Origin of the sequence: Allobacillus saliphilus (assembly GCF_018138385.1) — a bacterium.
In the GTDB taxonomy this organism is placed as follows: Bacteria; Bacillota; Bacilli; order Bacillales; family Alkalibacillaceae; genus Allobacillus; species Allobacillus saliphilus.
On sequence record NZ_JAGSIE010000015.1, the window covers coordinates 1 to 91,586 of the forward strand.

Consider the following 91,586-nt stretch of genomic DNA (forward strand, 5'->3'; position numbering starts at 1 on the left):
CTCGACACCCAATTGAGTTCATGAAGTAAGCGAAAAGTCATCGAGAGCTCGTCTCGACACCCAATCGAGTTCATAAAGTATAATAATTGTCATCGAGATTTCGTTTCAATACGTAAATGTTTTCGCCTCAATCGAAAACAGTCATCGATTATCTAAATACTCACCATCCGATCAAGTTGTTCTAGCTATTTTCCACTAATTTCAGTAACATTCTGCAAAGCATTTTCATCATTATTTTCGGATTTTCTAATTATTGATAATGAGCCGTTTGTTTCCATGACGACAGCCTTCACTTGGTCCAGCGATCCAATACCTTGTTCACGAACGGACTGTAAAATCTCAGATCGATGAACACGATTAACTTTCATGGCTTTTGTTTTATATCTTTCTTCGTAAAATAACAGAACAGGTGTTGATTTGATTAGGTTAAGAAATAATTTTGACCGAACAGACAACCAAGCAACGAGATATTGTAAAAACGTCAATAGAACGAGAGCTACAATTCCCTCAAATATGGATATTTTACTGTTTAGTATAATCGTCGCAAATGTGGAACCAATTGCAACGGTAATAATTAAGTCGAACATATTCATTTTAGATAACGTACGTTTACCGGAAATGCGCAAGAAAAAAATAAGAAAAAGCAACTCGTAATCCCTAAAATAAGGATACGTATGAGTGGTTCCCAGCCGTTGAAAAACATAAAACCGCCCCCTCTATCTATTTCATTTCCTTGGAAATATCCTTTTAAACAATCCAAATGATTTTAAATCCATCCAATCCTATGTGAAAATGAAGAAATCAGTCATTCTACATACTAACGAAAGTGAACGAACGAGGAGGACAACATATGATTACTGTCATCGGAGCAGGTATACTCGGTGCATCCTGTGCGTATCATTTAGCTAAAAAAGGTGAAAATGTAACAATCATAGATCGAGAAGAACCAGGAAGAGCTTCACACGCAGCAGCCGGCATCGTCTGCCCATGGTTAACCCAACGTCGAAATAAAGATTGGTACGTTCTTGTGAAAAATGGAGCACGCTACTATCCTGATTTGGTTGAACAATTAACTGAAGACGGAGAGTCAAATACGGGGTATGAAAAAGTTGGTGCCCTTCATTTGCACCGCGACCCAGAAATTATTGAAAAAATGTACCAACGCGGTGTGGAAAGAAGGAAAGACGCGCCGGAAATCGGAGAACTTACGAAGTTAGATGAATATGAAACGCAGGCTTATTTTCCAGCGTTAGGAACAGAGTTTAAATCTGTACACATCGCCGGTGGAGCGAGAGTGAACGGCAGGGCCCTGAAAGATTCTTTACTTCGGGCAGCCCAGAAACATGGAGCGAAGTATGTGAACGCAGATGCAAAGCTATTCCGAGATGAAAATCGGGTGAGTGCAGTTCAGGCCGGTCAAGAAACTATAGATGTCGACCAAGTAATTGATACGACGGGCGCTTGGTCGAATCAATTAATGAGTGATCTTGGGCTTCAATTTAATGTTCGATCACAGCGAGCACAAATACTTCATTTAGAATTACCTGAACAAGACCCAGGTAATTGGCCAGTAATTATTGGATTAAATAAATTGTATCTATTAACAAACCGAAGCGGCAGAGTGATTGTCGGTGCAACGCACGAAGATGAAGTTGGTTTTGATCATCGTGCTACCGCTGAAGGCATTCATGAAATCTTGAATAACGTTTTATCAGCAGCACCTGGGTTAAACGACGCGACGTTTAAGGAAGTCCGAGTCGGATTCCGTCCGTTCACTCCAAACTCGCTTCCATTAATTGGACCTGCTCCTGAAATTGAAAATCTGTTTGTCGCGAATGGATTAGGTTCATCTGGTTTAACGAGCGGACCTTATTTAGGATATTTATTATCACAGTTAGCGACAGGACAAGATGTAGATATCGATCTAACTCCTTACAATGTTGAACAAGCGATGGATAAAAATGAATAAAAAATAACGACTTCCTCATATCACCAGAAATCTGGTTGACTATGGGGAAGTTTTTTGTGAATAAAGAGTTTACACGTGTCCGACAGGCACTCTCAACTACGGAAGGGCGAGAAAAAAGGTAGCCTTCCGTGCTCGATAGCCGCTCTCAAGGACGGAAGCGAAAGAAATTGATCGCCTTCCGTGCTCGATAGCCGCTCTCAACGACGGAAGCGAAAGAAATTGGTAGCCTTCCGTACTCGATAGAGCCTCGCAACATCAGAACAAACACCCACCCAATTGTATTCAGCAAATCCCCGAACTCAAAGTCTTACTCAGCCCAACGACCAGCTGAATCCATCCTGAAAAAACTTTATGATTAAATTTATTTGACAATTGTGAAGTATCTCATTTATACTGTATACATAGTACAGTACACATAGGAATTATTTTTAGTCTTTTCATGAAAGCGTTTTAACAACAAGAATTATATTTAACTAATTACTCGGAGTGAAACTATTGGAACCCATCGCCAGAAGGAAAACGACAAAAGAAATTGTATATGACCAGCTCAAACGATCTATTCTTAGCGGGGAGTTAGAGCCAAATGAAACGATGACAGAAACCTCTTTGGCTGAATCGTTACATATCTCCCGTACACCTGTTAGGGAAGCGGTAGGAGATTTGACGAAAGAAGGGCTACTCATCCAAATCCCAAGAAAAGGTTTTAAAGTTCGACGGATCGATGAGGATGATATGGAACAAATTCTTTATTTGAGAATATCGATCGAAATGAGAAGCGTGAAAATGCTTATCGACCATATTACCGATGAAGAATTAGAGAAGCTAGATGCATTGGTTGATGAACAACAAATAGCGATTCAAAATAATGATCGAATTCGTTATATCGAACTGGACCAAATGCTACATCGCCATTTACTTAAACTTTCGAATCAAAATATATTGGAGCAAATTTTGCAAGAGCTCTATAATTTAACCCGACTAATTGGGCATGCGGCCATCTCTAAAGAAGGACGGATGGAAGAAGTTATCCAGGAGCATAGGGATATTATTGATGCTTTGCGTGAAAGAGATGAAGAAAAGGCTGCCGATTTAATGAGACATCACTTGCTGACAACGGCATCATCTGTCAAAAAGCAGCGTGAACAATTGAAAAACAACAATGGAAAAAGCGATTCACTAGGAGGTCTTTAATATGTCTAAAACAACTTATCAACTCGATGTAGCCGGAGAAACAAAACAGCTAACCATTCATAAAGCTTTCTGCATCGGCTACACAGGAAGAAGCAAAGAAAACACGTATGCTCATATTAAAGAGCTTGCTGAAATTGGTATTCCTGAACCGAAAGAAGTACCAATGCTTTACCCAGTTAGCGGCAACACTATTTTTCAAAATGAAACAATGGAAGTCGTTGGTAAAGAAACAAGTGGAGAAGCAGAAGTAGTTCTTATTTTCGGAGAGTCTTCAGATGAAGTTTACGTAACCGTTGGAAGCGACCACACAGACCGAGGATTAGAAACAGTGGATATTAATAAATCCAAGCAAGTATGTGGGAAACCATTTGCGACGAAAGCTTGGAAGCTTGAAGACGTTCTCGACCATTGGGACGAACTGGAGTTAACTTCCCAAGTGTTTATAAACGGTGAATGGGTTGATTACCAAGAAGATTCCTTGAAAGCTATTATGCCTTATGAAGAGATCATTCAGTACATTGATAAAGTAGAAGCGCCAAAGAAAAACAGTATCTTCTTTTCAGGAACTGTGCCATTAAAAGATGGCTTTAAATACGGTACAGCTTTCCGAATGACATTTAGAGACCCTGTCAAAAATGACGAAATCACATCAGAATACGACATCATCAATATTGAAAGGGAGTAAATAACAATGAAATTCGCGATTTATCAAATGGAAGTTGTTGCTGGGAACCCGGAGAAAAATAGAGAAAAGGTCCAGCAGTGGATGAAAGAGCTAGCACAAGGCGAAAAGCCAGATACGATCGTTTTACCAGAGTTGTGGACGACTTCTTATACACTAGAGCAGCTTCAAGAAGTTGCAGATGAGGCTGGAGAACCAACTCGTTCTTTCCTAAGTGAATTGGCAAAAGAGTATGACGTAAATATCGTTGGAGGATCTGTAGCCAATAAAATTGATGGAAAAGTGTATAACACAAGCTTCGTTTTTAACCGAGAAGGTAAGCTCGTGCATGAATATAGCAAAATTCACTTAGTACCGATGTTAAACGAACCACTTTATTTAAAGGGTGGACAAGAAAAGGTCAAAACCTTTGAGCTAGAAGGAGTAAAAATGGGCGTCATTATTTGTTATGACCTTCGTTTCCCTGAATTGGCTCGCCAACTAGCATTGGACGGTGCGCAAGTATTGTTCGTCGTCGCAGAGTGGCCTACACCAAGAAGAAGACATTGGACAAGCTTGCAAGTTGCGAGAGCCATTGAAAATCAAATGTATGTCGTTTCTTCTAATAACATCGGATCGTTAAATGGTGTTGAATACGCTGGAGCATCAATGATTATCGACCCATGGGGAGATGTATTGGCGCAAGGATCTGATAACGAAGAAGAAACCCTTACAGGTTCATTGAATCCAGATAGAGTATTGGAAGTCAGAAAAGAAGTGCCGATTTTCGATAGTCGAGTACCACATCTTTATTGATTAAAAAGAAATAATTTTGGGGGAGGTGATGGTATGAGTCGGCCATCAGTGGAGTTCACAGATTACCACCAATTTAAAAGAGAAAAAATTGATGGCAAGGTTGACGGACTATACCAACGAATGATTTCACAAGATGACCAAGGCAGAGATTTAGTGAGAATCATGGAATTTGAACCTGGTACGGATACCACGCCAAATGGAGTCCAGTCACACGATTACTGGGAGGAAGTATTCATTATAGACGGTTCATTCATTGATTTGACATTAAACAAAGAATTCACCGCTGGGATGGTAGCATCAAGACCTCCAGGGATGAAACACGGACCTTGGAAATCACCGAACGGCTGTACAATGTATGAAGTCAGATACTATAAATAATTTCTAGAAGATTTTTAACAAAATAGTAAGAAAAATGAGTTTATTTAAAAAGATAGTGTCAAATAATGCCCTAAATAAAATAGATAGCGTCTCACCAAGGAGTCTAATAAATCCTTGAAGAGCAGGGTGGTTGTAAATTAAATATACAGAGAAAAGGAGTTTTAAAATGAAGAAATTTTTATTCAGTGCATTACTCGTAGTATTAATGGTAACGCTTGCAGCGTGCGGTGGATCCGATGATTCAGGAGATTCACAAACTTTGAAACTAGCACATACAGGTTCTGAGTCTCACCAATATCATTTAGCTTCTGAAAAATTCAAGGAATTAGTTGAAGAAAAAACCGATGGTGAAATTACTATCGAAATTCACCCGAACGCGACATTAGGTAGTGAAGGGGAAGCAGTTGAGCAAGTCATGGATGGTTCCATTGATATGACTACGGTTGCACCAGACAGTAATTTTTCGAACACGGTACCTGAAATGAACGTTTTTGGTATTCCATACTTGTTTGAAGATCGTGACCACGCATACAGCACATTAGATGGTGAAATTGGTGAAGAATTACTCGCTCTTTCTGAAGAGCACAACATGAAAGGTCTTGGCTGGTGGGAAATCGGCTTCAGACATTTGACGAACAACAAGAATGAAGTTGTTACACCAGAAGACGCTGAAGGATTACAAATTCGTGTACAGCCTTCTCCAGTTTGGGAAGAGCACATGAAAGCAATCGGTGCGAGCCCAACTCCAGTTGACTTTAATGAATTATACTCTGCACTTGACCAAGGAGTTGTTGATGGACAAGAAAACCCATTGCCAACTATTGATTCAATGAAGTTTTATGAAGTGCAAAAATATGTTTCGTTGACAGGACATACGTATAACCCAGCAATTACTGTAATGAACTTGGATCTATGGAATGAATTAAGCGAAGAACATCAGCAAGCGATTCAAGAAGCAACAGATGAAACAACGGATTATCATAGAGACTTGCTAGCTAACAAAGAAGAAGAAATTCTTCAAATGCTTAAAGACGAGGGAGTAACGATTACAGAGCCAGACCGTGAAGCTTTCAGAGAAGCAACAAGTGATGTAAAAAACATTGTTGAAGAAGTCCCTCAAGAGCTAATCGAAAAGATTGAAAACAATAAGTAATTGGATTGCCCGGGAGGGATACTCTCTCCTGGGCATTCTACTTTAAAGTGAAGGTGATACGTATGACTGCTTTTAAAAGCCTAGATAACTTTATCGGAAAATTACTTGAGGTAGTGATTACACTTTGCTTAGGGTCAGTGGTCATCATTACCTTCCTACAAGTAATCTTTCGATATGTTTTAGATCAACCTTTAACATGGTCACAAGAAGCTTTAATGATTGCGTTCGTCTACAGCATTCTTTTTGGAGCAGCTTTGGCAATTCGCAATGGAGAACATTTAAAGGTTGATTTATTCGAGAAAGTTCCGAAAAGCATCAATATTGTTTTGAAAAGCATTGAATTTATCATTGTCGGGGTATTAATTGTCGTTCTGTTTCTTTATGGTACTGAATTGGTGCAAAATAATTTGAAATCAGGGCAGACGATGAGCATGCTACCGGTGAAAATGGCGTATGTCTATATGGCACTGCCAATTAGCTCAGTATTCATGGCATACTATCATGTTAGGAAGGTGTTCACATGATATGGTTAATCGGAGTATTATTCGTACTCATACTACTTGGAACACCAATTGCCTTTGCGCTAGGTTCGGTCACCATCCTTGGTATCGTATTATCTGACGCAGATCTATTAATTAATGTTCCAAGACAAATATTCGGAGGCATTAATAATTTCACTTTAGTTGCAGTCCCGCTCTTTATTTTAGCGGGAGAGTTGATGACACAAGGTGGAATTTCAAAACGTCTAATTAATTTTTCGAAAACATTGGTTGGTCCACTACCAGGTGGTTTGGCGATGGTCGTTATTTTGGCGAGTATGTTCTTTTCAGCATTAACAGGTACAGCCATTGCTGCAGCGGCGGCAATCGGTGGTATGATGATTCCTGCTATGGATAGAGAAGGATATGATAAACGATTTTCCGCCAGTATTGTTGCTACATCTTCAACAATCGGTCCGATTATCCCGCCAAGTATCGTATTGATTCTTTACGGAGTCATTGCTAGTGTATCCATTGGTGACTTGTTTATTGCAGGGGTACTTCCTGGTATTTTAATGGGCCTTGGATTAATGATTTACAGCTATTTCGTCGGCAAAAAAGAAGGGTATCGTGCGAGTGACCGCCGTGCGACATTTAAAGAAATTATCGTCGGCGCAAAAGATGCTGTTTTGGCATTAGTAATGCCAATCATTATTATCGGAGGTATCGTCAGTGGAATCTTTACTGCAACTGAATCAGGTGTAATTGCCGTTGTCTATGCCATCCTAATTGGTATGTTTGTCTATAAAGAGATCACGATTAAAGACTTTTGGCCAATTTTACTCCAAACGGCTAAAACGACAGCGACGATCATTTTCTTAATCGGAACAGCGTCCTTATTTATCTGGTTCTTATCGTTTAATTCGATTCCGAACCAGTTATTGAATATGCTCGGACCGGTAGCAGATAATCCGATTTTGTTGCTCTTGTTGATTAACGTTATTCTGTTAATTGCGGGTACATTCATCGATACGATTAGTGCCGTTTCTATTTTTACACCATTATTCTTGCCACTAGCATTAGCGGCAGGCGTTGATCCAATCCATTTCGGAATTATTTTATCCGTAAACTTAACGATTGGAATGGTGACACCACCACTTGGCGTTTGTTTATTTGTTACATCTTCCATTGCGAAAATTACAGTTCCGAAGATGTTCAAATATTTATTCCCTCAAGTCGGTGTACTCATCTTAGTATTGATTATTGTCACGTATATCCCAGAATTGATTCTATTCCCTGTTGAATTGTTTGTAGACTAAATGAAAACCCTTGAACTGATGTACGGATGTCCGTCTGTTGTTCAAGGGTTTTTGAATCTAATTAATGACTTGAATAATCTCAAAAACTGCAACGAATCCTGTAATAATAGCTACAATCAAAACAAATAGACTTAACCCGACTCGTTTATCCTTCCAATACGTAAAGGAAACGATCAATAGGAAGAACATACCTACTATGTAATAAAGAAAAGAAGGAATCTGTAAGTGGTCATTAAACAGACGAATCATAAAAAGAACTAGGAGTATACCCGCTAAAAGTTTCGTCAAATTTTGTGTCAATTGTTATCACCTCAATCGGAAAACGGAAAACAAAAATAAGTTTCAAAATATTGAAAGCTTACTAACATGTACAGGCTCACCATGTTAATCTATTGATAATAGATTAAGGAAGGAACAAGACTATGGCAAGTAAATTTTCGTTGCAAACAAAAATTATGACGATGCTCATTACCCTTTTGTTTATCGTTACTTTTTCATTGACGGCTATTAATTCATACATAGAATACAATCAGATCAAAGATCATATGGGGCAAAGGGCGCTTGATGTAGCTACTTCCATCTCTTTAATGCCGGAAGTAATCAATGCCTTTGATGATCAAAACCCGACAGAAACAATCCAACCAATTGTGGAAGATATCCGGAAGCGAATTGGTTCTGAATTTATTGTCGTCGGTGATACAGAAAGTACTCGAATTGCTCACCCTGAAACACATAAAATCGGTAAAAAGATGGTCGGTGGAGATAACGACAAAGCTTTAATTCATGGTGAATACTATAAATCGGAAGCAGTAGGTTCATTAGGACCATCGCTACGCGGAAAAGCGCCGATCATTAATCAAAACGGACAGATTATCGGAATTGTCTCAGTCGGTTTTATGATTGAAGATATTAAAGGAAAGATTTTTGACCGATTGAATGACTTGTTTTTATTTTCTGTACTCGTACTATTAATTGGAGCAATAGGCGGGTTATTCCTTGCTAAGAGCATTCGAAAGGATATATTAGGTCTTGAGCCACGTGAAATCGTCAGCCTTTATCGAGACCGGAAAGCCGTTTTGCGTTCAGTGAAAGAAGGGATTATCGCAATAGATCAAAAGGGAATGATTACACTTTTAAATCATTCAGCGAGAAAGATGCTCGGTCTTGATGAACGTGCCAAATATAAACATATTGAAGAAGTCTTACCGAATACAAAAATGCAAGATGTCTTACAAAGTGGAGAACCACACATTGATGAAGAAATTATTTTGAGAGACCGGCATGTGATTGTCAACCGAATTCCACTGTATGAAAATGACAAGACGGTAGGTGTTGTAGCTAGTTTCCGAGATAAAACTGAGATGCAACAAATGATTAATGCACTATCAGAAGTGAAAAGTTACTCGGAAGATTTGCGTGCACAAACACATGAATTTACGAATAAACTATACGTTTTGTCTGGATTATTACAGCTTGGTCATTATCAAGAAGCCATCGATTTAATTCAAGAGGAGTCTTATTTTTATCAACAACAGACAAAAAGCTTATTTGAACATATTAAAGATGAACCTGTACAAGCGATTTTACTTGGAAAACTTGGAAAAGCTTCTGAGAAAAAGATTGAATTCACTGTAGACGAGAATAGTCAGCTTGACCAATTGCCAGAGCATTTGACGACATCAAAGCTAACGACCATTTTAGGGAACTTATTCGATAACGCAATGGATGCCGTGCAAGCTCAAGAAGATCGGCGTGTGACGTTTTTTGCGACAGATCTTGGGAATGACGTTATTTTCGAAGTCAGTGACAACGGCCCAGGTATTCCAGAAGATAAGCAATCAGATATTTTCTCAAGAGGATTTTCAACAAAAGAAAGAGATAGAGGTTTTGGGTTGCCAATTGTCGAAGAAGTAGTCGCGGATTTACAAGGTACAATTAGTTTTGATACGGATTCAAAAGGGACTGTGTTTACTGTTTATTTACCGAAAACGTTAAGTGATCGACAAAGCGAGGTGGGTTAATGTGTTACGGATTGGAATAGCTGAGGATGATTTCCGGGTCGCTTCGATCCATGAAGGATTTTTATCTAAAATGAATAACGTAAAGATCGTATTCAAAGAATTAAATGCGGAAGCTACGATGGAAAAAATTAAATCCGAAGAAATTGACTTGTTGTTGTTGGATATTTATATGCCTGATCGCCTCGGAACGGAATTGATTAATGATATTCGAGAAATTAAACCAGAACTTGGTATTATCATGATTAGTGCAGCCACTGAAAAAGAAGTCGTGAGGCATGCACTTCAGTTAGGTGTTTTTGATTATATAATAAAGCCTGTTACGATGGAACGCTTTATTGAAACGATTGAGAAATATCGAAGGTTCCAGATGGAATTAGAACAAAAAAGTGAAGTCGATCAAACGTTTCTCGACCAGTATTTTGGCTTCCAATCAAAAAGTGAACTGAAAGAAGATACACCAAAAGGAATCGATCCCTTGAGCCTGCAAAAGGTGAACAAAATTCTAAGAGAAGAAAAAGGGATTACAGCAGAAGAAATGGGGAAGCGAATGGGAGCGTCGAGAACGACTGCAAGAAGATATTTGGAGTATTTGATTTCGATTGGTGAATGCTACGCAGAATTGGAATACGGAATTGTAGGCCGACCAGAAAGACGTTATTACTCAAATAACTAATCATTAGATATACGAAAGTTTACCTCAACCAGTTGTTCGGGTTGAGGATTTTTTATGGCCCCCGTGAACAAAATGAACAAAAACAACTTTATAGATTTAATTTTACTTATAATGAAAACGGTTACAACAGAAAAACTCAGTGCTAATATAAGCAATAGTGAACATATTTTGTGAATTTAACAAAAATTATTAGGGGGTAAAAGCATGAAGAAGTTTTTAGCAATTTTATTATTTGTATTCTTGCTTGGTTTCCTAGCTGCTTGTGGTGGCGAGGATAATGAAGAATCTCAAAAAGACTCGGATAGTAATGAGGAAAACACGGAAGAAAGTTCAGAAGGTAGTGCAGAAGGTGGCGAATGGACACCTGAGCAAAACATTGAAATGGTTGCACCAGCAGGAGCAGGCGGTGGATGGGATACGACTGCACGTATGGCTGCAAAAGTATTGAATGAAGAAGGAATTATTGAAGAAAGCATTGGGGTTGTGAACAAAGAAGGTGCTGGAGGAGCTATTGGTTGGTCATACATTGCAAACCAAGAAGGAGATCCACATAGCTTATTCGTATCATCGTCTCCAATCTTATTAGTACCATTAAGTGGTCAATCCGATCATGGGCACGAAGACTTCACACCAATTGCAAACGTCATTGCTGACTATGGTGCATTTGCTGTACGTGAAGATGCTGAATGGGAAAATTTAAGTGAGTTATTCGAACAAATGAAAGAAGATCCTTCTAGTGTAACGGTTGTAGGAACTTCATCTCCAGGAAGTATGGACCATATCCAATTTGTACGCTTTGCGAAAGCAGCGGGTGTTGATATTACAAAAATTAAGTACGTATCTGCTCCAGACGCAGGAGGAATCACTCAAGTTCTTAACGGAAGTGCTGACGTCTTCTCAACGGGTGTTGGTGAAGTAGTTGAACAAGCGAGAGCTGGCGAAATTCGCGTACTTGCCGTGACTTCTGAAGAAAGACTTGAAGGAGAAACTCTATCTGAGTTCCCGACGGCGAAAGAGCAAGGAATTGATGAGAAGTTCATTAACTGGCGTGGCTTCTTTGGACCGGCAGGTATGACGGATGAGCAAGTAGCATACTATGAGCAGAAGTTCAAAGAGTTAAGTGAATCCGACGCATTCGCTGAAATTCGTACGAACTACGGATGGAATGAAATGTACATGGGCAGCGAAGAATACAAAAACTTTTTAGATGAAGAAAAAGAGAACTTAAAAGGATTATTGGAAGAGCTAGATTTATTGAATGAATAATAGATTTCAATAACAATCATTTATGATCCTATGAAGTCAGCAGGGGGTTCCCTGTTGACTTCTGATTGTTTATTTATCTAAGTTCAAAGTGTGAGGGGAGGCGAATCCTATGTTGAAAAACGTGAACCAACGTATTGCAATCGTATTGGCAGTTCTATCGGCTTTTTATCTCGTATTGAGTTATCAATTACCAACATATCCATATATTCCTGTAGATGCCGATGCTGTCCCAAAAGCACTTGGCTGGTTATTGCTAGCTTTATCAGTAGGTTTGTTTTTCGCTAAGGATCGGGATTCCGAAGAACAAAAAGCTAAAAGACATATTCCGAAAAAAGATGTGATTAGTTTGTTGGTCGTTTTCTTATTGGTCTTTTTATATATTACGTTTTTCGAATCACTCGGATTTATTTTAGCGACGGTATTATTTGTTTTTAGTAGTACATGGTATTTAGGCTATAAAAAACATTGGGTAAATGCGATTGTTTCAATTTTATTTCCAATCATTTTATATAGTATTTTCGTTTATATGCTTCAAATCAGATTGCCAGCAGGAATTTTACCATTCTAAAGGAGGGATATAATGGGAGCGCTTGAGGGAATTGCGACTGGTTTTCAAGTCGCATTGAGTTTAGAAGGAATTATGTTTGTTTTAATTGGTGTGTTTGTCGGTACGTTCATTGGAATGCTGCCAGGCTTAGGGCCAATTAGTGCGATAGCCATTATGATCCCGATTACTTATGGGATGGATCCGACGATGGCATTAGTCATGATGGCAGGTGTCTACTATGGTGCTGTATTTGGTGGTTCGACATCTTCCATTCTATTAAATGCACCAGGTATTTCCGGGACAGTGGCATCAGCATTTGATGGTTATCCGATGGCCCAACAAGGAAAAGCAGGAAAGGCATTAGCCATTGCTGCGATTTCTTCTTTCGTCGGTGGAACAATTAGTGTTGTTCTGTTGATGATCTTTGCGCCAATGCTCGCAAGTGTGGCTATTTCATTTGGTCCACCGGCTTATTTTGCATTGATGTTATTAGGTTTATCGGCAATCGCTAGTCTATCAGAAGGTTCGACGATTAAAGCGATGATTTCAGCTGTTGTCGGATTTATGATTGCAACCATTGGAATTGATCCACAAACGGGAACAGCACGATTTAACTTTGGAAGTGCAAATTTATTAGATGGAATCGATTTTCTCGTCATCGCATTAGGATTATTTGCGATTGCCGAAGTTTGCTATTTGATTATGAATCGAGCGAAGAAATCCGTCGGTTCTGCAAAGGAAATCGGAAGCCTTCGTTTGAGTAAAGATGATATGAAAGAGATGAGTGGTCCAGTAGGCAGACAATCCTTTTTAGGGTTCATCCTAGGTATTTTACCAGGTGCTGGAGCAACGATTGCATCTTTCATTAGTTATATCACTGAGAAGAAAATTGCGAAAAACCCAGATGAATTCGGAAAAGGTTCTGTTAAAGGACTGGCTGCACCTGAAGCATCAAATAACGCGGCGACGAGCGGGGCATTCGTTCCATTACTTAGTTTAGGTATTCCAGGTTCAGGAACGACGGCAGTCATGCTCGGTGCTTTTCTCGTTCTTGGTCTACAACCAGGACCGATGATGATGACGGATCGCCCGGAAGTATTTTGGGGCATTATCGCGAGTATGTATATCGGTAATATTTTTCTATTAATCTTAAACTTACCGTTAATTCCGTATATCGCAAGGCTGTTGACAATTCCGCGACCGATGTTAATTTCATTGGTCATCATGTTTAGTTTTATCGGTGTCTATGCAATCAGTTTTAGTGTCTTCGATTTGTATCTATTATTAGCTTTCGGTGTACTTGGGCTGTTAATGCGGATGTTTGCATTCCCTGCACCACCATTTATTCTTGCATTCATCCTTGGTGGCATGATGGAACAATCATTCAGACAGTCGATGACTATTTCTGGTGGAAATATTTCCATCTTTTTTCAGAATAACATCTCACTCGTATTGATTATCCTGTCCGTACTATCTTTCATCTTCCCAATCATTAAAACGATTCGGACGAAGAAGAAAGAAGCTTAAACGGATTCGACGGGTGGACATGATTAATCGACGGCTCGCGCTCAGAATTCGATGTCTAGCTGTGTTAATTCGACGGCTTCTGCACAGAAATCGATGTCTCGGCACGATTATTCGGCGTCTGGAACGAAAAATTCGATGTCTCGCACGCAAAATTCAACGGCTAGTCTCGATGAAACAGCTGCTATTGATGAGGAATCCGTCGACTAAACATATGAGAAAAATGAATACGTACAATAATAATCCCGGTAATATATAAAATTTCGCTTCGCCGAAATTAGCGTAGATTACCGGGGTTGTTTATATGCATTGCAATGCTGTCAAATGAGTACTATTATAAGTACTTCCTCATCCGAATCGTGTGCAAGTCATAGTCAAAAAATTGTTCAACATACTTTTCGACTTCAATAAATTCTTTTCTTTTATAAAAACGTTTTGCAGCTTCATTTTCTTCTTCGACTTCAAGCGTAATCGTTCGTATCCCGTTGAGTTGTTTTATTCCCTCCTCCAATAGCTTACTTCCTACTCCTTTGTTTTGAACAGAAGGGAGAAGGTAGATTGCTGCCAGTAATGAATCCCCGTTTTCATCTACAGGGGTAAAGTGAGCGTATCCAATGACATTCTCCTCGTCAGTAGCAACGAAAATGATACTATTCTCTAACTTTTTCTCTAGCATCGGTTTGTTGTAAGCTTTTTCTAAAAAAACATTCCGAACCTTTTTTGGAATGATTCCTTCATATGTATCATGCCAACTCATATGTGCAACATGCTGGACGCTTGGTATATCTTTCTCTTCCATTAAACGAATGGTAGTCATGTCGATCCCTCCAAGTGAAACGATGTTAATCGTTAGTATACAAAAAACAAATGAAAAAAGAAATAAACTGTTCTTTCTTTTCAGAACAATCTTTCATATACTAAAGAAAATCAATGATTGTGGGGGATTTACATGCTAAATACACGGGAGGACGTTTTGTCGTTGACAAAGCGGTTAGTACAGATGGATAGCATCGTCAATACACCAGGTGAAAGGGCGATTGCTCACTCCCTTTATGAGCTGATTTCTACTTTTGACTACTTCACGAAAAATCCTGACCAGGTCATGTTGGAACAAACGGTGAATGACGATCAAGAAAGATATAATGTACTTTGTTTTGTTAGAGGGACGAAAAAGAAGAGTAATCGGACAGTGATTTTGTTTGGTCATATGGATACTGTCGGTGTCGACGATTTCAATCAACTGAAGGAGCTTGCGTTTTCTCCCAATCAATTAATGGAAGCATTCGGTGATCAAGAGTTACCGTCGCCAGCCCAAGAACATCTGGCATCCGGTGAATGGTTGTTCGGTCGAGGAGCACTTGATATGAAAAGCGGATTAGCCAGTCACATATATCTATTGCATTATTATTCGATGCACCCAGATCAATTGGAAGGGAATTTAGTTTTTGTATCGGAATGTGATGAGGAAGACGGTTCAATCGGGATTCTATCAAGTTTGAAAACGTTAAAGCGTTGGAAAGAGGAACAAGAATTTGAATACGTCGCTTCCATAAATGCTGATTTTGTCTCTCCGTTATATGAAGGAGATGAAAATCGTTATATATATAAAGGAACTGTCGGAAAGCTACTGCCTTCATTTTTTATTACGGGGCATGAAAGCCATGTCGGTGCGGCTTTTGAAGGATTGGACCCGAATTTCCTGGCAGCTGAATTAACGCGGCAAATCCAGTATAATCCAGCGCTCAGCAATGAAGCGTTAGGGGAGATGACAATACCACCAGTTTCCCTAAAACAGACCGATTTAAAGCCAAGTTACACGGTTCAGACAGCTCTGTCTGCTTATGTGTATTACAATTTCTTCATTCATTCATGGTCACCGAAAGACGTCTTAAAAAAATTAAAAAAGCATGCAGAAATTGCTTTCGGTAATGCGCTTGAATTATATGAACAACGGTATCGTCTTTTTTGTGAAATCAGTGGCCATCCTTATCGAGAGCTACCTTGGAAAACGCGTGTGATGACGTATGAAGAAATGGAAGATGAGCTAATCAAGTTACATGGAGATGAGTTTACCGACCATATGAACAAGTTCCATCAAGAGCTCGTAGATAATCATGACTTGGATACGCGCATGTATGCAGCTCGTATTGTTGAAGAAGCTTGGAAGTGGATGGATGATAAATCGCCAGCCATGATTTTATTCTATTCGTCTCTTTATTCACCACGCATTGAATTGAGCGGGAAAACGGAAGATGAGCGAGTCCTTTTGTCTGCTTTAGATGAAGCCGTTGAAAAAATTCAGCCGCATTATAAACATCCAATTGTCACAAAAAACTTCTTTCCCTATATTTCGGATATGAGTTTCTTGGCAATGAGTGATGATTTGGCAGGGATTGAAGCGGTTGAAAACAATAATCCAAGTTGGGGTAAAAAGCATTTTGTTGACTATCAAGATATTCGTGATTTGAATGTTCCGGTCATCAATATCGGACCTTACGGAATGGATGCGCATGCCAAGTTGGAACGACTCGAAATAAAATATTCTTTAGAGATTGTTCCAAATTTAACGAATGAAGTGATCTTGAATGTATTAAATCGGTCTAAAGAGTGATCAATAACGAAAACAAATGACTCATGCTTGGTTTGAATTGTCGCCACAAGTGATATGCATATTAGTAGTAAGGAAGGGTGGGACAATCATGACAGCCGAAGTATCAATTATGAATAAGCATGGAATGTCCATGGCTGCCGACAGTGCCATTACAAGTGGTTTTGATGGTGTGCCAAAAGTTTATAATTCTGCAAACAAGTTATTCCCGTTATCAAAAGAGCATCCGATTGGCTTTATGGTATACGGTTCTGCCTCTTTTATGGAAATTCCATGGGAGGTTATCATAAAATCGTATCGAGATTATTTAGGCAATAAACATTTCAATAATGTGCAAGATTATTTCGATGATCTCATGGACTTTTTGCGCCAAGATTCACGGTTTAAAAATGAAGAACTTGAAGATATCATTGTTTATCGAACTTTTTCTGATTTACTGAAGCAAATGATTCGTCGCGTCGAGACGGAGATTGAAGAAGATGGCGATGAAACGGACGATGAACGAAAAGTGAGAAAGTTACTTGAAAAAGAAGTTGATCGGCAAACGAAGGCCTTCTTAACGGAAGAAGCATTACTCGAAATCGACTATAAATCATTTGAAGCTACCTTCTTTGATACGATTCAAGAGATTAAAGATGAATACATTGAATTTGAAACGTCCAAAACATTTTCCAAGAAACTATGTCGGCTTGCATTTGAAAGTGTGAAAAATGACTTTTTCAGTCGTGGGAGCACAGGTTTTGTGATTGCTGGATATGGAGAAGAAGAGATTTTTCCACATCTGTTGAATTATCGACTGGAAGGATTCGTTTTAGGTACGTTGAAATATAAATTACTGAAAGAACGAAAAATCGATTACCGACAAAATAAGCAGGATGGTACCGCAGTCATTGAGGCGTTTGCTCAACGCGAAATGGTCGATTCTTTCATGGTAGGCATTGAACCACATATGGAAGAGACGATGTTTGGAATTATTGACCGCGTATTATCGGAATACCCTGAACAGATTCAACGTCATTTAGGCATTGATTTGGATGAAAAACAGGTTAGTAACTTGAAGGAAATGGGTAATGAACTATATCACTCCATTAAAGACGCATTAGACGATTACCAAAAACGAAACTACTTACAACCACTCTTAGGAATCGTACGATCTTTGCCGAAGGATGAACTCGCCAATATGGCAGAAACATTGATGAATTTGACGTCGTTCAAACGAAAATTAACACGTGCCACGGAATCGGTTGGCCCGCCGATTGATGTAGCGGTCATATCGAAAGGTGATGGATTCGTTTGGGTGAAAAGGAAAAGCTACTTTAATAAGGAGCTGAATGAGTAGTCGTGTAGGGGTGAGTAAATTCTTCAGAAAGGAAGAACACAAATGCCAAAAGAACAACAGAGAAATGAAAAGAAGTTTTTTTCTCTTTCTTCAGAAGAGCGACATGAGTTAGAAGCCGAAGCCGTGAAAAGTAAAGAAAAAAAAGACGTGGCAAATCAAGTATTTGATAACTTAGATAAGAAAATGACGAGAAAATAATTTTTGAATAGATATACAAATCCCCAGCTCTCTCACTAAGCTGGGGACTTCATTATTCACTAAACTCCATTTTTTGAACAAACTGATCAATAATCCACGGGAAAGAACCATCACCCATGGCGCCAAAAAGCTGGGAGTCAATTGCATACATATTGTTTCCGTCTTCAACAATCGTTACATATCTCGTTAAATCTTCGTTTATATACATCGCGTGATAAGAAGACATGCCGATTTGTTCGTGTATATTTTGTTCTTCGAATCCTTGATTCAAAATGATCTGTTCGCGCTCTTCAACTACTTGATCAACCGTCATACCTTCAAACTTTTCTACACGGATAAACGCATTTTCAAATTGGATTTCTCCTGTTTCTGCAAAATCAGGGTAGAAGTAATCAATCGATTTTGCGTCTTCTTCTTTATTTTGATGAATCATCGGTTGATGAACATAAGAAGAATAACCTAACTCTTCATTGACAATCAATCGCATAGTAATTTGCTCTTCCATACCTTCTGGATATACCGTTTCTGTAATCGTATTTTCTCTTTCTTGGTAGGGTTGAATCTCGGTTGTTTCATCAGCATTATCTTCGGTATTTTGTTCATCTTTTGCAGTATCCGTTTCTTCAGATTTATTTGGTGTATCATCGTTTGATTGCTCTTCTTCATTCGGTTTAGACGTTTCGTTATCGCCTTCATTTGCGGTTTCCTTATCTTCGTCCTGATCACCTGGCGTACTTGTTTGTTGAGGTTCATTGTCACTCGCTTCATCGGAGAAAAACAAAGAGCTAAAAAAGATGCCTCCAGCAAGTAAAGCGACAATTGAAGCGGCGATGACAGGAAGAAGTGTTCGGTTTTTTCGGCGGTCGTTTTCTTGCATAACCGCTTGGAAAATCTCGTTTGTAGAAGTTTTACTTTCTGCTTGTTTATATTTATCGTCCAACCGCTCCATACGTTTTTCAAAGAAATCATCCTTCATAAATGAAACCTCCTTCCTTTAACGCATTTTTGAGCCTTTCCTTACCTCTTTTTAAGTGCGTTTTGATTGTTGCTTCCTTTGTTTTCGTAATCGCTGCTATTTCGGTAATCGACTGATCGTGAAAATAAAACAAGACGATTGGAATACGGTATTTATCTTCCATTTGTAAAATTGTGCTGTGTAAAATTCGTTCATCCTCAGTGAGGCTATGGTTTTCTAAATATGATTCAGTCAATGGTTCATGCGTTAATTTTTTGTGTTTCTCCAATTCGCGCTTTTGTTTTTTAAAGAGGTCTTTCGAGACATTCAGTGTGATGCTATAAAGCCACGTCGTAAACTTTCCGCGAGAGTATTTGTTTAAAAATCGATATACTTTAATGAAAACATCTTGAGTAACATCCGCCAGGTCGTTCTCTTGCACGCCAATTTGCCTAGCGAATCGTTCTACTGTTTTGTAATAAGCTTCGATTAACTCGCGGAACGCTAACTCATTTCCTTCTAATGCCTGGCGAATCAATCTTTTCTCCTGAATCTCTGTCACATTCTGTCCCCCTCTCGCTTATAAGACTTTCATCACTAACAATAAGTTTCATTTTCATTTCAGGATGGTCTTTTACCCAATAATAAAAAAAGTGCCGACAGCTGTCAGCACTTTCGATGTTTAGCGAGTGAATTTTCGTTGATTTTTAGATGTTCTGCCGCGACCTTGTCCGCCGCCACTGCCACCACGGTTACTACCACCGCGTCGGTCATTACGTCCTTGGTTCCCTTTACCACGGCCGCCACCACGATTTCCTCGGTAGCTATTTTTGCGATTACCACCGTAAGACTTCTTCGCACGGATCGGTTCTACTGCGGTTAATTTAACCGGTGCTTGATTTGGTTCTTTCGTTAGTAGTTTAATCGCTGCTGCGACGACGTCCACTGCATCTTCTTTAGATAAGATTTCTTCAGCGGAACGATGATATTTTTTGCTTTCATCTGTCCAAATCGTTTGCAGGAGATCTTCTACTGCTGTTTCTTGAAGTCCTTCTACGACGTCAGAATAAGATGGAACTGCTTTTTCCTCAATTTTACGCTTAATCAATTTTTCGATGGAACGTAAATGATCAATCTCTCTCGGTGTTGCAAAAGAGTAGGCTTGACCTTTCTTACCTGCACGACCAGTACGACCGATTCGGTGTACATAGCTTTCTGGATCTTGAGGCAAGTCGAAGTTATACACATGTGTAACCCCGGATATATCAAGACCACGCGCTGCAACGTCGGTAGCGACAAGAATTTCTGTCGTTTGTTCTTTAAAACGAGAAATAACTTTTTCACGTTTTGACTGTTGAATGTCTCCGTGAATTCCTTCTGCAGAATAACCCCGTTTCAGTAAACCACTTGTCAATTCATCAACACGTTTTTTCGTCCGACCGAAGATGATTGCTAAATCCGGTGACTCCGTATCTAATAATCTACATAGCGCATCGAATTTTGCGTTCTCTTTTACGACGAAGTAAAACTGATCGATATGATCGACTGTGAGCTGTTTTGCTTTTACACGGATCATTTCTGGTTCATTCATGAATCTTTCTGCAAGATTCTGAATCCGTTTCGGCATCGTTGCTGAGAAGAGCAGTGTTTGGTGTTCTTGTTTAATTTCCGCTAAAATCGCTTCGATATCTTCAATGAAACCCATATTTAACATTTCATCTGCTTCATCCAATACTGCTGTACGGATGCCTTCCAAACGAATGGTTTTGCGACGAATGTGATCCAATAAGCGGCCAGGTGTTGCTGCGACTAATTGTGGACGGCGTTTCAACGCACGAATCTGTCGTTGAATATCTTGTCCTCCATAAACTGGAACAGTGTGCACATTTTTATGCTGTCCAATCCGGTTTAATTCCTCAGCCACTTGAATCGCTAACTCACGTGTTGGGGCAATGACAATTCCTTGAATAGAACGGTTGCTTGGATCAATATTTTGAATCATCGGCACCCCGAAAGCAGTCGTTTTACCCGTACCCGTTTGCGCTTGTCCGATCAAGTCTTTACCAGCTAGAGCGGTTGGGATTGCTTGCTCCTGAATTGGCGTAGCTGACTCAAATCCCATCTCGGCAAGCGACTTCAAAACACTTGCTTCAATGTTTAATTCGTTAAATGTTTTCAAACTTTTTCCTCCTATAATGTAAAATGCCTAATATCTATTATCTCCATAAAAAAATAGCACATGCTGAATTAGGCGAAAAAGTGTTACTTCCGTTTCAGCTGTAACTATCCAATCGTTGTTGTTAAGAATCTATCAGACGTCTAAGTATAACCTGGCAAGTGATGGAAAGTCAATTAAAAGGATTTGTTCGTACTTCACTGCAATCCAATCATATCGGGCACAATTTTAATCAAAATTATGGAGGGTCCTCATAATGAATTCAGTGAAAAGAAAATTGGATTGTATTATCTGTCTCAATACGCTGCTTATTGTCTTAACAATCGTTCACCACTTATTTGTATGGGATCGGCTTCGTAAAAGTAAGTAACACGGATAAGCTGTTCGCATAAGATAGTATAAGAAAAGGGAGGTCGATAAGAGTGGTTATCCATGGGAATCCTACGTATTGGACACCTGTTTTCCGGCAACAAAATTCTAATCATCAATACCCTGAAGTTCAGCCACAAGCATTTCAGACTTCGGCCTCCCAAATGGCTCGATTGATTGAGGAAGCTGGTCGTCTGACAACGTCCATTTTTGATTCAGAATCTCATGCTCGTGCAATTATGGGAGCTGCTCAGAAAAATGACCATAAAACAGTGGTTTCTTTATTGGATCAATCACTCGACTTTTCTGTTAGCTCGGTGACTTACACGCCGACTGGCTTAAAAGTACAGCTCAATGCCAAAGAAGAAATGGAACGAGGAAGCCTGACGCTACAGTATATATGGGAATAGCAAGAAAAAATCTCGCTGAAGATGACAGAGCGAGATTTTTTTGTGAGCAGAAATTCAGCCATAAATAAGGTATGATAGGAAGTAGGATAATTTTACATACTAAGGGGGATATTATGAAACAAATTTATTTGGTTGATGGTGCACGCACGGCTTTTGGAACATTTGGTGGTTCATTGAAATCCGAACAGGCGGACGACCTAGGTGCTGTTACGGCAAAGGAAGCGTTGAAGCGGTCAAAAGTAAAAGAAGAGCATATCGATCATATTGTTTATGGAAACGTTATTCACTCCCACACGAATGCGGCTTATTTGGCAAGGCACATTGGCTTGAAAGCAGGAATCCCACAAGAGGTACCAGCACTAACGTTAAATCGCTTGTGCGGATCAGGGGCTCAGTCGATTATCTCGGCAGCTCAATCGTTAATGGTCGGTGATGGAGAAATTGCCCTAGCTGGCGGAGCGGAAAATATGTCAATGGCCCCTTTTGCGAATTTCGAACAACGATTTGGTGGCAAAAAAATGGGGACGTTGAAATTCGAAGACATGTTGATGAGTACGTTAACAGATGAGTATGCTGGAAGCGGCATGGGTTTGACAGCTGAAAAGCTTGCAGAGCAGTATGAAATCTCTCGCGAAGAACAAGATGCTTTTGCACTTGAAAGTCAGCAAAGAGCCGATGCAGCGAGAGATTCAGGGCGCTTTTCTGAAGAAATCGTTCCTTATGAAGTAAAAACGAGAAAAGGATCGATTATTTTTGAACAAGATGAACATATCAAAGCGGATGCAACGGCAGAGAGAATGGCTCAGCTTAGAACATCCTTTAAAAAAGACGGCACAGTAACAGCTGGTAACGCAAGTGGTATCAATGATGGAGCAGCTTCTGTCATCGTTGCAACTGAATCAGCTGTAGAGAATCATCAATTACAGCCAATGGCAAAAATCGTTTCGTGGGGTATTGCAGGGGTGGACCCAACCGTTATGGGAATCGGACCAGTACCTGCAATCAAGCAAGCGTTGAAGCGTGCCGATATGAGTCTGGAGGATATGGATTTAATTGAAGTGAACGAAGCGTTTGCTGCTCAATATTTAGCTGTCGAAAAAGAACTCGGATTGGATCGCATAAAAACCAATGTGAATGGTGGAGCGATTGCACTCGGGCATCCGGTAGGTGTGAGTGGAACACGATTAGTGTTGAGCTTGGCATATGAATTAAAGAGACAAAACAAGCGTTATGGCGTTGCTAGTTTATGTATCGGCGGTGGTCAAGGAATTGCAGTCGTTATTGAGAATGTTCAATAAGAAAGATATCTAAAGCTTTTAATGAAGGAGAGTTCATGTGAAGATTTTGAAGCCCGTTCTCTTCCTGCTCACATCTGTCATGCTCGTTGCTTGCCAATCGGAAACGGAAGTGGACTTTTCCGATCAACAGTTGGAAGAAGCAATCCGAGCTGAAGTAGATCAACAGGAAGATGAATTATATTTATCGGACGTACGTGATTTAAAAACGTTAGATCTGTCTGAAGAAGCAATTGAAGATTTAGAAGGCATTGAAGCGCTTGAATCAATCGAAGAAATCAATTTAACCGATAATGAGATTACCAATGTTGAGCCGTTAACAACGTTGCCGGAATTGAAAGAAGTTAATTTGACCGGTAATCCATTGGAAGAAGAAGCAATCACAAAATTGGAAGAGAAAGGTATTAAAGTAACTTTCGAAATAGAACAAGTCGGTTTGCTTGATGGACCGGGAGGATTTCTATGGAAGGTCGAGAATGGTGACACTACAGTTTACCTTCAGGGGACGGTCCATTTAGGTGATTCGGACCTCTTCCCGATGCATGAAAAAATCGAACAAGCTTATGTGGATTCTGATGTTGTTGTTCCTGAAATTGATTTATTCAATTTAGACATGGCTGAAATGAACCAGTTACAGATGGAGTTGGGGACATTTCAAGATGGCACAACGCTCGAAGACCATCTTCCTGAAGACACCTACAGGGAAGTAAAAGCATTTTTCGAAGGCAAAGGTTTTCCGATGGCTGTTATCGATACGTACAAACCATGGCTTGTCTCTACTATGGTCTCTCAATTGATGGTGCAAGAACTTGGGTTTACAGAAGGAGTCGATATGTACTTCCTATCAAAAGCGCAAGCAGATGATAAAGAAGTTATTGCTTTAGAAACAGCGAGAGACCAACTTGGAATTTTTGCAGACTTATCGATGGATTACCAAGTGCAACTGTTAGAAGAGTCATTGATTGATATTGACACATATGAAAAAGATTTGCGACAGTTAATCGACATATACAAAACTGGGAACGTCGATGAATTATTGGATGTTTTATTTGAAACAGACGCTGCTATGAGTGTAGAAGAAGAAGCTTATATGGAAGCATTGAACGATAACCGAAACTATGGAATGGCAGAAGAAATCACGAAATTCCTTGAGTCTGGAGAGGACCAAACATACTTTGTCATCGTCGGGAGCTTACATTTAATACTAGAGCCTCATGTCGTCTCCATTTTGGAAGATGAAGGTTATGAGGTAGAACATATTCATTAAAAACAGCCGGAGGGAATAAGATGATTCAACTGACTTATTCAGGTGATGAACAACAAATTTTGAAGGAACGCAAAGATTCTCTACAACAAATCCATGCGAATTTATATGATAAAAAAGGTGAAGGATCGGAATTTCTCGGTTGGTTGGATTGGCCAAGTCGAATGAGCGAGCAGTTCTTAAAAAGAATGAACGAAACAGCTGAAACTATTCGTAAACAAGCGGATGTGTTAGTCGTTATCGGTATTGGTGGTTCTTATTTAGGGGCAAAGGCAGTGATCGAAGCTTTGTCTCCTCATTTTTCCAATGACAATGATTTTGAAGTTCTTTTTGCGGGTCATCAGGTAAGCGGTGCGTACGTAAAAGAACTTTTGGCATACATTGATGATAAAGAAGTCGCTGTTAATGTCATCTCGAAATCAGGTACGACGACAGAGCCGGCGATTGCCTTTCGTTTTCTTCAGCAGTATATGGAAGAGCGTTATGGTGATGAAGCAGCTTCGCGAATTTATGTCACAACGGATGAGAACAAGGGCGCATTGCTCGAAGTTGCGAAAGAAAAAGGCTATGACCGTTTTGTCGTTCCAGACGATATCGGTGGACGGTATTCCGTATTTACAGCAGTTGGCTTATTGCCAATTGCCAGTGCAGGATTTTCAATCGATGAGCTGATTGCTGGTGCGAAGGAAGCGGAAGAAGCATACAAGTCGTTTGATTTGAAACAAAACTCAGCAATCCGCTATGCAGCAATCCGTCATGCTCTTTACCAAGAAGGATTCAAGACGGAAGTACAAGCAACCTTTGAACCAAAAATGAATTATGTCCAAGAATGGTGGAAGCAACTATTCGGCGAGAGTGAAGGCAAGCAAGGGAAGGGTATTTTTCCTGCATCTGTTACTTATACGACAGATTTGCATTCGCTTGGGCAATATATTCAAGACGGAGAAAGAAATCTCTTTGAGTCCTTTATCGTATTCGATGAAGTCGAGCAAGATATGACGATTGTTGAGAAAGACAATGACGCAGATCAGCTCAATTACTTAGCAGGACGCAGCTTACATGAGTTTAATGAAAAAGCTTATCAAGGTGTTTCTGAAACACATCTAGCTGGAGACGTTCCGCAAATTGGCTTACGCGTGAAAAAATTAGATGCCCACCACATCGGCCATTTACTTTATTTTTACATGCTCGCGTGTGCGTATTCCGGTTATTTATTGAATGTTAATCCGTTTGATCAACCGGGCGTTGAAGATTATAAAACGAAAATTTTTGAATTGCTCGGGAAGCCAGGGTACGCGTAAACAACTTGATAAATGAGAAGATTTTTTAAAAAAGAGTCCATTCCTTTCTAGGGACGGGCTCTTTTATGGTAAAATGAAGAAGTTATTTGAAATTTTATTTAAAGGAAGTCGCTTATGTCAGAAGAAAATATAACGCGAATCGATTTGGACGGAAAAGAGATCATCCTCATCGGTACTGCACACGTATCGAAACAAAGTGCCTTACAAGTTAAAGAAGTAATCGAAGCAGAGCAGCCGGATTCTGTTTGTGTCGAGTTAGACGAACAACGCTATGAATCCGTGAAGGATAAAAACAAATGGGAAAACATGGACATTTTTAAAGTCGTCAAGGAAAAGAAAGCGACGTTACTATTAATGAACATGATGATTTCATCATTTCAAAATCGAGTTGCCAAGCAATTTGGAATTCAACCAGGACAGGAAATGATCCAAGGGATAGAATCCGCCAGTGAGATCGGTGCTGAGCTTGTACTTGCCGATCGAAATATTCAAACGACCTTTTCACGCATTTGGCGCAATATTGGTCTTTCAGGACGCGCCAAGTTAATGATGAGTATCTTTTACAGTATATTTAATAAAGAAGAGATCTCCGAAGAAGAGTTAGAAAAAATGAAATCCCAAGACATGTTGAATACTGTCATGGAAGAGTTTACGAGAGAGTTTCCGCGATTGAAGAAGCCATTAATTGATGAACGGGATCAATATTTGGCTCAAAAAATCAAAAAAGCTCCTGGTGACAAGGTGGTTGCTGTGTTAGGTGCAGCGCACGTTCCTGGGATTAAAAGAGAAATTTATCAAGAAAATGATTTTGAAAAACTTTCTGCTGTTCCGAAAAAGTCGAAAGTGCCTAAGATGATCGGTTGGACGATTCCAATTATTATTTTATCCGTGATTGCTTATACATTTTATATGAATCCATCAGCCGGTTGGCAGCAAACGATCAGCTGGGTGTTATGGAACGGTGGATTATCTGCTCTAGGTGCAGCGATTGCTTTAGGCCATCCGTTAACAGTAATAACAGCCTTTTTAGCAGCGCCATTCAGTTCATTGAACCCGTTGCTCGCAGCTGGGTGGTTTGCAGGGATTGTCCAGGCATTCATTCGGAAACCACACGTGTCAGATTTTGAAAGCCTTCCAGATGACGTGCTTTCCGTTAAAGGTTTCTGGGATAATAAAGTCACGCGAATTTTATTAATTGTAGTACTTACGAACATTGGAAGCTCGTTAGGCACGTTCATCGGTGGCGCTGACGTCTTACGTGTTTTCTTCGATAATTTACTTTCATAATGGTGAAATTCCTGGTGATCCATGTTGATTTCCAGGGATTTTTTATTTACTATCAGTTGATTATTCACGTAACTTTCAGTAGTATTGACAAAGGAAATACGCAAATTTGAAAAGAGGGTAAGCATGCAAAAACCATCTATTTATGGTTTGACATATAATGATCTGCAGGATTGGTTAGTTGAAAATGGAGAAAAACGCTTTCGTGCATCCCAAGTGTGGGATTGGCTATATAAAAAACGAATCAAGCGTTTTGAAGATATGAAAAATGTAAATAAAGAATGCATTGAACTGCTTGAAGAAAACTTTGAAGTGCAAGCATTGGAACAAGTTATTAAACAGGAATCTAAGGACGGCACTATTAAATTCCTCTTCGAACTCCCAGATGGAAACCATATCGAAACGGTTTTAATGCGTTTCAGCTATGGACTGTCTGTATGTGTCACGACACAAGTAGGTTGTAATATTGGCTGTTCGTTTTGTGCGAGTGGATTGCTTCGCAAAAACCGTGATCTAACGAGCGGTGAAATCGTTGAGCAAATTATGAATGTCCAGCACCATCTCGATCAACAACAAAAAGATGAGCGCGTCAGCCATATTGTTGTCATGGGAATCGGTGAGCCATTTGATAACTATGACAACACGATGAAATTCTTGAATATCGTGAACGATCAAAAAGGTTTATCAATTGGAGCGCGTCACATTACTGTTTCAACAAGTGGTTTGGCTGATAAGATCTATCAATTCGCTGATGAACAATCGCAAGTGAACTTGGCATTGTCCATTCACGCGCCAAATAATGAACTTCGCACACGGATCATGAAGATTAATAAAGCGTATCCGCTAGAAAAGTTGATGCCAGCCATCGATTACTATTTAGAAAAAACGAATCGACGCATCACGTTTGAATATATTTTATTGCATGATGTGAACGATCATCCTGAAGAAGCAAGACAGTTAGTCAAACTGTTAAAGGATAAAAAGCATTTGTCCTATGTTAACTTGATTCCTTACAATCCAGTTGAAGAGCACAACCAATACGAACGAAGCCGCAAAGAGAACATTCTTAAGTTTTATGAAATCTTACTTGAAAATGGGATTCAATGTGGTGTGCGTGTTGAACAAGGGACAGACATCGATGCCGCATGCGGCCAATTACGAAGCAAGCAAATTAAAAAAGAAAAAGCACGCAAGAAAAAAGAAACCGTGTAAGAAGAAAAACAGCCGATTGCTCGGCTGTTTTTATATTTACTAGTCATAAATACTAAAATGCAACTTGAGTTTAGAATGATCTTTGTCTCAACACATGAAAGAATCCAGAACCGAGCGGAAACGTCATCGAGAGCGCGTCTCGACACGCATATGTAGTAAAAAGTGAGTGAAAATGTCATCGAGAGTGCGTCTCGACACCCAAATGAAATAAAAATGAGTAGAATTGTCATCGAGAGTGCGTCTCGACACCCAAATGAAATATAAAATGAGTAGAATTGTCATCGAGAGTGCGTCTGGACACCCAAATGAAATAAAAATGAGTAGAATTGTCATCGAGAGGGCGTCTCGACACCCAAATGAAATAAAAATGAGTCGAATTGTCATCGAGAGTGCGTCTCGACACCCCAATGAAATAAAAAATGAGTAGAATTGTCATCGAGAGTGCGTCTCGACACCCAAATGAAATAAAAATGAGTAGAATTGTCATCGAGAAAGCGTCTCACCAAATGAACATAAAAAATCTAGGCCGAAATCAGCCCAGATTTTTTTATATGAACTCAAGGGGGAGAGAGAACATAACATTATGATTCTTTTTCGTCTAAGTCTTGCACTTTCACTTCGACATCTTTATCAACATCTTCTAAATAGTTGATGACGGCTGTTTGGTTGTCTTCGTCGACATGTTTGATATAGACACGTTCGCCGTTATATTCAACATGCTTCATATCCGGTAAATCGGAAATCTCTTGTGCACGGATTACATTCATGCATTAGCCTCCTCTAAAAGATGTTAAAGATAGCTTTCCATGATCTTAATCACTATATTCATTAATTACCCATTATTTGCGTTTCTAAAACAGCAATATTTTATTATGTATCACTTTTAAACATTAAAGTAAAAGTGAGTTCGGAGTATATGGCAGAATGGTGACGAAAATGGAACAAATGCTACGTATGTGAGCAATAAGATTGTAATAATGGCCAAATTTGGTATGATATAATTAGAAACAAAAATATATAAAGCTTAAGGAAGAAAGGGGTTTGATGATAATGACAACATCATTAATCATTGTATCGCTCTCAGTATTTTCCACACTATTTGTGTTGTACGCGGTGGACAGCTTGGTGACACAAGTAAGAAATCGCAGAAATGATACCAATGCAACACTTCCAATAGATCAAGCACCTCAAAATTTAGATATGAAACTAGGGCATCGATAAATATAAAGATAATATAGAGAACTGGACTGATACAAAATCAGTCCAGTTCTTTTAGTTAATAGATTAACTCATTAGCAATCATCCGCTTTATGGTGGTGTAAAGGAGGTGGGACAAGCCATCCTTTTTCTTTGGTCAAACGGAGAACCTTTGCACCGAGTTGTGCCTTTTGCGTATGGAATTGTCCAAATAGCATAGCGATATCTTCTCGAATTGACTGACCCATGATCGTACTGCAGGCTACTAACCCAGCAGCAATGTTTGTTGATAAAGCAGTTGCAATTTCTGGGTCAAGAAAGCGTGCTCCAGTAGGAATATCATTTAACGAAGCTTTTGGACGCTCAGGCGGGGTTGGAGGCAGTCCGATTCCATTTTCCTTTAATAAAGCTTCAATTTCTTTACTTTCACGCTGCCCTGCCTCTATTGCTTCCTCCAATATCTTTTTTAGGTCTGCATCACCAGCATGATTTAATTGAGTCTGATATCCCGCAATTAACCCCTTAGATACTGAAAGAAATGACCAAACAGCGAAAACTTCACCATAATGCATCGGTTCATTTGTTGGATTACCACTTAAAATTCCCATAAACACACTCCTTAATTTACTGAGATCCATGTACCTTTCTCCTAACTGAAAAAGAAATACGGTTATATTATTTGGATAAACATAAAAACTATTCGAAAGATATTTGAGCATAAAAAAGGACGAAGAATTTTTTCTTCGCCCTTAATACGTAAGTTTATGAACGTAACCATTTCCAAATTTCAGGTAATGTAGCGTTTTTACCGTAAATTAAGATACCAATTCTAAAGATCTTACCGGCTAACTTCATGAGTAACCAAATCGATACGATTAAGATGACAATACTGATAAGAATTTGCAACCATGGCCATTCGTCCAAGATGGATAATCGAAGGATCATGATTCCTGGTGATGTGAATGGTACATAGGATAGAACTTGAGATAATGTACTCTCTGGATTTGAAATGACTGGTCCCATGAAAATGAATGGCAACCAAGGGATCATGAAAACAAATCCTTGGAAGTTGCTTCCGCTCGATGAGTCTTCTAATGTTGCGCCCAGTCCGACAAATATCGATGCAAACATCAAGTAACCTAATACAGCGATAAGTAGGAATAGCAATGTTTCAGGAACAAGTAAGTATTGGATAATCGGGTAATCGACTAAAGCTAGCGCAACTGGTAACGCCATGCCGATCCAAACGGTCACTTGTAAAATTCCTAGAACGAAATAACCGATAATCTTACCTTGCATCAACTCGCCAGCCGTAACGGAAGATAAAATGATCTCCGCGACTTTTTCTTTCTTTTCCTCTGAAGCGCTTTGGAAAACCATCATACCGGTAATGGCGATGGAGAAGAGGACAAGTCCAGCAAAGACACCTGGAACAAATTTTTCTAAAAAGGCTTCCACCCCTTGTGCTTGTTCTTCCCCAACGTCATCCCCTGCTTCCATTGTCACTTCATTTTGATTGAATGAAATGGGGATCATGGCTGATTGGATCTCTGATTCGTCTAGACCTGTTCGCTCAAGCTGAACATAACGAAGAGGTTGCTCAAATAGCTGCACTTCATATTGAAAACTGTCTGGAACTTCTTCAGATGTATAATAATCCACTTTTCCACTCTCTAAAGCAGATTCATCAAGGTGGATATAAACGGATTGTGTTTCTTCTTCAAGTGTAGCAGTCATCTCAACAGATGATTGGTCAGTTAATTCGACATCCCAATGGAGGTCACCGCCTTTACTGACCATCGGTTCCAGTTGGTCCCATATGCCAATCTCGTCATTTAAGTAGACGGTTGTCTGTGCCGGTTCGCTGTCGTGGTCTTCACCTGAATCACTAAGCAATGTTGGCACGGTTGCGAAGATCGCAAAGATAATCGGTGTTAAAAACAATGATATTAAAAAAGATTTACTTTTAAGGTTTCTTTTAATTTCCCACTTGGCGACTTTCCAACTATTTCGCATCAACGACACCTGCTTCCTGTGCCAAACTTCGATCTGTTGCGATGTCGACAAAAATTTCATGAAGCGAAATTCGATCGACAGACAACTCTTGAATATCTAATGTACTCGGTAATTGTTTAATCCAATCGCTGATTACAACATCAGAAGATAAGTATAAGATGGAAATATCATCTTTCTGTTCAACTCGCTCAACTTGATCGATTTTTTCTAGCATAGAGCGATCATTATCTCCATGAATTGTACACTTAAAGTTAGCATACTGTTCTTTCACTTCGTCCATAGAACCGTAAATGACCTTTTGACCGCGGTGAATTAAAAACAGACGATCGCACATTTCTTCTACTAAGTTCATTTGGTGAGAACTTAGTAAGATGGCGGTCCCTTTTTTGGCAAGGTCTTTGATTTCTTGTTTGAACACTTCTTGACTGACAGGGTCCAACCCGGAGAACGGTTCATCTAAAATCAATAACTCCGGTTCATGAATAACAGATCCGATAAACTGAACTTTTTGTCCCATCCCTTTGGAAAGTTCATCGACAGAAACATTCTCTTTTCCTTCAAGGTCAAATTTTTTCAAATACTCAAGCGCACGTTCTTTCGCCCGGTCCAGCGGATAATCCTTCAACTCTGCAAAATACAGAAGGATATCCATCACCTTTACTTTTTTATAAAGTCCACGCTCTTCGGGTAAATAGCCGATTTTGTGTCTCGGCACCCCTTCTTCAGCATGGTTATGGAATGTGACACTACCTTCATCAGGCAATAAAATTCCCATAATACTACGGATTGTCGTTGACTTACCAGCTCCGTTTGGCCCAAGAATGGCCATGATTTCGCCTTTATGTACATCAAAGTCGATATTCTTCACGACACGAGTATCCTTGAACGACTTACCAAGCCCTTTTACACTTAATACTTCATTCATACACTTTCCCTCCTCCAACACTATTTCTAAAAATCTTTATGTTATGAATGTATGTCTCTAAATAAATATTGTATCAAAGAATACGAATCTTTAGGTAATTTTTATGGAATAATTATTTTTATGTAAATACACTAGGTTTTTGACAAAAAAATCTCCTCTGAACCTTCAGAGGAGACCATAGATTATTGCTTTGTTTGCTGAAAGGCATTTTCGATACTCGTTTCCGAAGTGGGTTGTATATTCGCGAACATTGATCGTTTCATCAACCGGAGAGCGTTATCATTGTCTTCGTCAGTTTCTGAAGCGGTACAATCACTTGGTACCCATAAATTGTATTCACGCATGTAAGCATCATCTGCTGTAAACAGTACACAGATATCTCCAGCAACCCCTGTTAAAATTAAGTTCTTGACGCCTAAATGGCTGAGCAGAATATCTAGCTGGGTACTATAAAAACCGCTGTGTTTTGGTTTGATGATGAAAAAGTCATCTTTTTCAGGAAGAACTTGCTCAACGACTTCTTGTCCACGTTCATTTCTGCATACTTCAATGACATTTTCAACGCTTTCTTGCCATAAACCAAAATTATCGTTTACATAAATGACAGGTAAACCTGACTCTTTAGCCTGCCTTTTTAAATTGATGATGGAATCTACAATCGGTTTCGTGTTTTCAAGTAGATCCTCACCACCTTCAAAATCCATTTTATTGATCATATCAATTAAAATTAGTGCTGTGTTGTCTTTCATAGGAACTCTCCTTCAAGCTTACGCGTCTAGTTTAGGTGGCCCAGGTGGCAGATGGCGTTTATGCTCTGAAGATTTGTGTAGCCTCATAAGTGTTTTTTCATCTTCGGGTGGAATTTCCTCACCACGAAGATATTTATCAATGGCAGCATAGGAAATGCCCATTTCCTTTTCATCCGTCTGTCCTTCCCACAAGTCTGCGCTTGGAGCTTTATCTAGGATACGATCAGGTACACCCAAGTATTTTGCCATTTCTTTCACTTGTTCTTTTCTGTAATTAACGAGTGGATTGACATCGACACCTTCATCACCATATTTCGTGAAATAACCGGTAAAGAGCTCCGAAGCGTTTCCGGTACCGATGACTAGATATTGATTATTTTGAGCAATCGCATATAAAGTAGACATACGTAATCTCGCTTGGAAATTCGCACCGACCAATTGAGCGGAATCTTTATTCCACTGGTCACCAAGTGCTTTTTCAATTTGACCGAAACCTTCTTTAAAAGTATCCGTCAGTTCAATACCAATATGATTAATTTGTGAGTCCCTCGCGACGAGTAGTGCGTCTTTTTCTGCCTCAACAGAATTGTGGATTGGTAATAGCACGCCTAGAGCGTTGTCGCCGAAAGCACGTTTCATGAGGTAAGCGACAACAGTGGAATCAAGTCCACCACTTAGCCCAACGACACCACCTTTTGCACCGGCTTGGTCTTTATATTCTTGTAACCAATGAACAATATGCTGTACATGTTTTTCTGTATCCATGAAAAATCACCTCTTGAAAAACATTATATACATAAGCATTCCTTCATTGGAAGTAAACTAAACGCGAGAGGTTCAAGTATTTTGTTATCACTTTAGATAAAGTGGTTTACGTGAGAAATAGGAGCATGGCTTATGATGGAGTGTTGATTTTCGAAAGATTTGCAAGCGAACCGGTAAGTTCAATTGGTTGATTTTTAAAGGGATTTCTTAAATAATGTTTAGAGAAATGATTGAACGAAAATGAAGACGGAGGTATAAATAGATGAGAGTTGATATTTACTCAGATATGGTCTGTCCTTTTTGTTATATAGGAAAAGTGCGTTTTGAAACGGCGTTGAAGAAATTTTCTGGTCAATCGGATGTTAAAGTATCTTATCGAAGTTTCCAATTGGATCCGAACAGCCCGAAAGAAACAGACTTGAGCCTTGATGAGGCTTTGGCTAAGAAATATCAAATGTCCGTTGAAAAAGCGAGAGAGATGAATGCCTCGATTAGCGAACAAGCAAGAGAAGTAGGTTTAGAATTTAATTTAGATCAAGCTCGTCCAGCGAATACGGAAAATGCTCATCGCCTTAGCCATTATGCAAAAGAGCAAGGAAAGATGGAAGCATTCGTTAACCGGACGTTGAAAGCTTACTTTACGGAAGGCAAAAATATTAACGACCAAGATGTTTTGCTGGAACTCGCAGAAGATGTGAGTCTTGATAAAGAAGAATCGTTACAAGTTTTAGAAAGCGACCGGTTTAAAAATGAAGTAATTGCAGATCAACAGACAGCTTCACAAATCGGAGCGCAAGGTGTTCCGTTTTTTGTATTTAACGATAAGTATGGCGTTTCTGGTGCACAACCGAGTGAGACATTCTTGGAAGTGTTACAAAAAGTACAGGAAGAAGAGAATCAAGAATCGAAAATTCAAGTGCTAGGATCCAAAACCGAATATTGTGATGACGATTCGTGCAATATGTAAAATGAACCGCATGGCTATGATAGCTATGCGGCTTTTGCTTTCAATTAATAAAAAAATGGAGTGAACAATCTAAGAATATTAATGAATGGATATCGACGGCGACGGAAGCGGCTGAATCTTCTCGGGTAATAGCCACCGTAACCATAGCCACCGTGTCCATAACCAGGTCCATAACCACCATAACCGCCATGTCCGTAACCAGGTCCATAGCCGCCATATCCACCGTATCCATAATTCTGTCGAGTAGCATCAAACGACTCTTCGGCTGAATCTCTCATGTCATCACCACAAGGTATAATCAACGTGACACCATCTTCATCATATTCATCTAAGATACCTTCTACCATTGAACCATCTTTTAATTGTGCGTGCATGAAATGGAGTTTGTGCTTGTTGCAGTGGTCATACATATACTTCTTATGTTGTTTTTCATCCATTTGTTTCGGCATACTACCATGATGCGCAGGCATCATTTGTTGATTGCAATCCATTCCAGGGCCCATATACTGCTGTCCTTGAACCATGCTTGGATTTCCTTGATGTCCATACATCATGCCAGGTTGATTATAATTTCCGCACATCCCTTCTGGTTGTTTTGGCTGATAAGCATCTTTATGACTCATCATAAATCCCTCCTTTAGTCTTCACCCATAAGGTATTCATTCAATAGGCAAATGTGCTTGATAGTTTTTTAGTCTGATTATAAAAAAGTGGGGAGGCTGTAGCATTATTCAATGAAAAGTCATTTTAAAGGGTTTTTGCAGTTTTTGTTGAATATAGTCATTAGAGTGTGAAATCATTTTAAAAAAAGGAGCGATAAAATGTCGATCATCACAGACTTGGGTGACAAGATTTCAATGGTTGATTTACATGACTTGTTTGTTCCAGAAAGAACAGGGAGCTATATTCTCCATGAAGACCAACCGTCGATTATCGAGACAAGTGCGAGTCCGTCAGTCCCATACTTATTAAACGGTTTGGAACAGTTGGAAATTCAGCCAGAAGAAATCCAATATATTATTGTGACACATATTCATTTGGACCATGCTGGAGGAGTCGGTGTTTTACTTGAGCACTGTCCGAATGCAACGGTCGTCGTTCATCCACGTGGTGCTAGACATATCGCTAATCCGACGAAATTGATTCAAGGAGCACGAGCGGTTTACGGTGACCAATTCGATCGATTATTTGATCCCATTAAACCTGTTCCAGAAGATCGAATCATTACAATGAAAGACAGTGAACAACTTCGACTAAGTGAAGATCGAGTGTTAACTTTTTACGATACACCAGGCCATGCAAAGCATCACTTTTCTATACATGATTCCGTTAGTAACGGTATGTTTACAGGAGATACGATCGGTGTCCGTTATGCTCAAATAGCAGATGAACATGAGTTTATTTTGCCTTCTACTTCGCCAAATCAATTTAACCCTGACGCGATGATTCAGTCGATGCAACGGATCAAAGATTTGGGTGTTTCAAGAATTTTCTTTGGCCATTATGGCGTGTCAGAGGACCCCGAAAATGTTTATCGCCAAATCAATTATTTTTTACCTATTTTTATGGACCGGGGAAGAAAGGTCGAGCAAGAATATGAAGAACAATCATCGTCTGAAAAAGCCGAGCGGCTCTATGAATTACTGATCGAATCTGCTGCTTCCCATTTAGTTGATCGTAAAGTGAGTGATGATCACCCTGTTTATCAATTGTTAGAAGTTGATTTGAAAGTTTGTGCGCAAGGAATTATAGATTATTTAGAAAAAAATAAGTCTAAACAATAATTTATAAAAAATATGGATCCGTTTTAAAACCGAGATAAATGCTCGGTTTTTTTATTTTGGAAAATTTTCATTGACAAAAAGCCGACAGGAGAATAATATAGACAATATGTTAAACCCGATTAAATCAATCGGAAATGGAGGAATTTAAAATGGAAACAAAAGTACAGCCCGTTAACGAGGCTTTAGATCCAATAAAAAAAGAAGATAAACAGTTAAATCGGCCACAAACTCCTTTGATTGTAGCTGGTTTGGTTGTAACAGCAATACTGATGGTGTATTTACTGTTCACACAAGTTGCGATGCAACCAATTTTATTAATTCTCGGTTTATTACTCGGATATACGCTGTTTCATGCGCGTTTTGGTTTCACGTCCGCCTTTCGCCGCTTAGCATCAGTAGGGAACGGGCAAGCCGTTCGCGCCCATATGGTGATGCTTGCGGTAGCCGTCACGCTATTTGCACCAATACTTGCATTTGGTGTCTCTTTCTTCGGGACAGGAGCGTCAGGCTATGTTGCTCCTGTCGGTGTTAGTGTTATTTTAGGAGCATTTTTATTTGGGATTGGTATGCAGTTAGGAGGAGGCTGTGCCTCTGGTACGCTATACGCAGTTGGTGGAGGACGCACAGTCATGTTGTTTACATTACTGTTTTTCATCGTAGGATCAACAATCGGTGCGTATCATTTGCCGTTTTGGACGGATGAAACTCCATCTTTTGAACCGATCTCACTGGCGACTTCAACAGGCTTAGGCTATGGTGGTGCATGGATCGTTTCGTTAGCACTATTCGGATTAATTGCATGGATTACGTTAGTCATTGAAAGAAAAAAACAACCACCACGTATGGCTCCATTGCCAAAGACAGCTGGATGGAAACGAATTTTGCGTGGTTCATGGCCACTATTCGCAGCAGCAATCGGCTTAGCGGTTTTAAATGCTCTAACATTAATGACAAGAGGCCAACCATGGGGAATCACATCAGCATTTGCATTATGGGGTTCTAAGACAGCACAATTTCTTGGATTTGACGTTGCAAGCTGGGGGTATTGGCAAGGAGCAAATGCGGAAGTTTTACAGTCCAGCATTTTTACAGATTCAACGACCGTTTTGAATCTTGGTGTCATTTTAGGTGCTTTTCTCGCATCAGCCGCGGGTGGATTATTTAAGTTTTCCAAGTTGACGAAAGGGAATGTTGCAGCATCAATCATCGGTGGACTATTAATGGGATATGGTGCACGTCTTGCATTTGGATGTAATATCGGTGCTTATTTCGGTGGCATCGCATCGTTCAGTGTGCATGGTTATGTTTGGGGATTACTTGCACTTGCAGGAACCTTTGTCGCGCTATATTTACGGCCATTGTTCGGGCTATCCGTTCCAAAACCGAAAGATTCATTCTGTTGACGACCATAAAATAGCTACTCTTAAAAACAAGTAGTTCAGTTCTGGAATACAAAATTGAAATTTGTACCTTTAATTGAACTACTTATCTTAAAAAGAGTGCTTTTTATTTTGCCAAAAATCGTATTTTTCTCGATTAAACAGTCAGGCAATGAATGTCCTGATAAATCAACTATTATCTTAGGTAAAAGAATATTTTCATGAAACCTAAACAAATAATTGACACACTTTCAGTTACCACTGTATAATCTATTATTGCAATATAAAACATAGTAAGTTTATCGGATTAATAAGGAATGGTGGATATATGTTTTTGGAATTAAAGCAAGTAGGTAAAAGTTATGAAGATCAACAAGGACGTTTTGAAGTCTTTTCCGATATTGATTTATCTATCGAGGAGAATCAGTTTGTTTCCATTCTAGGTCCCTCGGGTTGTGGAAAGTCCACCTTGCTTTCGATGATTGCAGGATTAGAGAAGATAACGGATGGCACCATCTTGTTGGAAGGGGAAGAAATCAGCAAACCAGGTTCCGACAGAGGGATGGTTTTTCAGGAACCTTCATTGTTTCCTTGGTTGAATGTGAAGAATAATGTCCTTTATCCGATTAAGAAACAATTGCCAAAGAACGAAGCGGAAGACCGCGTCAAGCACTTTTTGAAGATGGTTCATTTAAGTAAGTTCACGGATCATTATACCTATGAATTGTCGGGTGGAATGCAACAGCGCGTTGCGATTGCCAGAGCATTGTCAATGGATCCAAAAGTGTTGCTGATGGATGAACCATTTGGCGCGTTGGATGAACAAACGCGAGATTTGATGCAAGATGAATTGACAAAGATCTGGCAAGAAACGAATAAAACGATTCTGTTCGTGACCCATAGTATTCATGAAGCCATTAAGCTTTCCGATCGCGTTATTGTCATGGGCATCCGGCCAGGTCGCATCATTGCCGATATCAACGTCGATTTGCCTAGACCAAGGAAGCGGAATAACCCGGATGTCGTTGAGTTAGAAACCCAAGTCATGGACTTACTGAAAGTAGAAATCGATAAAGTATTAAAGGAAGAAATAGACTATGAAGCTAGCAATTAAACGGACACTGTTTCTCGTTGTCGTTGTTGGGATTTGGCAGTTGGTTGTATCAATGAATATTTTCCCGGAAGTTGTTTTGCCTGGTCCGGTGAAAGTAATGCAAGCTTTATTTGACGGTTTTGCAAGTGGGAGTTTACTCGTAGCACTCGGAGCAAGTTTTAAACATCTGCTGATTGGTTTGTCGCTAGCCTTGCTTTTCGGGACAATTCTAGGAGTTATTCTCGGAAAATCCCGTCAAGCGGATGAAACGGCTGGAATGTACTTAATTGCTCTTCAAAGTATTCCAAGTATCGTTTGGGTACCTTTGTCCCTGATGTTATTTGGCTTTACAGAGTTCGCCGTCATCTTTGTTGTCGTACTAGGTGGTACATTCGTTATGGCTTTGAATGTCCGGTCGGCGATTCAAAACGTTCCACCGCAATTGGTGAAAGCTGCCCGAACAATGGGCACGAGTGGAGCAGAGTTGTTTTATCGGGTTGAGATTCCTGCGAGTATCCCGTATTACATGACCGGTGTCCGACTTGCTTGGGCCTTCAGCTGGAGAGCGTTGATGGCAGGGGAATTATTGAGCAATGGTCCAGGACTGGGGTATTCCCTACAATTTGCCTCGGATTTTGCCCGGATGGATCAAGTCATTGGCATCATCATTATCATCGGTACGATTGGGGCCGTCGTCGATCAGTTGGTATTTTCGAAATTAGAGAAAAATGTTCTCAAACGTTGGGGCTTATTAAAATCATAAAAAGGAGAGTCATCTTATGAAAAAAATAATCTTATTCGCAATGGTCGTATTGTTAGGTGCGTTCATGGCAGCTTGCGGTAGTTCCAATGCGGAAGAAGGTTCAAATAGTGAAGAAGTAACAATCGGTTACTTTCCAAATATTAATCACGTTGCAGGCATGGTTGCAGAGGAAAAAGAACTATATTCAGAGTCATTACCAGACGGCACAACTGTTAACTATCAGTATTTCCCGGATGGTTCAGCGTTCATGACAGCGCTTGAAACCGGAGATATTGAAGCAGGTATTGTCGGACCCGGTCCTGCAATGAACCACTACACAAGTGGTGCTGAAGTAAGTGTTGTCGCAGCAGGTTCGGCTGGTGGAACGGTCATTATGGCAAGAAAAGATGCAGGCATTGAGTCACCTGAAGATCTTGCCGGAAAAAACTTCATTTCACCACGTGTAGGTTGCACACATGATGTTCAATTCGAAACGCAAATGAAAGAAGACTTTGGCATGACAACGGATCGTGTGAATGGTGAAATCAAACACGTTACAGGTAAACCAGCGACTTACTCCAATATGTTTGCGACAGGAAATGTCGATGTCGCGACGGTTCCAGAGCCGTGGGCGTCATTCATTGAAGAGGAAGGAACAGGTGAAGTGTTGATCGATACACCGGAAGTCGCCTATGGTCAGACATTACCGGCTGCTGTGTTTGTTACTTCGAATGAGTTGATTGAAAATGATCCCGAGCTGGTTCAAAATATCGTTGACGCACACAAGAACGCAACAGAATTTATTCAAAACAATCCAGATGAGGCCAAGACAATCGCGATTGAAAAAATCAAAGACATTACCGACCAAGAACTTTCCTCAGAGGTCATCGATCGAGCTTGGGAAAGAATTGATTTCACCTATGAAGTTGACGCAGAAGTGTTGCAGGAGTTCGCAAACTCTTCTTACGACTTAGGTTTCTTGGATGAACAGCCTGATTTATCAGGATTAGTCGATAAACAATTTATTGAATAAGATGATTGATAGCCACTCGGTTCATCGGGTGGCTTTTCGTTTTCAATAAACGTATAAAGTTTTCAAGAAAGTTATGGTAATATAAAAAATTCGTTGCATCTGAATAGAAAGAAGAATCTGCTAATGAAGTAACTAATTAAATTAATACAGATTCTTCAGCACAAGAGTTAAAAAAGTTAGTCGAGAAAACCCTAATGGAAAATTTTCGTTATGCTGAAGAAGAAAATTTCGAAGCCTAAACGGCTACTCTCGTAGAGTCAGTTCGAACGGACGAACGTCAGACGAATGTATAAGGCTTGCTCAATAACTACGACATGGATTATGCGATTTTGGATCTGTCTGTTCAATCGATTTCCCACGAAGAAGCAGAAGTTGAAATCATACAACAAAGTATTGCAACAGAACTGGCTGAAGTATATGAATACAATAACAATCAAGTAAAGGCTATTCATCAATTAGTGGTTGAAGAAAGTGAGTATATGATCAGCGTGACAGAAACATTGACCGACACAATCGTACAGGTTGAACAAAATGGCAATCCAATTCAATAGAAATTTGGTGGCATTCGAAGTTCATTTATTGAATGTCCTTTTTTCATTTAATATAAAGAAGGAATTCTTCACACCAACCGAGAAACCTATTTATTGTAGAAGAGAATACAATTTAGAGGTGAGATGATGGAAGAAGTAAAGTATGCGATTCAAGATGACTATCCAAATGATTTTGCTCATTGCTTTGGCTGCGGTCATCAAAACAAAGAAGGACATTTATTTCGAACAGGATGGAAAGGTGATCAGTCGGTGACGGTTTATCAACCTGAACCAAAACATACAGCGATTCCTGGTTTTATCTATGGGGGACTACTTGCTTCCTTGGTAGATTGCCATGGTACTGGGTCAGCAGCACTCTTTTTACATAGGAAGAATGGTCATGAGCCAGGTGATGGCGTACCAGCACCACGCTTTGTGACAGCCTCATTGCACGTAGATTATTTAAAGCCCACACCGCAAGGCATCCCGTTAAAAGCGGTCGGTGAGATTGAAGAAATCCATCCGAAAAAATTCAAGGTGACGACGAATGTATATGCAAATGATGAAGTAGTTGTAAAAGGAGAAGTTGTAGCTGCAGTTATGCCTGATACATTTGTGAAAAAGGGATAAAATATAAAGTGAACCCTGGCTGATGAAGGGGCTAGGGTTCAATTTGTGTTGTACAGGAAAAAAGTTTTTAAAATAGTAAAATAATTGTAAACAACGACGAGAATTTGTGGTATATTAAACTTGTTTATGTAAATTTTGCAGCTCGTCTAATTTGAACAATGCTTTTTGGTAATACTGATTTTCTTCGGTCAAATCAAAAACTTGCTTTGCTTTTCGAAAGAATTCAAGTGCTTGAACGGTTTGCTCAATTTCTTCATATGCTCTTCCAATAATGAAATATAAATGGCCCATTCCATATAAAGATCGATTATTTCTACAAGAAGTTAGCCCTTTTTTCGCGTGATCGATCGTTTTTTCGTAATTTGAGATCATTAGGTTACAACGAGCCAGATTATATCGAATCATAATTTCAATATTATGATTACGAATGATTGGTAGTTTTTTAACAGAGAAAAGCAGATCTTCATAAAGGTCAATTGCTTGCTTATATTGTTTAAAGTCTACTAATATATTTGCTTTATTGATTAAAATTTCGATCTCTCGCTCGGATTTGACCTTTTGGTTTGTGTTGAATAAAAATAACGCTTCATTAAGTAAATCTAGCGAGGCGTCCAGGTCTTTATCAACATACCTTTTACACAGAGCCTTATGCCATAGAATGAATTGTTTGAAACGTCTATTTTCATATAAGGGAGTTTTTTCTTCTTTCTCAATTAAAGCTTTCAATCCTGTGTAATTATCTTGAATGACCATTTCCCTTGCTTGGATTTCCACTTCAAGCGAGTAATCCATGCGTTCAGGAAAAGTCGTATCATAAAAGTAATTGACATCCACACCGAGCCGTTCGGCAATTTTGAATAAAATATCTGCAGCGATGGCGAGAGATCCATTTTCAATTTTACTAATATAGGCTTGTGTACATATCCCATCACATAACTCCTTCTGTGTCATATGAAAGTATCTTCGTAAATCATAGATTTTTGATCCGATATCCTCTCGATTATCTATCAAAATTCTGCACCCCCTTACAAAATTTTCTTAAAAATATTCCGATGTTTATACTTTTTGAGAAAAACGTAGAAAACGAAAGGAAATCACCTCTTATTCGGCTCAAATCGGGCTCAATCGCAAATCCATCTAATTTGATAGTATGATAGATTTAATTTAAATCAACTAACAAAGGAGGGTCTCGATTGAAAAAGTTTTTGAGTCTTGTCGCTGTTGTTCTTATTGTCTCTAGTCTCTATGGCTTTGACGTCAGCCAAGAAAACACGTCTGAAGAAGCATTTGTTACCATTCAAGGCATTGGAAAGGATAACAATGATCTCGGTTCGCTTGACTAATTGTTAGTTGCAATCTACAAAAGATACAACCATCCATATCGGGCTACCCCGCAGTTTTGGTAGCCCTCTTTTTTTAAAAAACTGAATTTTCATTTATACATAAATATATTATACACTGTTTAACTAAAAACGAAAAATGGTCATCTACTAATCATTCATAGCGAGGGAGGGAGCTTTTATGGTTCACCAGCAAGTGAAGAATCGATTAAAGGTTTCGCCAGAAGAATTCTTGGAAGGTTATCGTTATATCGAGGAAGCGATGAATCAATCAGACTCCTACGAAGACGCTCTACAACACATATTAAAATACTTTGACCGAAAACTGACTGGCACATACAGTGCAATTATGATTGTCGATGAGAAGAAGGAATTTATTCAAGAGTGTATCTCGAATGGGTTATCTGAAGAATTCAAGAAGGCCTTTTGCGGGATGCTTATTGATGAAGGCATTGTCTCTAATGCTACCTCCATTCGGACAGGCAGCGTAACTTATACAGAAAACATTTCGAATGACTTACGTGGGGATGTTTTCAGTGATCTTCCTGATTTACTTAAGTTGAGCTCTTGTAGATCTATACCGATCTTCGACTACCGCGATAATGAAGTGCTTGCTGTATTTACTATTTTTTCGAAGCAATCTCATTCACCTACCAATCGTGAAGTAGAAATCGTCAAATCCTTCCGTTCGCTATTAACATTGTTAATTACAAATTATATACAGTCCGAACTAATGCGAGTTGATTTTCCGTGGATGAATAAAATTAAAGAACCAAAATCACAAGCTGAAGAGGAATTTAAATGTGAACTATTAAAAGCTATTGAAAATAAAGAAATCAAGCCATTCTATCAACCTCTATATCAGATGGATACGAACCGAATCTATGGTTTTGAAGCGTTAGCTCGATGGGATCACCCACAAAAAGGAATCCTCCCGCCAAGTGAATTTATCGAGTATGCAGAAGACCATCATATCATCGATTTAATCGACGACCTCGTAGTAGAGCAGGCTTGTGAAGATATCCAGCAGTTAAAGGAAAAATATAACCAGGATTTCATCTTGTCTGTAAATATTTCAGCTCTTCATATTACACAATTAAACTTTTCAACAAAGTTAAAAAACATTTTACTGAAAACAAACTTTTCTGGAGAACAGTTGGCACTCGAAATTACTGAGACGGCTTTAATGCAACAAATTGGTTATGTTTCAAAAACAATTGATCAAATTAAACAGCTTGGGGTACAAATCTCAATTGATGATTTTGGAACTTCGTACTCGTCATTGAATTATTTGAAGTATTTATCCGTTGATATGATTAAACTTGACCGTTCCTTTGTGCGAGATGTCGTCGACAACCCAGTCGATCAACGAATTTGTAAAACGATTATACAGCTTGCTGAAGATTTGAACTTAGAACTATTGGCTGAAGGAATTGAAACAAAGGAGCACTATGAAATCATTCGTAATTACGGATGCAAGATATTCCAAGGCTTTTACTTCAGTCACCCAGTCAAATTGGATGAAGTGAAGCAGCAGATTATTAAACAACTAGCATGAAAATCGCTAATTACCTAACTATTGGTTTATATATTACTCCCTTTTTCGATTTGTCCTAACCTTACTGGAGGTTAGGACGTTTTTTTGAGGATTGCTTCTAAGATGAGTCCTCATTTGGTAAATGATATAATGATGTAAATAAGATAAGGGGATGGGGGAAGAGCTTAAATGGCAATTCAATTAGAAACGGTCATTGAAGCACCAATCGAACAAGTTTTTGATGTAGCATCAAATTATCGATATACGGAGAATATGAGTCATATTGAAGATATCGAAGTAATAACCGATGGACCAGTCGGTTTGAATACTGGCATTAAAGAAACAAGAAATATTCGAGGATTCAAAGTGGAAAACATTTTGAAAGTAACTGAATATGAACCGAACAAACGATTCACAGTTGAAAGTCAGCAACATCAATTGTTTGTGAAATACACATACCTTTTCTCAGAAGTGGATCACGGAACAAAAGTCGAATTTATTGGCAAATTGAAACCATCTGGAATTAAAAACAAGTTATATAAACCGTTCATTACGAAGATGATCAAAAAAGAGGATGGCGACCAATTGCAAGCGATGAAACAATACATTGAGGAAAACGCTCAATAGTCCTTTATTGATCACATTTCGTTTTTGTTATTAATTTTCTCTATAGATGGGTAAACAAGAATTAGGAGGGAGAAGTTATGGAATTATTGTCGGAAGAAAAGATCGAACAAGAGCTTGAGAAACTATCGACGTGGAAACGCATCGATGAAAAATGGATTCGCCGTCGCTACAAATTTGATAACTACTTATTAGGTGTTGAATTTGTCAGCAAAGTGGCGGCATATGCAGAGGGGAAGCAACATCATCCGAATATTGCAATTGATTATAAGGTGGTAACGCTTAAGATTTCATCTTGGGAAATGCAAGGCATTACAGATTTAGATATTGAAATGGCACATTATTTTGATGAATTATATGAGCAGTCAGACAAATAATAACATGAGTGATTTATGCTGCCCCGCAAGCGATTCTTGCTGGGCAGTTACTAATTGGAGCGTAAAATTATGGTTATGTAAATTGGAGTGATTATGATGGAATATTTCGAGCGATTGGCAACCGTTGAAGAAGCAGAACAGTTCATAGAAGAAAACGATGTGGCTTTTTTGTACATTTCACAAGAAAACTGTAGCGTATGTCATGGTCTGAAGCCGCAAGTCAAAAAAGTAATGGATCAGTATCCAAAAATCCAAACGGCTGAGATTCGTACAGATGATGCTCCCGAAGTGGCAAGTAAATTTCATATTTTTACGGTGCCCGTTCTTTTACTATTTGTAGACGGTAAGGAATATCATCGGGAAGCTCGTTCGGTTTATATGCAAAAATTTGATGAGAAAATCAAAGAGCTTTACGAAAATTATTTTGATTAACTTATATTAGTCATTGCCCATGTATAACTAGTTATGCGGTAATCTTTTTTAGGATAACAATTAGATGGAATTTATCTGCTTCAATAATAAGATTTTTGAGCCTCCTACCTTCACCATTGTATCTTGTGATTTTTTTCTCTGTATAAATAATTTCTACTTTAATTACTGTTAATAAAACGACACGAATTCTTTAGAATAGGACATTCGACTAACAAGCGAACAAGGTCTTTTTACTTAATCGTTAAGATTAGTTTTTAAAACGAACCATTGAGGGTAAACTATACAAAATTACCGTGTCATTTTGGAGGCAGTCATGAACATCGAAAAGATCCTTAATGGAATATCATATAAAAATCCATATAATGAGCCGTTAGATCACATAGATATCCTAGGGATTACAGACGATTCACGTGAAGTGCAAGAAGGGTTTATGTTTATTGCTGTCAATGGCGAGAAAATCGACGGGCATCAATACATTGACGAAGCGATTCAAAACGGAGCATCAGTGGTTGTCGGTGAACGACCTGAACCGTTGGAGAAAAGTGTCTATTTATCTGTAGAACAGTCAAAATCAGTTTTAGGAATTATAGCGAAAAACTTTTATGACACAACTAATAACAAACAGCAGATCATTGGAATTACAGGAACAAATGGAAAAACGACGACAAGTTATATGTTGAAGGCAGCATTGGAGGCTCAAGGTTATCAATGTGGCGTAGTAGGGACAATTCAAAACATTGTTAACGGACAAGCCTTTAAAACGATTAATACAACTCCGAACCCACTTAAGCTACACCAACTACTTCATAAAAGTGAAGATGATGTGATGATCGTTGAAGTATCATCGCACGCGTTAAAGCAAGACCGTGTCAAAGGCGTCATCTTTGATGTGGCTATTTTTACGAACTTGGAAAAAGAGCACTTAGATTACCATGCAACAATGGAAGACTACTTTGAAACAAAGTATCAGCTTTTTAAACAGTTAAAGAAAAATGGACTAGCAATTGTAAATCGAGACAATTCATGGGGAGAAATTGTTTATCGCAGATTGAAAGAACAATCATATGTATTAAAGACGATTAGTACTGAATCGGACGCATCCATACTGTTAAATATTGAGCAGTCGACCATTCAATTTTCAGGCGGAAAAGCTATCCCATTTGAGTTGAAGATGCCTGGTGAACATAATCGATTAAATGCTGCGATGACTTTACTCGTTTGTGAGCACTTTCGGTTGAATCGTGAGAAGTCGATGGATGTTCTCCGTCATTTTGCATCATTACCAGGTCGATTTGAGTCGATTCATTTCCCAGGAAATAAACGAATCGCCATCGATTATGCTCATACGACAAAAGGTATTATTTATTGCTTGAAAGCTGCTCGTGAATGTAACGCCAAACGGGTAATTCATGTGTTTGGATTTCGAGGGAATCGAGACGAGTCGAAACGAGCTGATATGTTAATAAATTCAGCGATATACAGTGACCAATATATCTTGACTTTAGATGACCTCAATGAACAAACTGAGGAAGAAATGATACAAGTGTTGTATGATTACCATGAAAAGTATGGCCATTCACAAGGAAAGATCATACCAGACCGAACGCTTGCGATCAAAGAAGCCATTGAAGCTGCGGATGAAGGAGATATTGTCCTAGTAACAGGAAAAGGCCACGAGTCATACAATCAAGCGTTTCAATTAGGAACAAATTCTGACAGAGAGACCGCTGAGAAGATAAAACAAGCGGTTAAAGATATGACTGTATAAAAAGCATTCCAACGTCGATTATATCGATGTCGGAATGCTTTCTTTGTGTTATTCAATTTGTCCTACTGGATCGCTGTCTGTTTCGATTCTTTTTTCAGTTAAGGACAATAAATAGATAGAAAGGAATGGTAGCAAAAGTAGTAGTGCCAAAATGATAAACAAAACATGAATGGAGTAATGGTCGACAATCAGACCGCCAAATGCGGGGCCAGTCATCCGACCAGCTGTAGCAACACTATTAATGATTCCTTGGTAAAAACCAGTTCTGCCTTCCGGTGCTAAGCTTCCAGCTATTGTCGGGACGGCAGGCCAAACAAACATTTCACCAAAAGTGAGAATAACCATGCCTATCGCGAACTCAGCAAAAGACTCCGCTTTAAGAATATAAATAAAGGAACTAAGGAAGATGGCATTTCCTACGACGATTTGCATCTTAGGACTTGTAATCCAACGCGTGATTAGCTTCATCAACGGCTGGCCCGCGATTATCATTGCTCCATTAATTGTCCATAAAATACTATACCGATCAATCGGAATTCCTAAGTCTTGGGTGTATGAAGCGATTGTTGTTTGCCACTGAGTATATGCAACCCAAGCGATAAAGAACCCAATACTTAAAAAGCCAAGAGCTAAGAAAGACTTTCTGTTTTTAATCGTAATTCCTGTACTGAAAACCGTTGAGTAAGCATTCGCATCGACTTTCTTTTCCATCGGCTTAAAGGTAAAATACACAAGCAAATAAAACAAAATGAAAAGGGAAGCATTTGCCCAAAAAATATACGAAAAGGAATAGTAGGCAACAAAACCTCCAAGTGAAGCTCCGAGTGCGACACCGACATTTTGTGCCACATAGATTGCATTAAATGACCTTCTTCCACCTTCAGGCCATACCGAAGTTGCCATAGCATACATCGCAGGAACGATTACACCTGAACCTAATCCCATCGTAATTAATAAAATCGAGTAAGGTACAAGAGAATGGAATTGAGTTAACATAATTGCGGAAATTAGCGTTAAAGCTCCGCCACTCAATATTGTTCGATATCCTCCAATTTTATCAAAAAGCGTTCCGCCGATTAAATTACCAACAATCGCAGCTCCTTGATTAAACATCAAAATAAGCCCAGCAAAAGTTAGCGACTCGCCAAGCTCGTTATGCATATAGATTGTATTTAACGGCCAGATGAATGAAGCACCTGTGACATTAATAGATGTAGCGATAATTAAAATCCAAACCTGTTTCGGCATATGTTGTTACCCCTAATTAGAAAGAATCCCATTACTTTATTCCACGTATTTTATCATGATTAGTCGAAAAAAACTATGGCCGGACTTTAATTAGTCGTTACTATATGAAAGTGTGTTAGTGAGCGTTGAGAGGGCGCGTGACTGTTCAAACGATCGCGCTTACCGTTCAAAGAATCACGCTATCCATTCAAAGCACCGTTCTTACCGTTCAAAGAATCACGCTATCCGTTCAAAGCACCGTTCTTACCGTTCAAACGATTCCGCTTACCGTTTAACCGCCATTCCAAATATACATAATTAACACAATTATTTTCTCCAAAATGACAAGCTGTTTATGATAAAATAAAGCAGGCATAATTAAAGGTGGGGGATTGGGATTGTTGCAAACATTTAGTAGAAAAATTGTGGAACATTCGTTGTTTCAACCGATTGTAATCGGCATTATATTATTGAATGCTATCTTTGTCGGCGTTGAAACGTACGGAAGTTTATATGAAAAATATAGAGAGTTGTTTTTGACTTTTGATATCATCGTTTTAGTTTTATTTACGATTGAAATTATACTAAAGATGATTGCAGAAGAGAAAACCTTAAATTTCTTTAAAGATAATTGGAACGTCTTTGACTTTTTGATTGTTGCTGCAAGTTATATTTTTATCGGGTCACCATTTATTACGGTGTTACGGGTTTTACGTGTACTGCGGGTTTTCCGTACGATATCCGTCATACCATCATTACGAAAATTAGTGAATGCTTTATTGATGACCTTACCTTCTTTAGGAACGATCATGTTACTGTTATTCATCGTATTTTATATTTTCAGTGTCATCGGTACAATGCTCTTCCAAGATGTCAGCGCGGAGTACTTTGGGAATCTGCAACTGACAGCATTGACATTATTTCAGATGATTACACTAGAGTCATGGGCAAGTGGAGTTATGCGTCCAGTTATGGAGATAACGCCGTGGGCATGGATCTATTTTGTTGTCTTTATTCTTGTCGGCGCTTTTGTTGTGCTTAACCTCTTTGTTGGTGTCATCGTCAATAACTTCGAAAAGATTGATGCATGGGAGAAAGAAGAAGAGGATGAGGCGGACCAAAAGCTTGTCCGTAGCGAAATAGCTGAATTGAAACAGGAAATTCGGGAATTAAAAGAATTAATTAAAGAGAAAAACTAGAGAAAAGCTGGGAAAAGTTTATAAGTAAAAATAAAAACCCGAACAATTTAGATGTAAATAAATCGTTCGGGTTTTCTATTTGGAAAACGCTCCATCAAAACACTTCGCTTGCCGCGGGCACGACTCGAGCCTCCTCGGCTCAAAACCATGGCCTGCGGGGTCTCGAGTAACGTGCTGTTCCCGCAGGCGTCTACGTGTTTTGATTCCGCTCCTATACATTAACTTTATTGTTATTTAGATATTCGTCTTTTACATTAAAATTTTTCTTATAAAATTAATGCTGCTGCGGATTCGGGATAGCTGTGAAACTGTTCAGTAATTGAGTCATCGACTGATCATCAAACTGCGGCACTTGGTAGTAGCTACGATCGTTTTGATACAAAAACAGCTCATAAGCCATTTCACATAAGTTTGGTACACTATCTTGCAAAACACGACGCATGACTGGGTTTGTTGCTTCCAATGCAGATGTCGTACAAGCTGTAGCACATGCTTTAATATGACCCATCATATAACTTGAGTAATTTTGTTCATTCAATGATTGTGGAGATTGCTGCGGTTGTGTCGGTTGGCTGGGACTTAAACCATACGTGACGTCATTTGAAAGTTCAAAGTTATATGTCGTTGTTGGTTGTGGTGGACGTGTTCCAGATTGATACGTATTTACCATCGTGTTATACAGTTGATTCAAATACTGAGTTTGTCTAGATAAAATACTTTTAAGCTGTTCACATTGAATATTTGGTTGGTACATTTTATAATGCTCCAACGTGCCGGTAAGAGTAGACAACGTTTCATGAACATCCATGATTTCATGGGCGCCATGACTTTTGTTTGCAGCTAAATTGCTCGAATTCTGCATTTGGCTGTTCGGGTTTTGTTGCTGTTGCATGAAAGAATCCTCCTTTGTGTAAAGTACATTTATAAGGTGGTTCTTTCTGATTGGAATTATTCATAAAAAAACTGCCCTCGAATGCTTCCATTCAAGAACAGTTTGTCGTGTTATTTGCGGTTTGCATATTGTTTAACGGAGCCGACATACTCATTCAGCTTTTCTGCGCCTTTGATGGCATTGAAAACAAATTCTTTTGCAAATTCAACAGCTTCTCGAGGAGATTTACCGTTAACGTAAGAACCGGCTATAGCTGAGGCGAATGTACAGCCTGCGCCATGTGTATAAGCTGACTGAATAACCTCACCTTCTAAAACAGTGAGTTCACTACCGTCGTAGAAAACATCAACAGCTTTGTTCTCATCGATATCTGATCCACCCTTAATGACAACGTTTTTCGCCCCGAGATCATGGATTTTCTTAGCTGCTTCTTTCATTTCGTCAACCGTTCTCAATAAAGGCATTTCTGTTAACTGACTAGCTTCGAAAAGGTTCGGTGTTGTAATAACAGCTTTCGGTACAAGGATTTTACGTAGAGCAATCGCGTTCTCTGGATGAACGGGCTCATCAACACCTTTACAAGCTAAAACGGGATCGACTACAGCTTCAAGGTTATATTGGTCAATAGTGTCTGCAGCCAATTGAATGGATTCGGTTGTTGGAATCATCCCTGTTTTCATTAAGTCTACACCAATTCCATCTAAAATCGTACGAAGCTGTGCTTTGACGGTGTCAATTTCAATTGGATAGACATCGTGTGCCCAATTATTTTCTGGGTTTTGTGCAACCATTGTCGTCAGCGCGGTCATTCCATACACACCTAGTTCTTCCATTGTTTTTAGGTCTGCTTGGATACCTGCACCACCACTTGTATCGGATCCTGCCATAATAAGAACTTTTTTCATTTTTTTCTTCCCCCTTAGTATGTGTAGCTAAATTCCACAGACGGGAAAAATGATGATTTGATTATTGATGTATCATTTTTAAAGTCTGATAAATCGTTAACATTTGTTGCATAAGTAAAGAATAATTTTATTTTACACGTTTCGATTTATCTTGACAATTAGATGATACTGAAAAAACATCCTTTAATTTTAAAATAGCTAAATGCAAAAATGCCCATAAAGCAACTGCTTCATGAGCGAAAGAACAACATACTCAGTTTGGAGTTTACCCAAATCGGCCGTTGATATAATCCATTGTTCGGGAATCTTTAGGTTCGGTAAATAGTTCATCGGTTTTGCCGAACTCGACGACTTCACCATTTAAAAAGAAGGCCGTTTGATCGGAAATTCGAGCTGCTTGTTGCATGTTATGGGTGACAATGACAATGCTATATTGCTTTTTTAATGATTGGATGAGCTCTTCCACCTTTGTTGTGGAAATTGGGTCAAGTGCAGATGTAGGTTCATCCATTAAAATGACTTCAGGTTCGATGGCAAGACAGCGAGCGATACATAATCGTTGTTGCTGTCCACCAGATAAACCGAATGCATTTTCCTTTAAACGATCTTTTACTTCATCCCAAATGAATGCGTCTTTAAGGCTTTTTTCGACGATGTCATCGAGGATACTTTTCTTCTTGATTCCATGAATACGTGGTCCATAGGCAACATTATCATAAATGGATTTCGGGAAAGGGTTTGGTTTCTGGAATACCATGCCAACATCCGTACGCAAAGCTTCAGCTGAATAATCCTTACTTAAAATATTGCTTCCTTTATAATGGATATCGCCTTTCGTTTGAACAGAGGGGATGAGTTCAACCATTCGATTTAATGTTTTAATAAACGTTGACTTTCCGCAGCCCGACGGACCGATAATCGCTGTAATGCTCTTTTCAGGTATCTTAAGATCAATATTTTTTAAAGCTTGCGTTTCTCCGTACCATAAGTTTAAAGACTTTGTTTCAAAAATCGATTCCTTTTCGACTTCATTTTTATTCTTAGATTCTTTCTTTTCAATCGCTGGAACAGCATATAATTGCGTTTGAACAGCCATACATTGATCTCCTTTCTAAAAACGATGTTGGAATTTATTGCGAATGTAAATCGCTATTGAATTTAGAATGAATAACATCAACAACAAAATGATAATCGAAGCAGCAGCTAGATTCGCATATTCTTCAACGAGCGCTGCATCCAATGTCCAGTAATAAATTTGCATCGGCAGTGCTGTGAACCGGTCCATAAATCCACCTGGAAATGGAATCAGTAATGCCGGAATACCTAATACGACGAGTGGTGCTGTTTCTCCGATTGCACGAGATAAAGCGAGAATCGAACCTGTTAAAATACTCGGCAACGCTGTTGGTAAAATAATGCTTTTAATGGTTTGCCATTTGCTTGCCCCTAATCCATACGATGCTTCACCAAGTGTTTGAGGGACCGCACGCAATGCTTCTTGAGAAGAGACGATGACAATTGGTAAAACGAGCAAAGATAAGGTTAAGCCACCAGCCAATACCGTACTGCCGAAATCCATTAAGCGAACAAATACAGTTAGCCCAAGAATCCCGTAAACAATGGATGGGACACCTGCAAGGTTGGCAATGTTTGTTTGAATCAAGGAATGAATTCGTCCTTTCTTCGCATACAGCTCAAGGTAAATGGCAGCACCCATACCGAGAAACAGTGTGAAAAATACAACGACAAGCATCAACCAGAACGTTCCGAGAATTGCACCCATAATTCCTGCTTTTTCAGGGTCCATGGATAAATGCCCTGTTATAAAGTTCCAATCAATCCAAGCGAAGCCTTGTGAAACAGTGCGTATTAATAGAATTGCCAATACGACTAAGCCGGAGAGAGTAGCTCCAAGAAAAACATATTTGAGAATACTGTTAAGCCTTAGGCGAAAATTAATTCTCTTCCTTACTTGTAAACGATCGATATATTGCATTTTAATATTCCTCCCTGAAACGGCGGGCTATTTTTTTGGCGAGTAAATTCATTAAAAATGTCATTGTAAATAGCGTCAGAGCAACAGCATAAATACTGTAATAAACAGTCGTTCCGGCTGCGGCATCACCACTGGAGACTTCAACAATATACGCAGTCATCGTTTGCATCGATTCGGTAACATCGAAAGAGAAGTTTTTCGTACTACCACTCGCAATCGTGACAATCATCGTTTCACCAATCGCTCTTGAGATTGCCAAGACAAATGACGCAACAATTCCTGAAATGGCTGCAGGGATGACGACTTTGATTGCCGTTTCTAACTTCGTTGCGCCTAATCCATAAGCGCCTTCTCGCATTGTATTCGGAACAGAGTTCATTGCGTCTTCCGATAACGAAGCAACCATTGGAATAATCATGATTCCCATGACGAGACCAGGGCTTAGAATGTTCGTCAATTCGATTTCTGGCCAAATGGATCGTAGTAATGGAGTGACGAAAGTAAAAGCAAAGAACCCATAAACAATAGTCGGAATGCCAGCCAATAATTCAAGCATCGGTTTTAATAATTTACGGACGCGATCACTAGCATATTCACTTAAATAGATAGCAGCCATCAAGCCGATGGGACCTGCAACAACCATGGCAATAATCGTGGACAAGAGCGTTCCGCTTAATAATGGTAGCAACCCGAAAGATGGGTTTTGACTTAGTGGTTTCAGATTCGTACTCGTAAAAAATTCCGTAAACGATACACGTTGGAAGAAATGAATAGCTTCTGTGATGAGTGTATACAGAATGGCAATTGTCGTTAGCACGGAAACAGCTGCGAATAAAAATAAAACGGCAGGAACCATTTTTTCAAAAACATTTTTAATTGAGGCCGCTGATTTCTTTTCATTCATTAACTGTTTCGTTGAAAGGTTTGCAGTGTTAACGGACACATTTTTTGTCGTCATGATGATGAACCTCCAATCGAAAAAAAGATGGGAACGATGAGAGGGAACAGTTGCCTCTCATCGTTCAATCAATGGGGGTAAAACAATTTATTAATCAGTTAAGATTCTTCTACTTTAGCTCTTCCAATTCAGACTTTAGTTGTTCAGCTTCTTCATCCGGAATTGGAGCAAAACCAGCTTCACCTGCCACATCGTTTACCGTGTTCATCACATAGATTGCATAGTCTAGTACTTGTGGTTTCTCTTTTGCATGGTTCATATTCAAATAAGTGAACACTGGACGGGTAAATCCTGCATAATCACCATTTTCATCAATCGTGTCTAATGATGGTTCAACAGGGCCGTCACCGAAGTCAATGCTGACAGCTTGTACTTGATCTTTATTGTTATCGTAGTAACCGAAGCCGAAAAACCCAATGCCGTTTTTGTCTTCTGAGATTAAGTTAACTAACTGAGAATATTCTTGTTGTAAATTGACATCATCTCTTAAATCTTGCTCACCCATGATCTCTTCATAGAAAAATTCATAAGTTCCATGGTTTTCATTTGGACCATACGTTTGGATTTTTTCTTCTGGCCAATCAGCGTTAACATCAGACCAAGTTTCAATACCGCCATCGGCTAAGAAAATGTCGATGACCTGTTGTTCTGTAAGTTCCGTTGCCCAATCGTTTTCTGGATGTGTGACGATGGTTAAACCGTCTAGGGCGACTTTCAGTTCTTTCACTTCAATATTCAATTCGTCAGCTTTCTCTTGTTCTTCCGGTTTGATTTGTCGAGACGCATCGTTGAAATCTGTTCCGTCTTCAATTAAAAATTTCTCAAAACCTGCGCTCGTTCCTGCGCGACCTACTTCAACGGAAACGCCTTGTTGTTCATTCGTCATGTAATTTTCAGCAAGTAAGGCCATTAAGGGATAAACCGTGCCTGAACCATCAACGACGACGCTACCTTCAATGTCTTCGTTTGTAGCTGATTCTTCGTCTGAAGAGCCTGACGTATCAACCTCTTCAGCGTCGCTTTCTTCTTCTGAATCACTTCCGCAAGCTGCTAATGCAACAAGCAATAATACGAATCCTGACAAAATAAAATACTTGAGTGATTTCTTCATTTGTAAAACTCCCCCTCTGGATATGTTTTATTCGTCTTACAAATTCATCATAGTTCGTATTCTTAGAAATGTCTGTAAAGTTCATGTAAAGAAATCGTTAAGAGTTTGTAAATTGCTTTCGTGACGGGGGTTGGAGCATGTCCTCTGTGGTTGAATCTTTGGTTTTTTCTGCTTTTTTGGTAGAAGATTCGTAGAAATTTTTTAGAGCTCGTATCCTATTGTGATTGTCGATAGCGCTTCTCAAACGGGGAAGATCACAAGAATTGGGTTTTCGTGTTTGATAGCGTGTCTCAAAAAATGTGTTCCTCCGTGTTTGATAGGCTGTCTCGAGAACGGAAGACCGCGAAAAATGTGTTCTTCCGTGTTTGATAGCGTGTCTCAAGAACGGAAGCTCGTAGAAAATGTGTTCTTCCGTGTTTGATAGCGTGTCTCAAGAACGAAAGGTCGCGAAAAATGTGTTCCTCCGTGTTTGATAGGCTGTCTCGAGAACGGAAGACCGCGAAAAATGTGTTCCTCCGTGTTTGATAGGCTGTCTCAAGTACGGAAGGTCACGAAAAATATGTTCTTCCGTGTTTGATAGGCTTTCTCAGGAACGGAAGACCGCAAAAAATGGAATCTTCCGTGTATGATAGCGCGACTCAACTCAGAAAGAGGAATATCAAACGCAAAAAAGCTCCACCCGCGAATAGCGAATGGAGTCATTAAAATATCTATTAATTATTTTGGTTCCGAAGTCTCGTGCTCGTTCGAATTGTACGTCTTGTTTTTGCTTCACTTTCTTTCCATTTTGTGAATAGCAAAGCAAATCCGCTAAGGATAAGAAGCGTACTTGTAATAATAAATACAAAACTAATGCCATAGAAACCGGCGACGACGCCACCGAGCACTGGACCGATGACGTTTCCGAGGAAGCGGAGGCTCGTGCTATAACCAAGAACCTCACCTTGAATCGCCACTGGTGCAGCTTGTCGAATATAAGCCATACGAACAGGCATAATTCCACCTAGCGTGACACCAAGCAAGAAGCGGATAATGACAAGTTGCCAAACTTCTGTAACGAAGGCGCCTGGTAAATAAACGATTCCAGCTAGCATGAGCAAAAGAATAATAATTTTTTCATAGCCGACTTTGTCAGCGATCATTCCCCACTTTCTAGTCATCAGCAAGTTACCGAGTCCGGTGATGGAAAAGGCGATACCCGAGATAAAGGCCAAATTCGCAGGTCCATTCAATTCACTCACATACAGTGCTAAAATTGGCTGGACAGAAAAATGGGCGATTTGAATGAACATGGAAATGACGATGACCATAATCAACATCGGTTTACTGAAGATGTGCTGGAGTACTTCTTTTTTTGTATAGGATGTTTTTGTGGATTCCTCATCCTTCACACGCTGCTCTTTCACACCGAACGTTACGAGAAATCCGGAAATTAACATGATGAGAGCAGTAATCATGAAGGCCTGTGAGAAGCCGACTGTATCGGCAAGCATGCCACCAAGTAGTGGTCCCATCAATGTTCCTGTGACGTTACCAGTTTGAAGCGTACCTAATACTCGACCAGAGATGTTCTTCGGAGTTTGTGTAGCAATTAATGCTTGAGATGTAGATATAAATCCAGCGAAAACACCCATGAAAAATCGTAGAATGAACAGTTGGAGAACTGAATCAACGATCCCCATTAAAAATATACTACCGGCGAGTCCGAATCCCATAATGGCTAAGATTGGCTTTCTGCCAAACTTGTCGCCGAATCTTCCCCAAAAAGGGGAGAAGGCAAATGCTGTTAAGAATGTAATGGCAAATACCCAACCAGACCAATTACGTACATAGGTTTCTGAGAAGTTACCGAAAGTTTCTATATAAAGAGATAGAAACGGCATTACCATCGTCATGCTACCAGCAATAAAAAAATTGGCGAACCACATGATCGCCAAATTCCGTTTTGCTTGTTTGTCTTGATCCAATGTACATCCTTCTTTCATTTTATTTCGATACCCGTTTCTTTCGACTACCTAAATAATAGCAAACAATGCAAACCGAGTCGATTGATTTGCTCACTGTCCGCCCGGGGAACGAAAAAAACCCCCAGCAAACAGTTTGCTGAGAGGTTTAGCCTATGTCATAAGCTTGTATTAGAAATCGAATAAATCACCAGAAAGATAACGTTCTCCCGTATCAGGAGCTATGCAGACAACGATCTCACCAGGATTTTTCCGTTTAGCAACTTCAATCGCGGTATACACAGAGGCGCCGGAAGATGGACCGACCAAAATTCCCTCTTCGCTCGCTAAGCGACGTGTCGTATCATAAGCTTCATCGTCTTCAATTAACATAATTTCATCATAAACTTCTTGGTTCAAAATTGGTGGAATGAAGCCTGGGCTTGTTCCAACTAATTTATGCTTTCCTGGCTTTCCACCCGTTAATACAGGGGAGCCAGCCGGTTCAGCGATATGAACGGTCACATCAGAGAACATCTTTTTCAACTCTTCACCAGTGCCAGTGACTGTACCACCAGTTCCAGATGTACAAACGAAAGCGGAAAGAGGCTTATCTAGCTGTTCCATCGCTTCTTGAATTTCTACAGCTGTTGTTGTTCGGTGAGCATCTGAGTTTGCTTCGTTTTCAAATTGCATTGGCATAAAGCTGTTCGGTGTTTCTTCAACGAGCTGCTTCGCTTTTTCAATAGCTCCAGGCATTTTTTCATCACCCGGGGTCAAAACAACTTCAGCACCATAGGCCTTCAATAAGTTGATACGCTCTTTTGTCATCGTATCTGGCATTGTCAAAATTGCTTTATAACCACGCGCTGCGGCATTCATCGCAAGTCCGATGCCGGTGTTACCACTCGTCGGCTCGATGATTGTTGAACCTTCTTTTAAATGCCCGGCTTTTTCTGCTTCAAGAATCATATTAAAAGCAGCCCGGTCTTTTACACTTCCACTCGGATTAAACAATTCCAACTTCACGTAAACATCTGCACCATCGGCAGGACTTAATTTATTCAACTTAACTAACGGTGTATCTCCGATTAATTCGGCAATATTATTTACGACACGCATGCTGATTCACTTCCTTTTCATTTTGATAAGCTTTAATCCTAGTTTACCAATAGACTTTATTATAATTCAACTGATTGAACCGACAATATCCTTCTTATACTGTATGATAAAATAAACAGTAGAAGGAGGCGAACGATATGGTGTTTGAAAATGAAAAAGAAATTCATACAGATTTTAAAAAACGAATGACTTATGGTGATTATTTATCATTGGATTCAATATTGGCGAGTCAGAACCGCTTATCTGACCATCATGATGAGATGTTATTTATCGTGATCCACCAAGTAAGCGAACTTTGGATGAAGTTAGCACTTCACGAAGTAAACGCAGCGATTAAGGCGATTCAGCAAGAGGCCTACCAACCGTCATTTAAAATGTTGGCGCGCGTATCTTCTATTCAACGACAGATCATCCAAGCATGGGATGTTCTTGCGACGATGACGCCTTCTGAATATATGGAGTTTCGTGATTATCTTGGCCAAGCTTCCGGATTTCAATCCTATCAATATCGTATGCTTGAATTTGCGCTCGGTTATAAAACCAAACACGTGTTAAAAATTTATGAAAAAGACCCAGAACTTCATAAGACTTTACAAAAAGCTTATGAAGCACCAGGTCTTTACGATGTAAGTATTAAAGCATTGGAAAAAGAGGGCTTTGAAATCGATCAAGAAGTTTTGACACGAGACGTCAGAAATTCATACGAAGTGAACGAAAGTGTTCAAAGAGCTTGGGAAGAAGTGTACCGAGACACAGAGCGGTATTGGAACCTTTATCAATTAGCCGAAAAATTAGTCGATATAGAAGATGCCTTTCAACAGTGGCGATTTCGACATATGAAAACTGTCGAACGAATCATCGGCCATAAAAAAGGAACGGGCGGATCTTCCGGTGTCGGTTATTTGAAACAAGTGCTGGATCACTATTTCTTCCCAGAACTATGGAGTTTACGCACGACGCTATGATTGGTCGATGGTCTCTAAAATTGCACGAACAGGACTTCCATCCGCACCTTCGATAAATAGTGGCAATGCAGTCAACCGGTAATCACCAGGCTCGACTGCAGACAAATCAAGCCCTTCCAAAATATGAATATGATTTTCTTCCAATGCGTGGTGCATATCGAGTGCTTTGCTGTCTAACGGATCAACAGAAGGCAAGTCAACACCAAGTAATTCCACCCCATGCCGATTCAAATATTCACCTAAACTTGGATCTAATTGGGGAATTTCTTTCGGAAAGGTAGATGGGTCCGACCATGCATTGGTTTTTAACAACAACCGCTTCGTCTGTGAGAAATCGATGAAAGCAAGATCCTCGGGTTTAATTAACCATTTAGTTGAAACATCAACAACTTTTGCTCGACCAATAAACAACTCAAGTGGCAACTGATCGATGGTTGTCCCATGCGAATTAAAGTGAAAAGGAGCATCAACATGCGTTGCTGTATGGCAACTTGATGCGATTTGACCGACATTGACGGACCCGGTATCTTCCTTAGACCAGGTGAGGTCATAAGAAAAAGGACGGTCTCCTGGCCATGTCGGCGTATGGGCATTCAACTTTCTAGAAATATCGATAATCATGGAATTCCTCCTCTGGACTAAATCCGAATCGTTATGCAATCGTTCCACGCTCGTTAGGGAATGCTTTATATGTTTCTTTTTCCATAATAGACTGCAACCGTTCAACCGCTTCATAAATATCTGCATAAGACGTGTAAAACGCAATCGGCGCTACTCGAAGAACGTTCGGTGCACGGAAATCAGGAATCACGTTTTGTTCTTTTAAGGCTTTCGCTATTTTCGCGGCTTCTGGGTGTTCCAAACAAATATGGCCACCACGACGTTCATCTTCAACTGGGTTCCCAAGCTCGAAACCATAAGCCATTAATTTTTCTTCAACAAGCGCCATCATATACCGAGTCTGTTGCAAAGACTTTTCACGAATTTTTTCAATCCCACCAGCTTCTTCAAATAGCTGCAAAGATCCGATTAACGGGGCGATGCTGAAAATATGCGGTGTTCCGATTTGATAAGCACCAGCCGTGTGGGCTTTCGTAAACGTATGCTCCATATCAAATTGACGGTCTTTATCCGAACCGAACCAACCCGTCAGGCCAGGGCGCTTGTCCAAATGTTTTTCGTGAACAAATAAACCGGCAACACCACCAGGGCCACTGTTGACATATTTATAATGGCACCAATACGCAAAATCTACATCAAGATCATGAAAATGATGAGGAATCGCGCCGACCGAATGGCATCCATCCCAGCCAATAGGAATTCCACGTTCATTTGCTGCTTTGGTCACTTTTGCAATATCCAATAGCTGACCGCTCCGGTAAAGGACTGTCGGTAAAATAATTAATGCAACCTCATCAGTCATCGATTCAATAATTTTGTCTTCATCAATCGTACGACCATCATCACTCTTTACTTGAATGAGATGCTCGTCAGGGTCATAACCATGCAATAAAAGCTGGCTTTGCAATGCATAAATATCGGAAGGAAAATTCAACTCATCTGCTAAAATTTTTGTGCGCTTTCCTTCCGGTCGGTAAAAAGTAGCAGCAAGTTGATGCAAGTTCGTTGTCGTCGAACCCGTCACGATGACTTCTTCTGGTTTGGCCCCAATCAATGAAGCCACTTGTTTTCCTAGATTTTCAGATAAATAGTACCAAGGGTATTTCCCTTCAGACCAGCCATCAATGCCAAAATTCTTCCAAGAATCAATGACCTCGTTCAATGTATCTTCTGCGCGTTTTGGCATTAATCCTAGAGAGTTACCATCTAAGTAAATTTGACCTTCTTGTACATAAAATTCTTTTTTCATATCTCGTAAAGCATCTTGTTGATCTAGTTGTTCAGCGTACTCTTTTGTCGGTTGAACCATTTTCATACCTCCTATGACTACGTTAAATATATCATATATTCAGATAAAATTTAGCGTTCATGAATGAGAAAGTGAGTCTACTAAGAAATGTTAAAAAACGTGACGAATGAAGCACGTTTTTGTGGTATGATGAATGTATTAATTAGTTAAAGGTAGTGAAGACCATGCTAGAGTCTCGACTATTCGAAATGATGATGAATTATCGTCAAGCAACTTCAAGAACGAATCATTTTTCTTCGGTCAATCAATCGGGGAATCACACGTCAACCGGCCAATTATTCCAACAACTTTTTTCTACATATATGCAACCGAGTAACAACCAATCGCTTTACTTAAATCAGCCGAGTCCTCAACAACCAGGATTCGCAGTTGGTCAACTACCGTATACACATCAGACGACACCCATTCCAACGATGAATGAAGGCGATCAAAAAACGAGCAGCTTCGATGAGTTGATCCAACAAGCAGCAGATAAGTTCAATGTCGACATCTCATTGATTAAGCGTGTCATCCAAGCAGAGTCTAACTTTAACCCGAACGCAGTCAGCTATGCCGGAGCGTCCGGCCTAATGCAACTGATGCCTGCCACCGCAAAAGGCTTAGGCGTTACAGATTTATTTGACCCGAAACAGAACATAGAAGGTGGGGTCAAATATTTAAAGGATATGCTGAATCGTTATGATGGCAATGTCACACTCGCCCTAGCTGCCTATAATGCAGGTCCAGGAAATGTTGACCGCCATAACGGCGTCCCACCTTTTGAAGAAACACAGAAATACATCAAGAAAATATTAGGATAGGACACGTTCGCGTAGTTGCGAACGTTTTTTGTTGGATTTCTCTTAAACGTTGAAGCATTGTGAATTAATGTTGAAGCATTGTGAATTAATGTTGAAGCATTGTGAACTAATGTTGAAGGTTTGCAAATTAATGTTGAAGCATTGCAAATTAATGTAGAAGCTCCGCAAATCAACATTGAAGCATCGCAAATGAAGACTGAAGCCGTACGAATAAACACTGAAGTATCGCAAATGAACACTGAAGCCGCGCAAATGAACACTGAAGCCGCGCAAATGAACACTGAAGCTCAGCAAATAAACACTGAAGTCACGCGAAATAACACTGAAGCGCTACTAAAGATTGACTCGAAATTATTTAAAAAAGGACCCATAGATTCGCTATGAGTCCTCAATGATTTATTTATGAAGAATGGGCGTGTTCGCCAACAAGGTTCAAGCTTGCTTGTAGATCTTCCCAAATATCCTCCCAATTTTCTAGGCCGCAAGACATCCGAATCAACGAATTACTAATACCCATTTTCAATCGTTCTTCTTCCGGAATGACTGCGTGTGTCATCGTTGCCGGGTGTTGAATAATCGTTTCAGCATCACCTAAGCTGACGGCAATTTTCATAAAGGTCAACCGATTCAACAATGCCTGTGCCTCTGCTTTATCGCCCTCAATCTCGAAAGAAATGACGCCGGCACCTTGACTCATTTGTTTTTTAGCGATGTGGTAATCGGGATTATCTGAATCAAATGGATAGAATACTTTTTTCACTTTTGGATGTTCCTTTAGCTTTTCGACAACCTTTTCAGCGTTGGAAGAATGGCGATCCATACGAAGCGGCAAGGTTTTCAATCCTCTTAATAATAACCAAGAATCGAAAGGTGAAATGACTCCGCCGATATCTTTTTGCGTCGTCATTGCAACATCACTAATGAAGTCCTTGTTACCGACAACAATTCCAGCAATCACATCGCCATGACCACAAATATATTTCGTTGCACTATGAATGACAATGTCACACCCTAAATCTAGTGGTCGCTGTAAATAAGGTGATGAGAACGTATTATCAACGACTACAGGAATTTCATACTTTTCAGCGACACGGGCAACCATTTCTAAATCAATGATTTTCATCGTCGGATTAATTGGTGTTTCGATATAAATGCACGTTGTATTTGGTTGGATGGCTACTTCGATTTCTTCTTCGGATTCCATGGAAATAAAGTCCGAACGAATTTGGTATTTTTCATTCATCAAATCTAACAAGCCAAATGTACAACCGTATATCCCTTTAGAGCATAGAATGTGGTCATTTGCTTTCGTCAGCTTGACTAATACTGAAGAAACGGCAGCCATTCCTGATGAAAAAGCCAAAGCTGCTTCACCGTTTTCTAATACAGCCATTTTCTCTTCTAATATGTTAACTGTCGGGTTTCCAAGCCGTGAATAAATATAGCCTTCTTCCTCACCCGCAAATCGACGCTCTCCTTGTTCAGCGGACTCGAATGTATACGTTGATGTCTGAAAAATAGGAGCGGATAAACTGCCAAGAAAATCTTTTGAATCATAACCGTGATGGATGACTTCTGTTTCAAATTTTCGTTTCATGAAAAACTCCTCCTCGTACCCTTTTTGTATAGTATAACATATTTTTGTAAGCGCTTTCTTGTGTTTATAAAAATAGTGTTCGGCAGGGTTAGTGTAAGTAATCTTTAAATAGGGAAAATGAAGAAGGGGATGCATTCACAACCGCCTCAAAGGTTTTCATATTTAGTTATGTCGTTAAGGCTCTTTGTTGGCGCTTTCCCCGATATCTTTCATACGTGTAAAGAATTAAGCCGACCCAAATGAATAGAAACGTTACAGCGTGAACATATGTAAAGGTTTCATTGAGTAAGAACACACCGATCAGTAACATGATCGTTGGGGCAAGGTATTGCAAAAAGCCGATTAACGAAAGAGGAATTCGTTTCGCTCCTTGGGCGAACAATAATAGTGGAATTGCCGTGATGGCACCCGTTCCAAATAAAAAGAGTCCTATTAAATCGAAAGAAAACGATCCCGCGCCATTCCATTCGATAACGGAAAGATAAATGAGAGCAATAGGAGTGATGAACATCGTTTCAATTCCTAACGCAAATATCGGATTCAAGTCAGCGACCTTTTTCAAAAACCCATACAATCCGAAAGTCATCGCTAGAACGATTGCCACCCACGGAACCGAACCAAAATGAACCGTCATGAAGCTAACGCCGATGAAGGCAGAGAAAACGGCTATCCATTGTAAAGGTGATAATTTTTCTTGTAAAAAAAGAATACCTAAGACGACATTGAACAGTGGATTGATATAATAGCCAAGACTCGCATCTAAAACATGCCCAGCGTTGACAGCCCAGATATAGGTTACCCAATTTAAACTAATTAGAATGGAAGCAACTAAAATGCCAAGCCATCTTTTCCAATAGGAAAAAACATACTTGGATTCTTCCTTGAAGAGCTGCCACCGTCGGATAAACAGAATGAAGCAAAGCATAAAGACAAACGACCAGATGACTCGGTGAGCTAAAACTTCCCATGCAGGTACGGATTCAACTAGCTTCCAATAGAGTGGAAGGAATCCCCAAAGCAAATATGCAGAAAATCCATATAGGATGCCTATTCTTTCTTCATTCATTTAACTGTCCTCACTTTATCGATTTAAAGCAATCGTAAATCAATTGATTGAATTTTTCAACACGTTATTTTGTTGTTACTAGAGGGAACATTCGATACACTGAATATATTGAAGGAGGCTAACCCATGCAAATTTATATCACCGATGAAGCAGTTGATTGGTTAATAGAAGAAATGGACTTAGAAGCAGGAGATCAAGTCAGGTTTTTTCCAAAATACGGAGGAGACAGTGCGTTTCAACAAGGGTTCTCAGTCGGTATGGGGTTAGAAACGGCACCGACACCGGAAACAATCGTTGAAAAGAAAGAGATCACTTTTCAAGTGGATGAAAAAGATGCTTGGTTTTTCGACGGAAATGATTTAGAAGTAGTCGTGGAAAATGATGAAGTTAAATTTGAAAAGAAAGATGACTGATAAGTGAGGAGGTCTAAAAGGTGGAGTGGACAAGGGAAGAAGCGTTCGATTTCTTGAAAGAATTGTATGACGATCAAATAATGCAGCAAGAAAAACGCCGTGTATTTAAAATGCTCCATCGCCAACTGTATGAACGACTGGATGACTTGGCAATCAATCAAGCAATCTCTGAGAAAGCGGAGAGACAATTGTATCTCTTTAAAGAATTTACGTTTATGCCAGGCGACAATATTTTTCAATCGATGCGCTATTTGTTTTTAATTGCACGTGGTGAGATGGAAATTGAACGTCAAGTGACTAGAAAACATCTGCAACGAGTATATCAATCGCTATTTCAACCAGCAGCACTTAAAAACCCAATCATTCCAGATTCATTTTGGGAAACACCATTAGGGATTGCCTGCCAAATTGCCGAGGAAGGCGTTGAATCCGTCTATCCGTTACTGACGGAAATGAAGGAGTCATAAAGATGAGAGAATAATGATTTTGGCGGACATCTGGCGGCTGTGCAATAACTTATCCATCCGCCCCGATAGTAACGTGGAGCCGCCCAACAAACGGTTGCAGCCGCTCGACGAACGCGTCCAACCGCTCGACAAACGCGCCGAACCGCTCGACGAAATGAGTCCAACCGCTCGACAAACGCGCCGAACCGCTCAACGAATGAGTCCAACCGCTCGACAAATGCGTTGAACCGCTCGACAAACGAGTCCAACCACCCGTCAATCGGCGGTTTTTTTTGTGCGTTAAATTGCCATTCAAAATTGATACGTGTTAAAAGCTTCAGAGTGTGGAAAATAAGCATATAAGAGTGTCAACAGGAAAACACTTTAAATAGATTTGTCATTCACATAAAAAAATAATTTTGATTATTAGGTAATCACCACATATTGTGGTAAAATAGAAAAGTTGAAAAGAACTAGGAGGAATGATATGCAAGTCTCAAAAGATATCCGCAATATCGCAATTATCGCACACGTCGATCACGGAAAGACGACGTTAGTTGACCAGTTACTACACTACTCAGGAACATTTAAAGAACATGAGCACATTGATGAACGTGCCATGGACTCCGATGACATTGAAAAAGAGCGTGGAATTACAATTTTAGCTAAAAATACAGCTATTAATTATAAAGATACTCGAATCAACATTATGGATACACCTGGACACGCCGATTTTGGTGGCGAGGTCGAACGGATCATGAAAATGGTTGATGGGGTGCTTCTTGTGGTCGATGCTTACGAAGGCTGTATGCCACAGACGCGCTTTGTGTTAAAGAAAGCATTGGAGCAAAAGCTTCAACCAGTTGTCGTATTGAATAAAATAGATCGACCGAACGCTCGTCCAGACGAAGTCGTTGATGAAGTTCTTGATCTATTCATTGAGCTGGGTGCAGACGATGAACAATTGGAATTCCCGGTTGTTTATGCTTCAGCCTTACAAGGTACATCTGGAACCGAAGCGGAAGAACAGCAAGAGACAATGGACCCTGTATTTGAAACGATTATGGACCATATTCCTGCACCGAAACAAGATGTAGACGGACCACTTCAGTACCAGATTACGTTACTTGATTACAATGATTATGTCGGGCGAATTGGTATTGGACGAATTTTCCGAGGCCGAATTAAAGTAGGCGACAGCGTTTCATTAATTAAAAAAGACGACACAGTGAAAAACTTCCGTGTCACCAAATTATTTGGTTTTCTCGGTTTGAAGCGTACAGAGATTCAAGAAGCACAAGCAGGTGACATCGTTGCAATCGCAGGTGTAGAAGATCTTAACGTTGGGGAAACAGTCTGTGACCAAAATCACCATGACCCACTTCCTGTTCCACGTATTGATGAGCCGACATTGCAGATGACCTTTGTTGTAAACAACAGTCCATTTGTCGGAAAAGAAGGCAAGAAAGTCACTTCTCGTAAAATTGAAGAGCGTCTTTTGACACAGTTAGAAACGGACGTCAGCTTACGAGTGGAGCCGACAGATTCACCTGATGCATGGAAGGTTTCCGGACGTGGAGAATTGCATTTGTCAATTTTAATTGAGAATATGCGACGTGAAGGGTACGAACTTCAAATTTCCAAGCCTGAAGTTATCATTAAAGAAATTGATGGTGTGAAATGTGAGCCGATGGAACGTGTCCAAATCGATGTGCCGGAAGAATATACCGGAGCGGTTATGGAGTCGTTAGGTGAGCGTAAAGGCGAAATGCGCAATATGGAAAACCAAGGAAATGGGCAAGTTCGTTTAGAGTTTAACGTACCATCCCGTGGGTTAATTGGATATTCCACTGAATTCATGACACAAACGCATGGTTATGGAATCATTAACCATTCCTTTGATGAGTATGCGCCATTCATTTCCGGACGCGTAGGTGGAAGACGTTCAGGTGTCCTCGTTGCACAAGAACGTGGAAAAGTGACGAACTACAGTATCTTAGCTTTGGAAGATCGTGGTACGATTTTTGTCGAGCCAGGAACCGAAGTTTATGAGGGTATGATTGTAGGCGAACATAACCGTGAAAATGATTTGACGGTTAACATTACAAAAGAAAAAGCACTCACAAACGTTCGTTCCGCGAACAAAGATAATACGGTAAATATTCGTAGTACACGAACATTAACATTAGAAGAAGCTATTCAGTTTCTAAATGAAGATGAGTATTGTGAAGTCACTCCAGAATCGGTACGACTTCGTAAGAAAATCTTGAATAAGAGTGAACGTGAACGTGATGAGAAACGTGCTAAAAAAGCATAAATAAAATGGAAAAATCTCTTGCTAAATAAGCAAGGGATTTTTTTGTTCAAAAAAGTACAAATTTTACGCAAATGAAATCATGCCGTTAAATAACGTGAGTCTATAGTCAGTATAGAGAAGGAAATGTTTGAGTAAAGAGTGATAGCGGGAAGGGACATTTGTCCTAATAGACGGTCGCTCATCTTGTCCGTTGAGGTTTAACTTTTACTAGAAACGAGTACATAGATAGAACAAGTTGAAATCTAAAGCCATAGAAGGTGATACAACATGAACATTTTAATTTGTTCAACCGGATCAAGAGTAAAAATGACTCAATATATAAAAGAAGCTGTCAAATCAACAGGCGGAAAAGTGATTGCAGGTGATTCCGACCCATACTCACCAGCTTTGTTTGCTGCTGATGATTATGTATTATTAAAGCCAGTTGATGATGATGAATATATATCATCCATCATACAAGTTTGTAAGCAGAAAGAGATTGACGCCATTATTCCACTAATTGAAGAAGAAGTACCAAAGCTCGTGAAAAACCAATCTGTTTTAGATAACATCGGTGTGAAGTTAGCGACGAGTGAACAAGATTTAGTTGATGTATGTACGGATAAATTAAAAACCTATCAATACATCGATCAACTAGGATTTCCTGGGGTACCGACATTTTCAACGATTGAAGAAACATTAACGTTGCTTAATGATCGAGATTTTGATTATCCACTGATTGTGAAGCCAGCTGACGGAAAGGGTAGTGAAGGAGTTTGGCGTGTAGAAAATGAAACACAGTTAAGGGAGGCTGTAGAAAAAGTAGGCCACCCGATTATCCAGCCATATCTAAAAGATAAAGAGTTTGGCATTGATGTCTATATAGACTTGATCAATGGTCAATTAGTCGATGTATTTATGAAAGAGAAGTTCAAAATGGTAAATGGTGCAACCGATAAATCAATTTCAGTGAACGATGAGAAGTTACTGTCGCTCATTACATCGTTTGTTGAAGCGGCAGGGTTTACTGGACCGTTGGATATCGATTGTTTTGAATGGAATGGGAAGTATTATATCTCAGAAATCAATCCGCGATTTGGAGCAGGCTATCTTCATGCACATGAAATGGGTTGTAATTTCATGAAATATATCGTAAACAATTTGATCGGGAAAGAAAATCAGCCGTTTGAAAGAATTCAATACCCAGAAGGCATATGGATGATGAAGTATTCAGAAGTCATGTTACGTAAAATCGACTCATCTGAATAAAAATAACAACAGGCTGGGACAAAACTAAATTACTCTTCACTGAATCCGAACTATGCATAATTGAGCGAAGGAAATATACGTAGACTCCTACGGTCAACTAAATGCGGCCACGTCCTGTGGCCAACGTTGACACTAGCTCGTCCTGAGCGTCGGGAAGAAGAGCATAGGTGAGACCCCGAAGTGCTCTAGCACGAGGAGGCTCACTAGCTCCCCGTGGAAAGCGGAGTATATTTCCGTAGCGGTGATCATGCACTATTGTTCGATTTCTTCTGAGTAAAAATAGTTTCGTCCCAGCCTCTTAATGATTAAGATGCTTGTTTTTCCATCTGTTTGAAGAGCTTTTCGATTTCGTGACCAATCTTTTTATAATGTGCATCTTTACCGTTATTCTGGTATTTGATCATCGCTTTTTCAATATGCTTTATAGCCGACTTGATATGCTGTTCCGTATTACCGTTTGTTTGAATATGTGTAGTTAACTCTTCTTTAAGCTGACTTAAAGCTGTTTGCATATCTTTTTCAGAGGCCAACTCGAGAAGAGAGTCAGTCACTTGCGCGATGGATTCTTCGCCAGCAACATACCCATCTAGTAAAGAAACCGCCTCGACTACATCTTGTAGGTTTCTCGGCATCAGTTTGTATTCATCATAGTTATACGTAACGACACCAGTTACAGATTCATATGATTTTCCTGTTTCGACAAAGCCTTCATACGAGTCGATAACAAATGCTCCATGTTCATCGCTAGCTTGATAGTTCGCGTGGTTATCAACAGACTCAACAGATACGTTGTTCATTTGGACGAGTTGTCCTTCTAAAGATTCATCTAAATCACTAGATGTAACGACTTTAGGAGCTGGAACACCAACATTCTTTTCAACAATTGATGTATTTGCACGCGTTGGTTGAACCTGCAGTAAACCGAAGTATTCTTCTGTTCTTCCTTTTACACGAATTTTATCTCCAACTTCTGCGTCTGAACCAGCTAGGCGTACGACAATACCGGCACTGTCATCTTGAACATAATAATTTGTAGAGCCGCCGACTGTGAAAGCAGCAGTCACAACGCCTTCAAAATGGACACGTGAACCGAGTTCAGACTCACGGACATCTTGTAAGCTTGCAATCGGGAGTTCTTTTGTTAAATCATGTTCATCTCTAGGCATTACTTTAAAAGCACCAAAATTATAATCGAGAACGCCGACGATTGTGTCATACGTTTCACCGACCTGTAGGAAGCCCGCGTCATTATCAATAATGAATTCTCCGCTAGCATCTTTTACTGTGTAGTCGTTATATTGATTTACACTAAGGACTTCAACATCTTCTAACTGAACCAACTGTGCCTCCAGTTCTTCACCGATTTGGTCAGACGTAATGACGGTAGGCTCAACGGTTGTCCCTTCACCAATTACCTCAGCGCTTGATGCCTCTACCTGAAGCATGCCGTAATATTCATTCGTTACACCAGCTGCACGAATGTGATCACCGACATTGGCATTCAATTGGTCTGTACGTACGACGATTCCAGCCGTTTCATCTTGGACGTAATAATTTGTTTTACCAGATTGATTGATTTTGTGTGTAATGGTTCCTTCAATCATGACATTCGTACCAACTGAGGCAGCACGTGCATCGGCGATGATTGGTTCACGATCGAATGCAGGTTGATACCCTTGATTCAATGCTGACATTTCATCCGGAAAGAAGATACGCTTATCAATCGGAACGTTTTTCCAATCGTTAGGCATGAAATATTCCTTCGTGTCTGAATTGCCTGGGTATCGGTATAATGCTCGTCCATCATAGCGAGCGCGGAACTCAAATGGTAATTCCATTAGTCGGTTTTCTTGAGACCACATATTGTTCCCTTGGTTAATGGCTTCACGTTGGATTTGCTGGTATTCCTCATAAGTTGTTTGATCGCCGATTGGCCAAATAAAGTAAGTCGCTGCATAGCCATTTCTCACCATTTCTTTGTTCGTGTTTAAGCCATCTGATTTACGTACGACTTCAGCGAGCAAACGGCCGTAAGTATCTAATGGTTCTGCACCCATTTTTAAAATAACTTTATCGCCTGGTTGAATATAGGAAGCTAATTGCTTTGTTGCTTGATCACCATGATATTTTTGTGAATGAGTGGGGTCTTCGTTTATCAAATTAGAATCATATTGGTCTAAGTGGTAAGTTTCTGGGGTGTCTATGTTTAAAAAACGAATTGTCGTTGTTCCGAGTATCGCTTGTTGAATTTTAATGGTGTCACCATCGACAACGCGTTCAACGGTTGCTTCATACTCTTCTTGAACTTCATTTGACGGAGGCTCAACTTTATTATGCGAACCTAAGTGTTCAAACGTGTCGCTATAAAAAGCAATCCACTCATCAAACGAAAAGGGGGAGGTAAGATCTGTGTTTCCTTGCGTAACCGCAACGTCTCTGACAAGCGTCATATTCTGAGTCTTGGCGTCGTTGTTCCCCCAGTAGCTGCCTGGGTCTTCGCCAACTACGCCAACTCGGTCAATAGCTACACCTTGTCGTGTTGTTTCATCATAATTTTTGAACAAAACAATGGCATCATCACCGTTGAAGCCATAAAAATAAGAGGATCCTGTTAGATCAGCCTTTGCTAAAAGCTCATCAGAACCTCTTTCATTTGCGATGACGAATGTATCTCCTGAATTAAGTGTTCCCGAAAGAGATAATGCGTTTGCATTTCCATCTCCAGGTTCTTGGGAAGCTCCATTCGCGAAATTAACAATTGTGTATTCAGATAAGTCAATTGTACTTCCTGTTCCATTGTACAATTCAATTGCCTTGTTGTAGCTGCTACCTTCTACATACTCAGAGATAATCAAGTCCTCATGACTATCTGCTTGAATAGCAACTGGAACAAGTAAAAAGAGTAATACTGAGACGATTAACATGATTAAACCGGAATTTCTTTTCTTCACGCTCACTTCTCCTCCTTTAATAAAATCAGTTTCATTATATCGCAATTCAAATAAAAACAAATGAAAATTTACAAGAAAAAGAAAATTGTGTCATTAGTCCTATTATAAATAAATTGAAATGGAATAAGTCATTATGTATGCCAAGTTGTAATCTAGGAAAAAAAGGGACTCAGCTATTTTATGTTGAGAGTTGAATTAGAAAAAGAAAAATAGAAAAAACCGGAGGAAATCATTCCTCCGGTTTTAATAATCAATAATTATTCACCGATTGTAACATCTTTTAACTGATAGATTCCCAATGTATCAACAGAGAAGTTTTGAACTTCTTCGCGAACACCAGTCAAGTAGTTTTGGTGGTGAATGTAAAGCATTGGAGCTAGTTCAGTTAATTTTTCTTGTGCTTCTTTATAAATTTCAGCACGTTTTTGTTCGTCAGTCTCACGACGACCTTCGTCTAGAAGCTTATCAAGTTCTTCATTTTCTAAGAATGAACGGTTACCTGGAGAACCGACCATTGAAGAATGGAATAGAGCATATAGACCGTAGTCAGCGTCACCTGTTACAGTGGACCAACCAAGAACGAACATGTCATGCTCACCATTTGAAGTTCTTTCTAGGTAAGCACCCCACTCAAGTTCCTCGATCTCTACAGTGATACCATATTCTTTCAAAGCATCTTGAACGTAAAGAGCAGTTTCGACACGTTGCTCGTTATCGTTTGTCCATAGAGTTGTTTCGAAACCGTCACCATAGCCAGCTTCTTCAAGAAGCTTTTTCGCTTGGTCAGGTTCATAACCTAAACCTTCAACACTTTCATCATAACCGAAAACACCTGGTGCTAATGGTCCAGTTGCTGGAGTACCATTACCTTGGTAAATTCCTTCGATGATTTCTTCGTTATTAATTGCTAGGTTAATTGCTTGACGTACTTTTGGATCATCAAATGGTTCTTTTTCAACATTGAATCCAATGTACGACAAGCTTGTAGATGCTTGGTTATTTACGCGTGTATCTTCATTGCTTTCAACACGGCTAACATCTGTTGGCTGAAGTGGGTCGACAATGTGAGATTCACCTGTTTCCAATTCAGCAATACGAGCAGATGGTTCAGGAACTACTTTGAACGTTACAGTTGATGGCTTAGCAGGCTCACCCCAGTAGTCTTCGTAACGGGATAGAACTGTTTTTTCACCAGACTGACGCTCTTCTAATTTGAAGTAGCCAGTACCGACAGGATTTTGACTAGAATGAATACCAGTGTATTCAGCTAAATCTGCTACGTAACCTGTAGTTACTTCTTCGCCTTCATCATTTTCTTCTGTTTTAGAATATTCTTCGCTACCGTCAGCTCTTGCTTGGTAGTATTCATCAAGTGAGATGTCTAGACCTGCTTCAGAAATTGCATTTTCATAGTCAGCGTCAATAACATCTTTACTCATGATACCGCCAGCATCGTGAGCTAAGTGTGCTAGAAGTGGAGCGAAAGGATATTCTGTCTTGATTTCTAACTCGTAGTCACCAAGAACATTTACTTCTGTAATCATGTCATAAAGGAAAGAACGTGGTGATGCAACTGCAGGGTCAAGAACACGTTCAAGGTTCGCTTTTACGTCTTCAGCAGTAAAATCAGAACCATTGTGGAATTTTACACCTTCTCTAAGTGTAAATACCCATGTCGTGTCATCTTTTTGTTCCCACTCTGTTGCAAGACCTTCAACGATATTCATATCGCTGTCTTGTTCAACTAAAGTTTCATAAATGTTATCACGAACGTTACTGGAAGGAACGTCGTTTTCAAGATGTGGATCTAATGATACAACATCAGAAGATACTGCTAGAATGACATCATTGCTGCCATCTCCACCAGCTGCTTCTTCACCTTCACCATCTTCAGAACCGGATTCTTCTTCTGAACCAGACTCTTCAGAACCGCTATCAGACTCGCCTGAATCGCCTTCACTATCAGGTTCGCCATCACCGGCACATGCTGCTAATACTAGAGATAGACCTAGCATTAACGCAAAAAGCCAAAGTAGTTTTTTCGACTTCATAGTGCGTGTTACCCCCTTGAGAATATATTCGTTTTTTCCCTATGTAATAAAATAGGGTTAAAAAAATCATACATTATTTTTTCACAATTAGCAAGGTTGCATTTAATCGAAAATCCCACAAACTTCGCACATTAAGTTATATTAGAATAGAAATTTTTATTCTTTTATCCCTTTTCTGAATAATTTCTATATAAGAAATAATGTTGTCAAAATTTTGTCTAGAGTTTATGATAATCTAGAAACGGTTCAAATATACTTCCTTAACATCCTATATTTCCTTCCAGAAATCTACTAATTACGAAATCTCATAGATTGGTATAATAAGTAGTACTTTCTTTACTTAAAATGTCACGCAATTTCGAAAATGAACCGGGTGTTATGGCAAGACGATAATGAGTACACATATAGTAAAACCGATTCTCTACAATGAAAAAAGGGGGGCTCCTGGAATGGCAAATCAAAACATAGAACAAAATACTGATCATTCTGAAGTTGAACTGCAAGCGATGAACGTTAAGAAACCGTCTCCATGGAAAGATTTCTATAAACGCTTAAAAAGGAATAAAGCTGCATTGATTGGTTTCTATACCATTGTGTTTTTATCAATTGTATCAATCGTCGGTCCATTCCTGTTATCAATGGACCCGAGTGACGTAGACGTCATTAACAAATTTAGTCGACCATCCGCTGAACATTGGTTTGGAACAGATCATATGGGAAGAGATATCTTCACTAGAATCGTTTACGGGATGAAATATACGTTAGGTGTAGGGTTCGGCTCTGTCTTTTTAGGTGCCATCATGGGTGTGCCGCTAGGAATTGTTGCTGGCTACTATGGCGGGCGCATTGATAACTTCATCATGCGACTCATAGACATTTTACTAGCTTTCCCAGGAATCTTACTCGCACTTGCGATTGTAAGTATCTTAGGTGGTAGCTTAGTGAACGTTACGATTGCAGTAGCAATCTATGCAATCCCTGGCTTTGCAAGAATTGTGCGTGGCTCAACATTGGCGGCAAAAAAGCTTGAGTATGTTGATGCTATTCGCGCACTTGGTTCATCAGACTTACGAATTATTTTTAAACATATTTTGCCGAACGTTTCTTCTCCGGTGATCGTTAACGCGACGCTATATATTGCTTCAGCAATTCTTACTGCAGCAGGACTCTCGTTCTTAGGGATGGGTGCTCAACCACCGATGCCAGAATGGGGCGCTATGCTGAATGACGGAAGAGATTACATTTTCGATGCTGGATATATTGCGTTCTTCCCGGGTATGGCAATCGTTATTGTTGTATTGGCATTTAATATTTTCGGTGATGGATTACGAGATGCTCTCGATCCGAAATTGAAGAACTAGGAAAGGGGTGCGAAAAGAAAAATGACAACATATATAATACGTCGTTTATTTCAATTAATACCCGTACTATTTGGTGTGACATTGCTTGTATTCCTATTGATGCATCTGACACCAGGGAATCCGGCTCAGCTTATTGCGGGTGAAACAGCATCTCAAAGTACAATTGAACGGATCGAAGTCAGCATGGGATTAAATGATCCGCTTCCAGTTCAATATGTAAATTTTGTAACAGATGTTGCTCAATTGGATTTTGGCTATTCTTATAGAAACAACACACCAGTTTTTGAGGAAATTAAACCAAGATTTTGGATAACGATGGAACTGGCGATTTATAGTACGATATTAAGTATTTTCATTGGATTAATTGCTGGTATTGTTTCTGCCGTTCGTCAATATTCCGTGCGAGATGTAACGATTATGATTATTGCACTGTTCGGGATGTCTATGCCGAACTTCTGGCTAGGACTTATGTTAATGAACTGGTTCTCTATCCAGTTAGGATGGTTCCCGCCAACCGGTTGGGGATCGGCCGGGCAGGTTGTGTTGCCGGTCATTACGTTGGGAACAGCGGGTGCCGCAGTAATTGCCCGAATGACACGTTCCAGTATGCTTGATGTTATTTCACAAGACTATATTCGAACAGCGCGAGCAAAGGGAGTTCATGAGCAAATCGTTATATACAGACACGCACTGAAGAACGCATTAATTCCAGTTGTTACTGTCGTTGGTTTGCAATTCGGAACATTGTTGGCAGGTACAGTACTTACAGAAACGGTATTTAGTATTAATGGTCTAGGCCGATTGGTCATCGACTCGATTATGGCGAGAGACTTTCCAGTCGTGCAAGCTTGTATTTTAATCATTTCGGTTATTTTCGTTGTTGTAAATTTAATCGTAGATATTTCATACACATTATTGAACAAGCGTATTGATATGGACTAATAAATGAAAGTGAGGTGGAATCATTGAGTACAAACGAATCCATACTTGAAGTAACAGATCTTCGGACGTCTTTCTTTACTGAGGGTGGAGAAGTCAAAGCAGTCGATGGAGTGACCTTTGATGTACCAGCAGGAAAAACCCTAGGTATCGTAGGAGAATCCGGATCAGGTAAAAGTATTACTGCGATGTCTATTTTGCAGTTGATTAGCCACCCAGGGAAAATTAAAGGTGGAGAGATAAAATTCAGAGGAAAGAACCTCTTAGATTTAAGTGAAAAAGAGATGCGTAAAATCCGCGGAAATCAAATCTCAATGATTTTCCAGGAACCAATGACCTCTTTAAACCCAACATATACAGTCGGACAGCAGATCCGAGAATCATATAAAATCCACCAAGGATTAGGGAAAAAAGAAGGTAGCAAACGAGCGATTGAGATGCTGAAGCTTGTTGGTATTCCTTCACCTGAGAAGCGATTGGACCAGTATCCATTCGAACTGTCTGGTGGAATGCGTCAACGTGTCATGATTGCGATGGCTTTGGCGTGTAAACCAGATTTGTTGATTGCAGATGAGCCGACAACTGCTTTGGATGTGACAATCCAAGCGCAAATTCTTGAATTGATTAAAGAATTGCAAGATGAGTTAGGCATGTCTGTCGTCATGATTACACATGACTTAGGCGTAGTTGCTGAAACATGTGATTATGTAGCGGTTATGTATTGTGGTAAAGTCGTTGAGTATGCAGATGTTAGAACATTATTCAAAAATCCACGTCATCCATATACAGTAGGTCTTTTGAAGTCTCTACCACGTAGTGACAGAGACCAAGAAGAATTGACACCAATTAAAGGGACTGTACCTAGTCCGGATGAGATGCCAGTTGGCTGTCGATTTGCACCGCGTTGTCCGTTTGCAACAAACCTTTGCCATGAAAAATTGCCATCTCTTGATGATGTCGGAGATGGAGAACAAATTCGCTGTTGGATTTACACAGATGAATGGAACGGCGATCCGGGGGTGAAAGTATATGAGCCAGAAAGAACTACTGAAGGTTAAAAATTTAAAACAGTACTTCCCAATTAAAGGTGGCATTTTTGGCCGGACTGTCAACAATGTTAAAGCGGTTGATGACATATCTTTCACTGTAAATGAAGGAGAAACAGTCAGCGTCGTTGGTGAATCCGGTTGTGGAAAATCAACGACAGGTCGAGCTATTTTACGATTGGATAATCCGACAGACGGCACTGTTGAATTCGATGGTGTTAACTTGTTGGACTTAAATAAAAAAGAAATGCGCAAAATGCGTAAAGATATGCAAATCATTTTCCAAGATCCATATGCTTCTTTAAACCCACGCCAAACAGTACGTGAAACATTAAGGGAAGCAATGGCGATTCAAAACGTCGTGCCGAAAGAAGAACGAGGCGATCGAATTGCTGAATTGTTGGAAACAGTCGGATTGCAGCCATACCATGCAGACCGCTATCCGCACGAATTTTCAGGTGGTCAGCGTCAACGTATTGGGATTGCCCGTGCATTGTCTGTTGATCCAAAGCTTATCGTTTGTGACGAAGCTGTTTCAGCATTGGACGTATCTATTCAAGCACAAGTGCTTAACTTATTGAAAAAGTTCCAAAAAGAGATGAATCTAACCTATTTATTCATTTCGCATGACCTTGGCGTTGTACGTCATATTTCCGATCGCGTCATTGTCATGTACTTAGGAAAAATTGTTGAGGTAGGAGATAAGAAATCAATCTTTGAAAACCCTCAACACCCTTATACAAAAGCTTTATTATCCGCTATTCCAGTACCGGATCCAGATCATAATAAAGATCGGATCTTCTTACAAGGAGATGTACCGTCTCCAATCGATCCTCCCACTGGCTGCCGTTTCCATACGCGCTGTCCATTTGCGACAGAACGTTGTAAGGAAGAAACACCTGAGCTAAGAAGCGCAGGATATATGGCAGAAGGACACCAAGGCGCTTGTCATTACATGGAGTTAATCGAGTCTGGTGAACACCAGCCAACTCGTGAAACAAGTAATGTGCGTATGTTGGACGAGGAACCTGAGAAAGTTTAATAAGAAAACAAGCAGGAGGCCAAATGGTCTTCTGCTTTTATTTAGCAGGCAAATAAAGCGCTTACATACAAATTTGCTATTCCGTTACAATGGATAAAAATCATGTTATGATACTAGTGGGAAATGAAAAAGATTCAGGAGGTAACGAAATGCCTAGTGATACGTTAGATCAATTTTTGAATGAAAATTTACAGGAATTAAAAGACCAAGGTCTTTATAATGAGATCGAAGTGGTTGAAGGTGCAAACGGTCCAAAAATAACGATTAAAGGAAAAGAGCTAATCAATCTATCCTCTAATAACTATTTAGGACTTGCTACGGATGACCGGTTAAAAGAAGTCGCAAAACAACATGTTGAATCACATGGTGTTGGAGCTGGTGCCGTTCGTACAATTAACGGAACATTAGACGTACACGTTGAGCTTGAAGAAAAAATTGCTGAATTTAAAGGTACTGAAGCAGCAATCGCTTATACTTCTGGCTTTAACTGTAATATGGCGGCGATCTCTGCTGTAATGGATAAAAATGATGCAATTTTATCTGATGAATTAAACCACGCTTCCATCATCGATGGCTGTCGTCTGTCCAAAGCGAAGATTATTCGTTTCAATCATTCAGACATGGAAGACTTAAGACAGAAAGCGAAAGAAGCAAAAGAATCAGGTCAGTATAACAAAATCATGATTATTACTGACGGTGTATTTTCAATGGATGGAGACGTTGCAGATCTTCCTGGAATCGTCGAAATCGCTAAAGAATTTGATCTAATTACGTATGTCGATGATGCCCACGGTTCCGGTGTAATGGGTAAAGGTGCCGGTACGGTGAAACATTTTGGTCTTCAAGATGAAATCGACTTTCAAATGGGGACACTTTCAAAAGCAATCGGCGTCGTCGGTGGTTACGTAGCTGGTAAACAAAACTTAATTGATTGGTTAAAAGTTCGTTCTCGTCCATTCCTATTCTCAACATCCTTGTCACCTGCTGATGTAACGGCGTGTACAAAAGCGATTGACTTATTGATGGAATCAACAGAGCTTCACGATCGTTTATGGGAAAATGGAAACTATTTGAAAGAAGGATTGAAAAATCTAGGGTTTGATATTGGTGAGAGTGAAACACCAATTACACCTTGTATTATCGGAGATGAAAAAACAACCCAAGAATTCAGTAAGCGTTTGTACGAAGAAGGGGTTTATGCCAAATCCATCGTCTTCCCAACTGTTCCACGTGGTACAGGTCGTGTAAGAAATATGCCGACAGCTGCACACACGAAGGAAATGCTGGATGAAGCTATTTCGATTTATGAAAAAGTAGGAAAAGATATGGGAATTATCCAATAGAATAGAGAGAGGAACAGAGGGGGATTCCTGAATGAAAAGGATTTTAGTAACAGGAGCGCTAGGTCAAATCGGTTCTGAATTGACCGCGCAGCTAAGAGAAACGTATGGACATTCGAATGTCATTGCTACTGACGTTCGAAAGCCTGAAAACTTAAATGACACGAATGGCCCCTTTGAAGTACTAGATGTTACAGATGAGCGGGCCATGCACGATATCGCAAAGAAATATAATGTAGATACGATTATGCACTTAGCTGCATTATTATCAGCGAAAGCAGAGAATCACCCTCAATTTGCTTGGAACTTGAACATGGGTGGATTAATGAACGCGTTAGAAGTAGCACGTGAACTCGACGCCCAATTTTTCACCCCGAGCTCAATCGGTGCTTTTGGTCCGAATACACCAAAAGATTTCACGCCACAAGACACGATGCAACGCCCAATGACAATGTATGGTGTCAATAAAGTTGCAGGCGAATTGTTATGTGATTACTATTATAATCGTTTCGGCGTCGACACACGTGGTGTGCGCTTTCCTGGCCTGATTTCGCATGTGACAGAACCAGGTGGCGGCACGACGGACTACGCGGTTGAGATTTATTATGAAGCGTTGAAAAAGAATAAATATACATCATTTATTGGTAAAGGTACACAAATGGATATGATGTATATGCAAGATGCGATTGACGCAATCATTCAATTGATGGAAGCAAATCCTGAGCGTTTACAGCACCGGAATGCTTTTAATGTAACAGCATTTAGTGCCGAACCAGAAGATTTCAAGCAATCCATTCAACAACATTTACCTACTTTTGAACTGGATTATGAAGTCGATCCTGTAAGACAGAAGATTGCGGAAAGCTGGCCAAACTCTATTGATTGCACAGCTGCAAAAGATGAATGGGATTTTAAACCGAAATTTAAATTAGACGACGTCACTGAAGATATGTTGACGAACCTTAAGAAAAAAATAACGAATGAATAAAAATATCCCCGGACCGTTCAGTGAGTGGTTCGGGGATGTTTCTATATGTGTATTCAATGCGAATCAGTTTATGACCGTAACGCTTGTGAAATCGACTTTAATTAAATAGTTCATCAAGCCTACTCGCATAAAAAGAAAACTCTTCTTTATGTTTCAGAATGTTTTCGTCTTTTGTCGTTTCCAATAACTTAGAGAGTACAATTTCCATTGCTAAATCCGATTCATCCATATTATATAAGGTCATGGCAAAATAAATATAAAATTCATTCGCAGCAGGAAACTCACTCATACCAATTTCAAAAGCTTCTTTTGCATTCTCATATAAACCGACAGCACGGTAACTCGCTCCGAGATGAAACAACGAATTTTTGCGTATGTCTTCAGACAAATCCAATTCAAGTGCTTGGTTAAAGTATGTAATTGCTTGAGACATCATTTCAAGATCTTTATGTAAAAGACCAGCTTCGAAAAGGATTGACGGATTTTTTGCTTGTTCTTCCGCTAAACGTGTGATCTCTTCTCGCGCACTTTGAAGATGTCCATTTTGTTTTAAATCAAAAAATGTATGAAGTAATTTCATTTTTCCACTCCTATTAATACTAATATTCCTTAGAGGTATTTTTTTGTAGTCCAGCCTTGTTTCTAAACCCCTATTGAAATTGTATCAGACATTACAAGTAGAATGGAATCAAGTTGTAAAGTGTTTTTTAGTGCTCGATAGCTCCGAATGAGTAATAAAGCATACATCAAAGCCTTGTCGGAAATAATGAGACTCAACTACAAACAAAAAAGCTGTTTAGACCAAAAGATTGCGACAGAACAAAGAAAGCCAACGTTTAAATTAATTAATTTTTTGAAAATTCTTAGGAATAAACTATATATTAGCGGGGAATACATTGGATTAAGAGGAATTATCTGAGATTATATAGCTTAGGCGAAAAATACTCAAAATAGCTCCCAATTAATCCTATAAAATATATAATATCATTTTTGACTAGTGTTCACAGATTATCTACAATTTAAGATTGGATAGCTAATAATTCAGTAGATTGGCTTTTCAAAAAAATTGAGAGGATTTTTTTCCTAATGGCAAATGAGAAAAAGAAGCAGTTTACGAAAAAGAAGTATTATTCAGATGAATATCTGGGGACAGGAGTTCAATGGGGATCCTTTATTATAAGTGGCGGGTTTCTATTATTATTTGTTATTTTGGCATTCTTTTTGCCAGATAATATGAGTGCATGGGTGAATAATTCATTTGATTTTTCCGCTAAATATTTTGGTTTATATTGGCAAATTCTCCTCCTAGCAACATTTATTGTCGGATTGATTTTAATGTTTTCACGGTATGGAAGAGTAAAGTTAGGACTTGTAGACAGTCCTCAATACAGTAATTTCCGTTGGGTCGCAATGATTTTAACGACATTACTAGCTTCGGGTGGTGTGTTTTGGGCAGCTGGGGAACCAATGTCACACTTTCTTGATACACCTCCACTATTCGTTGATGGAGAATTAACAGAATGGGATAAGGCGGTTATCGCTCTCTCCCAATCGTTCTTGCACTGGGGCTTTAGTGCTTGGGCAATTTTAGGTACGACGGCAACAATTGTATTGATGTACGCTCACTACCATAAAGGTATGCCGTTAAAACCACGTACGATTTTATATCCTATTTTTGGTGATAAGTTATTTAAAAGAAATCATGTTGTTGGAATCTTGGCAGATGTCACTTCAGCAATTGCAGTTGCAGCGGGTACGGTAGGTGCAATTGGCTTTTTAGGATTACAAGCATCCTATGCCGCTGAGCAAATTTTCGGATTACCGAATACATTAGCAACACAAATTACATTTATCGTCATACTTATTGCCATTGCTACAGTATCGGCAATCACAGGTGTTGATAAAGGAATTCAGATTTTAAGTCGTTTCAACGTTGGTTTTGCGGTACTTCTTATGATCGTTATTTTAATCATTGGACCAACAATGTTTATTGTTGACGCGTTTGTATCAGCTGAAGCTTTTCAAATCTCTAACTATCTCATGATGAGTTTAACGCGTGGAGACCCTGCATGGTTAGCAGGTTGGACAGTCTTCTTCTGGGGTTGGTTTATCGGATACGCTCCAATGATGGCCATCTTTATTACACGTATTTCGAGAGGTAGAACAATCCGTGAGTTGATTTTAGCTGCTGGTATTTTAGCACCGGTCGTCAGTAATATTTGGTTCACCGTTTTAGGTGGGACAGGAATTTTCTTTGAAATAGAAAAGCCTGGTATTATTTCAGAACCATTGAATAACTCCGGCCAAGAAGCTGCAGTGATGGCGATACTTGAACAGTTGCCATTTACGTCGATTATGGCATTTAGTTTCTTGATTATCACGATTATCTTCGTCGCAACTACAACAGACTCAATGGCTTATGCCTCTGCTGTCTCTGTTACAGGAAATGATAATCCAAAAACATCTGTCCGAGTATTTTGGGCCTTGATTTTTGGAGCGATAGCAATCGCTTTATTGGCAATGGGTGAGAGTAATGTAGGTATGTTCCAAAACTTCATCGTTGCTTCAGCGGTACCGGTATCAATTCTCATGCTTCCACCAGTATGGGATTCAGTAAAAATTGCGAAAGAGTTGGCAGTTGAACAAGGAATTAAACGGAAAAAAGAATATTCGTTTGAAGAAGATGACAATTATCCACATGTCTAGATTTCATCGAATGAATGCTACAATACTATTTATCGTAGCTAATAAGATGGAAGGTGCGCGGAAGAGAGAATGGATTACCGCAAAAAATGATGCGATGAATCAAGAGTTCTTGCGAAAAGATTCGGAATTGATTTTCCGTAGGATTCACCGAATAACAAAAACAAAAGATCATTCGATATAAAAAAAGGCCCGATGATTTAGTAACGAATCATTGGGTCTTTTGATTTCAAGCTCTACTATTCAACTTAGAACCATTAAAATTAGTAGCATAAATTTAACATTAGTGGGGAATACAATTACATAGTGAGGAATTATCTAAAATTAGATAGCTGAGTCAAAAAATACGTTAAATTGCTCGTTATTATTCAAGCATAATATATAACACGTTCTTTGACGATTGTTCACAAATTATCTACAATTTACTATTGGGTAGCTAATAGAACATATTTTTAGTTAACAAAAAAGTGAGAGGGTTTTTACGGAATGGCTAAAGAGAAAAAAACGCAGTTTACAAAGAAGAAGTATTATACGGATGAATACCTAGGCACGGGTGTTCAGTGGGGTTCCTTTATTATAAGTGGAGGATTCCTACTATTATTCGTTATTCTGGCATTCTTTATACCAGATAACATGAGCTCTTGGGTGAATAATTCATTTGATTTTTCAGCCAAGTATTTTGGTTTATATTGGCAGCTCCTCGTATTTGCAACGTTTATTGTCGGGCTGATTTTGATGTTTTCCAGGTACGGAAGAGTAAAGTTGGGACTTGTAGACAGTCCTCTCTACAGTAATTTCCGCTGGGTTGCAATGATCTTAACGACATTACTAGCTGCAGGCGGTGTGTTTTGGGCAGCCGGGGAACCAATGGCTCATTTTCTCAACACGCCTCCATTGTTCGCAGATGGGGAATTAACAGAATGGGATAAAGCGATTATCGGTCTTTCCCAATCGTTCCTGCACTGGGGCTTCAATGCTTGGGCAATTTTAGGAACAACGGCAACAATTGTATTGATGTACGCTCACTACCATAAAGGTATGCCGTTAAAACCACGTACGATTTTATATCCTATTTTTGGTGATAAGTTATTTAAAAGAAATCATGTTGTTGGAATCTTGGCAGATGTCACTTCAGCGGTTGCAGTTGCAGCTGGTACAGTAGGTGCAATTGGCTTTTTAGGATTACAAGCATCCTATGCTGCTGAACAAATTTTCGGTTTACCGAATACATTAGCGACACAAATTACATTTATCGTCATACTTATTGCCATTTCTACAGTATCGGCAATTACAGGTGTTGATAAAGGGATTCAGATTTTAAGTCGTTTCAACGTTGGTTTTGCTGTGCTTCTTATGATTGTTATTTTAATCATTGGACCAACAATGTTTATTGTTGACGCGTTTGTATCAGCTGAAGCTTTTCAAATCTCTAACTATCTCATGATGAGTTTAACGCGTGGAGACCCTGCATGGTTAGCAGGTTGGACAGTCTTCTTCTGGGGTTGGTTTATCGGATACGCTCCAATGATGGCGATCTTTATTACGCGGATTTCAAGAGGTAGAACAATCCGTGAATTAATTTTAGCCGTAGGTATTCTTGCACCAATCGTCAGTAATATCTGGTTTACCGTTCTAGGCGGAACAGGAATTTTCTTTGAAACGAAAAATCCTGGAATCATTTCAGAACCGTTGAATAATTCCGGCCAAGAAGCGGCAGTAATGGCGATTCTTGAACAAATGCCATTTACATCGATTCTTGCTTTCAGTTTCTTGATTATCACAATTATTTTCGTAGCAACGACAACGGATTCAATGGCTTATGCCTCTGCTGTATCTGTTACAGGAAATGATAATCCGAAAACGTCTGTCCGTGTATTCTGGGCATTGATCTTTGGTGCGACAGCTGTTGCTTTATTGGCAATGGGTCAAAGTAACGTTGGTATGTTCCAAAACTTCATCGTTGCTTCAGCGGTACCTGTATCGTTTCTTATGTTGCCGCCTGTATGGGATTCCGTGAAAGTTGCCAAAGAGTTAGCAGTTGAACAAGGCATTAAAGGGAAAAAAGAATATTCGTTTGAAGAAGATGACAATTATCCACATGTGTAGAATTCATCTTTAAATGCTACAATAAAGTGTACAGTAGCTTAAAAGATGGAAGGTGTTATATTTGAGTGATCACTTAGAAGCAAAACCATGTTCTCATTCATTAACCGTGAGAAACTCACATGTTTTGCCACCTGATACCAATATGCATGGAACATTGTTTGGTGGAAAGTTGATGGAATATCTAGACGACGTGGGAGCAATCGCTTCAACACGACATGCTCGGAAGCCAGTAGTTACAGCTTCCACAGACTCCGTAGACTTTTTGCATCCAGTCAAAGCAGGCCATACCATTTGTTTAGAAGCTTTCGTCACTTGGACACATCGGTCATCCATGGAAGTTTTCGTTAAAGCCATTACTGAAAACTTGTTGACCGGAGAACGACAAGTTTGTGCAACAGCTTTTATGACTATGGTTGCGGTGGATGCAGATGGCAGGCCGGTGGAAGTACCACCTGTTTATCCAGAAACCGAAGAAGAAAAATGGCTGTATGATGGCGCAGAAGAGCGGATGAATTACCGTAAAAAGCGTCGTGATGATTCAAAAATCCTTGCGGAGAAATTTGGAACTGATTTTCCGTGGGATTCACCGAATAACAAAAACAAACGATAATTCAAAATATAGAAGACCCAATGATGTGATGAACATTCATTGGGTCTTCTTACATCACAAGGAATAACCGTTAATAAGCTCGAATAAGATGTTGATTAAATGGTCGATCTTCATAAAGTTTCTAGGAATCCAAAATTGACAGTAAATATAAAGTAACATACAATTCAGATAATAACGTTTTAAGTGAGGCCAATAATGGAGAGAGACAACCAAGTAGGAATCGGGAAATTTGCATTGCGGCTCGTATTAGATTTTAGTGATGAGACAGATGCCGCGAAAACAAAGCATTCAACTACTGATTATCATTTTTGTATCGGAAAGACAGGTGCGATGGATCTAAAAAAAGTTGTTTCAGCGATCGAGACGGCATCCAAACGGAATCAATTAATTGAAGAAGATTTGTATCGGGAAACACACGCGTTATATCACGCTATTTTAGAAGCCATACAAGGTGTTACCCGGGGTCAGTCACAATTAGGAGAAATTATGCGAACTGTCGGTTTGCGTTTCGCCGTTGTAAGAGGGAAGCCATACAAAAATAAAGCGGAAGGCGAATGGCTTGCCGTTGCGCTCTATGGGACGATTGGGGCACCGATCAAAGGATTAGAACATGAAACCGTCGGCCTTGGAATTAATCATATTTAGAATTTGCCCAGTCGAGTCATAAGTAACTAGGGGGCTTGTATTCAAGATGAATTCTTGGATATAAGCCCCTTTTTGCTTTTTTTAGGAAAAAATCGAATTTAACTATGGGGGGTAATGATTATGCAAATAAGTGGTAACGAACTGACAATTGCTGATGTTCAGCGAGTTGTTTATGAAAATGAAACCGTTTCGTTGAAGACTGATCAACTGAAGAAGGTTAAGCAAAGCCGGAAGTTTGTAGAAGAAGTATTATCAACAGAGCAAACGATGTATGGAATTAATACAGGTTTTGGTCATTTAGCAAATGTAACAATCGACCAAGAAGATTTAGAAGAACTTCAGTTGAATTTAATCCATTCCCACGCTTGTGGCGTAGGTGAGCCTTTTTCTGAAGAGATTAGTCGAGCAATGGTTTTGCTCCGTGCCAATGCGTTAATGAAAGGAAATTCAGGTGTTCGACCAGTGATTATAGAACGCTTAGTTGATTTATTAAATCATCAAATCCATCCGGTTATTCCACAGCAAGGTTCATTGGGAGCAAGTGGTGACCTAGCACCATTAGCTCATTTAGCGCTTGTCTTAATGGGTGAAGGAGAGGTTTATTATAAAGGAACAAGACTACCAGCAATTCAGGCATTATTGGAAGAAAATTTGAAACCACTGACATTAAAAGCGAAGGAAGGACTCGCGTTGATTAACGGTACGCAGGCAATTACAGCTGCCGGTTGTATCGCGTATCTTGGAGCTGAGCAGCTGATGCAACAAGCATTCAAAATCGCCGCCATGACGGTTGAAGGATTGGAAGGCATTCGGGATGCATTCGATGAACTGATTCACCATGCGCGTGGTTATCCAGAGCAGATTGAAGTGGCGAAACAAATTCGAGAGCTACTTAAGGATAGCCAACTTACGACAGCTCAAGGAGAAAAACGCGTACAAGATGCTTATTCATTACGATGTATTCCACAAGTATTCGGTGCATCTTGGCAAACGCTGAATTATGTGAAAGAAAAATTGACGATTGAGATCAATGCGGCTACTGATAATCCATTAATATTTGCAGAAGAAGGTAAAATTTTATCCGGTGGTAACTTCCACGGCCAGCCTGTAGCGATTGCAATGGATTTACTGAAAATTGGTGTCTCAGAAATGGCGAACATGTCTGAACGACGTGTTGAACGTTTGGTCAACCCACAGCTGAATGATTTGCCTGCATTTTTGAGCGCTAAGCCAGGCTTAGAATCGGGAGCTATGATTTTACAATACACGGCTGCTTCGCTTGTTTCAGAAAACAAAACATTGGCTCATCCAGCAAGTGTTGATTCCATTCCTTCATCAGCGAATCAAGAAGACCATGTCAGCATGGGAACCATCGGTGCGAGACATGCTTATCAAGTCGTTAGGAACACAAGCAAGGTGCTGGCAATTGAGTTGATTTGTGCAATGCAGGCTGTAGAATACCGAGGAGTTGAACGAATGGCAAGCAAAACGAAAGCTTTCTATGAGCAATCACGTAAAATTGTTCCAAGCATTACAAAAGATCGAATCTTTTCAAATGATATTGAAGCGATGAGTCGCTGTTTAATAAATAGCTGACCAACATTCGATAGCCTGAACAGTGAAGAGATCATATAAGATTGAGAAGACTACTAGATATTGATTGTAATAACATTTGTAAGTTAATCATTTAACACAATAAAGCGAAAAAACCCTTTCTTTAGAAAGAGGATGTATAGTATAATAGTTTTCAGGTAAAGATAAAGAGAAAGAAAAGGATTGCGTCACACCGAGGTGAATAAATGAGAGTATTTAGTTGGTGGTTGGTTGTAACGATCATTGTAGTTATTGGTGGACTAGCGAGTTATTTCGTTGTGGAAGCAAATAGCGATGACTCAGTGTTCCGGAGTATCAGTCATACAGGTGCAAATAAAGAACTCTTTAATAATTACGAAGAAGTGTATATCGGAAAAGAGATTAAATGGGACGGAGGAGATTCTCTTCCACTCATCAAAGATATTCAGTTAATCAACAAAGATGGAGAAGAGTTTGATCAGTCGAATAGATCCATTCAAATTAACCTCTACATAGATGATACTGGCAAAACGAACGTCCATTACCGAGACACTTATGAAAATAAACTATTGAAAGAATCTTATCAGTCTGTTCAAGATTATCAAATGGATTCTGACAGGTTCACACTTGTTTTTGAGACATCATTAAAAGATCAAAGCTACCAATACGATTTAAAAAAGTTATTAATCACATATATGGATCACGGAAAAGAAAAGCAAACAGAACTACCATTACGTTCTTTTATCTTTAATAATTAATCATACGGACTGCTTCAATGTCCCACCAGTAAGGTGGTGGGCGATGAAGCAGTTTTTTTATATGAAGATATTCGGAAGGTGAACAGAAGATGCTGTCATATTCCGGTAGTTATTCGTTCCAAAACCTAGTCTCTATTCAACTCTTTTTGACATTTCGTGCAAAGTTTATTTTGTATTTCGAGCGGCTTTTGTAAAATATTCCCGCAGTTCGTGCAAGTGTTTAATTGATCAGGGTTCGTCGGTCCATACTCAACGGAATTACGATAATCATCAATCATGTTTTCCACTCCTTTCTGAGAGTTGCATCCTTACATCATCAATAATACCCTCTTTTCTGAAAAAGCTAACCTATAATCGAGTTGAGAAATTAAGCTACCTCTTATACAATGAGAGGGAGAATGGGAGTGAGTAAGATGAAAAAATCAGAACTTGAATCAGAAATCGCTCATCTGAAATCGGATTATATCCGAATTCAAAGTGATCTTGATAAGATGGAGTCTGTTGGAGGGAGTATTACTCCTATTGAAAAAGTACTTGAAAAAATAGAAATAGAATTAGCTGAAAAGAAAAAGCAGTTAAAAGAAATGGAAGAATAAACAACGTCATTATATGTAAAGAGGCTGGGACAAATCAAAGTTATAAACTCAGAAACACGAATATCAATCTAACTTAGCGTAGGAAATATACGGAGACTTCTGCGGTCAACTAAATGCGGCCACGTCCTGTGGCCAACGTTGACACTAGCCCGTCCTGGGCGTCGGGAGCAAAAGCCTAGGCGAGACCCCGCAGTGCGTAGCACGAGGAGGCTCACCAGCTGCCCGCGATATAGAAGACACTGCGATTTATCGCAGATGTCGCCTTATGCCCTGTGGGTAAAAGCGCAATATATTTCCGAAGCGGGTATTTCCGGCACACTAAATTAGAATGTTTGTATCTGAATCAACTTTAAAGATTTTGTCCCAGCCTTCTTTCCTACGATTAGTCAAGTCTAAATTTAGTAAAGGCTTATAAACTAAAATTTGGTATACTAAATAAACCTCAAG

91 protein-coding genes are annotated in these 91,586 nt (G+C 39.6%); 59 read left to right on the forward strand and 32 right to left on the reverse strand.

The window, feature by feature from the left end; translation table 11 throughout:
- Window positions 1–185 precede the first annotated feature (185 nt).
- Complete coding sequence (locus KC820_RS05690; protein WP_236782543.1) at window positions 186–593, reverse strand: DUF421 domain-containing protein; 408 nt, start codon at window positions 591–593, stop codon at window positions 186–188.
- Window positions 594–850: 257 nt separating this feature from the next.
- Between KC820_RS05690 and KC820_RS05695 the strand changes: the two genes are divergently transcribed.
- The 8 genes from KC820_RS05695 (at window position 851) to KC820_RS05730 (ending at window position 7,966) form a co-directional block, all read left to right on the forward strand.
- Window positions 851–1,969 (forward strand): NAD(P)/FAD-dependent oxidoreductase, encoded by a 1,119-nt coding sequence (locus KC820_RS05695; protein WP_212369082.1) that lies wholly within the window; start codon window positions 851–853, stop codon window positions 1,967–1,969.
- Window positions 1,970–2,455: 486 nt separating this feature from the next.
- Window positions 2,456–3,160 (forward strand): GntR family transcriptional regulator, encoded by a 705-nt coding sequence (locus KC820_RS05700; RefSeq protein ID WP_336511022.1) that lies wholly within the window; start codon window positions 2,456–2,458, stop codon window positions 3,158–3,160.
- A gap of 1 nt (window position 3,161) precedes the next feature.
- On the forward strand, window positions 3,162–3,845 hold the full coding sequence (locus tag KC820_RS05705) for a DUF2848 family protein (protein ID WP_212369085.1): 684 nt from the start codon (window positions 3,162–3,164) through the stop codon (window positions 3,843–3,845).
- A 6-nt stretch (window positions 3,846–3,851) separates the two neighbouring features.
- The gene (locus KC820_RS05710) at window positions 3,852–4,637 is read left to right on the forward strand and encodes a carbon-nitrogen family hydrolase (RefSeq protein ID WP_212369088.1); all 786 of its coding nucleotides are present in this window, start codon (window positions 3,852–3,854) and stop codon (window positions 4,635–4,637) included.
- A gap of 33 nt (window positions 4,638–4,670) precedes the next feature.
- A complete protein-coding gene (locus tag KC820_RS05715) occupies window positions 4,671–5,015 on the forward strand; it encodes a cupin domain-containing protein (RefSeq protein ID WP_212369091.1) in 345 nt (114 codons plus the stop codon).
- 166 nt (window positions 5,016–5,181) lie between these two features.
- On the forward strand, window positions 5,182–6,168 hold the full coding sequence (locus tag KC820_RS05720) for a TRAP transporter substrate-binding protein (RefSeq protein WP_212369093.1): 987 nt from the start codon (window positions 5,182–5,184) through the stop codon (window positions 6,166–6,168).
- 62 nt (window positions 6,169–6,230) lie between these two features.
- On the forward strand, window positions 6,231–6,692 hold the full coding sequence (locus tag KC820_RS05725; protein WP_212369095.1) for a TRAP transporter small permease: 462 nt from the start codon (window positions 6,231–6,233) through the stop codon (window positions 6,690–6,692).
- Window positions 6,689–7,966: a TRAP transporter large permease gene (locus KC820_RS05730; protein WP_212369097.1), complete on the forward strand. Its 1,278-nt coding sequence runs from the start codon at window positions 6,689–6,691 to the stop codon at window positions 7,964–7,966. The genes KC820_RS05725 and KC820_RS05730 overlap by 4 nt, the downstream gene beginning before the upstream one ends.
- Before the next feature lie 57 nt (window positions 7,967–8,023).
- Here the strand turns inward: KC820_RS05730 and KC820_RS05735 are convergent, their stop codons facing one another.
- Window positions 8,024–8,254: a hypothetical protein gene (locus KC820_RS05735; protein WP_212369099.1), complete on the reverse strand. Its 231-nt coding sequence runs from the start codon at window positions 8,252–8,254 to the stop codon at window positions 8,024–8,026.
- A gap of 134 nt (window positions 8,255–8,388) precedes the next feature.
- Between KC820_RS05735 and KC820_RS05740 the strand changes: the two genes are divergently transcribed.
- The 6 genes from KC820_RS05740 to KC820_RS05765 all read left to right on the forward strand — a co-directional run bounded on the left by KC820_RS05740 (window position 8,389) and on the right by KC820_RS05765 (window position 14,207).
- Window positions 8,389–9,987 carry an ATP-binding protein gene (locus KC820_RS05740; RefSeq protein ID WP_212369101.1) on the forward strand — a complete coding sequence of 533 codons (1,599 nt, stop codon included), beginning with the start codon at window positions 8,389–8,391 and terminating at the stop codon, window positions 9,985–9,987.
- A gap of 1 nt (window position 9,988) precedes the next feature.
- The gene (locus tag KC820_RS05745) at window positions 9,989–10,660 is read left to right on the forward strand and encodes a response regulator (RefSeq protein ID WP_212369103.1); all 672 of its coding nucleotides are present in this window, start codon (window positions 9,989–9,991) and stop codon (window positions 10,658–10,660) included.
- A 204-nt stretch (window positions 10,661–10,864) separates the two neighbouring features.
- A complete protein-coding gene (locus tag KC820_RS05750; RefSeq protein WP_212369105.1) occupies window positions 10,865–11,926 on the forward strand; it encodes a tripartite tricarboxylate transporter substrate binding protein in 1,062 nt (353 codons plus the stop codon).
- 109 nt (window positions 11,927–12,035) lie between these two features.
- Entirely contained in the window at window positions 12,036–12,494 is a 459-nt protein-coding gene (locus KC820_RS05755) for a tripartite tricarboxylate transporter TctB family protein (protein WP_212369106.1), read from the forward strand.
- Between the two features lie 12 nt (window positions 12,495–12,506).
- The gene (locus KC820_RS05760) at window positions 12,507–14,000 is read left to right on the forward strand and encodes a tripartite tricarboxylate transporter permease (protein WP_212369108.1); all 1,494 of its coding nucleotides are present in this window, start codon (window positions 12,507–12,509) and stop codon (window positions 13,998–14,000) included.
- Between the two features lie 51 nt (window positions 14,001–14,051).
- The gene (locus KC820_RS05765) at window positions 14,052–14,207 is read left to right on the forward strand and encodes a hypothetical protein (protein WP_212369110.1); all 156 of its coding nucleotides are present in this window, start codon (window positions 14,052–14,054) and stop codon (window positions 14,205–14,207) included.
- A 124-nt stretch (window positions 14,208–14,331) separates the two neighbouring features.
- On the opposite strand, the gene KC820_RS05770 is transcribed toward KC820_RS05765, so the two are convergent.
- Complete coding sequence (locus KC820_RS05770) at window positions 14,332–14,814, reverse strand: GNAT family N-acetyltransferase (protein WP_212369112.1); 483 nt, start codon at window positions 14,812–14,814, stop codon at window positions 14,332–14,334.
- A gap of 132 nt (window positions 14,815–14,946) precedes the next feature.
- Here KC820_RS05770 and KC820_RS05775 point away from each other — a divergent pair, with 132 nt between their 5' ends.
- The 3 genes from KC820_RS05775 (at window position 14,947) to KC820_RS05785 (ending at window position 18,142) form a co-directional block, all read left to right on the forward strand.
- Entirely contained in the window at window positions 14,947–16,608 is a 1,662-nt protein-coding gene (locus tag KC820_RS05775; RefSeq protein WP_212369113.1) for a M20/M25/M40 family metallo-hydrolase, read from the forward strand.
- Between the two features lie 88 nt (window positions 16,609–16,696).
- Complete coding sequence (locus KC820_RS05780; RefSeq protein WP_212369115.1) at window positions 16,697–17,944, forward strand: hypothetical protein; 1,248 nt, start codon at window positions 16,697–16,699, stop codon at window positions 17,942–17,944.
- A gap of 42 nt (window positions 17,945–17,986) precedes the next feature.
- Complete coding sequence (locus tag KC820_RS05785) at window positions 17,987–18,142, forward strand: hypothetical protein (protein ID WP_212369117.1); 156 nt, start codon at window positions 17,987–17,989, stop codon at window positions 18,140–18,142.
- 52 nt (window positions 18,143–18,194) lie between these two features.
- Here KC820_RS05785 and KC820_RS05790 read toward each other — a convergent pair whose 3' ends face one another.
- The 3 genes from KC820_RS05790 to cshA all read right to left on the reverse strand — a co-directional run bounded on the left by KC820_RS05790 (window position 18,195) and on the right by cshA (window position 21,276).
- Window positions 18,195–19,118, reverse strand: coding sequence for a hypothetical protein (locus tag KC820_RS05790; protein WP_212369119.1), 924 nt, complete (start codon window positions 19,116–19,118; stop codon window positions 18,195–18,197).
- Window positions 19,108–19,659, reverse strand: coding sequence for an RNA polymerase sigma factor (locus tag KC820_RS05795; RefSeq protein WP_336511023.1), 552 nt, complete (start codon window positions 19,657–19,659; stop codon window positions 19,108–19,110). The genes KC820_RS05790 and KC820_RS05795 overlap by 11 nt, the downstream gene beginning before the upstream one ends.
- Before the next feature lie 120 nt (window positions 19,660–19,779).
- Window positions 19,780–21,276 carry a degradosome RNA helicase CshA gene (cshA, locus tag KC820_RS05800; protein WP_212369122.1) on the reverse strand — a complete coding sequence of 499 codons (1,497 nt, stop codon included), beginning with the start codon at window positions 21,274–21,276 and terminating at the stop codon, window positions 19,780–19,782.
- A 419-nt stretch (window positions 21,277–21,695) separates the two neighbouring features.
- On the opposite strand from cshA, the gene KC820_RS05805 reads away from it, so the two are divergent.
- From KC820_RS05805 to rlmN, 6 genes are all read left to right on the forward strand, one after another.
- A complete protein-coding gene (locus KC820_RS05805; RefSeq protein ID WP_144088826.1) occupies window positions 21,696–22,052 on the forward strand; it encodes a YuzC family spore coat inner layer protein in 357 nt (118 codons plus the stop codon).
- A gap of 113 nt (window positions 22,053–22,165) precedes the next feature.
- Window positions 22,166–23,350: an acetyl-CoA C-acetyltransferase gene (locus tag KC820_RS05810; protein WP_212369125.1), complete on the forward strand. Its 1,185-nt coding sequence runs from the start codon at window positions 22,166–22,168 to the stop codon at window positions 23,348–23,350.
- 37 nt (window positions 23,351–23,387) lie between these two features.
- Window positions 23,388–24,614 (forward strand): TraB/GumN family protein, encoded by a 1,227-nt coding sequence (locus KC820_RS05815; protein ID WP_212369128.1) that lies wholly within the window; start codon window positions 23,388–23,390, stop codon window positions 24,612–24,614.
- A gap of 20 nt (window positions 24,615–24,634) precedes the next feature.
- Entirely contained in the window at window positions 24,635–25,912 is a 1,278-nt protein-coding gene (locus KC820_RS05820; protein WP_212369131.1) for a glucose-6-phosphate isomerase, read from the forward strand.
- Window positions 25,913–26,026: 114 nt separating this feature from the next.
- Window positions 26,027–27,199, forward strand: a complete 1,173-nt coding sequence (locus KC820_RS05825; RefSeq protein ID WP_212369134.1) for a TraB/GumN family protein — start codon at window positions 26,027–26,029, stop codon at window positions 27,197–27,199.
- Window positions 27,200–27,322: 123 nt separating this feature from the next.
- Window positions 27,323–28,408: a dual-specificity RNA methyltransferase RlmN gene (rlmN, locus tag KC820_RS05830; RefSeq protein ID WP_212369137.1), complete on the forward strand. Its 1,086-nt coding sequence runs from the start codon at window positions 27,323–27,325 to the stop codon at window positions 28,406–28,408.
- 581 nt (window positions 28,409–28,989) lie between these two features.
- Here rlmN and KC820_RS05835 read toward each other — a convergent pair.
- From KC820_RS05835 to nadE, 6 genes are all read right to left on the reverse strand, one after another.
- The gene (locus KC820_RS05835; RefSeq protein WP_212369140.1) at window positions 28,990–29,175 is read right to left on the reverse strand and encodes an H-type small acid-soluble spore protein; all 186 of its coding nucleotides are present in this window, start codon (window positions 29,173–29,175) and stop codon (window positions 28,990–28,992) included.
- A 525-nt stretch (window positions 29,176–29,700) separates the two neighbouring features.
- A complete protein-coding gene (locus tag KC820_RS05840; protein ID WP_212369287.1) occupies window positions 29,701–30,213 on the reverse strand; it encodes a DUF3231 family protein in 513 nt (170 codons plus the stop codon).
- Window positions 30,214–30,367: 154 nt separating this feature from the next.
- Complete coding sequence (locus KC820_RS05845) at window positions 30,368–31,621, reverse strand: ABC transporter permease (protein WP_212369143.1); 1,254 nt, start codon at window positions 31,619–31,621, stop codon at window positions 30,368–30,370.
- Window positions 31,611–32,546, reverse strand: coding sequence for an ABC transporter ATP-binding protein (locus tag KC820_RS05850; RefSeq protein WP_212369146.1), 936 nt, complete (start codon window positions 32,544–32,546; stop codon window positions 31,611–31,613). The genes KC820_RS05845 and KC820_RS05850 overlap by 11 nt, the downstream gene beginning before the upstream one ends.
- Window positions 32,547–32,728: 182 nt before the next feature.
- Window positions 32,729–33,295: a cysteine hydrolase family protein gene (locus KC820_RS05855; RefSeq protein ID WP_212369148.1), complete on the reverse strand. Its 567-nt coding sequence runs from the start codon at window positions 33,293–33,295 to the stop codon at window positions 32,729–32,731.
- An 18-nt stretch (window positions 33,296–33,313) separates the two neighbouring features.
- A complete protein-coding gene (nadE, locus tag KC820_RS05860; protein WP_212369151.1) occupies window positions 33,314–34,060 on the reverse strand; it encodes an NAD(+) synthase in 747 nt (248 codons plus the stop codon).
- Between the two features lie 262 nt (window positions 34,061–34,322).
- On the opposite strand from nadE, the gene KC820_RS05865 reads away from it, so the two are divergent.
- Window positions 34,323–35,027, forward strand: a complete 705-nt coding sequence (locus KC820_RS05865) for a DsbA family oxidoreductase (RefSeq protein WP_212369154.1) — start codon at window positions 34,323–34,325, stop codon at window positions 35,025–35,027.
- Window positions 35,028–35,071: 44 nt separating this feature from the next.
- Here KC820_RS05865 and KC820_RS05870 read toward each other — a convergent pair whose 3' ends face one another.
- Complete coding sequence (locus tag KC820_RS05870; RefSeq protein ID WP_212369157.1) at window positions 35,072–35,650, reverse strand: hypothetical protein; 579 nt, start codon at window positions 35,648–35,650, stop codon at window positions 35,072–35,074.
- 198 nt (window positions 35,651–35,848) lie between these two features.
- Here KC820_RS05870 and KC820_RS05875 point away from each other — a divergent pair, with 198 nt between their 5' ends.
- The 7 genes from KC820_RS05875 (at window position 35,849) to KC820_RS05905 (ending at window position 42,218) form a co-directional block, all read left to right on the forward strand.
- The gene (locus KC820_RS05875) at window positions 35,849–36,811 is read left to right on the forward strand and encodes an MBL fold metallo-hydrolase (RefSeq protein WP_212369160.1); all 963 of its coding nucleotides are present in this window, start codon (window positions 35,849–35,851) and stop codon (window positions 36,809–36,811) included.
- Between the two features lie 149 nt (window positions 36,812–36,960).
- A complete protein-coding gene (locus KC820_RS05880) occupies window positions 36,961–38,214 on the forward strand; it encodes a YeeE/YedE family protein (protein ID WP_212369162.1) in 1,254 nt (417 codons plus the stop codon).
- 304 nt (window positions 38,215–38,518) lie between these two features.
- Entirely contained in the window at window positions 38,519–39,304 is a 786-nt protein-coding gene (locus KC820_RS05885) for an ABC transporter ATP-binding protein (RefSeq protein WP_144088841.1), read from the forward strand.
- Window positions 39,288–40,046 (forward strand): ABC transporter permease, encoded by a 759-nt coding sequence (locus KC820_RS05890; protein WP_144088842.1) that lies wholly within the window; start codon window positions 39,288–39,290, stop codon window positions 40,044–40,046. The genes KC820_RS05885 and KC820_RS05890 overlap by 17 nt, the downstream gene beginning before the upstream one ends.
- Before the next feature lie 16 nt (window positions 40,047–40,062).
- Window positions 40,063–41,058: an ABC transporter substrate-binding protein gene (locus KC820_RS05895; protein ID WP_212369166.1), complete on the forward strand. Its 996-nt coding sequence runs from the start codon at window positions 40,063–40,065 to the stop codon at window positions 41,056–41,058.
- 314 nt (window positions 41,059–41,372) lie between these two features.
- Complete coding sequence (locus KC820_RS05900; RefSeq protein ID WP_212369169.1) at window positions 41,373–41,609, forward strand: hypothetical protein; 237 nt, start codon at window positions 41,373–41,375, stop codon at window positions 41,607–41,609.
- Between the two features lie 123 nt (window positions 41,610–41,732).
- Window positions 41,733–42,218 carry a PaaI family thioesterase gene (locus KC820_RS05905; RefSeq protein WP_212369172.1) on the forward strand — a complete coding sequence of 162 codons (486 nt, stop codon included), beginning with the start codon at window positions 41,733–41,735 and terminating at the stop codon, window positions 42,216–42,218.
- A 114-nt stretch (window positions 42,219–42,332) separates the two neighbouring features.
- On the opposite strand, the gene KC820_RS05910 is transcribed toward KC820_RS05905, so the two are convergent.
- Window positions 42,333–43,229 (reverse strand): helix-turn-helix domain-containing protein, encoded by an 897-nt coding sequence (locus tag KC820_RS05910; RefSeq protein ID WP_212369175.1) that lies wholly within the window; start codon window positions 43,227–43,229, stop codon window positions 42,333–42,335.
- Between the two features lie 182 nt (window positions 43,230–43,411).
- On the opposite strand from KC820_RS05910, the gene KC820_RS05915 reads away from it, so the two are divergent.
- The 6 genes from KC820_RS05915 (at window position 43,412) to KC820_RS05940 (ending at window position 48,296) form a co-directional block, all read left to right on the forward strand.
- Window positions 43,412–43,561, forward strand: a complete 150-nt coding sequence (locus KC820_RS05915; RefSeq protein WP_212369178.1) for a hypothetical protein — start codon at window positions 43,412–43,414, stop codon at window positions 43,559–43,561.
- 178 nt (window positions 43,562–43,739) lie between these two features.
- Complete coding sequence (locus KC820_RS05920) at window positions 43,740–45,116, forward strand: sensor domain-containing phosphodiesterase (protein ID WP_212369181.1); 1,377 nt, start codon at window positions 43,740–43,742, stop codon at window positions 45,114–45,116.
- A gap of 168 nt (window positions 45,117–45,284) precedes the next feature.
- A complete protein-coding gene (locus tag KC820_RS05925) occupies window positions 45,285–45,722 on the forward strand; it encodes an SRPBCC family protein (protein WP_212369184.1) in 438 nt (145 codons plus the stop codon).
- 77 nt (window positions 45,723–45,799) lie between these two features.
- Entirely contained in the window at window positions 45,800–46,096 is a 297-nt protein-coding gene (locus KC820_RS05930; protein WP_212369187.1) for a 4a-hydroxytetrahydrobiopterin dehydratase, read from the forward strand.
- A 96-nt stretch (window positions 46,097–46,192) separates the two neighbouring features.
- Entirely contained in the window at window positions 46,193–46,528 is a 336-nt protein-coding gene (locus KC820_RS05935) for a thioredoxin family protein (protein WP_212369190.1), read from the forward strand.
- Between the two features lie 313 nt (window positions 46,529–46,841).
- Window positions 46,842–48,296, forward strand: coding sequence for a UDP-N-acetylmuramoyl-L-alanyl-D-glutamate--2,6-diaminopimelate ligase (locus tag KC820_RS05940; RefSeq protein ID WP_212369193.1), 1,455 nt, complete (start codon window positions 46,842–46,844; stop codon window positions 48,294–48,296).
- A 48-nt stretch (window positions 48,297–48,344) separates the two neighbouring features.
- On the opposite strand, the gene KC820_RS05945 is transcribed toward KC820_RS05940, so the two are convergent.
- Window positions 48,345–49,544 (reverse strand): MDR family MFS transporter, encoded by a 1,200-nt coding sequence (locus KC820_RS05945; RefSeq protein WP_212369196.1) that lies wholly within the window; start codon window positions 49,542–49,544, stop codon window positions 48,345–48,347.
- A 377-nt stretch (window positions 49,545–49,921) separates the two neighbouring features.
- On the opposite strand from KC820_RS05945, the gene KC820_RS05950 reads away from it, so the two are divergent.
- Complete coding sequence (locus tag KC820_RS05950; RefSeq protein ID WP_336511024.1) at window positions 49,922–50,722, forward strand: ion transporter; 801 nt, start codon at window positions 49,922–49,924, stop codon at window positions 50,720–50,722.
- A gap of 274 nt (window positions 50,723–50,996) precedes the next feature.
- On the opposite strand, the gene KC820_RS05955 is transcribed toward KC820_RS05950, so the two are convergent.
- From KC820_RS05955 to cysK, 8 genes are all read right to left on the reverse strand, one after another.
- Window positions 50,997–51,614 carry a spore coat protein gene (locus KC820_RS05955; protein WP_212369202.1) on the reverse strand — a complete coding sequence of 206 codons (618 nt, stop codon included), beginning with the start codon at window positions 51,612–51,614 and terminating at the stop codon, window positions 50,997–50,999.
- A 110-nt stretch (window positions 51,615–51,724) separates the two neighbouring features.
- Entirely contained in the window at window positions 51,725–52,519 is a 795-nt protein-coding gene (thiD, locus tag KC820_RS05960; protein ID WP_212369205.1) for a bifunctional hydroxymethylpyrimidine kinase/phosphomethylpyrimidine kinase, read from the reverse strand.
- Between the two features lie 265 nt (window positions 52,520–52,784).
- Window positions 52,785–53,615, reverse strand: a complete 831-nt coding sequence (pstB, locus tag KC820_RS05965) for a phosphate ABC transporter ATP-binding protein PstB (RefSeq protein WP_212369208.1) — start codon at window positions 53,613–53,615, stop codon at window positions 52,785–52,787.
- A 15-nt stretch (window positions 53,616–53,630) separates the two neighbouring features.
- Window positions 53,631–54,515, reverse strand: coding sequence for a phosphate ABC transporter permease PstA (gene pstA, locus KC820_RS05970; RefSeq protein ID WP_186279604.1), 885 nt, complete (start codon window positions 54,513–54,515; stop codon window positions 53,631–53,633).
- A 1-nt stretch (window position 54,516) separates the two neighbouring features.
- The gene (gene pstC / locus KC820_RS05975; protein ID WP_377862688.1) at window positions 54,517–55,419 is read right to left on the reverse strand and encodes a phosphate ABC transporter permease subunit PstC; all 903 of its coding nucleotides are present in this window, start codon (window positions 55,417–55,419) and stop codon (window positions 54,517–54,519) included.
- 163 nt (window positions 55,420–55,582) lie between these two features.
- Window positions 55,583–56,584 carry a PstS family phosphate ABC transporter substrate-binding protein gene (locus KC820_RS05980; RefSeq protein WP_212369216.1) on the reverse strand — a complete coding sequence of 334 codons (1,002 nt, stop codon included), beginning with the start codon at window positions 56,582–56,584 and terminating at the stop codon, window positions 55,583–55,585.
- Window positions 56,585–57,297: 713 nt separating this feature from the next.
- On the reverse strand, window positions 57,298–58,569 hold the full coding sequence (locus tag KC820_RS05985) for an MFS transporter (protein WP_186279605.1): 1,272 nt from the start codon (window positions 58,567–58,569) through the stop codon (window positions 57,298–57,300).
- Window positions 58,570–58,719: 150 nt separating this feature from the next.
- Window positions 58,720–59,649 (reverse strand): cysteine synthase A, encoded by a 930-nt coding sequence (cysK, locus tag KC820_RS05990; protein ID WP_144088859.1) that lies wholly within the window; start codon window positions 59,647–59,649, stop codon window positions 58,720–58,722.
- 137 nt (window positions 59,650–59,786) lie between these two features.
- Here cysK and kynA point away from each other — a divergent pair, with 137 nt between their 5' ends.
- Entirely contained in the window at window positions 59,787–60,614 is an 828-nt protein-coding gene (gene kynA, locus KC820_RS05995) for a tryptophan 2,3-dioxygenase (protein WP_144088860.1), read from the forward strand.
- Here kynA and kynB read toward each other — a convergent pair.
- Together kynB and kynU are read right to left on the reverse strand one after the other, a co-directional pair.
- Window positions 60,609–61,235, reverse strand: a complete 627-nt coding sequence (gene kynB, locus KC820_RS06000; protein WP_212369219.1) for an arylformamidase — start codon at window positions 61,233–61,235, stop codon at window positions 60,609–60,611. The genes kynA and kynB overlap by 6 nt on opposite strands.
- 31 nt (window positions 61,236–61,266) lie before the next feature.
- Window positions 61,267–62,550, reverse strand: coding sequence for a kynureninase (gene kynU, locus KC820_RS06005; protein WP_377862685.1), 1,284 nt, complete (start codon window positions 62,548–62,550; stop codon window positions 61,267–61,269).
- A 158-nt stretch (window positions 62,551–62,708) separates the two neighbouring features.
- Here kynU and KC820_RS13380 point away from each other — a divergent pair, with 158 nt between their 5' ends.
- A complete protein-coding gene (locus KC820_RS13380) occupies window positions 62,709–63,344 on the forward strand; it encodes a lytic transglycosylase domain-containing protein (RefSeq protein WP_272874466.1) in 636 nt (211 codons plus the stop codon).
- Between the two features lie 120 nt (window positions 63,345–63,464).
- Window positions 63,465–63,728, forward strand: a complete 264-nt coding sequence (locus KC820_RS06015) for a hypothetical protein (protein WP_212369222.1) — start codon at window positions 63,465–63,467, stop codon at window positions 63,726–63,728.
- 16 nt (window positions 63,729–63,744) lie between these two features.
- Here the strand turns inward: KC820_RS06015 and megL are convergent, their stop codons facing one another.
- Window positions 63,745–64,941, reverse strand: a complete 1,197-nt coding sequence (gene megL / locus KC820_RS06020; protein WP_212369225.1) for a methionine gamma-lyase — start codon at window positions 64,939–64,941, stop codon at window positions 63,745–63,747.
- A gap of 166 nt (window positions 64,942–65,107) precedes the next feature.
- Window positions 65,108–66,007 (reverse strand): EamA family transporter RarD, encoded by a 900-nt coding sequence (rarD, locus tag KC820_RS06025; protein WP_212369228.1) that lies wholly within the window; start codon window positions 66,005–66,007, stop codon window positions 65,108–65,110.
- A 125-nt stretch (window positions 66,008–66,132) separates the two neighbouring features.
- On the opposite strand from rarD, the gene KC820_RS06030 reads away from it, so the two are divergent.
- Window positions 66,133–66,420 (forward strand): HesB/YadR/YfhF family protein, encoded by a 288-nt coding sequence (locus KC820_RS06030; RefSeq protein ID WP_212369231.1) that lies wholly within the window; start codon window positions 66,133–66,135, stop codon window positions 66,418–66,420.
- 20 nt (window positions 66,421–66,440) lie between these two features.
- Complete coding sequence (locus tag KC820_RS06035; protein WP_212369234.1) at window positions 66,441–66,887, forward strand: hypothetical protein; 447 nt, start codon at window positions 66,441–66,443, stop codon at window positions 66,885–66,887.
- Here the strand turns inward: KC820_RS06035 and KC820_RS06040 are convergent.
- Entirely contained in the window at window positions 66,854–67,225 is a 372-nt protein-coding gene (locus tag KC820_RS06040) for a hypothetical protein (protein WP_212369237.1), read from the reverse strand. The two genes, KC820_RS06035 and KC820_RS06040, sit on opposite strands and share 34 nt — an antisense overlap.
- A 128-nt stretch (window positions 67,226–67,353) precedes the next feature.
- On the opposite strand from KC820_RS06040, the gene typA reads away from it, so the two are divergent.
- Together typA and KC820_RS06050 are read left to right on the forward strand one after the other, a co-directional pair.
- Complete coding sequence (typA, locus tag KC820_RS06045) at window positions 67,354–69,183, forward strand: translational GTPase TypA (RefSeq protein WP_212369240.1); 1,830 nt, start codon at window positions 67,354–67,356, stop codon at window positions 69,181–69,183.
- Between the two features lie 267 nt (window positions 69,184–69,450).
- The gene (locus tag KC820_RS06050) at window positions 69,451–70,431 is read left to right on the forward strand and encodes an ATP-grasp domain-containing protein (RefSeq protein ID WP_212369243.1); all 981 of its coding nucleotides are present in this window, start codon (window positions 69,451–69,453) and stop codon (window positions 70,429–70,431) included.
- Between the two features lie 305 nt (window positions 70,432–70,736).
- Here KC820_RS06050 and KC820_RS06055 read toward each other — a convergent pair whose 3' ends face one another.
- A complete protein-coding gene (locus tag KC820_RS06055) occupies window positions 70,737–73,382 on the reverse strand; it encodes a thermonuclease family protein (RefSeq protein WP_212369246.1) in 2,646 nt (881 codons plus the stop codon).
- Window positions 73,383–73,639: 257 nt separating this feature from the next.
- On the reverse strand, window positions 73,640–75,433 hold the full coding sequence (locus tag KC820_RS06060; protein WP_212369249.1) for a glutathione ABC transporter substrate-binding protein: 1,794 nt from the start codon (window positions 75,431–75,433) through the stop codon (window positions 73,640–73,642).
- A gap of 449 nt (window positions 75,434–75,882) precedes the next feature.
- Here KC820_RS06060 and KC820_RS06065 point away from each other — a divergent pair, with 449 nt between their 5' ends.
- The 6 genes from KC820_RS06065 to KC820_RS06090 all read left to right on the forward strand — a co-directional run bounded on the left by KC820_RS06065 (window position 75,883) and on the right by KC820_RS06090 (window position 82,149).
- Window positions 75,883–76,794 carry an ABC transporter permease gene (locus tag KC820_RS06065; protein WP_377862684.1) on the forward strand — a complete coding sequence of 304 codons (912 nt, stop codon included), beginning with the start codon at window positions 75,883–75,885 and terminating at the stop codon, window positions 76,792–76,794.
- Between the two features lie 21 nt (window positions 76,795–76,815).
- The gene (locus KC820_RS06070; RefSeq protein WP_212369252.1) at window positions 76,816–77,736 is read left to right on the forward strand and encodes an ABC transporter permease; all 921 of its coding nucleotides are present in this window, start codon (window positions 76,816–76,818) and stop codon (window positions 77,734–77,736) included.
- A 23-nt stretch (window positions 77,737–77,759) separates the two neighbouring features.
- The gene (locus KC820_RS06075; RefSeq protein ID WP_144088964.1) at window positions 77,760–78,791 is read left to right on the forward strand and encodes an ABC transporter ATP-binding protein; all 1,032 of its coding nucleotides are present in this window, start codon (window positions 77,760–77,762) and stop codon (window positions 78,789–78,791) included.
- Window positions 78,763–79,821, forward strand: coding sequence for an ABC transporter ATP-binding protein (locus KC820_RS06080; RefSeq protein ID WP_212369254.1), 1,059 nt, complete (start codon window positions 78,763–78,765; stop codon window positions 79,819–79,821). Before KC820_RS06075 ends, KC820_RS06080 begins: the two co-directional genes overlap by 29 nt.
- Before the next feature lie 149 nt (window positions 79,822–79,970).
- Window positions 79,971–81,164, forward strand: coding sequence for a glycine C-acetyltransferase (locus tag KC820_RS06085; protein WP_212369256.1), 1,194 nt, complete (start codon window positions 79,971–79,973; stop codon window positions 81,162–81,164).
- Window positions 81,165–81,195: 31 nt separating this feature from the next.
- On the forward strand, window positions 81,196–82,149 hold the full coding sequence (locus tag KC820_RS06090; protein WP_212369258.1) for an L-threonine 3-dehydrogenase: 954 nt from the start codon (window positions 81,196–81,198) through the stop codon (window positions 82,147–82,149).
- 97 nt (window positions 82,150–82,246) lie between these two features.
- On the opposite strand, the gene KC820_RS06095 is transcribed toward KC820_RS06090, so the two are convergent.
- A complete protein-coding gene (locus tag KC820_RS06095; protein ID WP_212369260.1) occupies window positions 82,247–82,729 on the reverse strand; it encodes a tetratricopeptide repeat protein in 483 nt (160 codons plus the stop codon).
- Window positions 82,730–83,235: 506 nt separating this feature from the next.
- Here KC820_RS06095 and KC820_RS06100 point away from each other — a divergent pair.
- The 7 genes from KC820_RS06100 to KC820_RS06130 all read left to right on the forward strand — a co-directional run bounded on the left by KC820_RS06100 (window position 83,236) and on the right by KC820_RS06130 (window position 90,543).
- Window positions 83,236–84,855, forward strand: coding sequence for a BCCT family transporter (locus tag KC820_RS06100; protein WP_212369262.1), 1,620 nt, complete (start codon window positions 83,236–83,238; stop codon window positions 84,853–84,855).
- The gene (locus tag KC820_RS06105; RefSeq protein WP_212369264.1) at window positions 84,848–85,036 is read left to right on the forward strand and encodes a hypothetical protein; all 189 of its coding nucleotides are present in this window, start codon (window positions 84,848–84,850) and stop codon (window positions 85,034–85,036) included. The genes KC820_RS06100 and KC820_RS06105 overlap by 8 nt, the downstream gene beginning before the upstream one ends.
- A 302-nt stretch (window positions 85,037–85,338) precedes the next feature.
- Entirely contained in the window at window positions 85,339–86,958 is a 1,620-nt protein-coding gene (locus KC820_RS06110) for a BCCT family transporter (protein WP_212369267.1), read from the forward strand.
- A 61-nt stretch (window positions 86,959–87,019) separates the two neighbouring features.
- Window positions 87,020–87,568 (forward strand): acyl-CoA thioesterase, encoded by a 549-nt coding sequence (locus tag KC820_RS06115; RefSeq protein ID WP_236782544.1) that lies wholly within the window; start codon window positions 87,020–87,022, stop codon window positions 87,566–87,568.
- Between the two features lie 195 nt (window positions 87,569–87,763).
- Complete coding sequence (gene hutP, locus KC820_RS06120) at window positions 87,764–88,213, forward strand: hut operon transcriptional regulator HutP (RefSeq protein ID WP_212369270.1); 450 nt, start codon at window positions 87,764–87,766, stop codon at window positions 88,211–88,213.
- 117 nt (window positions 88,214–88,330) lie between these two features.
- The gene (gene hutH, locus KC820_RS06125) at window positions 88,331–89,809 is read left to right on the forward strand and encodes a histidine ammonia-lyase (protein WP_212369295.1); all 1,479 of its coding nucleotides are present in this window, start codon (window positions 88,331–88,333) and stop codon (window positions 89,807–89,809) included.
- A 203-nt stretch (window positions 89,810–90,012) separates the two neighbouring features.
- Complete coding sequence (locus KC820_RS06130) at window positions 90,013–90,543, forward strand: hypothetical protein (protein ID WP_212369273.1); 531 nt, start codon at window positions 90,013–90,015, stop codon at window positions 90,541–90,543.
- A gap of 125 nt (window positions 90,544–90,668) precedes the next feature.
- Here the strand turns inward: KC820_RS06130 and KC820_RS06135 are convergent, their stop codons facing one another.
- Entirely contained in the window at window positions 90,669–90,821 is a 153-nt protein-coding gene (locus KC820_RS06135) for a hypothetical protein (protein WP_212369276.1), read from the reverse strand.
- A gap of 135 nt (window positions 90,822–90,956) precedes the next feature.
- Here KC820_RS06135 and KC820_RS06140 point away from each other — a divergent pair, with 135 nt between their 5' ends.
- Window positions 90,957–91,139 (forward strand): SE1832 family protein, encoded by a 183-nt coding sequence (locus KC820_RS06140; RefSeq protein ID WP_212369279.1) that lies wholly within the window; start codon window positions 90,957–90,959, stop codon window positions 91,137–91,139.
- Window positions 91,140–91,586 lie beyond the last annotated feature (447 nt).

What these genes read in the sequence shown, in the direction of transcription:
- KC820_RS05690 (WP_236782543.1), bottom strand. Translation starts at nt 593, where the DNA reads ATGAATATGTTCGACTTAATTATTACCGTTGCAATTGGTTCCACATTT.
- KC820_RS05695 (WP_212369082.1), top strand. Translation starts at nt 851, where the DNA reads ATGATTACTGTCATCGGAGCAGGTATACTCGGTGCATCCTGTGCGTAT.
- KC820_RS05705 (WP_212369085.1), top strand. Translation starts at nt 3,162, where the DNA reads ATGTCTAAAACAACTTATCAACTCGATGTAGCCGGAGAAACAAAACAG.
- KC820_RS05710 (WP_212369088.1), top strand. Translation starts at nt 3,852, where the DNA reads ATGAAATTCGCGATTTATCAAATGGAAGTTGTTGCTGGGAACCCGGAG.
- KC820_RS05715 (WP_212369091.1), top strand. Translation starts at nt 4,671, where the DNA reads ATGAGTCGGCCATCAGTGGAGTTCACAGATTACCACCAATTTAAAAGA.
- KC820_RS05720 (WP_212369093.1), top strand. Translation starts at nt 5,182, where the DNA reads ATGAAGAAATTTTTATTCAGTGCATTACTCGTAGTATTAATGGTAACG.
- KC820_RS05725 (WP_212369095.1), top strand. Translation starts at nt 6,231, where the DNA reads ATGACTGCTTTTAAAAGCCTAGATAACTTTATCGGAAAATTACTTGAG.
- KC820_RS05730 (WP_212369097.1), top strand. Translation starts at nt 6,689, where the DNA reads ATGATATGGTTAATCGGAGTATTATTCGTACTCATACTACTTGGAACA.
- KC820_RS05740 (WP_212369101.1), top strand. Translation starts at nt 8,389, where the DNA reads ATGGCAAGTAAATTTTCGTTGCAAACAAAAATTATGACGATGCTCATT.
- KC820_RS05750 (WP_212369105.1), top strand. Translation starts at nt 10,865, where the DNA reads ATGAAGAAGTTTTTAGCAATTTTATTATTTGTATTCTTGCTTGGTTTC.
- KC820_RS05755 (WP_212369106.1), top strand. Translation starts at nt 12,036, where the DNA reads ATGTTGAAAAACGTGAACCAACGTATTGCAATCGTATTGGCAGTTCTA.
- KC820_RS05760 (WP_212369108.1), top strand. Translation starts at nt 12,507, where the DNA reads ATGGGAGCGCTTGAGGGAATTGCGACTGGTTTTCAAGTCGCATTGAGT.
- KC820_RS05765 (WP_212369110.1), top strand. Translation starts at nt 14,052, where the DNA reads ATGTCTAGCTGTGTTAATTCGACGGCTTCTGCACAGAAATCGATGTCT.
- KC820_RS05770 (WP_212369112.1), bottom strand. Translation starts at nt 14,814, where the DNA reads ATGACTACCATTCGTTTAATGGAAGAGAAAGATATACCAAGCGTCCAG.
- KC820_RS05775 (WP_212369113.1), top strand. Translation starts at nt 14,947, where the DNA reads ATGCTAAATACACGGGAGGACGTTTTGTCGTTGACAAAGCGGTTAGTA.
- KC820_RS05780 (WP_212369115.1), top strand. Translation starts at nt 16,697, where the DNA reads ATGACAGCCGAAGTATCAATTATGAATAAGCATGGAATGTCCATGGCT.
- KC820_RS05785 (WP_212369117.1), top strand. Translation starts at nt 17,987, where the DNA reads ATGCCAAAAGAACAACAGAGAAATGAAAAGAAGTTTTTTTCTCTTTCT.
- KC820_RS05790 (WP_212369119.1), bottom strand. Translation starts at nt 19,118, where the DNA reads ATGAAGGATGATTTCTTTGAAAAACGTATGGAGCGGTTGGACGATAAA.
- KC820_RS05810 (WP_212369125.1), top strand. Translation starts at nt 22,166, where the DNA reads ATGAAACAAATTTATTTGGTTGATGGTGCACGCACGGCTTTTGGAACA.
- KC820_RS05820 (WP_212369131.1), top strand. Translation starts at nt 24,635, where the DNA reads ATGATTCAACTGACTTATTCAGGTGATGAACAACAAATTTTGAAGGAA.
- KC820_RS05825 (WP_212369134.1), top strand. Translation starts at nt 26,027, where the DNA reads ATGTCAGAAGAAAATATAACGCGAATCGATTTGGACGGAAAAGAGATC.
- rlmN (WP_212369137.1), top strand. Translation starts at nt 27,323, where the DNA reads ATGCAAAAACCATCTATTTATGGTTTGACATATAATGATCTGCAGGAT.
- KC820_RS05835 (WP_212369140.1), bottom strand. Translation starts at nt 29,175, where the DNA reads ATGAATGTAATCCGTGCACAAGAGATTTCCGATTTACCGGATATGAAG.
- KC820_RS05840 (WP_212369287.1), bottom strand. Translation starts at nt 30,213, where the DNA reads ATGGGAATTTTAAGTGGTAATCCAACAAATGAACCGATGCATTATGGT.
- KC820_RS05845 (WP_212369143.1), bottom strand. Translation starts at nt 31,621, where the DNA reads ATGCGAAATAGTTGGAAAGTCGCCAAGTGGGAAATTAAAAGAAACCTT.
- KC820_RS05850 (WP_212369146.1), bottom strand. Translation starts at nt 32,546, where the DNA reads ATGAATGAAGTATTAAGTGTAAAAGGGCTTGGTAAGTCGTTCAAGGAT.
- KC820_RS05855 (WP_212369148.1), bottom strand. Translation starts at nt 33,295, where the DNA reads ATGAAAGACAACACAGCACTAATTTTAATTGATATGATCAATAAAATG.
- nadE (WP_212369151.1), bottom strand. Translation starts at nt 34,060, where the DNA reads ATGGATACAGAAAAACATGTACAGCATATTGTTCATTGGTTACAAGAA.
- KC820_RS05865 (WP_212369154.1), top strand. Translation starts at nt 34,323, where the DNA reads ATGAGAGTTGATATTTACTCAGATATGGTCTGTCCTTTTTGTTATATA.
- KC820_RS05870 (WP_212369157.1), bottom strand. Translation starts at nt 35,650, where the DNA reads ATGAGTCATAAAGATGCTTATCAGCCAAAACAACCAGAAGGGATGTGC.
- KC820_RS05875 (WP_212369160.1), top strand. Translation starts at nt 35,849, where the DNA reads ATGTCGATCATCACAGACTTGGGTGACAAGATTTCAATGGTTGATTTA.
- KC820_RS05880 (WP_212369162.1), top strand. Translation starts at nt 36,961, where the DNA reads ATGGAAACAAAAGTACAGCCCGTTAACGAGGCTTTAGATCCAATAAAA.
- KC820_RS05885 (WP_144088841.1), top strand. Translation starts at nt 38,519, where the DNA reads ATGTTTTTGGAATTAAAGCAAGTAGGTAAAAGTTATGAAGATCAACAA.
- KC820_RS05890 (WP_144088842.1), top strand. Translation starts at nt 39,288, where the DNA reads ATGAAGCTAGCAATTAAACGGACACTGTTTCTCGTTGTCGTTGTTGGG.
- KC820_RS05895 (WP_212369166.1), top strand. Translation starts at nt 40,063, where the DNA reads ATGAAAAAAATAATCTTATTCGCAATGGTCGTATTGTTAGGTGCGTTC.
- KC820_RS05900 (WP_212369169.1), top strand. Translation starts at nt 41,373, where the DNA reads ATGGATTATGCGATTTTGGATCTGTCTGTTCAATCGATTTCCCACGAA.
- KC820_RS05905 (WP_212369172.1), top strand. Translation starts at nt 41,733, where the DNA reads ATGATGGAAGAAGTAAAGTATGCGATTCAAGATGACTATCCAAATGAT.
- KC820_RS05920 (WP_212369181.1), top strand. Translation starts at nt 43,740, where the DNA reads ATGGTTCACCAGCAAGTGAAGAATCGATTAAAGGTTTCGCCAGAAGAA.
- KC820_RS05925 (WP_212369184.1), top strand. Translation starts at nt 45,285, where the DNA reads ATGGCAATTCAATTAGAAACGGTCATTGAAGCACCAATCGAACAAGTT.
- KC820_RS05930 (WP_212369187.1), top strand. Translation starts at nt 45,800, where the DNA reads ATGGAATTATTGTCGGAAGAAAAGATCGAACAAGAGCTTGAGAAACTA.
- KC820_RS05935 (WP_212369190.1), top strand. Translation starts at nt 46,193, where the DNA reads ATGGAATATTTCGAGCGATTGGCAACCGTTGAAGAAGCAGAACAGTTC.
- KC820_RS05940 (WP_212369193.1), top strand. Translation starts at nt 46,842, where the DNA reads ATGAACATCGAAAAGATCCTTAATGGAATATCATATAAAAATCCATAT.
- KC820_RS05945 (WP_212369196.1), bottom strand. Translation starts at nt 49,544, where the DNA reads ATGCCGAAACAGGTTTGGATTTTAATTATCGCTACATCTATTAATGTC.
- KC820_RS05955 (WP_212369202.1), bottom strand. Translation starts at nt 51,614, where the DNA reads ATGCAACAGCAACAAAACCCGAACAGCCAAATGCAGAATTCGAGCAAT.
- thiD (WP_212369205.1), bottom strand. Translation starts at nt 52,519, where the DNA reads ATGAAAAAAGTTCTTATTATGGCAGGATCCGATACAAGTGGTGGTGCA.
- pstB (WP_212369208.1), bottom strand. Translation starts at nt 53,615, where the DNA reads ATGGCTGTTCAAACGCAATTATATGCTGTTCCAGCGATTGAAAAGAAA.
- pstA (WP_186279604.1), bottom strand. Translation starts at nt 54,515, where the DNA reads ATGCAATATATCGATCGTTTACAAGTAAGGAAGAGAATTAATTTTCGC.
- pstC (WP_377862688.1), bottom strand. Translation starts at nt 55,419, where the DNA reads ATGAATGAAAAGAAATCAGCGGCCTCAATTAAAAATGTTTTTGAAAAA.
- KC820_RS05980 (WP_212369216.1), bottom strand. Translation starts at nt 56,584, where the DNA reads ATGAAGAAATCACTCAAGTATTTTATTTTGTCAGGATTCGTATTATTG.
- KC820_RS05985 (WP_186279605.1), bottom strand. Translation starts at nt 58,569, where the DNA reads ATGAAAGAAGGATGTACATTGGATCAAGACAAACAAGCAAAACGGAAT.
- cysK (WP_144088859.1), bottom strand. Translation starts at nt 59,649, where the DNA reads ATGCGTGTCGTAAATAATATTGCCGAATTAATCGGAGATACACCGTTA.
- kynA (WP_144088860.1), top strand. Translation starts at nt 59,787, where the DNA reads ATGGTGTTTGAAAATGAAAAAGAAATTCATACAGATTTTAAAAAACGA.
- kynB (WP_212369219.1), bottom strand. Translation starts at nt 61,235, where the DNA reads ATGATTATCGATATTTCTAGAAAGTTGAATGCCCATACGCCGACATGG.
- kynU (WP_377862685.1), bottom strand. Translation starts at nt 62,550, where the DNA reads ATGAAAATGGTTCAACCGACAAAAGAGTACGCTGAACAACTAGATCAA.
- KC820_RS13380 (WP_272874466.1), top strand. Translation starts at nt 62,709, where the DNA reads ATGCTAGAGTCTCGACTATTCGAAATGATGATGAATTATCGTCAAGCA.
- megL (WP_212369225.1), bottom strand. Translation starts at nt 64,941, where the DNA reads ATGAAACGAAAATTTGAAACAGAAGTCATCCATCACGGTTATGATTCA.
- rarD (WP_212369228.1), bottom strand. Translation starts at nt 66,007, where the DNA reads ATGAATGAAGAAAGAATAGGCATCCTATATGGATTTTCTGCATATTTG.
- KC820_RS06030 (WP_212369231.1), top strand. Translation starts at nt 66,133, where the DNA reads ATGCAAATTTATATCACCGATGAAGCAGTTGATTGGTTAATAGAAGAA.
- KC820_RS06040 (WP_212369237.1), bottom strand. Translation starts at nt 67,225, where the DNA reads ATGCTTATTTTCCACACTCTGAAGCTTTTAACACGTATCAATTTTGAA.
- typA (WP_212369240.1), top strand. Translation starts at nt 67,354, where the DNA reads ATGCAAGTCTCAAAAGATATCCGCAATATCGCAATTATCGCACACGTC.
- KC820_RS06050 (WP_212369243.1), top strand. Translation starts at nt 69,451, where the DNA reads ATGAACATTTTAATTTGTTCAACCGGATCAAGAGTAAAAATGACTCAA.
- KC820_RS06060 (WP_212369249.1), bottom strand. Translation starts at nt 75,433, where the DNA reads ATGAAGTCGAAAAAACTACTTTGGCTTTTTGCGTTAATGCTAGGTCTA.
- KC820_RS06065 (WP_377862684.1), top strand. Translation starts at nt 75,883, where the DNA reads ATGGCAAATCAAAACATAGAACAAAATACTGATCATTCTGAAGTTGAA.
- KC820_RS06070 (WP_212369252.1), top strand. Translation starts at nt 76,816, where the DNA reads ATGACAACATATATAATACGTCGTTTATTTCAATTAATACCCGTACTA.
- KC820_RS06080 (WP_212369254.1), top strand. Translation starts at nt 78,763, where the DNA reads ATGAGCCAGAAAGAACTACTGAAGGTTAAAAATTTAAAACAGTACTTC.
- KC820_RS06085 (WP_212369256.1), top strand. Translation starts at nt 79,971, where the DNA reads ATGCCTAGTGATACGTTAGATCAATTTTTGAATGAAAATTTACAGGAA.
- KC820_RS06090 (WP_212369258.1), top strand. Translation starts at nt 81,196, where the DNA reads ATGAAAAGGATTTTAGTAACAGGAGCGCTAGGTCAAATCGGTTCTGAA.
- KC820_RS06095 (WP_212369260.1), bottom strand. Translation starts at nt 82,729, where the DNA reads ATGAAATTACTTCATACATTTTTTGATTTAAAACAAAATGGACATCTT.
- KC820_RS06100 (WP_212369262.1), top strand. Translation starts at nt 83,236, where the DNA reads ATGGCAAATGAGAAAAAGAAGCAGTTTACGAAAAAGAAGTATTATTCA.
- KC820_RS06105 (WP_212369264.1), top strand. Translation starts at nt 84,848, where the DNA reads ATGTCTAGATTTCATCGAATGAATGCTACAATACTATTTATCGTAGCT.
- KC820_RS06110 (WP_212369267.1), top strand. Translation starts at nt 85,339, where the DNA reads ATGGCTAAAGAGAAAAAAACGCAGTTTACAAAGAAGAAGTATTATACG.
- hutP (WP_212369270.1), top strand. Translation starts at nt 87,764, where the DNA reads ATGGAGAGAGACAACCAAGTAGGAATCGGGAAATTTGCATTGCGGCTC.
- KC820_RS06130 (WP_212369273.1), top strand. Translation starts at nt 90,013, where the DNA reads ATGAGAGTATTTAGTTGGTGGTTGGTTGTAACGATCATTGTAGTTATT.
- KC820_RS06135 (WP_212369276.1), bottom strand. Translation starts at nt 90,821, where the DNA reads ATGATTGATGATTATCGTAATTCCGTTGAGTATGGACCGACGAACCCT.
- KC820_RS06140 (WP_212369279.1), top strand. Translation starts at nt 90,957, where the DNA reads ATGAAAAAATCAGAACTTGAATCAGAAATCGCTCATCTGAAATCGGAT.